The 110,710-nt window shown below is 72.0% G+C and carries 113 protein-coding genes and 2 pseudogenes (1 of these 115 cut by a window edge); 42 read left to right on the forward strand and 73 right to left on the reverse strand.

The genetic code is table 11. The features are described from left to right. Positions 1–111: 111 nt before the first annotated feature. Complete coding sequence (locus tag ABZ321_RS23740; RefSeq protein ID WP_344511118.1) at positions 112–366, reverse strand: ROK family protein; 255 nt, start codon at positions 364–366, stop codon at positions 112–114. A 246-nt stretch (positions 367–612) separates the two neighbouring features. Between ABZ321_RS23740 and ABZ321_RS23745 the strand changes: the two genes are divergently transcribed. After that, positions 613–747: a hypothetical protein gene (locus tag ABZ321_RS23745; protein ID WP_354894683.1), complete on the forward strand. Its 135-nt coding sequence runs from the start codon at positions 613–615 to the stop codon at positions 745–747. Positions 748–1,184: 437 nt separating this feature from the next. Here the strand turns inward: ABZ321_RS23745 and ABZ321_RS23750 are convergent. The 11 genes and pseudogenes from ABZ321_RS23750 to ABZ321_RS23800 form a co-directional block, all read right to left on the reverse strand. Beyond that, positions 1,185–1,625, reverse strand: a pseudogene (locus ABZ321_RS23750) (acyl-CoA dehydrogenase family protein); the annotation flags it as partial. Between the two features lies 1 nt (position 1,626). Then, complete coding sequence (locus ABZ321_RS23755) at positions 1,627–2,877, reverse strand: acyl-CoA dehydrogenase family protein (protein WP_354895164.1); 1,251 nt, start codon at positions 2,875–2,877, stop codon at positions 1,627–1,629. A 29-nt stretch (positions 2,878–2,906) separates the two neighbouring features. After that, entirely contained in the window at positions 2,907–3,881 is a 975-nt protein-coding gene (locus tag ABZ321_RS23760; RefSeq protein ID WP_344510812.1) for an NADPH:quinone oxidoreductase family protein, read from the reverse strand. Between the two features lie 12 nt (positions 3,882–3,893). Then, entirely contained in the window at positions 3,894–4,682 is a 789-nt protein-coding gene (locus ABZ321_RS23765) for an enoyl-CoA hydratase family protein (RefSeq protein ID WP_344510814.1), read from the reverse strand. Positions 4,683–4,814: 132 nt separating this feature from the next. After that, positions 4,815–5,270, reverse strand: a complete 456-nt coding sequence (locus ABZ321_RS23770; RefSeq protein ID WP_344510816.1) for a MaoC/PaaZ C-terminal domain-containing protein — start codon at positions 5,268–5,270, stop codon at positions 4,815–4,817. Continuing rightward, a complete protein-coding gene (locus ABZ321_RS23775; RefSeq protein ID WP_344510818.1) occupies positions 5,267–5,740 on the reverse strand; it encodes a MaoC family dehydratase N-terminal domain-containing protein in 474 nt (157 codons plus the stop codon). Before ABZ321_RS23775 ends, ABZ321_RS23770 begins: the two co-directional genes overlap by 4 nt. Positions 5,741–5,800: 60 nt before the next feature. Continuing rightward, positions 5,801–6,595 (reverse strand): SDR family oxidoreductase, encoded by a 795-nt coding sequence (locus ABZ321_RS23780; protein ID WP_344510820.1) that lies wholly within the window; start codon positions 6,593–6,595, stop codon positions 5,801–5,803. Then, positions 6,588–7,463 (reverse strand): SDR family NAD(P)-dependent oxidoreductase, encoded by an 876-nt coding sequence (locus ABZ321_RS23785; RefSeq protein ID WP_344510822.1) that lies wholly within the window; start codon positions 7,461–7,463, stop codon positions 6,588–6,590. The genes ABZ321_RS23780 and ABZ321_RS23785 overlap by 8 nt, the downstream gene beginning before the upstream one ends. 2 nt (positions 7,464–7,465) lie before the next feature. Next, positions 7,466–8,575: a nitronate monooxygenase gene (locus ABZ321_RS23790; protein WP_344510824.1), complete on the reverse strand. Its 1,110-nt coding sequence runs from the start codon at positions 8,573–8,575 to the stop codon at positions 7,466–7,468. Next, positions 8,572–9,399, reverse strand: a complete 828-nt coding sequence (locus ABZ321_RS23795) for a CoA-transferase (RefSeq protein ID WP_344510826.1) — start codon at positions 9,397–9,399, stop codon at positions 8,572–8,574. The genes ABZ321_RS23790 and ABZ321_RS23795 overlap by 4 nt, the downstream gene beginning before the upstream one ends. Then, complete coding sequence (locus ABZ321_RS23800) at positions 9,396–10,256, reverse strand: CoA-transferase (protein ID WP_354894690.1); 861 nt, start codon at positions 10,254–10,256, stop codon at positions 9,396–9,398. Before ABZ321_RS23800 ends, ABZ321_RS23795 begins: the two co-directional genes overlap by 4 nt. A 174-nt stretch (positions 10,257–10,430) precedes the next feature. Here ABZ321_RS23800 and ABZ321_RS23805 point away from each other — a divergent pair, with 174 nt between their 5' ends. Beyond that, a complete protein-coding gene (locus ABZ321_RS23805) occupies positions 10,431–11,192 on the forward strand; it encodes an enoyl-CoA hydratase-related protein (RefSeq protein ID WP_344510831.1) in 762 nt (253 codons plus the stop codon). A 4-nt stretch (positions 11,193–11,196) separates the two neighbouring features. Here ABZ321_RS23805 and ABZ321_RS23810 read toward each other — a convergent pair whose 3' ends face one another. Beyond that, positions 11,197–12,012, reverse strand: a complete 816-nt coding sequence (locus tag ABZ321_RS23810; protein ID WP_344510833.1) for a sugar phosphate isomerase/epimerase family protein — start codon at positions 12,010–12,012, stop codon at positions 11,197–11,199. A gap of 116 nt (positions 12,013–12,128) precedes the next feature. Here ABZ321_RS23810 and ABZ321_RS23815 point away from each other — a divergent pair, with 116 nt between their 5' ends. After that, entirely contained in the window at positions 12,129–13,205 is a 1,077-nt protein-coding gene (locus ABZ321_RS23815; protein ID WP_354894695.1) for a phosphotransferase family protein, read from the forward strand. A gap of 52 nt (positions 13,206–13,257) precedes the next feature. On the opposite strand, the gene ABZ321_RS23820 is transcribed toward ABZ321_RS23815, so the two are convergent. Further along, positions 13,258–14,874, reverse strand: a complete 1,617-nt coding sequence (locus tag ABZ321_RS23820; RefSeq protein WP_344510837.1) for a FadD3 family acyl-CoA ligase — start codon at positions 14,872–14,874, stop codon at positions 13,258–13,260. 182 nt (positions 14,875–15,056) lie between these two features. Between ABZ321_RS23820 and ABZ321_RS23825 the strand changes: the two genes are divergently transcribed. Continuing rightward, positions 15,057–15,872: an SDR family oxidoreductase gene (locus ABZ321_RS23825; protein ID WP_344510839.1), complete on the forward strand. Its 816-nt coding sequence runs from the start codon at positions 15,057–15,059 to the stop codon at positions 15,870–15,872. A gap of 93 nt (positions 15,873–15,965) precedes the next feature. Here the strand turns inward: ABZ321_RS23825 and ABZ321_RS23830 are convergent, their stop codons facing one another. Genes ABZ321_RS23830 through ABZ321_RS23840 form a run of 3 tightly spaced genes read right to left on the reverse strand, consistent with a single transcriptional unit; the run spans position 15,966 to position 19,183 of the window. Beyond that, positions 15,966–17,087 carry an acyl-CoA dehydrogenase gene (locus tag ABZ321_RS23830; RefSeq protein WP_344510841.1) on the reverse strand — a complete coding sequence of 374 codons (1,122 nt, stop codon included), beginning with the start codon at positions 17,085–17,087 and terminating at the stop codon, positions 15,966–15,968. Between the two features lie 10 nt (positions 17,088–17,097). Next, entirely contained in the window at positions 17,098–18,246 is a 1,149-nt protein-coding gene (locus ABZ321_RS23835; protein WP_344511110.1) for an acyl-CoA dehydrogenase family protein, read from the reverse strand. Positions 18,247–18,283: 37 nt separating this feature from the next. Continuing rightward, positions 18,284–19,183 carry an SDR family oxidoreductase gene (locus ABZ321_RS23840; RefSeq protein ID WP_344510843.1) on the reverse strand — a complete coding sequence of 300 codons (900 nt, stop codon included), beginning with the start codon at positions 19,181–19,183 and terminating at the stop codon, positions 18,284–18,286. A 96-nt stretch (positions 19,184–19,279) separates the two neighbouring features. Between ABZ321_RS23840 and ABZ321_RS23845 the strand changes: the two genes are divergently transcribed. Beyond that, complete coding sequence (locus ABZ321_RS23845; RefSeq protein WP_344511112.1) at positions 19,280–20,497, forward strand: MFS transporter; 1,218 nt, start codon at positions 19,280–19,282, stop codon at positions 20,495–20,497. Between the two features lie 43 nt (positions 20,498–20,540). Beyond that, positions 20,541–21,179 (forward strand): nuclear transport factor 2 family protein, encoded by a 639-nt coding sequence (locus ABZ321_RS23850; protein ID WP_344510845.1) that lies wholly within the window; start codon positions 20,541–20,543, stop codon positions 21,177–21,179. A gap of 30 nt (positions 21,180–21,209) precedes the next feature. Here the strand turns inward: ABZ321_RS23850 and ABZ321_RS23855 are convergent, their stop codons facing one another. Then, positions 21,210–22,016, reverse strand: a complete 807-nt coding sequence (locus ABZ321_RS23855) for an SDR family NAD(P)-dependent oxidoreductase (protein ID WP_344510847.1) — start codon at positions 22,014–22,016, stop codon at positions 21,210–21,212. Continuing rightward, positions 22,013–22,816: a hypothetical protein gene (locus ABZ321_RS23860; RefSeq protein WP_354894701.1), complete on the reverse strand. Its 804-nt coding sequence runs from the start codon at positions 22,814–22,816 to the stop codon at positions 22,013–22,015. Before ABZ321_RS23860 ends, ABZ321_RS23855 begins: the two co-directional genes overlap by 4 nt. A gap of 121 nt (positions 22,817–22,937) precedes the next feature. On the opposite strand from ABZ321_RS23860, the gene ABZ321_RS23865 reads away from it, so the two are divergent. Both ABZ321_RS23865 and ABZ321_RS23870 read left to right on the forward strand, forming a co-directional pair. After that, complete coding sequence (locus ABZ321_RS23865; protein WP_354894704.1) at positions 22,938–24,203, forward strand: MaoC family dehydratase N-terminal domain-containing protein; 1,266 nt, start codon at positions 22,938–22,940, stop codon at positions 24,201–24,203. Between the two features lie 10 nt (positions 24,204–24,213). Next, positions 24,214–25,167, forward strand: coding sequence for a zinc-binding dehydrogenase (locus tag ABZ321_RS23870; RefSeq protein ID WP_344510853.1), 954 nt, complete (start codon positions 24,214–24,216; stop codon positions 25,165–25,167). Here ABZ321_RS23870 and ABZ321_RS23875 read toward each other — a convergent pair. The 16 genes from ABZ321_RS23875 to ABZ321_RS23950 all read right to left on the reverse strand — a co-directional run bounded on the left by ABZ321_RS23875 (position 25,154) and on the right by ABZ321_RS23950 (position 44,171). Continuing rightward, positions 25,154–25,702, reverse strand: a complete 549-nt coding sequence (locus tag ABZ321_RS23875) for a nitroreductase/quinone reductase family protein (RefSeq protein ID WP_344510855.1) — start codon at positions 25,700–25,702, stop codon at positions 25,154–25,156. The genes ABZ321_RS23870 and ABZ321_RS23875 overlap by 14 nt on opposite strands. Then, positions 25,699–27,174 (reverse strand): MmgE/PrpD family protein, encoded by a 1,476-nt coding sequence (locus ABZ321_RS23880; RefSeq protein ID WP_344510857.1) that lies wholly within the window; start codon positions 27,172–27,174, stop codon positions 25,699–25,701. Before ABZ321_RS23880 ends, ABZ321_RS23875 begins: the two co-directional genes overlap by 4 nt. Positions 27,175–27,177: 3 nt before the next feature. After that, positions 27,178–28,011 (reverse strand): ATP-binding cassette domain-containing protein, encoded by an 834-nt coding sequence (locus tag ABZ321_RS23885; RefSeq protein ID WP_344510859.1) that lies wholly within the window; start codon positions 28,009–28,011, stop codon positions 27,178–27,180. Then, complete coding sequence (locus ABZ321_RS23890; protein WP_344510861.1) at positions 28,011–29,078, reverse strand: ABC transporter ATP-binding protein; 1,068 nt, start codon at positions 29,076–29,078, stop codon at positions 28,011–28,013. Before ABZ321_RS23890 ends, ABZ321_RS23885 begins: the two co-directional genes overlap by 1 nt. A gap of 27 nt (positions 29,079–29,105) precedes the next feature. Continuing rightward, positions 29,106–30,080 carry an ABC transporter permease gene (locus ABZ321_RS23895; RefSeq protein WP_354894711.1) on the reverse strand — a complete coding sequence of 325 codons (975 nt, stop codon included), beginning with the start codon at positions 30,078–30,080 and terminating at the stop codon, positions 29,106–29,108. Further along, complete coding sequence (locus tag ABZ321_RS23900) at positions 30,077–31,018, reverse strand: ABC transporter permease (RefSeq protein ID WP_344510865.1); 942 nt, start codon at positions 31,016–31,018, stop codon at positions 30,077–30,079. The genes ABZ321_RS23895 and ABZ321_RS23900 overlap by 4 nt, the downstream gene beginning before the upstream one ends. A 170-nt stretch (positions 31,019–31,188) precedes the next feature. After that, positions 31,189–32,766, reverse strand: a complete 1,578-nt coding sequence (locus tag ABZ321_RS23905) for an ABC transporter substrate-binding protein (RefSeq protein ID WP_344510867.1) — start codon at positions 32,764–32,766, stop codon at positions 31,189–31,191. Positions 32,767–32,872: 106 nt separating this feature from the next. Beyond that, complete coding sequence (locus ABZ321_RS23910; RefSeq protein ID WP_344510869.1) at positions 32,873–34,054, reverse strand: lipid-transfer protein; 1,182 nt, start codon at positions 34,052–34,054, stop codon at positions 32,873–32,875. Between the two features lies 1 nt (position 34,055). Then, entirely contained in the window at positions 34,056–34,481 is a 426-nt protein-coding gene (locus ABZ321_RS23915; RefSeq protein ID WP_344510871.1) for a MaoC/PaaZ C-terminal domain-containing protein, read from the reverse strand. Further along, on the reverse strand, positions 34,478–35,593 hold the full coding sequence (locus ABZ321_RS23920; protein WP_344510873.1) for an acyl-CoA dehydrogenase family protein: 1,116 nt from the start codon (positions 35,591–35,593) through the stop codon (positions 34,478–34,480). Before ABZ321_RS23920 ends, ABZ321_RS23915 begins: the two co-directional genes overlap by 4 nt. Next, positions 35,593–36,630 carry a MaoC family dehydratase N-terminal domain-containing protein gene (locus ABZ321_RS23925; protein ID WP_354894716.1) on the reverse strand — a complete coding sequence of 346 codons (1,038 nt, stop codon included), beginning with the start codon at positions 36,628–36,630 and terminating at the stop codon, positions 35,593–35,595. Before ABZ321_RS23925 ends, ABZ321_RS23920 begins: the two co-directional genes overlap by 1 nt. Then, positions 36,627–37,811, reverse strand: coding sequence for an acyl-CoA dehydrogenase family protein (locus ABZ321_RS23930; RefSeq protein ID WP_344510877.1), 1,185 nt, complete (start codon positions 37,809–37,811; stop codon positions 36,627–36,629). Before ABZ321_RS23930 ends, ABZ321_RS23925 begins: the two co-directional genes overlap by 4 nt. A gap of 55 nt (positions 37,812–37,866) precedes the next feature. Continuing rightward, a complete protein-coding gene (locus ABZ321_RS23935) occupies positions 37,867–39,507 on the reverse strand; it encodes an AMP-binding protein (RefSeq protein ID WP_344510879.1) in 1,641 nt (546 codons plus the stop codon). A gap of 145 nt (positions 39,508–39,652) precedes the next feature. After that, complete coding sequence (locus ABZ321_RS23940; RefSeq protein ID WP_354894720.1) at positions 39,653–40,801, reverse strand: CaiB/BaiF CoA-transferase family protein; 1,149 nt, start codon at positions 40,799–40,801, stop codon at positions 39,653–39,655. A gap of 85 nt (positions 40,802–40,886) precedes the next feature. Further along, complete coding sequence (locus ABZ321_RS23945; protein WP_344510883.1) at positions 40,887–42,527, reverse strand: AMP-binding protein; 1,641 nt, start codon at positions 42,525–42,527, stop codon at positions 40,887–40,889. Between the two features lie 75 nt (positions 42,528–42,602). Further along, the gene (locus tag ABZ321_RS23950; protein WP_344510884.1) at positions 42,603–44,171 is read right to left on the reverse strand and encodes an ABC transporter substrate-binding protein; all 1,569 of its coding nucleotides are present in this window, start codon (positions 44,169–44,171) and stop codon (positions 42,603–42,605) included. 403 nt (positions 44,172–44,574) lie between these two features. Between ABZ321_RS23950 and ABZ321_RS23955 the strand changes: the two genes are divergently transcribed. From ABZ321_RS23955 to ABZ321_RS23980, 6 genes are all read left to right on the forward strand, one after another. Further along, positions 44,575–45,222, forward strand: a complete 648-nt coding sequence (locus tag ABZ321_RS23955) for a PaaI family thioesterase (protein WP_344510886.1) — start codon at positions 44,575–44,577, stop codon at positions 45,220–45,222. Positions 45,223–45,305: 83 nt separating this feature from the next. Next, entirely contained in the window at positions 45,306–46,181 is an 876-nt protein-coding gene (locus ABZ321_RS23960) for an SDR family oxidoreductase (RefSeq protein ID WP_344510888.1), read from the forward strand. Next, a complete protein-coding gene (locus ABZ321_RS23965; protein WP_354894725.1) occupies positions 46,178–47,323 on the forward strand; it encodes a TIGR03617 family F420-dependent LLM class oxidoreductase in 1,146 nt (381 codons plus the stop codon). Before ABZ321_RS23960 ends, ABZ321_RS23965 begins: the two co-directional genes overlap by 4 nt. Further along, complete coding sequence (locus tag ABZ321_RS23970) at positions 47,320–48,216, forward strand: TIGR03619 family F420-dependent LLM class oxidoreductase (RefSeq protein WP_344510891.1); 897 nt, start codon at positions 47,320–47,322, stop codon at positions 48,214–48,216. Before ABZ321_RS23965 ends, ABZ321_RS23970 begins: the two co-directional genes overlap by 4 nt. A gap of 53 nt (positions 48,217–48,269) precedes the next feature. Then, complete coding sequence (locus tag ABZ321_RS23975) at positions 48,270–48,788, forward strand: nuclear transport factor 2 family protein (RefSeq protein ID WP_344510893.1); 519 nt, start codon at positions 48,270–48,272, stop codon at positions 48,786–48,788. 85 nt (positions 48,789–48,873) lie between these two features. Next, positions 48,874–49,752: a TIGR03619 family F420-dependent LLM class oxidoreductase gene (locus ABZ321_RS23980; RefSeq protein WP_344510895.1), complete on the forward strand. Its 879-nt coding sequence runs from the start codon at positions 48,874–48,876 to the stop codon at positions 49,750–49,752. Positions 49,753–49,802: 50 nt separating this feature from the next. On the opposite strand, the gene ABZ321_RS23985 is transcribed toward ABZ321_RS23980, so the two are convergent. From ABZ321_RS23985 to ABZ321_RS23995, 3 genes are read right to left on the reverse strand one after another with little or no spacing between them, the layout of a single operon-like run. Continuing rightward, on the reverse strand, positions 49,803–50,633 hold the full coding sequence (locus ABZ321_RS23985; protein WP_344510897.1) for an SDR family oxidoreductase: 831 nt from the start codon (positions 50,631–50,633) through the stop codon (positions 49,803–49,805). Beyond that, positions 50,630–51,106, reverse strand: coding sequence for a nuclear transport factor 2 family protein (locus tag ABZ321_RS23990; RefSeq protein WP_344510899.1), 477 nt, complete (start codon positions 51,104–51,106; stop codon positions 50,630–50,632). The genes ABZ321_RS23985 and ABZ321_RS23990 overlap by 4 nt, the downstream gene beginning before the upstream one ends. Then, positions 51,103–52,026, reverse strand: a complete 924-nt coding sequence (locus ABZ321_RS23995) for an NAD-dependent epimerase/dehydratase family protein (protein ID WP_344510901.1) — start codon at positions 52,024–52,026, stop codon at positions 51,103–51,105. Before ABZ321_RS23995 ends, ABZ321_RS23990 begins: the two co-directional genes overlap by 4 nt. 255 nt (positions 52,027–52,281) lie before the next feature. Here ABZ321_RS23995 and ABZ321_RS24000 point away from each other — a divergent pair, with 255 nt between their 5' ends. After that, positions 52,282–53,388: a hypothetical protein gene (locus ABZ321_RS24000; RefSeq protein WP_354894732.1), complete on the forward strand. Its 1,107-nt coding sequence runs from the start codon at positions 52,282–52,284 to the stop codon at positions 53,386–53,388. A gap of 13 nt (positions 53,389–53,401) precedes the next feature. Here the strand turns inward: ABZ321_RS24000 and ABZ321_RS24005 are convergent, their stop codons facing one another. Further along, entirely contained in the window at positions 53,402–55,213 is a 1,812-nt protein-coding gene (locus tag ABZ321_RS24005; protein ID WP_354894734.1) for a prolyl oligopeptidase family serine peptidase, read from the reverse strand. Beyond that, positions 55,210–56,568 carry a M20/M25/M40 family metallo-hydrolase gene (locus ABZ321_RS24010; protein WP_354894737.1) on the reverse strand — a complete coding sequence of 453 codons (1,359 nt, stop codon included), beginning with the start codon at positions 56,566–56,568 and terminating at the stop codon, positions 55,210–55,212. The genes ABZ321_RS24005 and ABZ321_RS24010 overlap by 4 nt, the downstream gene beginning before the upstream one ends. A 127-nt stretch (positions 56,569–56,695) precedes the next feature. Between ABZ321_RS24010 and ABZ321_RS24015 the strand changes: the two genes are divergently transcribed. Together ABZ321_RS24015 and ABZ321_RS24020 are read left to right on the forward strand one after the other, a co-directional pair. Continuing rightward, positions 56,696–57,310: a TetR/AcrR family transcriptional regulator gene (locus tag ABZ321_RS24015; protein ID WP_344510909.1), complete on the forward strand. Its 615-nt coding sequence runs from the start codon at positions 56,696–56,698 to the stop codon at positions 57,308–57,310. A gap of 213 nt (positions 57,311–57,523) precedes the next feature. Beyond that, positions 57,524–59,398: a DUF4118 domain-containing protein gene (locus ABZ321_RS24020; RefSeq protein WP_344510911.1), complete on the forward strand. Its 1,875-nt coding sequence runs from the start codon at positions 57,524–57,526 to the stop codon at positions 59,396–59,398. Positions 59,399–59,488: 90 nt separating this feature from the next. Here ABZ321_RS24020 and ABZ321_RS24025 read toward each other — a convergent pair whose 3' ends face one another. After that, positions 59,489–59,881, reverse strand: a complete 393-nt coding sequence (locus ABZ321_RS24025) for a hypothetical protein (RefSeq protein WP_344510913.1) — start codon at positions 59,879–59,881, stop codon at positions 59,489–59,491. Between ABZ321_RS24025 and ABZ321_RS24030 the strand changes: the two genes are divergently transcribed. Then, positions 59,880–60,260 carry a hypothetical protein gene (locus tag ABZ321_RS24030; RefSeq protein WP_344510915.1) on the forward strand — a complete coding sequence of 127 codons (381 nt, stop codon included), beginning with the start codon at positions 59,880–59,882 and terminating at the stop codon, positions 60,258–60,260. The two genes, ABZ321_RS24025 and ABZ321_RS24030, sit on opposite strands and share 2 nt — an antisense overlap. A 124-nt stretch (positions 60,261–60,384) precedes the next feature. Then, positions 60,385–61,182, forward strand: coding sequence for a HEAT repeat domain-containing protein (locus tag ABZ321_RS24035; protein WP_354894742.1), 798 nt, complete (start codon positions 60,385–60,387; stop codon positions 61,180–61,182). A 256-nt stretch (positions 61,183–61,438) separates the two neighbouring features. Here the strand turns inward: ABZ321_RS24035 and ABZ321_RS24040 are convergent, their stop codons facing one another. Continuing rightward, complete coding sequence (locus ABZ321_RS24040) at positions 61,439–62,530, reverse strand: hypothetical protein (RefSeq protein ID WP_344510927.1); 1,092 nt, start codon at positions 62,528–62,530, stop codon at positions 61,439–61,441. A 787-nt stretch (positions 62,531–63,317) separates the two neighbouring features. On the opposite strand from ABZ321_RS24040, the gene ABZ321_RS24045 reads away from it, so the two are divergent. Continuing rightward, positions 63,318–64,925, forward strand: a complete 1,608-nt coding sequence (locus tag ABZ321_RS24045; RefSeq protein ID WP_354894745.1) for a cellulase family glycosylhydrolase — start codon at positions 63,318–63,320, stop codon at positions 64,923–64,925. 137 nt (positions 64,926–65,062) lie between these two features. Here the strand turns inward: ABZ321_RS24045 and ABZ321_RS24050 are convergent, their stop codons facing one another. Further along, a complete protein-coding gene (locus ABZ321_RS24050) occupies positions 65,063–65,410 on the reverse strand; it encodes a DNA polymerase ligase N-terminal domain-containing protein (protein WP_344510931.1) in 348 nt (115 codons plus the stop codon). Here ABZ321_RS24050 and ABZ321_RS24055 point away from each other — a divergent pair. Next, positions 65,375–65,788 carry a GNAT family N-acetyltransferase gene (locus ABZ321_RS24055; protein ID WP_344510932.1) on the forward strand — a complete coding sequence of 138 codons (414 nt, stop codon included), beginning with the start codon at positions 65,375–65,377 and terminating at the stop codon, positions 65,786–65,788. The genes ABZ321_RS24050 and ABZ321_RS24055 overlap by 36 nt on opposite strands. A gap of 156 nt (positions 65,789–65,944) precedes the next feature. Here the strand turns inward: ABZ321_RS24055 and ABZ321_RS24060 are convergent, their stop codons facing one another. Next, positions 65,945–66,979, reverse strand: a complete 1,035-nt coding sequence (locus tag ABZ321_RS24060; protein ID WP_354894748.1) for a hypothetical protein — start codon at positions 66,977–66,979, stop codon at positions 65,945–65,947. A 460-nt stretch (positions 66,980–67,439) separates the two neighbouring features. Here ABZ321_RS24060 and ABZ321_RS24065 point away from each other — a divergent pair, with 460 nt between their 5' ends. From ABZ321_RS24065 to ABZ321_RS24075, 3 genes are all read left to right on the forward strand, one after another. Then, positions 67,440–67,865 (forward strand): hypothetical protein, encoded by a 426-nt coding sequence (locus tag ABZ321_RS24065; protein WP_354894750.1) that lies wholly within the window; start codon positions 67,440–67,442, stop codon positions 67,863–67,865. Positions 67,866–67,947: 82 nt separating this feature from the next. Next, on the forward strand, positions 67,948–68,133 hold the full coding sequence (locus ABZ321_RS24070; protein WP_344510937.1) for a winged helix-turn-helix transcriptional regulator: 186 nt from the start codon (positions 67,948–67,950) through the stop codon (positions 68,131–68,133). A gap of 2 nt (positions 68,134–68,135) precedes the next feature. Beyond that, positions 68,136–68,471, forward strand: coding sequence for a hypothetical protein (locus ABZ321_RS24075; RefSeq protein WP_354894753.1), 336 nt, complete (start codon positions 68,136–68,138; stop codon positions 68,469–68,471). On the opposite strand, the gene ABZ321_RS24080 is transcribed toward ABZ321_RS24075, so the two are convergent. Next, the gene (locus ABZ321_RS24080) at positions 68,448–69,416 is read right to left on the reverse strand and encodes a nitronate monooxygenase (protein WP_354894756.1); all 969 of its coding nucleotides are present in this window, start codon (positions 69,414–69,416) and stop codon (positions 68,448–68,450) included. The two genes, ABZ321_RS24075 and ABZ321_RS24080, sit on opposite strands and share 24 nt — an antisense overlap. 23 nt (positions 69,417–69,439) lie before the next feature. Here ABZ321_RS24080 and ABZ321_RS24085 point away from each other — a divergent pair, with 23 nt between their 5' ends. From ABZ321_RS24085 to ABZ321_RS24095, 3 genes are all read left to right on the forward strand, one after another. Next, on the forward strand, positions 69,440–70,414 hold the full coding sequence (locus tag ABZ321_RS24085; RefSeq protein WP_354894759.1) for a hypothetical protein: 975 nt from the start codon (positions 69,440–69,442) through the stop codon (positions 70,412–70,414). 21 nt (positions 70,415–70,435) lie between these two features. Next, positions 70,436–70,951, forward strand: coding sequence for an AAA family ATPase (locus ABZ321_RS24090; RefSeq protein WP_344510945.1), 516 nt, complete (start codon positions 70,436–70,438; stop codon positions 70,949–70,951). A gap of 190 nt (positions 70,952–71,141) precedes the next feature. Next, on the forward strand, positions 71,142–71,867 hold the full coding sequence (locus tag ABZ321_RS24095) for a GAF and ANTAR domain-containing protein (RefSeq protein WP_354894762.1): 726 nt from the start codon (positions 71,142–71,144) through the stop codon (positions 71,865–71,867). A gap of 157 nt (positions 71,868–72,024) precedes the next feature. On the opposite strand, the gene pyrF is transcribed toward ABZ321_RS24095, so the two are convergent. After that, entirely contained in the window at positions 72,025–72,732 is a 708-nt protein-coding gene (gene pyrF / locus ABZ321_RS24100) for an orotidine-5'-phosphate decarboxylase (protein WP_354894765.1), read from the reverse strand. Positions 72,733–72,759: 27 nt separating this feature from the next. Here pyrF and ABZ321_RS24105 point away from each other — a divergent pair, with 27 nt between their 5' ends. Further along, positions 72,760–73,353, forward strand: coding sequence for a hypothetical protein (locus ABZ321_RS24105; RefSeq protein ID WP_354894768.1), 594 nt, complete (start codon positions 72,760–72,762; stop codon positions 73,351–73,353). Positions 73,354–73,361: 8 nt separating this feature from the next. On the opposite strand, the gene ABZ321_RS24110 is transcribed toward ABZ321_RS24105, so the two are convergent. After that, positions 73,362–73,775: an ASCH domain-containing protein gene (locus ABZ321_RS24110; RefSeq protein ID WP_354894771.1), complete on the reverse strand. Its 414-nt coding sequence runs from the start codon at positions 73,773–73,775 to the stop codon at positions 73,362–73,364. Between the two features lie 63 nt (positions 73,776–73,838). Between ABZ321_RS24110 and ABZ321_RS24115 the strand changes: the two genes are divergently transcribed. After that, positions 73,839–74,438 carry a hypothetical protein gene (locus tag ABZ321_RS24115; RefSeq protein WP_354894774.1) on the forward strand — a complete coding sequence of 200 codons (600 nt, stop codon included), beginning with the start codon at positions 73,839–73,841 and terminating at the stop codon, positions 74,436–74,438. Between the two features lie 26 nt (positions 74,439–74,464). Here the strand turns inward: ABZ321_RS24115 and ABZ321_RS24120 are convergent, their stop codons facing one another. Both ABZ321_RS24120 and ABZ321_RS24125 read right to left on the reverse strand, forming a co-directional pair. Beyond that, the gene (locus ABZ321_RS24120; protein WP_344510957.1) at positions 74,465–75,703 is read right to left on the reverse strand and encodes a SpoIIE family protein phosphatase; all 1,239 of its coding nucleotides are present in this window, start codon (positions 75,701–75,703) and stop codon (positions 74,465–74,467) included. 118 nt (positions 75,704–75,821) lie between these two features. Continuing rightward, entirely contained in the window at positions 75,822–76,127 is a 306-nt protein-coding gene (locus ABZ321_RS24125) for an STAS domain-containing protein (protein WP_344510959.1), read from the reverse strand. A gap of 101 nt (positions 76,128–76,228) precedes the next feature. Here ABZ321_RS24125 and ABZ321_RS24130 point away from each other — a divergent pair, with 101 nt between their 5' ends. Next, entirely contained in the window at positions 76,229–76,642 is a 414-nt protein-coding gene (locus tag ABZ321_RS24130) for an ATP-binding protein (RefSeq protein WP_344510962.1), read from the forward strand. A gap of 196 nt (positions 76,643–76,838) precedes the next feature. On the opposite strand, the gene ABZ321_RS24135 is transcribed toward ABZ321_RS24130, so the two are convergent. From ABZ321_RS24135 to ABZ321_RS24150, 4 genes are read right to left on the reverse strand one after another with little or no spacing between them, the layout of a single operon-like run. Then, complete coding sequence (locus tag ABZ321_RS24135) at positions 76,839–78,416, reverse strand: glycoside hydrolase family 43 protein (RefSeq protein WP_354894779.1); 1,578 nt, start codon at positions 78,414–78,416, stop codon at positions 76,839–76,841. A 21-nt stretch (positions 78,417–78,437) separates the two neighbouring features. After that, a complete protein-coding gene (locus ABZ321_RS24140; RefSeq protein WP_354894782.1) occupies positions 78,438–79,328 on the reverse strand; it encodes a carbohydrate ABC transporter permease in 891 nt (296 codons plus the stop codon). Then, positions 79,328–80,218, reverse strand: a complete 891-nt coding sequence (locus ABZ321_RS24145; RefSeq protein ID WP_344510968.1) for a sugar ABC transporter permease — start codon at positions 80,216–80,218, stop codon at positions 79,328–79,330. The genes ABZ321_RS24140 and ABZ321_RS24145 overlap by 1 nt, the downstream gene beginning before the upstream one ends. Continuing rightward, positions 80,215–81,528: an extracellular solute-binding protein gene (locus ABZ321_RS24150; RefSeq protein ID WP_354894785.1), complete on the reverse strand. Its 1,314-nt coding sequence runs from the start codon at positions 81,526–81,528 to the stop codon at positions 80,215–80,217. Before ABZ321_RS24150 ends, ABZ321_RS24145 begins: the two co-directional genes overlap by 4 nt. A gap of 145 nt (positions 81,529–81,673) precedes the next feature. Here ABZ321_RS24150 and ABZ321_RS24155 point away from each other — a divergent pair, with 145 nt between their 5' ends. Beyond that, entirely contained in the window at positions 81,674–82,699 is a 1,026-nt protein-coding gene (locus tag ABZ321_RS24155; RefSeq protein ID WP_354894788.1) for a LacI family DNA-binding transcriptional regulator, read from the forward strand. On the opposite strand, the gene ABZ321_RS24160 is transcribed toward ABZ321_RS24155, so the two are convergent. From ABZ321_RS24160 to ABZ321_RS24180, 5 genes are all read right to left on the reverse strand, one after another. Continuing rightward, positions 82,696–83,166 (reverse strand): hypothetical protein, encoded by a 471-nt coding sequence (locus ABZ321_RS24160; protein WP_344510974.1) that lies wholly within the window; start codon positions 83,164–83,166, stop codon positions 82,696–82,698. The two genes, ABZ321_RS24155 and ABZ321_RS24160, sit on opposite strands and share 4 nt — an antisense overlap. Continuing rightward, positions 83,163–83,633 carry a hypothetical protein gene (locus ABZ321_RS24165; RefSeq protein WP_354894791.1) on the reverse strand — a complete coding sequence of 157 codons (471 nt, stop codon included), beginning with the start codon at positions 83,631–83,633 and terminating at the stop codon, positions 83,163–83,165. The genes ABZ321_RS24160 and ABZ321_RS24165 overlap by 4 nt, the downstream gene beginning before the upstream one ends. Before the next feature lie 144 nt (positions 83,634–83,777). Further along, the gene (locus tag ABZ321_RS24170; RefSeq protein WP_354894794.1) at positions 83,778–85,241 is read right to left on the reverse strand and encodes an RICIN domain-containing protein; all 1,464 of its coding nucleotides are present in this window, start codon (positions 85,239–85,241) and stop codon (positions 83,778–83,780) included. A gap of 199 nt (positions 85,242–85,440) precedes the next feature. Continuing rightward, a complete protein-coding gene (locus ABZ321_RS24175; protein WP_344510980.1) occupies positions 85,441–87,171 on the reverse strand; it encodes a carbohydrate-binding protein in 1,731 nt (576 codons plus the stop codon). 56 nt (positions 87,172–87,227) lie between these two features. Further along, on the reverse strand, positions 87,228–88,841 hold the full coding sequence (locus ABZ321_RS24180; protein WP_354894797.1) for an RICIN domain-containing protein: 1,614 nt from the start codon (positions 88,839–88,841) through the stop codon (positions 87,228–87,230). 131 nt (positions 88,842–88,972) lie between these two features. Between ABZ321_RS24180 and ABZ321_RS24185 the strand changes: the two genes are divergently transcribed. Both ABZ321_RS24185 and ABZ321_RS24190 read left to right on the forward strand, forming a co-directional pair. Beyond that, positions 88,973–91,735 carry a BTAD domain-containing putative transcriptional regulator gene (locus ABZ321_RS24185; protein WP_354894800.1) on the forward strand — a complete coding sequence of 921 codons (2,763 nt, stop codon included), beginning with the start codon at positions 88,973–88,975 and terminating at the stop codon, positions 91,733–91,735. Between the two features lie 65 nt (positions 91,736–91,800). Continuing rightward, a complete protein-coding gene (locus ABZ321_RS24190) occupies positions 91,801–92,574 on the forward strand; it encodes a hypothetical protein (RefSeq protein WP_354894803.1) in 774 nt (257 codons plus the stop codon). Positions 92,575–92,635: 61 nt separating this feature from the next. On the opposite strand, the gene ABZ321_RS24195 is transcribed toward ABZ321_RS24190, so the two are convergent. From ABZ321_RS24195 to ABZ321_RS24210, 4 genes are read right to left on the reverse strand one after another with little or no spacing between them, the layout of a single operon-like run. After that, entirely contained in the window at positions 92,636–93,085 is a 450-nt protein-coding gene (locus ABZ321_RS24195; protein ID WP_354894806.1) for an SDR family NAD(P)-dependent oxidoreductase, read from the reverse strand. A 46-nt stretch (positions 93,086–93,131) separates the two neighbouring features. Further along, positions 93,132–93,938: a DUF72 domain-containing protein gene (locus tag ABZ321_RS24200; RefSeq protein WP_354895168.1), complete on the reverse strand. Its 807-nt coding sequence runs from the start codon at positions 93,936–93,938 to the stop codon at positions 93,132–93,134. A 20-nt stretch (positions 93,939–93,958) separates the two neighbouring features. Further along, positions 93,959–94,429: an aminoglycoside adenylyltransferase gene (locus ABZ321_RS24205; RefSeq protein WP_354894809.1), complete on the reverse strand. Its 471-nt coding sequence runs from the start codon at positions 94,427–94,429 to the stop codon at positions 93,959–93,961. After that, entirely contained in the window at positions 94,426–95,094 is a 669-nt protein-coding gene (locus tag ABZ321_RS24210; protein ID WP_354894812.1) for a LysR family transcriptional regulator substrate-binding protein, read from the reverse strand. Before ABZ321_RS24210 ends, ABZ321_RS24205 begins: the two co-directional genes overlap by 4 nt. 23 nt (positions 95,095–95,117) lie before the next feature. Here ABZ321_RS24210 and ABZ321_RS24215 point away from each other — a divergent pair, with 23 nt between their 5' ends. Continuing rightward, positions 95,118–95,603, forward strand: a complete 486-nt coding sequence (locus tag ABZ321_RS24215; RefSeq protein WP_354894815.1) for a DUF5997 family protein — start codon at positions 95,118–95,120, stop codon at positions 95,601–95,603. Positions 95,604–95,608: 5 nt separating this feature from the next. Here the strand turns inward: ABZ321_RS24215 and ABZ321_RS24220 are convergent, their stop codons facing one another. The 6 genes and pseudogenes from ABZ321_RS24220 to ABZ321_RS24245 form a co-directional block, all read right to left on the reverse strand. Continuing rightward, a complete protein-coding gene (locus ABZ321_RS24220; RefSeq protein ID WP_354894818.1) occupies positions 95,609–96,079 on the reverse strand; it encodes a DinB family protein in 471 nt (156 codons plus the stop codon). A gap of 44 nt (positions 96,080–96,123) precedes the next feature. Then, the gene (locus tag ABZ321_RS24225) at positions 96,124–97,071 is read right to left on the reverse strand and encodes a hypothetical protein (protein WP_354894821.1); all 948 of its coding nucleotides are present in this window, start codon (positions 97,069–97,071) and stop codon (positions 96,124–96,126) included. A 12-nt stretch (positions 97,072–97,083) separates the two neighbouring features. Further along, the gene (locus tag ABZ321_RS24230; protein ID WP_354894824.1) at positions 97,084–97,884 is read right to left on the reverse strand and encodes a MerR family transcriptional regulator; all 801 of its coding nucleotides are present in this window, start codon (positions 97,882–97,884) and stop codon (positions 97,084–97,086) included. Between the two features lie 53 nt (positions 97,885–97,937). After that, positions 97,938–98,819: a prenyltransferase gene (locus ABZ321_RS24235; RefSeq protein WP_354894826.1), complete on the reverse strand. Its 882-nt coding sequence runs from the start codon at positions 98,817–98,819 to the stop codon at positions 97,938–97,940. Positions 98,820–98,894: 75 nt separating this feature from the next. Then, the gene (locus ABZ321_RS24240; RefSeq protein WP_354895176.1) at positions 98,895–99,032 is read right to left on the reverse strand and encodes a hypothetical protein; all 138 of its coding nucleotides are present in this window, start codon (positions 99,030–99,032) and stop codon (positions 98,895–98,897) included. A gap of 128 nt (positions 99,033–99,160) precedes the next feature. Continuing rightward, positions 99,161–99,526: pseudogene (locus ABZ321_RS24245) on the reverse strand (hypothetical protein); the annotation flags it as partial. A gap of 83 nt (positions 99,527–99,609) precedes the next feature. On the opposite strand from ABZ321_RS24245, the gene ABZ321_RS24250 reads away from it, so the two are divergent. The 3 genes from ABZ321_RS24250 to ABZ321_RS24260 all read left to right on the forward strand — a co-directional run bounded on the left by ABZ321_RS24250 (position 99,610) and on the right by ABZ321_RS24260 (position 101,507). Then, complete coding sequence (locus ABZ321_RS24250; RefSeq protein WP_344511004.1) at positions 99,610–100,158, forward strand: SigE family RNA polymerase sigma factor; 549 nt, start codon at positions 99,610–99,612, stop codon at positions 100,156–100,158. After that, on the forward strand, positions 100,155–100,946 hold the full coding sequence (locus ABZ321_RS24255) for a hypothetical protein (protein WP_354894829.1): 792 nt from the start codon (positions 100,155–100,157) through the stop codon (positions 100,944–100,946). Before ABZ321_RS24250 ends, ABZ321_RS24255 begins: the two co-directional genes overlap by 4 nt. Before the next feature lie 135 nt (positions 100,947–101,081). Next, positions 101,082–101,507, forward strand: a complete 426-nt coding sequence (locus tag ABZ321_RS24260; RefSeq protein ID WP_354894832.1) for a hypothetical protein — start codon at positions 101,082–101,084, stop codon at positions 101,505–101,507. Here the strand turns inward: ABZ321_RS24260 and ABZ321_RS24265 are convergent. Together ABZ321_RS24265 and ABZ321_RS24270 are read right to left on the reverse strand one after the other, a co-directional pair. Continuing rightward, positions 101,479–102,177, reverse strand: coding sequence for an SDR family oxidoreductase (locus tag ABZ321_RS24265; protein ID WP_354894835.1), 699 nt, complete (start codon positions 102,175–102,177; stop codon positions 101,479–101,481). The genes ABZ321_RS24260 and ABZ321_RS24265 overlap by 29 nt on opposite strands. Positions 102,178–102,231: 54 nt before the next feature. Next, on the reverse strand, positions 102,232–103,668 hold the full coding sequence (locus tag ABZ321_RS24270; protein ID WP_354894837.1) for an MFS transporter: 1,437 nt from the start codon (positions 103,666–103,668) through the stop codon (positions 102,232–102,234). Positions 103,669–103,746: 78 nt separating this feature from the next. On the opposite strand from ABZ321_RS24270, the gene ABZ321_RS24275 reads away from it, so the two are divergent. From ABZ321_RS24275 to ABZ321_RS24295, 5 genes are all read left to right on the forward strand, one after another. Next, positions 103,747–104,433 carry a TetR/AcrR family transcriptional regulator C-terminal domain-containing protein gene (locus ABZ321_RS24275; protein WP_354894840.1) on the forward strand — a complete coding sequence of 229 codons (687 nt, stop codon included), beginning with the start codon at positions 103,747–103,749 and terminating at the stop codon, positions 104,431–104,433. A gap of 161 nt (positions 104,434–104,594) precedes the next feature. Further along, positions 104,595–104,909, forward strand: coding sequence for a muconolactone Delta-isomerase family protein (locus ABZ321_RS24280; protein ID WP_354894843.1), 315 nt, complete (start codon positions 104,595–104,597; stop codon positions 104,907–104,909). 4 nt (positions 104,910–104,913) lie between these two features. Further along, positions 104,914–105,834: a zinc-binding dehydrogenase gene (locus tag ABZ321_RS24285; RefSeq protein WP_354894845.1), complete on the forward strand. Its 921-nt coding sequence runs from the start codon at positions 104,914–104,916 to the stop codon at positions 105,832–105,834. A gap of 44 nt (positions 105,835–105,878) precedes the next feature. Next, a complete protein-coding gene (locus tag ABZ321_RS24290; protein ID WP_354894848.1) occupies positions 105,879–106,721 on the forward strand; it encodes an alpha/beta hydrolase in 843 nt (280 codons plus the stop codon). Between the two features lie 62 nt (positions 106,722–106,783). Next, positions 106,784–108,331: a hypothetical protein gene (locus ABZ321_RS24295; RefSeq protein WP_354894851.1), complete on the forward strand. Its 1,548-nt coding sequence runs from the start codon at positions 106,784–106,786 to the stop codon at positions 108,329–108,331. On the opposite strand, the gene ABZ321_RS24300 is transcribed toward ABZ321_RS24295, so the two are convergent. The 3 genes in view from ABZ321_RS24300 to ABZ321_RS24310 are tightly spaced (at most 10 nt apart) and all read right to left on the reverse strand, a layout consistent with a single transcriptional unit that may run on beyond the window. Then, complete coding sequence (locus tag ABZ321_RS24300) at positions 108,324–109,379, reverse strand: LLM class flavin-dependent oxidoreductase (protein ID WP_354894854.1); 1,056 nt, start codon at positions 109,377–109,379, stop codon at positions 108,324–108,326. The genes ABZ321_RS24295 and ABZ321_RS24300 overlap by 8 nt on opposite strands. A gap of 10 nt (positions 109,380–109,389) precedes the next feature. Further along, the gene (locus ABZ321_RS24305) at positions 109,390–110,385 is read right to left on the reverse strand and encodes an LLM class flavin-dependent oxidoreductase (protein WP_354894857.1); all 996 of its coding nucleotides are present in this window, start codon (positions 110,383–110,385) and stop codon (positions 109,390–109,392) included. Then, positions 110,382–110,710, reverse strand: partial view of a phosphotransferase family protein gene (locus ABZ321_RS24310; protein WP_354894860.1) — the end only. 706 nt of this gene lie beyond the right edge of the window; the window shows 329 of its 1,035 coding nt (coding positions 707–1,035); the start codon falls outside the window, past its right edge; the stop codon is at positions 110,382–110,384. Before ABZ321_RS24310 ends, ABZ321_RS24305 begins: the two co-directional genes overlap by 4 nt.

Genomic DNA, 110,710 nt, shown 5'->3' on the forward strand with positions numbered 1-110,710 from the left:
GTTGTCGCTCCTCCCGGGGGGGGGGGGGGGGGGGGGGGGGGGCGCGGGGGGGGGGGGGGGGGTGGGGGGGGGGGGGGGGGGGCCCCCCCCCCCCCCCCACGCCCGTCGCGGTCAGGCCTGCATCGCGAGCGGGATCGAGCCGAGCAGCGCGGCGTCCTGCGCGAAGTCGGACAGGACCACCTCGGGCGGGTACGGCAGCGCGTGGGAGAGCCTGTCGATCAGCAGCTCGCGCACCAGGTCGTCGCGGGCGACACCGCCGACGAGCACGATGCGCTGAGGGTCGAGCAGCAGGCAGCACGTGACGACGTGGCGGGCCAGGTCACCGACCCGGGCGACCAGCGCGTCGCGCACCAGCCCGGGCGACACCGCGGCCGCCGCAGGCCTGCAACGGGACCTTGCTGCGGTAACGGCCGGGCTGAGCCTGCCCTGGAGCTCCGGCGCGGTCGAAGGCCAGGTCAACCGCGTGAAGATGCTCAAAGACAGATGTACGGCCGAGCCAAATTCGACCTGCTGAGGCGGCGCATCCTCCAACCCAACTGACCGGCAGTCCCGACCGCCCCGCCACGCTTCGCGTGACAGAACCGAATTAGGTGATCGTCCACAACCAGAGGCTTGTCGTCCGTATTTGAGGGTGCAGGAGTCCGGGTCACGCTCACCACCGCCCGTTCGCATGACGTCGATTCGAGCGTGCCAGCCTTTCTGACAGTGGCGCGCTTGGCCGTCCGAGCTGCCATCGAACGCCGATGAAGGAGCTGAGGTTCGCTGCTCACGGCCATCGGGTACTGCGCATAGCCAGTCCAACGTCTCGTCGAGGTCGAGGGTGGCCCGGTAGTGGCTGGCACAGTCGAAGCGGGTGGCCAGGCCGCGCCAGTGTTTGCGCCGGCAGATCGCTGGGACCTTGCCGAAATGCCTCGACGGCATTCCGACACTCGAGCAATTTTCGAGCAACTCAGGTCCACAGTGGACATTTAATTGAGGAGTTTCCGCAGCTCAGGCGCGTCAAGCAGCATTGAACTACACGCTGCCTGAGGATTAAAGACCTTGTTGAGGCTCGAACGCGCACCGACCTGGCGACCCTCGACGATGTCGGTGACCTGCGCGAGCGTGAACTGCTGGTGGGCGTGCGCCTGCATCCACGAGCGTGCCACACGGTCGCGGAGCAGATCGGTCGCCGACCCGGCCTGCTCGTCGCGCACCGCCCGGGATCGGATCCCCGCCAGGTCGCTGCCCGCGCCTGGCTCCGACCAGCCCTGGGCCCACAGGTCCTGCACCGCCGCCATCCGCGGCAGCAGCTCGTCCTGCTACTGCTTGGTGCCGAACTCGAAGATCGTCGGGGCCAGCAGGAAGATGCCGTTCTGCGTCACCCGCTGCGGCGCACCGGCCCGGTAGTACTCCTCCTCGAAGATGAGCCACTGCCATATCGACGCCTCGCGGCCGCCGTACTCCTTGGGCCACGACACGACCGACCACCGGTCCGCGTGCAGCGCCCGCTCCCACGCCAGGTGCGCGGCGAAGCCCTCCGCGGTGTCCCCCGAGGGCAGCGGCTGCCGCGGCACGTTCGCCGCCAGCCAGTTCCGGGCCTCCGCCCGGAACTGCTCGTCCTGCGCCGACCAGGTCAGGTCCATCTCAGCCCTGCCCCGCCTCGGCGGCGCCCGCTGGCGCCGTGTCACGGTAGCAGCGTAGTTGCGTGCGGGCCACCGTGCGCAGGTGCACCTCATCCGGGCCGTCGGCGATACCGAGGATCCGGGCGCTGGCCCACATCCGGGCGATCGGGAAGTCGTCGGTGACCCCGCCGCCGCCATGTGCCTGGATCGAACGGTCCAGCACGTTGCGGGCGACCCGCGGCGCGACGACCTTGATCGCGGCGATCTCGGTCGCGGCGTCCTTGGCCCCGCCCCGATCAATGAGCCACGCCGTCTTCAGCACGAGCAGGCGGGCCTGCTCGATCTCCATGCGGGACTCGGCGATCCAATTGCGGATCACGCCCTGCTCGGAGAGCGGGCCGCCGAACGCCTCGCGGGCCATCGTCCGGCGCACCATGAGCTCGAGGCCCCGCTCGGCCATGCCGAGGCAGCGCATCGCGTGGTGGATGCGGCCCGGGCCGAGGCGGGCCTGGGCGATCGCGAAACCGTCGCCCTCAGCGCCGAGCAGGCTCGTCACCGGCACCCGCACGTCGTCGAACCGGATCTCGCAGTGACCGTGCTGGTCGTGGTAGCCGAAGATCGGCAGCGAGCGCACGATCGTCACCCCGGGGGTGGCGACCGGCACGAGCACCATGGACTGCTGCCGGTAGACGGCCGTCTCCGGATCCGTCTTGCCCATCAGCACGAGGATGTCGCAGCGCGGGTCCGCCGCGCCGGTCGTCCACCACTTGCGTCCGTTGATGACGTACTCGTCTCCGTCGCGCACGATCGAGGTGGAGATGTTCCGTGCGTCGGAGGAGGCCACGTCCGGCTCGGTCATCGCAAAGCCGGAGCGCATCGTGCCCTCGAGCAGCGGTGTGAGCCACTGCTGCTTCTGCTCGGGCGTGCCGAACATGTGCAGCAGCTCCATATTGCCCGTGTCCGGCGCGGCACAGTTGAGCGCCTCGGGGGCGAGGTAGGGCGAGCGTCCGGTCTCCTCGGCGAGGTATGCGTACTCGACGTTCGTGAGGCCCGACAGATCAGGCAGGAAGAGGTTCCACAGACCTAGCCTGCGCGCCGTGTCCTTCAGTGCTTCGACGACCGGCGGCAGGACGTGGGACACGCCCCCGTTCACGCGGGCCGCGGCACCGAGCTCGGCGGCGTACACCTTCTCGGCTGGGTAGACATGCTCGGCCATGAACGTGCGCAACGTCGCGAGCAACTCGCTCGAGCGCGGGCCGGGGCCGAGGTCCATCTGGGTCAGGTCGGTCGCGTCAGCCACCGTCACTCCTTGCCTGAGTTCACGCGGAGGGCGATCTTGCCGCGAGCGCCACGGTTCATCACCGTGGCGAGCGCGCGGGCAGCCTCCTCGAGCGGGAAGACTTCGCTGACGTGTGGCCTCAGCCGGCCAGCGGCGACCCACTCGAGCAGCGTCGTCATGTTCGCGGCGTTCGCCTCCGGGTTGCGCTTGGCCCAGGCGCCCCAAAGGACCCCCAGCACCGCGCCCTCGGTGAGCAACAGCCGGTTGAACTTGACCTGCGGGATCTCGCCCGCCGCGTAGCCGACGGTGAGGAACCTCCCAGCCCACGAGAGGGTACGCAGCGCCGCGGTGGCGGCGTCGCCACCGACGGGGTCGTAGACGACGTCGGCACCGGCGCCGCTGGTCAGCTCGCGCACCATCGCCGTCATGTCGTCGTAGCCGATGGCGTGGTCGGCCCCGTGCGCCAGGCACAGCTCACGCTTGTCCTCGCTCGAGGCGGCCGCGATCACGGTCGCGCCGAGGGCCTTGCCGATCTGCACGGCGGTGAGGCCGACGCCGCCGGAGGCGCCGAGCACAAGCAGTGTCTCGCCGGTTGCGAGGCCGGCCCGGTCGACGAGCCCGTGATAGGACGTGCCGTAGACAACGGGGATCGTGCTTGCCTCGACGAGGTCGATGCCCTCGGGCAACCGGTGGACCATACGGGCGTCGACGAGCGCCTGCGCGGCGTAGCCGCCGATGCCACAGAAGCCGATGACGCGGGTGCCGACGGGCGGGCCGGTCACCCCGTCGCCGAGCGCCGCGACCGTGCCGGCGACCTCACAGCCGGGCACGAACGGCAGCTCCGGCTTGGTCTGGTAGGTGCCGGCGACGATAAGGCCGTCGGGAAAGTTCACCCCGGCGCCGACGACGTCGACGAGCACCTGCCCGGGGCCGGGCTGCGGCTGCGGCCCGTCCGTCACCGTGAGCACCTCGGGATCCCCGAGCTTACGGACCACCATCGAACGCACGGCTCAGCCCTCGCTGCCCGAGCGCGCCGCCTTGTCGGTGCCGGCGAACTCGTCGCGGATCCGGTCGGCGACCCCGGTGAGGTTCAGCTCGAACGTGAAGCCCTGCTCGAAGCGGTAGCTGCGGTTGACGTCCCACAGGTCGATGCCGTTGAGCGAGGCCTTCGCGGCCCGGATGACGGTGGGGTTCTTCGCGGCGATCTGGGTCGCGACCGCGAGCGCCGCCTCGCGCAACTGCTCGCGGGGTACGGTGCTGTGGACCGTGCCGTACGCGTGCAACTCCTGGGCGGTGGCCGTGGCCGAGGTGTAGACCATGGCGCGCATCCGGTGTTGCGGCACTATCCGGGACAGGTGGGTCGCGGCACCGAGGGCGCCGCGGTCGACCTCGGGCAGGCCGAAGGTGGCGTCGTCGGAGGCGACGATGACATCGGAGTTGCCGACCAGCCCGATGCCGCCCCCGAGGCAGAAGCCGTTGACGGCGGTGACGACCGGGACGGGGCACTCGTAGACGGCCTTGAACGCGGCGTAACAGCCGCGGTTGGCGCCGAGCAGCGCGGTGAATCCGTCGGTGTGCTGCATCTCCTTGATGTCGACGCCGGCGTTGAAGCCGCGGCCCTCGGCGCGCAGCACGACGACCCGCACCGACTCGTCGGCGCCGGCGGCGTCGAGGGCGGAGGCGAGTGCGAACCAGCCGGCCACGGGCAGCGCGTTCACCGGTGGGTTGTCCACGACGATCTCGGCGATGCCGTCGGTGTGGATGGTCGTCGTCACGGACGGGTGGGTGGTGGGGGTCATCCCTGCTCCTCGGTAGTCCCGGGCTGCTCGCTGGTCTCGGGTGTCGCGCCCGCGAAGGGTGGCGTCAATGCCTAGGGCGGCCTGTTGCACAAGGGGGCCCGCCGCAGCCGGCCATCCCTGATGGAAAAGGTCCTAGGGCAGCACGAACGTCGCCCATACGGTGACGGCCGTGTCGCCGGTCTGACGCCGGCAGGTCAGCTCGACGTCGACGCGGCCCTCACGACCGTCCTCGCCGTCGAGCACGTAGGTGCGCAGTGGAGCACCCTCGAGCGTGAGGGTGTCGCCCGGCCACACCTGGGCCAGGAACCGGATGCGGAAGTCCCGCACGTTGGGGCCGCCGAGCCAGTCGGTGGCGAAGGTGCCGAGCAGGCTCGCCTGCCACATGCCCACCGAGAAGGGGCTCGGGAACCCGGCGGCCGTGGCGAAGACCTCGTCGTGGTGGATCGGGTTCATGTCGCCCGAGGCGCCCTGGTAGCGGACGAAGTCGGTGCGGGTCACCGGGCCGTAGGTGCGCGCCGGAGGGGTCGCCGGGACGGGCAGGCCGGCCTCGGGCGGGCCGGGCCGGGCGGTGGAGGTCGTGTCGCTCACGCGGAGGCTCCGTCCTGTGTCGTGCCCTCGGTGTCCGGCGGGCGGGCCGTCTCGACACCGGTGAGCTTGGCCTGGGCGACGAGACGCCCGGTCTCGTCGCGGAAGTCGGTGTACATCACGGCGAAGGTCATCTCACCGCCGCGGCGACCCACCTTGGTGTAGATCTCGCCGATGCGCGACTGGCAGGTGAGCCTGGTCCCGGCGCGAGGCGGCTCGCCGAAGAAGGTGTACTGCTGCTCGGCGTGCAGGCCGCGCTGCTGGTCGAGGTCAACCGCGGACCACGGGTTGGAGTCCTCGTCCTGCCAGAAGAAGGTCGTCGTGAGGAACGTCGGCTGCACGACCGGGTGCTCCTCCTGCAGGTAGGCCGCGTCGGCCGCCCCGGTGGCAAGCGCGAATTCGCGGATCTTGCCGCGCTCGACGTCGAGCCGGAAGGGGGCGCCGGTGACGCCCTGCGCGTCGGGATTGGCCACGACGAGCTCCTTTCGCTGGTCAGGTGCGCGCTGGCGGCACCGCCGGCGCGCGCCGGGTCGTCACGGGTGCTGGCTCGAGACGGACACGACCTCGCCGGTCATGTACGACGAGTAGTCACTGGCGAGGAAGACGATGACGTTGGCGATCTCCCACGGCGTCGCCGCCCGGCCGAAGGCCTCCTGGGCCGAGAGCTGGGCGAGCAGCTCGTCACTGGTCACCTTGGCCAGGTGGGCGTGCATCGCGATGCTCGGGGACACCGCGTTGACCCGGATGCCGTGCTCGGCGACGTCGAGGGCCGAGCACCGGGTCAGCGCCATGACGCCGGCCTTCGCCGCGGCATAGTGCGCCTGCCCCTTCTGCGCGCGCCAGCCGATGACGGATGCGTTGTTGACGATGACCCCCTTGCCCGCCGGGATCATGTGCCGCAGCACCGACCGGGTCGCCTTGAACGTCGAGGTCAGGGTCACCGACAGGACGGAGTCCCACTGCTCGTCGGTCATGTCCTGCACGGCCGCGGTGCCGCCGAGGCCGGCGTTGTTGACCAGCACGTCGATGCCGCCGAACTCGGCGGCGACGGTGTCCATGAGGTGGTCGAGCTGGGCCTGGTCGGTGACGTCGCAGGGCACCGCGAGCGGCCGGTGCCCGGTGAGACGCTCGATCTCGTCGGCCGACTCGGTGAGGCGGCGCTCGTGACGGTCGCTGACGGCGACCCGCGCGCCTTCCTCGGCGGCGCGGCGGGCCGTCGAGAAGCCGATGCCGGTGCCAGCCGCGGCGGTGACGAGCACCGAGCGCCCGGAGAGCAGCCTGTGGGCGGGGCCGGCCCAGTCGGCGGTGGTGTGACCGGTGTCAGCCACGGGTGGCCATCTCCTTTGCGATCTCCTCGACGCTCCAGCGGGCGCCCTTGTCGACGGTCCAGTCGTAGCTCCATGGCGCGAAACGGCGGATCTCGCCACCCTTGGCGTAGTACACCTCGCCGGTCACCGGCGCGGCGGCGGTGAGCAGCCAGGCGACGAGCGGGGAGACGTTGCCCGGGTGGTAGACGTCGAACGCGCCCGCGTCGGCCGGGGCGGCGACCATTTCCCCGATGCCGGGCAGGTCCTGGGTCATCCGGGTGCGCGCGACCGGGACGATCGCGTTGACGCGTACGCCGTAGCGGCCGATCTCCTGGGCGAGGATGACGGTGAGGGCAGCGATGGCGGCCTTGCCCGCGCCGTAGTTCGTCTGCCCGACGGCGCCGATGAGTCCTGAGGTCGAGGAGACGTTGACGATCGAGGCGACCGGCTGGTTGCCGGCCTTGGACTCGGTGCGCCAGTGGTCGGCGAACACCCGGCACGGCGCGAACGTCGAGCGCAGTTGCCCACGGATCACGGCGTCCCAGTCGTCCTCGCTCATGTTGACGAACATCCGGTCCCGCAGGATGCCGGCGTTGTTGACGAGGCCGTCGACGCGCCCGTAGGTGTCGCGGGCGAGCGCGAGCAGCTCGCGGGCGCCCTCGGTGGTGGAGACGTCCGCGGTGCTGGCCAGCACCTGCCCGCCGGCGGCCGTGATCTCGGCGGCGACGGCCTCGACGACCAAGGGGTCGCTGCCGGTGCCGTCGGCGGCGGCGCCGGTGTCGGCGACGACGACCGAGGCACCCTCGGCGGCGGCGAGCAGCGCGTGCTCACGGCCGAGGCCCCGGCCGGCGCCGGTGATGACGACGACCCGTCCCTGCAGTGCTCCCATGACTAGTCCTCCTCGTGTGCGGCCGGGATCGACGCGACCGGCGCGGGCGCGCCGAGCCGGTCAAGGATCTGGGTGGCCTGGCCGATGATGCGGTCGATGAGCTCGGCAACGCTCGGGACGTCGTCGATGAGCCCGACGACCTGGCCGGTGGCCATGACACCGACGTCGGTCCTGCCCTCGAGCAGGGCCGACCGGTAGAGCATCGGAGCGTTGGCCGCCATGACGACCTGGCTCCACGTCAGGTCGTGGGCCTTGCGCATGGCCAGGCCCTCCCGGACCATGTCGCCCCACGGCGCGCAGGACAGCTTCCGGAAGGCGAAGGCGTTGCGCACCGCCCGCAGCAGCCGGCCGGGAGCGGAGGTGCGCTCCAGCGCCTCGACCGTGCCGGCCCGCAGCACGCGCTGCGGCACGCCGTCGACCTGCAGGGTCAGGACGGTGTCATTGACCGTCTTGGACAGGTAGACGTCCTTGACCGACGGCTGGACCGGCGAGTCGCTGGTGAGCAGGAAGCGGGTGCCCATGGCGATGCCCTCGGCGCCGTACGCGAGCGCGGCGACGAGGCCGCGGCCGTCGAAGAAGCCACCAGCGCCGATGACCGGGATGTCGACGGCGTCGACGACCTGGGGCAGCAGCAGGCTGGTGGGCACGCCGCCGGTGTGGCCACCACCCTCACCGCCCTGCACGATGACGGCGTCGGCGCCCCACGCGGCGACCTTCTCGGCGTGGCGGCGCGCGCCGATCGACGGGACGACGACGAGGCCGGCGTCCTTGCACTTGGCGATGAGCTCCTGCTTGGGGGCGAGCGCGAAGGAGGCAACCTTGACTCCGGCCGAGATGAGCAGGTCGATGCGCTTGACGACGTCGGGCTGGTCGGCGCGGATGTTGACGCCGAACGGCGCATCCGTGCCGGCCTGGATCTGGCTGACGGCCACGACGAGCTCGTCGTAGGACAGCAGGCCCGCCGCAAGGATGCCCAGCCCGCCGGCGTTGGCCGTCGCGGTGGTCAGGCGTACGTCGGAGACGTAGCCCATGCCGGTCTGGACGATCGGATACCGCACCCCGAACAGGTCGGTCGCCCGGGTGCGCAACGTCGGATGCGATCCCTGGCTCATGTGCGGATCTCGCGGTCGCGCAGCGAGCGGGGGTCGATGACCTCGCGGATGAGGCGCAGCTCCTCAGCGCTCGGCTCGCGGGTGGCCGGGACCTCGTCCTCGACGTGCACGTCACAGCCGGTCGCCGCACGGAACTCCTCGAGCGTGACACCGGGGTGCAGGCTGAGCAGGCGCATCGCGCCGTCTGGGCCGCCGAAGTCGAGGACCGCGAGGTTGGTGACGACACGGCGCAGGTCGTGGTACGTGCTCGCGGCCGGGCCGGCGGCGCGGGCGTTGTCGGTGCCGACGCCGGAGACCATGTCGACGGTCGGGACGAAGACGCGCGTGGAGTGGTTGGGCACCCAGTAGCTGGTCGGGTGGTAGACGCTGTTGCCAGGGGCGCCGCGCACGCCGATCAGCTGGGCCTTGGGCTTGGCGTAGTCGCCGATGGCCGAGATGTTGGTGTTGCCGTGCCCGTCGATCTGGCTCGGAATCATCATGACATGCCGCTTGCCGTGCCAGACGAGGTCGAAGATCGTGCGGAACGGGCTCCAGCCCTCGACGACGACACCCTCGGTGGCGTGCGGGTCCGCGCCGATCTGCCAGCTGCCGGAGACGAAGCGGGCCTCACCATCGGTGAGCAGCAGGTCGGGGGCGACGGTGAGCCGGGCGAGGCGGACGCCGATGGCCGGGATCGTGCCGAAGGCACTGGCGATGAACTCACCGTCGCCGGCGAACGCCTCCGCCACGGCGACCGCGCAGTACTCGGCGCGAGTCACCGGCGCGCCGGCAGCGGCGGCGCTGCTTGCGGGCTGGTCTGCGGATTCGGTCACGGTGCTGCTCATGCGGCCTCCTCGGCTCGGGCGGTCACGGCCGCCTGGTAGTCATCCTCGGTACCGGACAGGTACCGCTTCTCGAAGGCGGCCCAGGCCTGCCGGTCGCCGGCGGCCTTGACGTACTCACGCTGGAAGGCCTCGTCGCGCTCGTAGTCGGGGGCGCAGGAGGTGAAGTGCGCGCCGTTGGGGGTCTCGACGACGCCGGTGACGAGCTGACGGTTGATCTTGATGGTCGCCGGGTGCACGGTGGCGCTGAGCTCGACCGTGGGCACGATCCGCTCACAGGACATGAAGGCCTGTTCGGCGGCGAGGCAGTAGAGGTCGTCGAAGTACGGGTCGGGCCCGAGGAACTGGCCGTTGCCCTGGGCGTCGGCGCGGTTCATGTGGACGAGTGCCACGTCGAGGCGCAGCGACGGCATGGCCACGAGCTGCTCGGTGCCGTAGGGGTCCTGGACGAGCTTGAGGGTCGGGTTCTGCTTCATCACGTCCGACCCGAGCCCGGCGCGGGTCGGCAGGAAGGGCAGGCGGATACCGGCGGCGTACAGCCCCCACTGGAGCATGCCCTCGTCGTACTCGGCGACCTCGACGGCGCCCTGCTGCCGCGCGGCGCGGAAGTGCGGGTCGAGGGCGATGCTGTCGAGCGAGACGAAGCCGAAGACGACCTTCTTGACCTTGCCTGCGGCGCAGAGCAGGCCGACGTCCGGCCCGCCGTAGCTGACGACGGTCAGATCCTTGAGGTCGGAGCGCAAGACCTCGCGGACGAGGGCCATGGGCTTGCGCCGCGAGCCCCACCCCCCGATGCCGACGGTCATCCCGGATTCGAGCCGCGAGACGACATCGCGGGTGGTCAGAGTCTTGTCGGCCATATGTCCCTCGTCGTTCCGTCTGTCGGGGCACTGCTCCAGCGCGGTGGCGAGCGGTGCGAGAGGTGAGTCACGTGCCGGACATCCGCAGTCGATACCCGCGAAGCAAGCGCTTGGTTGGTAGGTTAACAGCCGGCAGGAAAGGGTCAAGGCCCTGAGACGAAGGAGGATGCAACGATGGACACAGTCGTGTGCGAGCGCGTCGACGCGGTGGGTGTCATCAGGATCAACCGGCCACGGGTGCGCAACGCCCTCGACCCCGATACCCTCCTGGCGATGACCGACGCCCTGCTCGGGTACGACGCGGACCCGGGCGTGCGCACGGTCGTGCTGACCGGCACCGGTGAGCTGTCCTTCAGCGCCGGGATGGACCTGCGCGCCGCAACCGAGGGGCGCCTGGTCGACGTGGCCCGCTCCCCGCTGACGCTGCTGCGCGGCGGTTACCGCAAGCCGGTCATCGCCGCGGTGAACGGGCCCGCCGTCGGCGGTGGTTTCGAACTCGCCCTCGCCTGCGACCTCGTCGTCGCGGCCGAGCACGCCTACTTCGCACTACCCGAGGTGGGGCGCGGCATCGCCGCCTCCGAGGGCGGCACCGACCTGCCGCGTCGCCTGCCGCTCGCCGTCGCCCTTGAGATCGGGCTGACGGCCGAGCCGCTTCCGGCGGCCCGGGCCTATGAACTCGGCCTGGTCAACGCCGTGGTCCCCGCCGGCGAGGTCCTCCCGCGCGCGCTCACGCTCGGCGCCCGGATCGCGACCCACTCCCCAGCGGCGGTGCTGGCGACCAAGCGGCTCATGCACCTGAGCCTGGACACCCGCGAACACGACCTCGCCGCGGCCAACCGGATCGCGACCCTCGAGCTGCTCGCCGGCCCGGACGCCGCCGAAGGCGCGGCCGCGTTCGTCGCCAAGCGCCCGCCGCGGTGGGCGGACGTGCCCTGAACGTTCAGCGACGCGCCGCCGCGATCTGCTCGCGCATCCACGTGATCGAGCGGGTCACCGCCGGCTCGGCGCCCTCGGCCTCGATGGCCGGGCCGAGCAGCTCGACGTCGACGATGCCGAGGTAGCCGGCCCGCAGGACGGTTCCCAGCAGGTTCGCCATCGGCAGGTCAGCGTCCCCGGGCACCCACCGGTTCGGGAAGATCGAGGTGCCGACCCGGAAGTCGGACACCTGCAGGATCTCGATCTGCGCGACCCGCTCGCGGATCAGGTCGGTCAGGCCCCGCTCCTGCCAGCAGCAGTAGAGGTCGAGGCAGATGCCGATGCCGCAGAGGTCGGCCAGGGCGAAGGCGTCCCGCGCGGTGTGGGTGAAGCTGAGGTCGCACCTGACCGGCAGGGTGTTCTCCACGCCAAGGCGCACTCCGTGCTCGCGGGCGGTGGCCACGACCGGGGCGATCCGCTCGGCGAACCGGTCGGCCGCCTCCTCCCAGGTCAGGTGCGCCGACGTGCCCGACGTGAGGTAGACGAGGTCGGCCCCGAGCGTGCGGGCGTTGACGACGCCGGCCTGCAGCGCCGCGACCTGCTGCGCCCAGCCCGGCTCGTCGTCCGGGTGGGCGGTGAAGCCGTGGACGAGGTAGCCGAGCCGTACGTCGTGCTCGGCGAGCAGGTCCCCGAGGGCCGCCACGCCGAAGGCGGCGACCTTGCCGCACTGCAGGCCGACGAGGTCGGTGCCGGTGCGCCGGTACATCGCGATCTCCTCGGGCAGTGCCCAGGACATCGCGGCCATGCCGCTGACACAGGTCGGGTTGATCGTGGTGGACATCGGGCTCCTACCGGTTCGGGTGTCGGGCGTTCAGGTGTGGGGTCTGTCGAGGTGCACGGTACGCCAAAACCAACCAAGCGCTTGCTACACTCGTCCGACAACGAGGAGGCGCTCCAATGACAGCAGCAGGCCAGGCGCAGACAGGTCCGGCCCCGAGCGGCACCACCCGGCCCGCCGGTCTCCCGGCGGGGGTCGACGCCTGGCTCGGCCGCGCCGTGCCCGAGCTGCAAGGGAACCTGCGGCACGAGATCATCGCGGGGGGACGCTCCAACCTCACCTACCGGACCACCGACGCGGCCGGCCACGTCGTCGTGCTGCGACGCCCGCCGCTCGGGGACCACCCGGCCACCGCGCACGACGTGCTGCGCGAGGCGCGGATCCTGCGGGGGCTGCACGGCCACCTCCCGGTGCCGCGCGTGCTCGCCGTCGAGGAGACGGGCGAGGTGGCCGACGCACCTCTCGTCGTGCTCGAGCACCTCGACGGCACGGTCCTGCGCAGCCCCGCTGACGTCGAGCGGCACACCACCGAGGCTGACCGCGCGCGCATCGGCCCGACGCTGGTCGACGCCCTCGTGGCCCTGCACGGACTCGAGCCGGAGGTCATCGGGCTCGGGGGTCTGGCCCATCGCTGTGACTACGTCACCCGCCAGCTCGGGCGCTGGCACGAGAACTGGCACCGGACCAGGATCCGCGACCTGCCCGATCTGCAGACCGCGCACGAGCACCTCGTGGCCAAGGCTCCCGAGCAGTCCCGCTCGGGGATCGTGCACGGGGACTTCCGCCTCGACAACTGCATGCTCGACCGCCGGTGGCGGGTGCAGGGCGTGCTCGACTGGGAGCTGACCACGGTCGGGGACCCCTTGGCCGACGTCGGCCAGCTGCTCGTCTACTGGGCGCAGGCCGGCGACGCGGCGCGTGCGCTGCACGACCCGGCCACCGTCCTGCCCGGCTTCTCGACCCGCGACGAGCTGCTCGCCCGGTACTGCCTCGCCACCGGCACCGACGCGGCCCGGATCGACTACTTCGTCGCCTACAACTGGTGGAAGACCGCGTGCATCGTCGAGGGCGTGCACACCAGGGTCGCGCAGGGCGCGATGAGCGGTGGTGACCGCACAGCGGAGTCGTTCGCCGAGCAGGCGGCCGCCCTCGCCGGCCGGGCCGCGACCCTCGCGGCAGCGCTGCGCCGACGCTGACCCTCGCCCGGTCACGTTCGTGACCGGGCACCTGTCCGGGTGGGCGCAGGGCTCACCCGACCAGCTTGAACTTCTGGATCTTCCCGCTCGGGGTCCGTGGCAGGGCCGGCAGGATGCTGAAGCTGCGGGGGCGCTTGAAGTTGGCCAGCCGGTCCCGGCACCACTGCCCGAGCTCGTCGACGAGCACCGACTCGTCCCCGCTCCAGTCGGTCACGGTCTGCACGAAGGCCCTGCCGACCTCGCCCATCCGCTCGTCGGGGACCCCGACGACGGCGACGTCGAAGACCGCGGGGTGCTCGCGCAGCACGCGCTCGACCTCGGCGGGGTAGACGTTGAAGCCCCCGTTCATGTAGACGTCCTTGATCCGGTCGGTGATGCGCAGGTAACCGTCCTCGTCGACCCAGCCGACGTCACCGGTGTGCAGCCAGCCGTCCTCGTCGATGACCTCCGCGGTGGCGACCGGGTCCTCGAAGTAGCCCAGCATCACGTTGTAGCCACGCACGAGGACCTCGCCGGCCTCACCGGCCGGCAGCGTCCGCCCGTCGGCACCGGCGATCCGCAGCTCGGTGCCCGGGATCGCCCGTCCGCAGCTGGTCGAGATCCGCTCGAGGTCGGCGTCGGGCGGGCACACGGTCGCGGTGCCGCACGTCTCGGTCAGGCCATAGGCGGTGATGACGTCGCGGAAGCCGAGCTCCTCGCGCATCCGGTGCAGCAGCGGCACCGGCACGACCGTCGCCCCGGTGACGGCCAGCCGCACCGAGCTGGTGTCGTAGGCGCCGAACTCCGGGTGTTCGAGCAGGGTGGTGTAGATGGTGGGCGCGCCGGGGAAGACGGTGACGCGTTCCTGCTCGATGAGGCGCAGCACGGTCTCGACGTCGAACACGGCGACCGGGATGATCGTCGCGCGCATGAGGAGGCAGGCGAGGATGCCGGCCCGGTACCCGAAGCTGTGGAAGAACGGGTTGACCATGAGATAGCGGTCGCCGCGCCGCAGCCCGACCAGCCGGGCCCACTGCAGGTCGACGCGCAGGTTCGAGGCGTGCGAGACCATCGCACCCTTGGGGTAGCCGGTGGTGCCTGAGGTGAACAGGATGTCGGCCACGCCCTCGGGGTCGATGGCGGCGATCCGTCCGTCGATGACGCCGGGGTCGATCCGGTCGGCCGGCGCGGTGAAGTCGGCCAGGGACAACACGCCGTCACCGGCCTGCTCGCGGCCGGCGGCGGCGGACAGGTCGACAACGGTGCGCACCGAGGGCAGCGACGGCACGGGGTGCCCGGCGGCCGGTGGTGGCCCGTCGCCACGCAGCGTGGCCAGGTAGTTGGCGTCCAGGAAGGTGTCGTCGAGGATGACCATCGTGGCCCGGACCTTGGCGATGGCGTGCCGCGCCTCCTCCCCGCGGAAGCGGGTGTTGACGGGGCAGAGCACGCCCCCGGCGGCCAGTACGCCGAGGGCGCTGATGACCCAGTCGGCGCTGTTCGGGGCCCAGATGACGATGCGGTCCCCGGGCTCGAGACCGTGCGCGACCGCGGCCCTGGCGAACCGGGTGACGGCCGCGTCGAGCTCGGCGAACGTCATTCGCAAGGCACCGTCGACAAGGGCCTCGACCTCCGCGGCGTCCTGCGCGGCCTGCCGCAGCAGGGCAGGGATCGTGGTCAAAACGCCACTCACGGACATCTCCTCACGCTGAGCCGGCCACTGGTCAGGAACGGATCGTAGCCGACCAACCAAGCGCTTGCTAGACTCATCGCGGCGAGGCACCCAGACCCGACCGATCCGACGTCCGGCTCCGGCCCGCAGACGATGGGTGAGGGTGGCGGCCAGGCCAACGTCACGATCATTGAGAGGCTCTGATGACCCAGTCCCCCACTACGCCCGCGACGCACGGGGGCGTCGACCTGACCGGCCAGGTCGCCATCGTCACCGGAGGCACCCGTGGCATCGGTGCCGAGATCACCCGCGCCTTCCTCAAGGCAGGGGCGCAGGTGCTCGTGTGCGGCCGCAGCGAGCCCGAGCACCTGCCCGAGGCCGACGGACGCACGCCCGTCTTCGTCCAGTCCGACGTGCGGGACCCGGAGCAGGCCAAGGCCCTCGTCGCCGCGGCGGTGGACCGGTTCGGCCGGCTGGACATCCTGGTCAACAACGCCGGTGGCGCGCCGAGCGCCGACACCGCGACCGTCTCCCCGCGCTTCGTCTCGGCGATCGTCACGCTCAACCTGCTCGCTCCGTTCTACGTCGCCCAGCCCGCCAACGAGGTCATGCAGCGTCAGGGCGGCGGGACGATCATCAACATCGGCTCGGTCGCCGGTTCCAACCCGGCCCCGGACACCGCCGCGTACGCCGCCGCCAAGGCGGGCCTGACGATGCTGACCCAGTGCCTCGGCATCGACTTCGCGCCGGCCGTGCGGGTCAACCAGGTGACGGTGGGTCTCGTGCAGACCGAATTGTCGCACCTCTACTACGGCGACGAGGCGGGACAGCACCGCGTGGCCCGGACGATCCCCATGCAGCGGATGGCCACCCCGGCCGACGTCGCCGCGGCCTGCCTGTTGCTCGCCTCGCCGCTGGCCGGCTACATCACCGGCACGGAGATCGTCGTCGCCGGTGGCGGTGAGATCCCGTCGCGTCACCTGGCCGCCCAGCCGCCCGGCACCGGTCCGCTCGGCTGAGCCCGCAGGCCAGGCACGACAGAGGGGGTCCGCGCGTCGGTGCGGACCCCCTCGGTCGTGCGCTGCTGCCTGCCGTAGACGTCGGCGGCCGGCTCAGAGCCCGGCGAGCGCCGCCACCTCGGCGCGAACCGCCGACGGGTCACCGGCCAGCAGCTGGGCCGACTTCCCGCGTTTGAAGAACAGATGCGCGTCGTGCTCGAAGGTGAACCCGATGCCGCCGTGCAACTGGATCGCCTCGGCGGCCACGGTCATCAGCGTGTCGGTGCACACGAGCTTGGCCAGTGCCGCGTCGTGCGAGCGCGTGGCGGCGCCGGTGCGCAGCGTTGTGACCAGGTGGTCGGCCGTGGCCCTCGCCCCGGCGACCGCGACGGCGAGGTCGGCACAGCGATGCTTGAGGGCCTGGAACGACCCGATCGGGCGGCCGAACTGCTCGCGGACCTTGAGGTACTCGACGGTGCGGTCGAGGCAGGCGCGGGCGGCGGCGGCCGACTCCAGTGCGAGCATGGCGCGCACGTGGTCGAGCAGCACCCGGGTGCCCTCGCCGCCGGGGGCATCGACCCGGGTGGCGGCGGCCCCGCGCAGGTGCACCGTGCTCAGCCGCCGGGTCTGGTCGAGCGTCATGTGCGTCTGCACCTCCACCCCGTCGGCGGCCCGGTCCACGGCGTAGACGCCCAGTTCACCGCCCGCGTCCCGAGCGGTGACGAGGACGACCCGGGCGGCTTCGACCCCGACGGCGAGGGTCTTGGTCCCGGTGAGCGCCCACTCGCCGCCGGTGCCGCCGGCGCGGGTGGCGGTCTGCTCGAGGTCCCAGCCCGTGCCGTCCTCGGCGATGGCAATGGCCAGGGTCAGCTGCTCGTCCACGACGCGCGCCAGCAGGGGCTCGGCGCTCGCGCCGATGGCCCGGGCGGCGAGGATCGCGGTGAGGCTCGTCGCGAGCGCGCCGGGCACGAGCCGGGCCCCGAGCTCCTCGATGACGGCGGTCCCGGCGGCCACGTCGGCGCCGAGCCCGCCGAGGTGCTCTGGCACGACGAGTCCGAGCAGGCCCAGCTCGGCCGCGAGCAGCTCATGCAGCTGCGGGTCGTGGCCCGGCGCCCCGACCATGACCTCATGGGTACGGCGCAGGTCGGCCCGCTCGTCGAGGATCTCGGCGACGGAAACGCGGATCTGGGCCAGCTCCTCGGCCACCGGCTGAGGGTCGGCGTTCGCTTCGGGCATCGTCATCACCTCATCGCGGCAGGCCGAGCAGGCGCTCGGCGATGATGTTGCGCTGGATCTCGTTGGAGCCGCCGTAGATCGTGTTGGCGCGGCTGAAGAGGAAATGGGTCTGGGCGTCGTCCAGCTCGTACGCAGGCCCGGTGAGCAGCGCCCCGGCCCCCTCGACGTCGACCGCGAGCTCGCCGAGCGAGCGGTTCCACGTCGCCCACTGCAGCTTGGAGATCGACGCCTCCAGGCCGGACAGCCCCTCACCGGCGGACGCCAGCAGCCGCACCGCCGAGTGCCGCATCACCTGCAGCCCGATGTAGGCGTCGATCAAGCGGTCCCGCAGCGCCGGGTCCTGCCAGGCGCCGTTGTCGTGGGCCCGGGCGATGACGGCGTCGAGCCGCCGGCGGAAGCCGATCTGCTGACCGAGGGTGGACACGCCGCGCTCGAAGCCCAGCGTGCCCATGGCGACCTTCCAGCCCGCGCCCTCGGCGCCGACGCGGTGCTCGGCGGCGGCGACGGCTCCGTCGAAGAAGACCTCGTTGAACTCGCTCGTGCCGGTCAGCTGGGTGATGGGGCGCACCGTGATCCCGGGCTGGTCCATCGGCACGAGCAGGCAGGACAGGCCCGCATGGCGGGTCGAGTCGGGGTCGGTGCGGCAAAGGACGAAGCACCAGTCGGCCAGGTGCGCGAGCGAGGTCCACACCTTCTGCCCGGTGATGACGTAGGTGTCGCCCCGTCGCTCGGCGCGGGTGCGGACCCCGGCGAGGTCCGAGCCGGCGTCGGGCTCGGAGTAGCCCTGGCACCAGATGTCCTCGCCGCTGGTGATGCCGGGCAGGAACCGCGCCTTCTGCTCCGGCGTGCCGAAGGCGAGCAGGGTCGGGCCGAGCAGCTGCTCGGACATGTGCCCGAGCCGGCCGGGGGCGCCGGCGCGGGCGTACTCCTCGTGGAAGATGACCTGCTGGGCCAGGGTCGCCGGGCGTCCGCCGTACTCGCTGGGCCAGCCGAGACCGATCCAGCCGGCCCTGCCCAGGTGACGCTCCCACTCGCGGCGCAACTCGTGCGCCTCGTGCTCGCGCCCCTCGCCGCCGGTGCCGACGGCCTCGGCGAACGGCCCGGTGAGGGCCTCGTGGAGCCAGCCGCGGATCTCGGCCCGGAACTGCTCGTCGCTCACCGGTGCTCCGGTGGCCCGCGCCGCCTCCGAACCCATGTCAGGCGCCGTAGACGGGGGTCGGCGGCTCGGAGCGGGCGATGAGGTCCGCGATCGCGCCGGTGAGCTCCTCCGGCTCCCACCGCTCACCCTTGGTGGCGGCCAGCCCGTGGCGCCAGCCGTCGGCGAGCGAGACCTCACCGCCGGCGGCCTCGAAGACGGCGCCGGTCACGGCCCGCGCGGCGTCGGAACCGAGCCAGACCACGAGTGGGGAGACGTTGGCCGGGTCCATCGCGTCGAATCCCGTCTCGGGGGCGGCCATCGCCTCGGCGAAGACGGCCTCGGTCATCGGGGTGCGGGCCGAGGGGGCGATCGCGTTGACCACGATGCCGTAGCGGGCCCACTCGGCGGCCGCGATCTGGGTCAGGGCGGCGATCCCGGCCTTGGCGGCGCCGTAGTTGCCCTGCCCGACGCTGCCCATGAGCCCGGCGCCGGAGGACGTGTTGACGACGCGCGCGGCGACCTGGCGGCCGGCCTTGGCCTCGTCCCGCCAGTAGGCGGCGGCGTGGCGCATCGGCACGAAGTGGCCCTTGAGGTCGACCTGCAGGACGAGGTCCCACTCCTGCTCGCTCATGTTGACCAGCATCCGGTCGCGGTTGATGCCGGCGTTGTTCACGAGGGTGTGCAGCCCGCCGAAGGTCTCGACGGCCTCGCGCACGAGGCGCTCACCGTAGGACCAGTCGCTGACGTCGCCGGTGCTGACGACCGCTCGGGCGCCGGACGCGAGGATCTCGTCGACGACGGCCTGGGCCGCCGCCCGGTTGCTGTCGATGTCGTTGACGACGACGTCGGCGCCCTGCCGGGCGAACTCGAGGGCATGGGCCCGGCCCAGTCCCTGTCCGGCACCGGTCACGATCACCGTGCGTCCTGCGCAGAAGCCGCCCACCACACGTCCTTTCACTCGAGGTGCGGCCAGACAACCACACCCGCACTGGTGATGCAAGCAAGCGCTTGGTAGGGTGCGGAAAACGACCAGAAGGACGGCGATGACGTGGGAATGTTCTCGGCACTGCGATTCCGAGACTTCCGCTTCGTGCTCCTGACCCTGGTGCTGTCGCAGGGCGGCTACTGGGGCTGCAACATCGCCTTCCAGTCGGTGCTCTCCGAGGTCGACGGCACCCCGGCGACGATGGGCGCACTCTTCTTCTGCCTGCTCGTGCCGTACACCCTCTTCTCCATCCCGGCCGGGGTGCTCGCCGACGCCTTCGACCGGCGGCGGCTGCAGATCGGTGTGCTCCTGGCGGTCAGCGTCCTGGCCGGGGTCTGCGCGGCGACGGTCGCGGCCGAGATCGCCGACCTGCCCGTGCTGCTCGGGCTCGCCTTCCTCGCCGGCACCGGGATCAGCTTCCTGTCGCCGGTGACCCAGGCCCTCGTGGCCAACACCGTCCCGGCCGAGGCGCTCGGCACCGCCGTCCCGCTCCAGGCTGCCGGGCTCAACCTCGCCCGCTCGATCGGCCCTGCCGTCGCCGGGCTGATCCTCGTGGCCTGGGGAGCGCTGGGCACGTTCATGATGTACGCCACGCTCAGCCTCGCCTCGGTCGCGGCCGCGTTCGCCATCCGGACCCGTCGCGTCCCGCCGGCCGTCCCGATGGTCCGGGAGAGCCTGACCGCGCAGGTCAGCGCCGGCATCCGGCACGCCCTGCAGCGGCCACCGGCCGCCCTCTGCCTGACCATCGTCGGGGTGAACGCGTTCTTCGGGTGCGCCTTCACGACCCAGCTCGCCGTCCGGGCGGCCTCGACCTCGGACCACCCGGACACGGTCTTCCCCATGCTCGTGGCCCTGACCGGGCTGGGCTCGCTCATGGGGGTCCTCGTCGTCGCCCGGCTCTCCAAGCGCATCGCGACCGTGCGGCACGCCGCGATCATCCTCGGCCTGCTCGCCGTCAGCACCGCACTGCTCGGCACGGCGCCGACAGTGCCCCTGCTCGCGGGGGCCGCGCTGCTGTGCGGCGCGTTCAGCATCGGCACCATGGTGACCCTGCAGACGATCGTCCAGCGGGTCGTCGACGACGCGCAGCGCGGCCGGGTGATGAGCCTCTACTTCCTCGGCTGGGGCGGTATGCCGTTCGGTGCCCTCCTGCTCGGCGGGCTGAGCACGTGGTTCGGCTCCGCGACCGCCTTCCTGCTGTACGCCGCCGCGTGCCTGGCCATGGCGGCCGCGGTGCTCGTGCGGTTGCGCCGCCGCGGGGACAGCGACCCCGTGCCCGCGACATGACCGACCTCCCCCGTTGTTCACCGCTCACTTCCAGGAGTTCGCCGTGACCGACCGGTCCCGCCCGACCACACCCGCGGCGACGCGGCCCGCGACCGCCGGCGTCCCCCAGCCCTTCCGGTCCGGCCCGGGCGAGCTGGACGTACTGCTCGCCGAGCGGGCCATCGAGCGGGCCCTGCTGCGCTACGCGCGCGGGGTGGACCGGATGGACCGGGACCTGGCAGCGAGCGCCTTCCATCCGGACGCCCGGATCACCCTCGGCGGGACCGTGGCCGACCGGGACACGACGCTTGACGTGGTCTTCGCGCTCGTGGCGCGGCGCACCATGACGATGCACTACCTGACGAACGTCCTGGTCGAGCTCGACCCGGCGCAGCCGGACCGGGCCCGGGCCGAGACGTACGGCATCGCGTTGCAGCGCAGCACGTCCGAGCCGCCGCACGGCAACATCGTCAGCGGGTTCCGCTACGTCGACCTCGTCACCCGCCGCGCGGGTGAGTGGCGGGTGCAGGAACGCCTGACCGTCTCGGAGTGGCAGCGGGTCGACGACCTCGCCGGACAGTGGCCGATCCCCGACGCCTCGCTGCGGGGAGCCCGCGACGGGTCCGACCCGGTCAGCCGCCCGTGGCCGCCCGGCGGCCCGGGTCCCGGGGCCGGTGAGCCGGACCCGCACGGCGGGTCCTGAGTCGTCCGTGCGGGTCGTCGCCCCGGGCCGTCAGGTCGGGTCGGGGCTCGATCGGCCGAGCATCGCGCGCATCCCGCGGTAATTGCCGGCGACCAGGGCGGCCCGGTCCGCAGCGGAGCGCCGCGCGACGACCTCGGCCTGCTGGCGCACGACGTGCACCGGGCCGGCACCCATGGCGGCCAGCCCCTGGGCGGCGACATCGGCCGGGTCGGCTGCGCCGGTCAGGTCGAGGCCGGCCCGCTCCATGGCGGGGGTGGCGGTGAGCCCGAGCACGAGGTGCAGCACGTCGACGCCGACCTGTCCGAGCTCGAGCCACAGGCCCTCGGTGAAGATCCGGGCGAAGGACTTCGCCGCGGCGTAGATGCTGATGTCGGCGTGGCCGAGGTAGCCGGCCGAGGAGCCGACGACGAGGATGCCGCCGCGGCCACGCGCGGCGAGCCGGGCACCGAGCTCCCGGCAGAGCTCCAGCGGGCGGGTGACGTTGAGGTCGATGACGGCCTGGACCCGGGCGGGATCCGCCTCGACGAAGCGGCTGCGGTAGGTGTTCGCGCCGGCGTTGAGGACGAGCAGGCCGAGGTCGAGATCGGCGACGGCCTCGACGATCCTGGTGGTCGCGTCCGCGTCGAGCAGGTCCAGGGCGAGCGCGCGGCACGGGGCCCCGTGGGACCGGACCCGGTCGGCGACCTCGTTGAGGACCTCGGGCTTGCGGGCGACGAGCACGACGCCGAGGCCGGCCCGGGCCAGTTGGTCGGCGAAGGCGGCGCCGACCCCCTCGGAACCGCCGACGACCAGCGCCCATGGCCCGTAGCGCTCGAGCAGGCCGGTGACCTCGCTCATCCCCGGGCCACGCTGTCCGTCGCCGCGGCGGCGGGCTCGTCGAACCAGTCCCACACCCAGGGGGTGATGGTGGCCAGGGGCCCGGTGAGCAGCGGGCTGGCCGTGCCGGCGAGCGCCGCGGGCGGGGCGGGCAGCGGGTCCGCGGCCAGGGCCCGCGTGAACTCGACCGGGTCGGCCTCGAGGTAGATGAGCCGGATCCGCACGACCGGCCCGGTGGGGTTGCTGCCGCTCGGGGCGCTGCGGAAGGTCCACACGCCCGCGACGCCGTCGCGCGCGAGCAGGTCGGGCACCTGGGTCTCGTGCTCGAACTGGGACAGGTCGGCCACATCGGGGTGCTGCGAGGTCTCGACCCGGCTCACCTCGACGTGCACCCCGCGGTTGGGCCGGAACGGCAGCGCGGCGAGGGTGACGAGCGCACGAGGGGCCACGTAGCCCTGGACGGGGCGGAACATCCGGGTCATCGGCCGTTCGGTCCAGGCCAGCTCCGGTCGCCGGCCCTGGTGGATCGCCCGGTCGCCGAGGTCCTTCCACTCGTGGATCGAGTCAGCGGCCGGCTCGGCGAACCAGTACATCGCCATGTACTGACTGCCGGCGAGTGCGGCGTCGGGGTAGCTGCCGAGCCGCTCGCACGCGGGGGTGCGCACCCAGCGGTCACCGTGGACGACGCCGGGCAGGGCGAGGTTCTCGGGGCGGTGGTCGAGCTGGTGCCACGCGTTGTAGTCGCGGTGGCGGGCGGGGTCGGTCACCTTCGGGAACGAGAAGAACGCGCGGGTGGCGGTCTCTGGGGTGCTCGGGATCACTTCCGGCCCTCTCGCGGGTGGGCGGTGCGGCTCGTTCGACCGCTGAGCCTTGACCCTAGGGCGACCCCCTCCTACAGTCAAGCAAGCGCTTGGTTGACCGTATCGTCCGCGAAGGAGCCCCATGACCGCCAGCGACGCGGCCTTCCGTGCCCGGCTCGACGCCCTGATCGGTCTCGCTGACCCACCCCGCCGGGCCAAGGACCCGGTCACCGAGGCCGCCATCCGTATCTGGTGCGACGCCGTCGGCGACGAGAACCCCGCCTACCAGGACCCCCAGTGGGCCGCCCGCTCCGCCTGGGGCGGCATCGTGGCACCGGCGACCTCACTGAACATGTGGACCCTGCCGGGCAACCGGCGCAGCCACCGCCACGCCGAGAGCCTCGACCGGGTCAACGAGGTCCTCGCCGAGCGCGGCTTCACCTCGGTGGCCGCGGTGCAGACGGAGCACACCTACGTGCGCCCGCTGCGCGTCGGCGACCACCTCGAGCAGTTCCCCTCCATCGGCGCGGTCTCCCCGCAGAAGTCCACCCGCCTCGGCCAGGGCCACTTTGTCGACCTCGTCAGCGAGTACCGCACCGTCGAGGGCGAGCCGGTCGGACGCGTCGTCCTGCGGATGCTGCGCTGGAACCCGGCGACCCGCACCGAGGTCCCCGCGACACCCGGGGACCGCCTCGCCCGGCCGGTACGCCCGGTCGGCGCCGCCGCGGCCGACCTGCCGCCTGCCGGCACCACCGGCACCCTGACCGCGCACCTGCAACCCGGCTACGCCGCCGCCCCTCTCGACGAGCGCCCTTACCTCGTCGGCACCGCCGAGCTCGCCGACGGGACCCGCCTCACCGCAGACGTCGTGGACCTGCGCCCCGACCTCGTGCACGACGGCATGCCGGTCGTCGTGGCCCACCGACGCACCCGCGACGGCCAGGTCCTGCCGGTGCTCACCGCCCCGCGACCCGAACGCCGCACGGGCACCCGCACCGCAGCCGAGGTGAGCACCGGGCAGCGCCTCCCCCCTTGGCCGGTCCCCGTCACCCAGCTGTCCATCGCGGCACTGGCCACCGCGACCTTCGACTTCAACGACGTGCACCTCGACCGCGACGCGGCCCACGAACGAGGCGCCCGCGACGTCTACATGAACATCCTCGGCTCGAGCGCGCTGGTCAACTGCTACCTCACCGACTGGGCCGGGCCGGAAGCTCGCGTCGTCGGCTTCCGCACCCGCCTCGCCGCGCAGAACCACCCCGGCGACACCCTCACCCTCGACGGTGTCGTCACCGGCCTGCAGCGAGCGCCCGAGGCCAGCGGGGGAACGCACGTCACCGTCGACGTCCGCGGCACCAACAGCCTCGGTGACCACGTCATCGCCTCCGCCACCCTCGCCCTGCTCTGAGAGGAGCCCCGTGCTCGCCAGCTACGTCCTCGACTCCGGCTCCCCCGACAGCCTGCGTCTCGGCCGGCTCGAGGCCCCGACGCCCGGCCCCGGTCAGGTGCTCGTGAAGGTCCAGGCAGCGAGTCTGGACCGGGTCGACACCTACATCCGTCGCGGCACCCACGGCATGGCGGTCACCGGGCCGACGATCCTCGGCCGGGACGTCGCCGGCACCGTCGTACGGACCGGCCCCGGCGTCACCGGCTTCACTCCCGGCGACGCGGTCGTCGGGCTGACCACCGGCACCCACGCCGAGCTCGCCGTCGTCCCGGCCACGCACTGTTTCCCACGGCCGGTCGCGCTCGACGCCGTCCACGCCGCCGCGGTGCCCACCGCCGGACGCACCGCCTACGACGCGGTCATCAACCTCGCCGGGGTGCGCCCCGGCGACCGGGTCCTCGTCGTGGCCGCCGCCGGCGCCGTCGGCACCTTCGCCGTCCAGTACGCCCACCACCTGGGCGCGCGCGTCATCGGTACCAGCGCCCCGGCGAAGGCTGACGCCGTGCGCGCCCTCGGCGCCCTCGACGCCGTGGACCACTACCGCCCGGACGTCGTGGACGCCCTGCGTGCCGCCCTGCCCGGCGGCGAGGCCGACGTCATCGTCGAGTCGGTCGGTGGCACCTTGTGGTCCGACGTGCTCAAGATCCTCGCCCCCGGCGGGCGGCTGGTCACCTGCGGCGTCACCGCCGGCAGCCACGCCCACCTGCACCTGGGTCGGCTCATGGTCAAGGGCTGGACGCTGCGCGGCATCGGGCGGCCCGGGCCCGAGGCGGTGGCCCGCCAGCTGTGCGAGGCCCTCACCCTCTCGGCCGTCACCGCCGCCCCCGCGATCGCCGCCACGCACCCGCTCGATCAGGCCGCGGCCGCGCACGACCAGCTGGAGGCCTCCGACTTCGTCGGGCGGATCGTCCTCACGACCGCTTGAGACCCTGGGTGAGCGACTCACCCGACACGGCGGACAGCACGACGAGCGGGATCTGCCGTCCGAATCCCGCGGCCCGTTCGACGTAGCGCGCCACATTCGGCTTGTGCGCCACGACGTGCGCCAGCAGCTCCGGGTCGCGCTCCCCGTCGGTCACCCGCGCCCGCACCGCGATCGTCTTGCGCCGCAGGACGATCCAGCACAGTTCGTGGTGACGCGCATTGACCACCCAGGCCGGATCCGTCGGGCCGCCGCCCTTGGAGCCGACGACCACCAGGTCCGGCCCGTACGGCACGTACGGCAACGCCGCGTCGCGCAGCTGCCCCGACCGGCGGCCCACCGTCGTCAGCAGCAGCGTGGGGTTGTACGGGAACCTGCCCGCCAGCGCGTACTGCAACGACACGAGCGAGAACCCGGTCCGTCGCACGAGGAACCGGTCGAACGCCATCCCGCGCGGCCCACGGATGACCACCAGCCACGGCCGGCCGTAGGAGGCGAACGACCTCGTCTCCGCACCGATGCGGTCCCGGCGGCTCATTGCGCCGCCCGGGCCAGCAACGGTGACAACGTCTCGGCGACGTCGGCGACGTCCTCGATACCCCGGACCACCTCGACGAGCTGCTCCTGCGTGCCCGCATCGAGAATCCCGTCGCAGAACGTCGCCAGCTTGCCGGCCACGAAGTCCCAGTCCGCCCGGGTCGCCTCGTCCCACGGGTCGCCCTGGGCGAAGTCCGACTCGACAACGTACTCCCGGCCACCGGCCCTGATCGTCAGCGCACCCCGCGTCCGGCGGATCTGACCGCCCGGGTGCTCCTTGAGATCGGCCTCCCACTCCGCGTCGAGCACCGGGTCCGGCGCCGTCGTGATCCGGCGCGCCAGGTCCCACACCGCAGGGTCGGCCAGCCGCTGCGGGTCGTACCACTGCGGACCCGGGGCGTACCCGAGCAGCACCAGCGCCGCTGCGTACGGCATGTTGAAGGCGCCGTCCAGCGGCGCGCCGAGCGTGTCCGGAATCTGCTGGGCCGGCTCCCGGAACTGCAACGTCCGGTAGGCCGCCGGGCTCAGCCGGATCTCCATGGACTCGATCTGCGACACCGGCACACCGTGGGTGTTCGGGAACGCGCGGATCGCGTCGAGCGCGGCGTGGGTGAAGCGGCACGTCGGGTACGGCTTGAGCGAGGTCTCGCTGATCCACCACGTCGACCCCAGGCCGGCGACCATCTCGTGCCGCTCACCCCCGAGGAAGCCCATCGCCTCGATGAAGCCCGGAGTGCGGTCCAGCACGTCCAGGTCGCCGGTGTACCCCTCCTCGGCGAGCGCCGCGCCGAGCATCCCGGCCTGCGCGATCGCACCGTACGGGCCGTACTTGAACGCGTTGAACGAGCGCCGCTCGGCCAGGTAGGTGTTCTTCGCCGGCGGGGCCAGCCAGGCGATCAGGCCGAGCGCGTGCGCCAGGCGCTCGGGCTCCCAGCCGCCGACCACGGCGCACGCCGCGGCCGTGCCCATCGAGGCGTAGCCGTGCGACGACAGCGGCGACCAGCGGAACTGCCCGTCCTCGAAGGCCATGAGGGAGGTCGACAGGTTCAGCCGCGCGTTGATCTCGAAGGCGAGGATGCTCGCGCGCAACAGGCTCGCTCCGCCGGCGTGCAGCCGCTCGGCCTCGGCCAGTCCGGCCGCGACCCCGAACACCGCGAAGTGCGCCGAGTTGAAGAAGGTGTCGTCCGCATCCAACGCGTTCATCATGTCCGCGTTGGCGTGCACGGCGTTGATCGCCGCGACCCGCTGCCCCAACCCGAACACCGTCGCCTCGGCCGGGCCGCCGAACCGGGCGGCGACCTGCTGGACCATGCGGCTACGCCGTAACCGCACCGCCGCCAGACCACAGATGAGCGAGTCGAGCAGGACGAGCTTGCCGTAGTCACGCACCGGCGCGGGGATGTCCTCGTCGTGGGTCGTCGTCGCGAACCGCGCGAGCAGCTGCGTCCGCGTCGGTCCCGTCGTAGCGGTCACCGTTCAGCCCACCTTTCCCGGCGCGACGAGCCGGTTGCCCTGCGCGTCCCGCGGCAGCGGCAGCGGAATCGCCGCGAGCAGCTTCTTCGTGTATTCCTGCTGCGGATTGCCGAAGATCTGCGCCGTCGTGTCCGCCTCCACGACCTCACCGGACGCCATCACCATGACCCGGTCGGCGATGACCTCGACGAGCGCCAGGTCGTGGCAGACGAACAGGTACGCCAGACCCAGCTCCTCCTTCAGGTCCAGCAGCAGGTTGAGCACCTGCGCCCGCACCGACACGTCCAGCGCCGCGACCGGCTCGTCGCACACGATGAGGCTCGGCTTCATCGTCAGCGCCCGTGCGATCGCGACCCGCTGCAGCTGCCCGCCGGACAGCTCGGCCGGGTAGCGCCCCAGATAGCGTGATCCGATGCCGACCCTGTCGAGCAGCTCGGCCGCCTCCCGCTCACGCGTGGCACGGTCCTTGTCGGTGTGCACGAGAAGCGGCTCGGCGACCGCGTCCTTGATCGTCATCCGCGGATCGAGCGAGCTGTACGGATCCTGAAAGATCATCTGCATCCGCTGGCGCAGCTCGCGCAGCTGCTTCGGCTTCGTGGCCAGCACGTCGACCCCGTCGAAGGTCACCGATCCGGAGTCCGGCTCGATGAGGCGCAGCACCATGCGCCCGACCGTCGACTTGCCCGCGCCGGACTCACCGACGACCGCGAGGCACTCACCGCGCTCCAGGGCGAAGCTCACCCCCTTGACCGCGTGCGACCACTTCGTACGCCGGCCGAGCCAGTCCCTGCCGGAGCTGAACGACTTCGTGAGGTTCCTGACCTCGAGCAGGCTCATCAGACCGTCACTCCATCCAGAGAGAGCTCCGCGGCACGCACGCATCGCACGTCGTGCTCACCGGCGCCGTCCATACGGATCAGGCCCGGGTGGGCCACGTCGCACCGGCCCGGCTCGGCGAACGCGCACCGGCTGCTGAACCGGCACCCGTGCGGCCAGGCACCCGGGGCCGGGATACCACCGGGAATCGCGCGCAGCCGCCGGTCGGTGCTCAGGCCCGGCTTCGGGATCGACCCGATCAGGCCGGAGGTGTACGGGTGCCGCGGGTTGAAGAAGATCTTCTCGGCGGGCGCGTTCTCGGCCACCTCGCCGGCATACATGACCACCACCTGCTGGCACAGCTCGGCCACCACCGCGAGGTCGTGGCTGACGAACAGCAGCGCCACCCCGGTCTGCTCCTGCAGGTCGCGCAACAGCTCCAGGATCCGCTCCTGCACCGTCACGTCGAGCGCCGTCGTCGGCTCGTCGGCGATGAGCAGGCGCGGGTTGCACGCCATGACCATCGCGATCATGACGCGCTGGCACATGCCGCCGGAGAACGCGTGCGGGTACTCGTCGACCCGCTGCGCCGCCCGCGGGATCTGCACCATCTCGAGCATCTCGACGGCGCGGGCCCGGGCCTGCTTGCGGTTCAGGCCCAGGTGCTTGCGCACCGACTCCGCGATCTGGTCCCCGACGGTGTAGGCCGGGTTCAGGCTGCGGATCGGCTGCTGGAAGATCATGCCCATGCCGGGGCCACGCAGGTCCCGCCACTGCTTCTGCGTGCCTGCGGTGAGGTCCCGGCCGTCGAAGACGATCCGGCCCGAGGCGATCCGCCCGCCCGTCGCCCCGGTCAGACCCATCACCGCGACCGAGGTCACCGTCTTGCCGGAACCGGACTCGCCGACGAGCGCCATCGACCCGCCCGGCTTCAGCGAGAACGAGACGTCCTGGACGGTCGTCTGCCACCCACCCGAGGGGGAGCGGAACTCGACGTTGAGGTTCTCCACTCGCAGGAGGTCCGCCGCCGCGCCGGTGGCGTCGTTCCCGGTGTGGGCCATCACGCCGGCCGCCCGTTTCCCTGCCATGTCAGCTCCTGTTTGTTGCCGGACCGGTCAGTTGCCCGACCGGGTGCGCACGAGAGCGCGGCGGACACCGTCACCGACGTAGGTGAAGGCGAGGACGGTGAGGAAGATCATCATGCCGGGTGGCCACACGAGGTACGGCGCGAGGCGAATGTTCGAGGAGGCCGTGGAGAGCATCGAGCCCCAGCTGGCCGCGGGGGCCTTCACGCCCAGCCCGAGGAAGCTCAGGCTCGCCTCGGCCGCGACGGCGGTGCCCAGCGACACCGAGATGACGAGGATGATCGGCGGCAGCACGTTGGGCAGCACGTGCCGCACCGTCGTGCGCAGGGTGCTGCACCCCAGGGCGATCGAGGCCTCGATGTAGGTCTCGTGCCGCACGTCCATCGTGCCGGCGCGGGCCACCCGGAAGAAGCGCGGGGCCATGACCAGGCCGATGGCGAGCATCGCGTTGGTGATGCCGGAGCCGAGGACCGCGACGATGGTGATGGCCAGCACGAGCGACGGAGCGCTCATGATCGCGTCCATGATGCGGGTGAGGATCGTGTCGATCCAGCCGCCGCGGTAGCCCGCGATCATGCCGAAGGGCAGGCCGAGCACGAGCGCGACGGCCGCGGCCTGCAGCGCCGCCCACAGCGAGACCCGCGCCCCGAAGATGAGCCGGCTGAGCACGTCCCGGCCGTAGTCGTCGGTCCCCAGCCAGTGCTCGGCGCTCGGCGGCTTGAGCCGCAGCAGCAGGTTCTGCACGTCGGGGTCGTGCGGCGCCAGCACCGGGGCGAGGATCGCGATGAGCGTCAGCACGAGCAGGAAGGCTCCGGCCGCGATCGTCGTGGGGCGCCGCACGATGCTCTTGAGGATGCCGGGAACCGCGGCCGGCTCCGGGTCGCTCGTGCCGATGTCCGCCGTGGGCACCTCGGCCGCGGTCCCGGCGAGGCCGTCCGCAGGCGTGCCGGCTCCGTGCGAGTCGTGCCCTGGCCCCGGGGACGTCGGGGTCCGCTTCGCGCTCATGAGCGTACCTTCGGGTTGAAGTAGCCGTAGGAGATGTCGACGATGAGGTTGACGAGCACGACGATCGTCGTGCTGAACAGGACGAAGCCGAGCAGGACCGGGACGTCGCGCCCCTGCACGGCCTCGACGGCGGTGCGCCCGAGGCCCGGCATGTTGTAGATCATCTCGATGGTCACCGATCCGGCGAGGACCTCCGCGACGCGGAAGCCGAGGACGGTGATGACGGGGATGCACGCGTTCTTCAGGGAGTGCTTGAACACGACGCTGGTGCGCGACAGGCCCTTGGCCTCGGCGTTGAGGATGTAGTCGGTCTTCATGACCTGCCCGAGCGCCGAGCGCAGCTGCAGGGTCACCTCGGCGGCCGGGAGCAGACCGAGGGCGAAGCCGGGCAGGATGAGGTGCGACAGCCACGGCCAGAAGCCGGCGGACAGCGGCTGGAAGCCGAACGCCGGGAACATCTGCAGCCCGACCGCGAACACCGAGACGAGCACGAGGCCGAACCAGAAGCCCGGGATGGCGATCGCGATCGAGGCGAACCAGTTGACGGCCCGGTCGACGATGCCGCCGGAGCGCAGCGTGGCCGCGAGCGCCAGGGCGGTCCCGAGCACGACGGCGAAGATCATCGCGACGAGCACCAGCGACATCGTCGTCGCCATCCGTCGCGTCAGCAGGTCGGTCACGCTCTGGTCCGAGACGAAGGACGTGCCGAGGTTGCCGTGCAGGACGCCGCCGATCCACTGGATGTAGCGGAGCAGGACCGGATCGTTGAGGTCGAGTTCCTCACGGATCGCCGCGATGCGTTCCGGGGTCGGTTCGTCACCGGCGAGGATGGTGGCCGGGTCCCCCGGGGCGAGCTCGATCAGAGCGAAGACGAGCAACGGGACGAAGAACAGCAGGGGTATCGCTGCGAGCAGTCGCCTGCCGGCGTATCGGAGCATCTCTTACCTCGGCTCAGAGCGTGGCACGCGGCGCCTGGTGGCGCCTGGGGTGTGAGTCCCGCACGGCCTGGTGCCGGCGAGGCCGTGCTGGGGTGTCGCCGCCGGCCCTGGCCACAGCGGGTGGCCCTGACCACCCGGCGGCGACACCACCGGGTGGTCAGGAGCGGCGGTTACTTCTTGACGGCGATGTTGCGCAGATCCCAGATGCCGATGTTCGACATGGGGATGTTGTCGATGCCGACGACGTTCGACTTCGCGACGTTCGCGATGGTCTGGTTGCACAGCGGCAGGAACCAGACCTGTTCGAGCGTCGTCTTCCAGATGTCCTGGTACAGCGGGGCGCGCTTGTCCATCGACAGCATGGGGTTGGCGGCCTCGGCTGCCTTGGCCTCGATGAGCGAGGGGTTCGCGGCGAGCTTGTAGGTGTTGAGCAGGTAGGTGTTCACCGTCGCCGCCGGGTCGGCCTTCGGGCTCCACGACGTGCCGACCATGAGCTCGAAGTCGCCTGCGATGAAGCGCGGCTCGTTCTCGGTGTTGGGCACGGGGTTGAGCGTCGCGTCGATGCCGACGGCCCGCAGCGACGCCTGCACGACGTTGGCCGGCTGCTCGGCGTTCGTGCCCGCGGCGAAGGTGACGGTCACCTTGGCGCCGCCGGCCTGTTGCACCAGGGCCTTGGCCTTGTCGACGCTGAACTCGAACGGGTAGGTGTAGTTCGGCACGCGGCTCGGGTCCGTCTCGGGGACGACCTGGCGCGTCGGCGTGCAGGTGCCGCTGAAGAGCGCGCTGATCGCCGCCGGGTCGACCGCGTGGGCGATCGCCTGGCGGACCTCGAGCTTGCTGACGTCGCCCTTGTTGGCGCGCAGGTAGATGCCGACGAGGTTCTTGAACTTCACCTCGTGCTTCTGCAGACCGCTGCCCGGGGTGACGATCTTCTGGACCGTGGCGATCTCCGTGGCCGAGCTGAGCGGGGCCAGGTCGATCTGGCCGCTCTGCAGGCCGTTGAGGCGGGCCGCGGCGTCGGGCACGCGCTGCAGCTCGATGCCGCCGAGGCGGCCGACGTTCGGGTCCCAGTAGCTGTCGGCCCGCTTGAGCACGAGCTTCTCCTGGGGCACGAGCTCGGTGGCGATGTACGGGCCTGAGCCGGCGGTGCCCGGCTTGGTCTTGATGTCGACGCCGTCCTTGATGGCCTTGGGGCTGACCATCATGCCGGCCGTGCCGGTGAAGGACGCGGGCAGCTGGACGCCTTTGCCCTTGACCAGCTTGAGGCGCACGGTCGTCGGGTTGGCGACCTCGACCGTCTCGATGTCGGCGAGGTCGCTCTTGAGGGTCGAGCCCTGGAGGGTCTTGCCCCGCTCGATGTTGGCCTTGACGGCCTCGGCGTCGAACGGCGTGCCGTCGTGGAACTTCACGTCGTCACGCAGCTTGAGCTCCAGGACGCTGCCGTTCTCCACGAAGTTCCACTCTTTGGCCAGACCCGGGACGACCTTGTCGTCCTTGTCCAGCATGGTCAGCCGGTCCCACACGAGGAACAGGTAGCCCCAGGCGCCGTAGCTCGTCTGGAGGGCCGGATCGAGGTCGCGTAACGGACCCGCCGACGCGAACTTGAGCACGGCCGATGTGTCGATCTCGCCTCCGGAACCGCTGCTGCTGTCCGTCGGGCTGGTGCTGGTGCAGCCGGCCACCATGGCGAGCGCCCCGGCGGCCGTCAGCGCGATGACGCGCTCCCAAGTTTTGTTGATGAAACCCATATCACCCGTCCAAAACACGAGCCGAATTGATCAAGAGGGGGTGTCCGCCCGGCGGTTGCCGGGCGGGATCCGTGGGGGGGTGACCACCGGGCGCTCGCCCGGCGTTTCACCCGTCCGCGGACAAGATCAGGGCGCTGGTCGGTACTCCGACGCCCGCCGTCACAAGGACGTTGCGGACGCCGTCGGGCTGATTGGTCGAGGTGCCCCGGACGAGACGGACGCCCTCCGCGACGCCGTTCGTGCCGTGCAGGTAGGCCTCACCGATCTGGCCGCCGTGGGTGTTGGTCGGCAGCGAGCCGGTGACCTCGAGGTTGCCGTCGGCGATGAAGTCCTTGGCCTCGCCGCGGCCGCAGAAGCCGTACTCCTCGAGCTGGTTGAGCACGTACGGGGTGAAGTGGTCGTAGAGGATCGCCGCATCCATGTCGGCGGGTCCGAGGCCTGACTGGGCCCACAGCTGCTGGGCGCAGAGCTCGACCTCGGGGATCCGGGTCAGGTCCTCCCGGTAGTAGCTGACCATCTGGTACTGGTCCGGTCCCAGGCCCTGGGCCGCCCCGACGATGTACGCCGGGGTGGACGGCAGGTCCTTGGCGCGCTCGGCGCTGACGATGACCATCGCCTGGCCGCCGTCGGTCTCCTGGCAGCAGTCGAACAGGTGCAGCGGCTCGGCGATCCAGCGGGAGGCCTGGTGCTCCTCGAGGGTGAGCGGCTTGCCGTAGAACCACGCCTTGGGGTTGTTCGCGGCGTGCTTGCGGGCGAGCACGGCGACCCGGCCGTAGTCCTCGCTGGTCGCGCCGTACTTGTGCAGGTAGCGACGGGCGAACATCGCGGTGTGCTGGGCCGGCGTGAGCAGACCGTACGGGTTGACCCAGGAGCGGTACTCGTTGTCCGAGGTGGCCTGGGTCTTCGCCGGAGGCGGCCCCTGCCCGAAACGCACGCCGGAACGCTCGTTGAAGGCACGGTAGGCCACGACGACGTCGGCGATGCCGCTCGCGACGGCCATGGCGGCCTGCTGGACGGGGGCACAGGCGCCGCCACCGCCGTAGGGGATCCGGGAGAAGAACTTCAGCTCGGGGATGCCCAGGCTGCGGGCGACCATGTTCTCCGGGTTGGTCTCCATGGTGAAGGTCGTCATACCGTCGACGTCGGCGGGGCTCAGGCCCGCGTCGGCGAGGGCGGCCAGGACGGCCTCGGTGGCCAGCTGCAGCTCGCTGCGGCCGGAGTCCTTGGAGAACTCCGTCGCGCCGATGCCGACGATCGCGGTGCGACCCGACAGGAAGTTGTCCGTCACGTCACTGCTCCGTTCCGCGGGGCAGGCGCACGGTCACCTCGGAGATGGCGTGCGCGCCCTTGCTGTTCATGCCACGCACCGCGACCCGCACGGTGTCCTGCTCGACGCCGACGACCTCACCGGTCAGCCGCATCGTGTCGCCGGGGAAGTTCGGCACCCCAAGGCGGGTGCTCAGGCGCACCATGCGCGCGGCGGGGCCGGCCCAGTCGGTGACGTAGCGGCCGACGAGCCCGTTGGTGTTGTTGATGCTCATGTACGTGTCGGGGGTACCGCGCCGCTCGGCCTGCGCCGGGTCGTGGTGCACGTCCTCGTAGTCGCGGGTCGCGAGAGCGCCGGCGACGATGAGGGTCCGGGTCAGAGGGATCTCGAGCTCCGGCAGCGTGTCGCCGATGCTCACCTGCTCGATGGTGACCTGAGCCTCGCTCACAGCTGCTCCCCCGCGTCGACCAGGTCCGCGAGCTGCTGCAGGTGCCAGGCCCCGGAGCCGGCGGTGTTGGCCAGCTGGGTGGTCCAGAGCATGTAGCGGTGGATCGGGTACGTGACGTCGGCACCCATGCCGCCGTGCACGTGCTGCACGGTGCGTGCGACACGGTCGCCGGCCTCGCCGGCCCAGTACTTCGCGACATGCACGGCCGCACGGGAGGGCCGCTCGGTCGTCTCGCGCCACAGCGCGTTGAGGTAGGTGACCTCCATCGCCTCGGTGTCGATGTGGCAGTTGGCGATCTGGTGGGCGACGGCCTGGAAGGTCGCGATCGGCACACCGAACTGCTCGCGGCCCGAGGTGTAGTCGGCGGCCTGGCGCACAGCGGCCTGGCTGATGCCGCTCTGCAGGGCAGACAGGGCGATCCAGACCTGGCGCAGCAGCCAGTCGACCCGGTCGTCCTCGGGGCCCTCGGCGAGCAGTTCCGCGGCGGAGCCCTCGAAGTGCACGTCGGAGGCGAGTCCGCGGTCGGTGCGCTCGAAGGTGTCGAGGCGCACCCCGGCGCCGGCGGTCGGCACGAGATAGAGCCCGACCGTGCCCTCCTCGTCGGTGGCCGGGACGATGATCGCGTCGGCGAGGTGCGCCGAGCGGACCCCGACGGCGGTGCCGCTCAGGGTGACTCCCGCACCGCCGGACCGTGCGCGGACGCGGGCGCCGTACGGCCGGGCGTCGGACAGGTCGTCGACGGCCACGGTGAGGACCGCGTCCCCGGCGGCGACGCGGGGCAGCCATTCGGACTGCTGCTTGGCGTCGCCGTAGCGCACCAGCGGCAGGACGCCGCCGACGAGGGTCTCCCACAGCGGGACGGTGCCCAGCGTGCGGCCCTGCTCGACGAAGACCCCCGCGACGGCGCCCAGGGTCAGCCCGGCGCCGCCGTGCTCCTCCGGCACGAGCAGCCCGAGGGCGCCGGACTCGGCCAGGTCGCGGTGCAGGACGCGGTCGAAGCGCTCCGGGCCGGCCTCGATGTCGAAGAGGCGCTGCGGGTCGCCGTTGCGCGCGAAGATGTCGCGCGCCAGGTCGTTGACCGTGACCTGTTCCTCGGTGAGCTGGAAGTCCATCAGTTCCTCTCCTGTTCGGTGGACTCCGACACGGAGGTCGCGGCCCGGAAACGCGGGAGCGTGAGGTGCTCGTCGTAGTCGACCCAGTCGACCTGCACGGGCAGGCCGATCTCGACCTCGCCGGCGTCCCCGGCGAAGTCGGCGACGAGGCGGGTGCCCTCCTCGAGGTCGACGAGCACGACGGTGAGCGGGTAGTCGTACCCGGGGGCCTTCGGATGGTGGCTGACGACGTAGCTGTGCACCGTGCCCCGGCCGCTCGCCTCGACCTCGTGCCACGCGAACGAATGGCAGGAGGGGCAGACCGGGCCGGGCGGGTGGCGCAGTGTGCCGCAGTCGGTGCAGGCCTGGATGACGAGGCGGCGCTGTGCGGCGGCCTCGAACCAGAAGGCGTTGTCGCGCAGGATGAACGGCTTGTGCCGCAGCGCCGGGTCGGCCGCGGCCGGAGCCGGAGCAGCGGGCTTGGCGCCGGACGGGTCGAAGCGCAGGATGCGGAAGCGCTGGCGAGCCACGACCTCGTCGTGCTGGTCGGTGTAGGTGCGCAGGGTCGTGATGAAGTGGCCGGTGCCCAGACCCGTGGTCTTGCGCGGGGAGATGTCCTCGATGACCGTGGTCATCTTGATCTCGTCGCCCAGGCGCAGCTCGCGCACGTACTCGTGCTCGTCGTTGGTGGCGACGACCCCGACGTAGCCGGCCTCGGCGAGGATCGCGAGCAGCCGGGCCATGGGCGTGTCCGGCGCGGCGCCCGCGGCGGCGGCCATGTGGGCCTTGTAGCCGACCATGAGCCAGGTCGACAGCATCGGCGGCGGGGCGACGACACCCTCCCGGCCTGTGTCACGGGCGGCCTGCTCATCGACGTATATGGGGTTCTCGTCGCCCATCGCCTCGACGAAGTGGCGGATCATCGCCTGGTTGACGGCGTCCTGCGCGTAGCGGGTGGGCGTGGCCTCGAGGCCGCGGAACTCGAGCAGGCGGGCGAGGAAGGCCTCCTCGTCGGTGGTGCCGGGGGCCGGGGCCGGGGTCTGCGTCGTAGTGCTCATGCGGACCGTCCCTTCCTCGGCATGCCGAGGCCGGTGACCGCGATCATGTCGCGCAGCACCTCGTTGGTACCGCCGCCGAAGGTGTTGATGTAGGAGCCGCGGGTGTAGGCCTCCAGCTGTCCGCCGAGGACGGCGTCCGGGGCCCCGGGGCGCCGGGTCGCGCGGGGCCCGGCGACGGAGACGAGGCTGCGGCAGACCCGGTCGTGGGTCTCCGTGCCGTAGACCTTGGCGACCGACGCGGCCGCGGGGGCCGGGTTCTGGCCCTCCCCGACGACGGCGATCTTCCAGTTGAGCAGGCGCATCGCGGTCAGCTCCGCGTAGTCACGGGCCAGCTGCGTGCGCACCCACGGCCGGTCGAGGACGCGGACCCCGTCGGCGTCGGGCTCGGCGGCCCACGCGGCGATGTCGGTCCACAGCTGCTCCGTGCGCCCGCCCATGGCGGCCAGGCCCACCCGCTCGTGACCGAGCTGGCCGGTGATGAGGCGCCAGCCGCCGTTGACCTCGCCGACGAGGGCCTCGGGGCCGACGCGCACGTCCTCGTAGTAGGAGGCGTTGGTGTGGGTGATGCCGCTGGTGGCGATCGGCGTGCAGCTGAAGCCGGGGTCCGACGTCGGCACGATGAGGATGGTGATGCCCTTGTGCTTCGGGGCGTCGGGGTCGGTGCGCACGGCCAGCCAGACGAAGTCGGCCTGGCTGGCGCCGCTGGTGAAGACCTTCTGGCCGTTGATGACCCAGCCACCCTCGGGGGTGGCCTCGGCCCTGGTGCGCAGCGAGGCGAGGTCGGTGCCGGAGCCGGGCTCGCTGTAGCCGATGGCGAAGATGACGTCGCCGGTGAGCATGCCCGGCAGGTAGGTGCGCTTCTGCTCCTCGGTGCCGTAGCGCATGAGCATCGGGCCGATGTTGTTGATGGTGACGAACGGGAATGGCGCCTGGGCGCGGTTGATCTCGTCGAAAAGGATGTACTGGTCCAGCGGCGGGCGGCCCTGGCCGCCGAACTCCTTGGGCCAGCCGAGTCCGAGCAGGCCGTCCTTGCCGATCTGGCGGATGATCTCGCGGTAGGCCGGCCGGTCCTCGTTGGTGCCGCCGAGCGCCTCGCGGACCTCAGGCGTGAGCAGGCCCGCGAAGTACGCGCGCAGCTCCCGGCTCAGCTCTCGCTGCGCTGGGGTGTACTCCAGGAACATACATGTCCTCTCTCGGGGCATGGGGCGCCAGTCGGTGTTCGGCGGGCCGGCCGGGTCAGGGGGGCGGCAGGAGCGCGGTGCGCCCGTTGACGGCGAACTGCCGTTCGAGGTCGCTGACGTCCGCTGCCGTGAGCGGCCGGTACGCGGTGGACGCGCCGTCGCGGACGTAGACGGGGTCGGTCGTGGCCCAGGCGGCGCGGCGCAGGACCTGCTTGGCGACCTTGCTGTTGCCCGTGGTGGGGATCTCGGCGACGATGCGCACGAAGCGGGGCCGCCATTTGGTGCCGAGGTCGGCCTGCTCGTCGAGGAAGGCGGTGAACGCCTCGGGGTCGAAGCCGGCGCCGGCACGCAGCTCGAGCGCGCACATGACCTGGTCGCCGGTGCGCGGGTCGGGCACGGCGAAGACGGGGGCGACCGACACGCGGTCCCAGCGCTCGATGATCCGCTCAACGGACGCGGCGGCGAAGTTCTCGCTGTCGACGCGGATCCAGTCCGAGGAGCGGCCGGCGAAGTAGAAGTACCCGTCGGCGTCGCGGTAGGCCAGGTCGCCGGACCAGAAGTCCTCGCCGCGGACCCGCTCGGCGGCGGCTTCGGGGTTCTTGTAGTAGCCCTCGAACCGGGCGGCCATGCCGACGCCGACGAGCTGCCCGATGGCCTGGTCCGCGTTGACGAGCCGTCCGGTCTCGTCAAGTTTGGCCGGCGGGCACTCCAACCCGGTGACCTCGTCCATGACCTTGACCTCGGCGCCGGCGACGGCCACGCCGAGCGCCTCGTCAGGCGTCACGGGGGTGCGGTTGATCCGCATGACGCCCTCGCTGGAGCCGTACCCCTCGGAGACGACGGCACCGAAGCGCTGGGTGAAGCGGGCGATGTCAGCGGCCGAGGCCTCGGTGCCGACGGCGCGGCGCAGCGTGCTCGTCGCGTCGCGTGGGTCGACCGGCTGGGCCAGGACGTAGGCCAGGGCCCGGCCGACGTAGTTGAAGTAGGTGACGCCGTGCTCGTGCACGTCGCGCACGAAGCCGGACGCGGAGAACTTGCGGACCATGCAGATCGTCGCGCCGCAGACCATGGCGGGCCCGAGGTTGAGCATGACGGCGTTGCCGTGGAACAGGGGCATCGCCAGGTAGCTGACCGAGTCGCGGGTCAGCTCGGTGCGGGTCAGCAGCGCCTCGGAGACCGCGGCAAGGCGCCCGTGCGAGCAGATGACCGCCTTGGGTGCCCCGGTCGAGCCCGAGGAGAACATGAGCAGCAGGTGGGCGCCGGGGTCGGCGCTGCCGGTGGGCATCGGGACGCCGGCGTACCGGGCCAGCCAGGCGGCGTACTGCGGGGAGTCGATGTTGTGCACCTGCTCGGCGGGGATGCCCAGGTCGAGCCCGTCGACGAGGCCGGCGAGGCGGTCCTCGGTGATGAACAGGTCGCAATCGGTGTGCCGCACGTCGTGGGCCAGCTCGGCGCCGCGGCGGGTCGGATTGATCCCGACGACGGTGGCGCCGGACAGCGCGGCCGCGCAGATCCAGTACACGTAGTCGGGAGTGTTCTCCAGGAGCACACCCAGGTGCAGCGGCCTGTCCTCGGGCCGGGGCACGTCGGCCAGCGCGGCGGCGCGGTCGGCGGCTTCCTGCACGACTTGGCCCCAGGTGATGGTGCGACCCTCGAACAGCAGGCCCGGGTGATCGTCACCCGTGCGCCCGCGCACGATGTCAGCGAAGACGGCGGGTCCCGAGGTTCGGGCTGCCGGGGTCTGGGGTGTCATTGACGTTCCGTTCGTTCGTCGTCGAACACGGACCAACCGAAGCAAGCAAGCGCTTGGTTGAGATCGTAGGATGGGATGCGAAGGCAGGTCAAGGCCTGGCCAAGGCTTCCCAGGGGCGGTCCGTGGCGAGTGCCGAGCGCACCCGGTCGGTGTCCTCACCGCGGCGCCGCGGTGCCCGCGGGATCCCGGCCGGCGTCCGCGAGAAGCGCGGCACCGGGGCCGGCTGGGCGACGCCATCGACGTCGATGACGGCCCGCCGGGCACGCACCTGCGGGTGCGAGGCCGACTCCGCGACGTCCAGCACCGGGTGTACGCACGCGTCGACGCCCTCGTAGATGCTGGTCCACTCCTGCCGGGTACGCCCGGCGAAGACCGTCGCGATCCGCTCGGCCCAGCCGGCCCACCCCGACTCGTCGAACTGCCCCGGCCCGTCCTCCGGCTCGAGGCCGAGGGTGAGCAGGAACGTGCGGTAGAACTTCGCCTCGATGGCCGCGACGGACATGAACTTGTCGTCGGCGGTGCGGTACACCCGGTAGAAGTGCGCCCCGCCGTCGAGGTAGTTCGTCCCACGGGTGAGGTTCCAGGCGCCCCGCGCGAGCATCGAGCGGATCACGACGGTGAGCAGTCCGCTGCCCTCCAGCATCGAGGAGTCCACCACCTGCCCCCGCCCGGAGGAGGCGCGCTCGTGCAGGGCGGCCAGGACGCCGAAGGCGAGCACCATGCCGCCGCCGGCGAAGTCGGCCAGGTACATCGGCGGCACGACGGGGCCGGAGTCGGGCCGGCCGATCGTGTCGAGCACTCCGGAGACGGCGATGTAGTTGAGGTCGTGCCCGGCGGCCGCGGCGAGGGGACCGTCCTGGCCCCAGCCGCTCATCCGCGCCACGACGAGGCGCGGGTGCCGCTCGGTGAGCTCGGCCGGGTCCAGGCCGAGACGTTCGAGCACCCCGGGGCGGAACGGGTCGAGCAGCACGTCGGCGCCGGCGAGCAGGCGGTCCACCAGCGCCCGGTCGGCCTCGGACTTCAGGTCGAGCGTGACGGTCGTGCGGCCCCGGTCGATCGCGTTGACCTGCGCGCGCTCCCGCCGGTCGGGCTCGCCCGGCGGATCGACCCGCACGACCTGGGCGCCGAGGTCGGCGAGCATCATCGTCGCGAACGGCGCCGGCCCCTGCCCTCCGAGCTCGAGGACGCGCAGGCCCGCCAGCGGACCCTCGGACCGCGGGCCCGGGGTGGCGCTCACGACGTCACCTCCGCTGCGCTCCGGCGCCGGCCTGAGCTCCACCCTGCGCCCATGATTCGCAGCCCTCCGCTGCGCTGCGGCCCGCTCATGCCTGCTCCCCGGCGCCGGCCGCGCCCGAGGTGCCGGTGACGGCGCGGGGGTCCGTGCTCCACGTCTGCGGGGTCACGCCCTCGTCGCGCAGGACCCGCTTGAGGACCCGACCCACGGCGTTCTTGGGCAGCTCGGTGCGGACCTCGATGTGGGAGGGCACGGCATACCGCGGGACCCGCGGGTGCAGCCACGCGAAGAACTCCGCGGGGTCGATCTGCGCACCGGGCGCGGGCACGACCGTCACCTTGAGGTCGTCCTCGGCCAGGGGGGACGGGACCGCGTGCACGGCGACCTCGCCGACGGCCGGGTGGGCCGCCACGATGCCCTCGATCTCGAAGCTGGAGATGTTCTCGCCGCCGCGGCGCAGGTAGTCCTTGCCGCGGTCGACGAAGTAGAGGTAGCCGTCCTCGTCGAGGCGGCCGTAGTCACCGCAGTGGAACCACAGGCCCCGGAAGACCTCGAGGGTCTTCTCCGGCTGGCGCCAGTAACCGTTGAACATGATCGCCGGACGGGTGGGGCGGGCGACGATCTCGCCGACCTCGCCGACGGGCAGCGGGTTGTCGTCCTTGTCGACGATGCGCACCTCGAAGGACTCGTTGACCTTGCCGGCGGTCCCGGCGCGGTACTCCCCCGGCGGGGTGAACGTGATCAGGCTGGCCTCGGTCATGCCGTAGGCGCCCGAGCCGACCCGCTCGACGCCGAACCGCTCGGTCCAGCGAGCAGCGAGGTCGGCGGTGACCGGCGAGCCGGACACGACGCGCAGCTGGCCGAAGGCTTTGCGGGCTGCCTCGGACTCGGCAGCGCCGGCGATCATCGGCAGCATCGAGCCCATGAGCGCGGCCATCGTCGCGCGGGAGCGCAGGATCTCGTCCCAGAAGCCGCTGACGGAGAAGCGCTGCGCGATGTCCATCGCCGAGCCGAGCTGGAGCGAGCCCAGGACGTGCCCGACCGCGGCCATGTGGAACAGCGGCATCGCCGACCACAGGACGTCGCCGGCCCGGCGCTCGAGGTTCTCGTGCATCTGCCGGGCCATGTTCGCCGCGAAGCCGTGGCTGACCATGCAGGCCTTGGACGGTCCGGTCGTGCCGGCCGTGTAGATGAGGTGGCTGGTGGCGTACGCGTCGAGGTCCGGGGTCGTCGACAACGCCGAGCCCTCGGCGACGGCGGCGTCGAAGTCGATGACCTCGGTGGCCCAGGCGGGCACCGGGCCTGAGGCCGGCCGGCCGGCCTCGGCGGCGCCGACGAGCACCGGCACCCGCAGCCCTGTGCCGGCGAGGGCGTCGTCCATGACGGGCACGAACTCGTCCTCGAGGATCATCGCGATCGGATCGGCGTCGTGCACCTGGTGGGCCAGGATGGGGCCGCGGTTGCTCGTGTTGAGCGGGACGACGAATCCGCCGCGGAGCGTCGTCGCCCACCAGGCGAGCAGGGCCAGCCGGCCGTTGCGGGCGAGGACGACGACGCGGTCGCCGGGGGCGACCCGGTCGGCGAGGAACCCGGCGAGGCGACGCGACGCGGCATCGAGCTCGGCCACGGTGAACGGGGTGCCGGCGAGGGTGAGGGCGAGGTCAGGCTGCCGCTCGAGCGCGCGGGACAGCGCAACCAGGAGAGGGGCGGCTGCGGCGGGGCGGGTCACTGGCTCTGGCTACCTTTCTTCGGGCCGGCCGGTCGCGGCGGGCGACCGGCCGGCCGACGGGTGGGGTCCGGGCGCTCAGCGCTTCGTCATCGCGACGGTGCGCAGGTCGAACAGGCCGAGATTGGTCCACGGCAGCTGCTCGGCCCCGACCACCTTCGGGGAGGCGACGGTCGCGTTGGTGAGGTTGCAGATCGGGATGAACCACGCCTCGCTGAACAGCTGGTCCCACAGCTGGTGGTACTGCTTGGCGCGCTCCTCGACGCTGGAGCGGGGGTCGGCGGCCTTGGCCGCGATCGGGGCGATGGCCTCGGGGTCGGTGGCGAGCTTGTAGTTGCCGGTGAGGTAGTTGTTCACCGTCCCCGCCGGGTCGATGCGCGGGTTGAAGGTGTTGGACACCTCGAGCTCGAAGTCGCCGGCGATGAAGCGGGCCTCGGTCTCGGAGTTCGGCGTCGGGTTGAGCGTGGCGTTGATGCCGGCCTGGGACATGGCGGCCTGGATGGCGGTGGCGGGCTGCTCGGTGTTGGTGCCGGCGGAGAAGCTGATCGACACCTTGGCCCCGCCCACCTCGGCGATGAGCGCCTTGGCCTTGGCCAGGTCGAACTCGTACGGGTACTTCGCCGCCGGGTCCTCCCACGGGCTGCCCGGGTAGATGCTGCGGGTGGGCGTGCACGTGTCGGCGAAGAGCGCCTTGATGGCGGCCGGATCGACCGAGCGCGCGATTGCCTCACGGACCCGCTTGTCCTTGAGGTCGCCCTTGTTGGCGCGCAGCAGGATGCCCAGGACGTTGCGGAACGGGCGGGTGGTCACCTTGAGCTGGCCGGCCTGGCCGAGCTGGCGGGCCTCGATGATCTCGTTGGCCGAGGAGACGAAGCTGAGGTCGGTCTGACCGTTGATGACGCCGTTGATCCTGGTGGCGCCCTGCGGGACGCGGGTGATCTCCATACCGGCGAGGCGCCCGGCGTTCGGGTCCCAGTAGGTGCCCGTGGCGCGCTTGACCACGTACTTCTCGTTGGGCACGAACTCGGTGGCGACGTATGGCCCCGAGCCGGCGTTGCCGGGGGCGAGCTTGAGGTTGACGCCGTCGGTGATCGCCTTGGGCGAAACCATCATGCCGGCGGCGGTGGCCAGGGCCGACGGGAGCACCGCGCCGGTGCCCGGCTTGAGGTTCAGGCGCGCGGTGTGCGCGTCGACGACGGTGACGCCGGTGATGTCGGCGAGGTCCTGCTTGACGGTGCTCGCCGGCAGCGTCTGACCGCGCTCGATGTTCACCTTGACGGCGTTGGCGTCGAACGGCGTCCCGTCGTGGAAGGTGACGTCGTTGCGCAGGGCGAGCTCGAGGTAGGAGCCGTCCGCGGCGAAGGTCCACGAGGTTGCCAGGCCGGGGACGATGTTGTCCTTGGCGTCGACCATGGTGAGCCGGTCGTAGATTAGCGTGAGGTACGGGTAACCGCCGGGAGCCAGTTGGGCCGGGTCGAGATTCTGGAACGGCGACGAGGCCGTGACCCGTAGGACGGCGCTGGGGTCGATCTCACCGTTCGCGGCGCTGGGGTCGCCCGCCGCGTCGCCGGAGCAGGCTCCGACGGCGAGGGTGGCGAGCGCAGTGACGGCCACGGCGAGGCGCCGGCGGTATGCAAGACGAGACACGGTCTTCCTTTCCGGACCTGCGGTCCGAGCCGGGAGCGCGCCGCGGCCGCGGCGGGGTCCCGGATGGCGGGGTTGCGGCCGGTCGCTCGGCGGCGGCCGTGAGGGCGCGGTGGTGCGGCCAGTGACGGATGGCGTCGGCCGCGTGGTGTGCATGCCTGGAGCTCATCGGTGGGAGCTCGTCGGTGCCCCGAGGGCTGCCGGCGCCAGGCTACATCACGAGCCAACCAAGCGCTCGTTTGGGTAACCATAGGGGGAAGTCGCGGAGCGCGTCAATGGGCGCGGCACCACCGCGACCAGTGGGGCGGCGATGCCGCGGCGCGACCGTTGTCAGCACACCACCGGGTCGCTAGGGTGTAGTCAAGCAAGCGCTTGGTTGACTAGATTGCCCGAAGGAGCCCGCCCGGTGGAAGTAGCCCTCGCCACGGCACAGCCCCGCGATTGCGGCATCGATGCGGTCGCCGCAGCCACCCGCCGGCTCGTCGACGCGATCACCCGCGCGGGCGCGGCCGTCGACGGCGACGCCGACCGGATCGTGGCCGACCTCGACGCGCTCACCGCCCGGATCGACGCCCACGCCCCGGACCTTGCCGAGCGGATCGCGACGATGTGGCGCCAGCCCGGCCCGGGGCGTTTCGACCCCACCGGCGGCACCGAGAACCCGCTGTCGCCGCCGGTGAGCCTCTGGGTCGAGCCGGACGGCTCAGTGCGCGGCGAGGTCACGCTGGGGCTGGCCTTCCAGGGACCCCCGGGGCACGTGCACGGCGGCACCTCGGCCATGCTGATGGACCACGCCCTCGGCATCGCCAACGCCCGCGCCGGGTACGCCTCGGTGACGGTCGGGCTCGACGTCTCCTTCCACGCGGCCATCCCCGTCGGCTCGACGATCACGATCCTGGCCCGGCACGACGGGCGCGACGGGCGCAAGGTGCGCAGCTCCGGCGAGCTGCGCATCGGGGACCTGACGTGCGTCACGGCCAGCGGCACCTTCGTGCTCATGGACGACCCGTCGACGCAGGACAAGTTCCGGCGACCGTCGGGGGGGCAGGCGTGAGCGGCCAGCGGAGCGGCTCGGGCCGCGAACCAGAGGCACAGCCTTGGCTCACGGCGGCGCCGGAGCGCAGCGGAGGTGACGTCGTGAGCACGACTGCCGACCCGGCCACCGCCTCACCCGGTCCGCTCGCCGGCCGCGGTGCGCTCGTCATCGGCGGGGGCGGCGGCTTCGGCCGGGCCATCGCCGCCGCGCTCGCCGCCGACGGCGCCACCGTGACGATCATGGGGCGCACCGAGGCGACGCTGCGAGCGGCCGCCACGACGATCGCCGCGGCCGCCCCGGGGGCGCTGCCCGTGCGGGTCAGCGTCGGCGACTCCGCTCTCGATCAGGACGTGGCCGCCGCGGTGCGCGTCGCCGACGAGACCCCTTTGGCGGCCGTCGTCACGACGGTCGGCGGCGGGACCTTCCGTCCCGTGCTCGCCCTTGACGCCGAGACCCTTGAGCACGACTTCCGGCGCAACGTCACGACGGCGCTGCATGCGATCAGACACGGCGGACAGGCTCTGGCCGCGCACGGTGGGGGTTCGATCGTGTGTACCTCCTCGAGCGCGGGCGGGCACTCCTTCCCGTTCATGCCGTCCTACTCGGTGAGCAAGGCCGCGCTCGAGGCCCTCGTGCGGGTCGCCGCCGACGAGCTCGGCCACCTCGCGGTGCGGGTCAACGTGGTGCGCCCCGGCATCGTGGCCACCGACGGGAAGAACCCGGGCCTGCTGCTGGCCGACCCCGAGCTGGCCGCCGCGACCGTCGCCGAGAAGCCCCTCGCGCGGGTCGGGCGCGCCGAGGACGTCGCCGCCGCGGTCCGCTTCCTGTGCGGTCCCGAGTCCTCGTGGATCACCGGCGCGTGCCTGCCGGTCGAGGGCGGGGCGCACCTGCGCCGCGCACCGCGGCTGGAGAAGCTCGCCCGGATCGTCAGCGGCGACGAGGTCGTCGACGCCGCCCTGGCCGGGCGCCTCCCATGACGCCACAGGTACCCGCCACCCGGATGGAGCTGGCCACGACGCTGCCGCCGACGACGGCGCTGCGCGAGGTGCCCGCGGTCGTGGCGCGCATCGAACGGCTCGGCTTCGACACCGTGCACGTCCCCGAGACCACGCACGACTCGTTGTCGGTCGCCCTGCTCGCGGCCGAGCACACCAAGCGGATCACCGTGCGCACCAGCATGACGCTGGCCTTCCCCCGCAGCCCGATGGTGACCGCGTACGCCGCGTGGGACCTCGCCCGGTTCTCCGAAGGTCGCTTCCAGCTCGGTCTGGCCACCCAGGTGCGCGGCAACATCGTCGGCCGCTTCTCGGTGCCGTGGGACCGGCCGGCCGTACACCTGCGCGACTACCTCGCCTCGATCCGGGCGATCTTCGCCTCGTTCGCCACGGGCGCGCCCCTGGACCACGAGGGCAGCCACTACCGCTTCACCCGGCTCCAGCCCTACTTCAACCCCGGCCCGCTGTCCACCACGCCCCCGGCGCTGTACACCGGCGGGGTCAACCGGCGCGTCTGTGAGGTGGCCGGCGAGCTCGCCGACGGCTTCGTCACCCACGCGACGAACTCGCACCCGAGCCACCTCCGCGCGGTCGTGCTCCCCGGACTCCGCGCCGGCGCCGAGCGGGCCGGACGCGCCGGGATCCCACGAGTCGTCGTCGTGTCCAAGTCGATCACCGGTCCGACGCAGGCCGCGCTCGCCGCGAGCCGCGCCGCCGCCCGCCAGGAGCTGGCGTTCCTCTTCTCGACCCCGGCCTACCGCACGACCCTGGACCGGCTCGGCCTGGGCGAGGTCGGCGAACGGCTCGCCGAGATGGCCGCCTCCGGGCGCTGGGCGGGACTCGCCGGCACCCTCGACGACGAGACCCTGGCCACACTCATCCCGCACGGCACCTACGCCGAGCTGCCGGACGTGCTCGACCGGGCGTACGGCGGGCTCGCCGACGGGCTCGGGCTCGGGCTGCCGCTCGACCCGGACGACGACGAGGACTTCGGCGCGCTGCTCGAACGCCTCCGGCGCATCCCGACGAGGGCCGCAGCCGGCGGCCCGCCCGCAGCCGGCGGCCCCACCGACGAGACCACCAGCGCGACGCGCAGCGACGCCGGATCGGAGACCGTGTCATGACCGCACGCATCGGGCTGCTCACCCCGGTCGTCGTCCAGCACCCGCGCACCGCGGCCGCCTGGGAACGCGACGTCCTGGCCGGCCCCGACGTCGGCGGTGCACTGCTGGCCGTCGCCCGCGCCGCCGACGACCTGGGATACCACCACCTGACGTGCAGCGAGCACGTCGCCGTGCCCACCCGGATCGCCGTCGAGCGGGGCGGCACGTACTTCGACCCCGTGGCCACGCTGTCGTTCCTCGCCTCGGCGACGCGCCGCGTCCGGCTCGCGACGAACATCGTCGTCATCGGCTACCACCACCCGCTGGCCCTCGCCAAGACCTACGGCACCCTCGACCTGCTCAGCGGCGGCCGCGTCATCCTCGGGGTCGGGGTCGGCAGCCTGGAGGAGGAGTTCGACCTGCTCGGCGCCGAGTTCGCCGAGCGCGGCGCGGTCGCGGACGAGGCGATCACGGCCCTGCGCGCCGCGTGGGGCAGGGCCGTGCCGCACCACGAGGGGCCCCGGTTCGCCTTCACCGACTTCGTCGTCGAACCGCACGCGCCGCGCACCGCGGTGCCATTGTGGTTCGGTGGGCGCACCCGCCGCTCGCTGCGCCGCGCCGTGGCGCACGGCACCGGATGGGCGCCGTTTGGCCTCGGGCCGCAGGAGCTGACCCGCCTGTGGACCTCCGTGGAGCGCCCGGACGACTTCGACCTCGTGCTGCAGATGCCGCCGCTGGACCCGATCGGGGACCCGGACGGCTCCCGAAAGCACCTGCGCACGGCCGATGCCGTCGGGGCGACCGCGGTCAACGCGAGCCTGGTGGCCACCTCGGCGGCCCACCACCTTGAGCAGATGGCCGCGCTGCGCGACCTCGCCCCGGAACGCTTCGAGACGACCGCGTCCGGGACCTGACCGGCCACAGCCGGATCGACCCGCGTGCAGCCCGATCCGAAAGGAACCCACCTATGACCGACTCCCAGCCCGACCGGCTCGGTGTGCTCGAGGCACGTCTCGAGCAGACCGAGCGGCGCCTCGCCGCCGCCGAGGACCAGCTCGCCCTGTGGCGGATCGTCGCCGGCTACGGCCCGGCCGTGGACAGCGGCTCGGCCGAGATCACCGCCCAGATGTGGACCGAGGACGGCGTGTACGACACGTACCCCGTCGTGCTCAACGGCCGCGACGCGCTGCGCGGCATGGTGCACGGTGAGCGGCACCAGGCCCTGATCCACGCCGGCGCCGCCCACCTCATGGGCCTGCCGCACATCGCCGTCGACGGCGACCGGGCCGTCGTGACGAACTACTCGCAGCTCGTGCTCAACGCTCCCGACCAGAACGGCTACCGGATCTGGCGCACGGGCTCCAACCGGTGGGAGTTCATCCGCACCGACGAGGGCTGGAAGGTGACCCACCGCTGGAACCGCCAGCTCGACGGCACCGACGAGGGGCGCGACATCCTCGCCCGCGCTGTCGACCCCGAGGCATGAGCGGCCCGCAGCGCAGCGGAGGGCTGCGAATCATGGGCGCAGGGTGGAGCTCAGGCCGACGCCGGAGCGCAGCGCAGGTGACGGCATGAGCGTCGTGCGCATCGGCCTCAGCTCCCCGGTCCTGGCCGACTCCGGGCCCCGCCCCGCATGGGAGGCCGAGGCCGGGGTCGCCGAGCTGCGGGAGGTCTTCACGACCGCCGACCGGCTCGGGTTCGAGTTCTTCACCTGCCCGGAGCACGTCAGCGTGCCACCGGGGTTGGCCCGGGGTGAGCGCTTCTACGACCCGGTCGCGACGTTCTCCTACCTCGCGGCGATCACCGAGCGGATCCGCTTCCTGCCGTACGTGCTCGTGCTCGGGCTGCACCATCCGCTCGAGCTGGCCAAGCGGTACGGCACCCTGGACCACCTCAGCGGGGGGCGGGTCATCCTTGGCGTGGGCGTCGGCAACCTCGAGGAGGAGTTCGCGCTGCTCGCTCGCCCCTTCGCCGATCGCGGAGCACGGGCGGACGACGCCCTGCGGGCCCTGCGGGCGTCGCTGTCGGTGCGGCTCGCGACCTACCACGGGGAGTACTACGACTTCACCGAGCAGGTCATCAGCCCGCACGCGGTCCAGGAGAAGGTCCCGATCTGGGTCGGGGGTCACAGCAAGCGAGCGCTGCGCCGCGCGGTCACCCTGGCCGACGGGTGGGCACCGGCCCCGGTGACGTATCGCGGTCCGGACCTGGAGACCTTGCCGCGGATGCTCGCCGAGCACGACCTGCCGGACGGGTTCGACGTCGTCATCACGCCTCCGGCCCGTCTCGACCCGATCGGCCGCCCGGAGGCCGCGCTGGACCTCATCGGCCGGATCGGCGAGGCGGGGGCGACCGTGGTCAACCTCGTCGTGCGGCACCGCGAGCTGGCTGAGTACCTCGACCAGCTCGCGGCGGCAGCTGATCTCTTCGGCCTCGACCGCCGCGACTGAGCACGGCCCCGTGCGCCCGGACTCCTGCGTGGGTCCGGGCGCACCCACGATCAGGCCTCGTTGGGCATGTTCGACCAGCCCTTGCGGTCCACCCGCGCGTACCAGCCCGAGGCGGCCAGGGTCCCTCCGTCGACGGGGATCGTGTGCCCGGTGACGAAACGGGCGTCGTCACTGGCGAGGAACTCCACGACGGCGGCGTAGTCGTCGGGCGCACCGAAGCGTCCGACGGGGATCCACGTGCGGATGAGCTCCGGGTCACGGCCGCGCAGCATCGCCGCCGCCGGCGTCTGCGGCGTGTCGGCGAGGTCGGGCGCGATCGCGTTGACCCGCACCCCGTGCCCGGCGACCTCCACAGCGAGGCTCTTGGTGAAGGCGCTGACCCCGGCGTTGTAGGCGGAGTACGGGGCGCACGCCGGGATACCCCGGAAGGCCTCGACGGTCGAGTTGTTGATGATGGCACCACGGCCTCGCTCGACCATGCCGGGCAGCAGCGCATGGGTCATCGCGAGCACGTGCCACAGGTTGATCTCGTAGAGCGCCTGCCACTGCTGCGGGGTCGAGTGCAGGAAGGTCTTGGCGGCTGGGCGGAAGTCGCCGACGTTGTTGACGAGCACGTCGACCCGCCCCGAGTCGAGGGCCGAAGCGGCGGCGACCGCGGCGGCGACACCGTCAGCGGTGCGCACGTCGGCGAGGAGGATCTCGACCTTGCCGCCGGTGCCGCGGATGTCGGCGGCGGTGTCGGCGGCGGCCTCGGCGTCGATGTCGACGAGGACGACGTGGGCACCCGCGGCGGCGAGACGGCGGGAGATGCCGCCGCCGATGCCGAGGGCACCGCCGGTGACGACCGCGATCTGGTCCTCGAGCCTGCGGCTGGCGCTCATCTGCCGGCTCCTTCCTCGTCGGCCCTGGTCACGGAGACCCGGTGGCGTTCGATCCAGTTGATGGTCACCGCACGGCGCGTGAAGGCCCATCCTTCGTCGGTGCGCGCGTACTCGTCGTCGTAGTGCAGGAACCAGACGAGGTCCGAGTGCCCTTCGCGACCGGGCAGCAGGTGGTGGGCCGTGCCGCGGACCCGGCCACGGGCCCCGGCCGGCGTCGGAAGGTAGCGCGCCCCGGCCACGACGTGGGTCGTGGCCAGGGTGCCGGCGAGTGCCCCGAGCGCGGCCACGACAGCGGGGCGGCCGACGTGGGACACGTGGGGAGCGAGGTGGGCCGGCGGGTCGGGGACGACGAGGACGCCGTCCGGGACGAAAAGCGCGCCGACCGCGGCCGCGTCACGATCGTCGGCGGCCGCGGCATACGTCTCCGACAACGCCCGCAGCGCGGCGAGGTCGGCCGCGTCGAGCCTGCTCACGCCGCAGGGGCGGTCGCCGCGCGCACGACCTGGACGAGTTCGGCGACGGCCCGCTCGCAGTCGCCGCGGGTGTAGCCGAGCAGCGCGGTCTCGGCCGGATCGGGTTCGTAGGCAAGGACGTTGCCGCGGCCCTGGACGATCATCGAGTCGGGCATGAAGGGGTGCGGCTCGTCGAGTTCGGCGATGGTGCGGTTGCCCCCGGCCGCGTCGACGAGCAACTGGAAGAACTGCGCGAACGTGAGGTTGGCGTCACCGACGAGGTACGCCGCGCCGGCCGCGCCGCGGTCGAGCGCGCCGCCGATCGCCTCGGCCAGGGACCGGGCCGACAGGTAGTTCGTGCCGCCGGCCGGTGCGTGGTCGGGGATCTGCGGCTCGTTGCCGGCCGCCCAGGACACCATGCGGCGGTACCGCTTGGCCGTGACGCCGGGGATGGCACCGATGATCGAGGGCGGGTTGAGAGCGCAGACCGTGAAGGAGTCGTCGGCCAGCGCCCGGGCGCCCTCGTCGGCGGCGCGGCGGGCCGCGACGTAGGCGTTCGAGTCGGCCAGGTCGGGTCGCAGGTGGTGGTAGTAGCTGCCGACCTGGACGAAGCGGGAGACGCCCGCGCGCTTGGCGAGCGCGGCGAAGGCCGGCACGCCCACACTCTGGGTCTCCTGCCAGAACTGCGTCTCGTCGACGTCGCGGGGCAGGTGGCGCACGTCCTGCCCGGCGGCGAAGACGACCGCGTCGAAGGGGGCGAGCTCCTCCCGGGTGAAGGTCTGGCGGGTGTAGTCCCCGCGCAAGACGGGCAGGCCGGCGACGGGCGAGTCCGCATCGACCGCCCCTCGGGCGGCGACGGTGACGTCGTCTCCCCGATCTCGCAGGTAGAGGGCAGTGTGAACCCCGATCATGCCGGTTCCACCAACCACGAGCACCTTCATCGTGAGGTCTCCTTGCGTAGTGAGGCGACTCCCCGGCGCGAATCAGGGAGCCAGCACGGCTTCTGAGCCTACCAATCAAGCGATAGGTTGGTACCCACGAGAGCACGGCTTTTGACTTGGCGGGCATCAGGGGTCCCTGGGTCGCGCCATGCCCGATCCCCACCGCACGGGCTACGCGGCGTCGGCGACCGCCGCCGCAGGATCAACGAACGCACCGCCGACCGCACCCGCGTCCGCCAACCCCTGCTACCGGTCTTGGTCGCCCACGTCGACGCACGTCACGACCACGCCCGCGTGTCGCTCAACGGCACCAACAAGTCCGAGGCGGCGATCCGGCTGGCGATCGAGCGTGGCGTGCGGATCACGCTCGACAGTCCCGGCGAGGTCGCAACGGTCCTGGCACTGACCAGCAGCGGGAGCCGGCCGGCCCTCGTGCGGTTGCGGCTTCGTCCGGGCGGCGAAACGCTCGCCGGGCCGAGCGACTTCTCCGACCGTGGCGAGTCCATCGCCGGGCTCGCCGCGGCGTACCGCCCAGGTTTCGCCCTGGCGGACGCCGAACGGGCGGCGCGTTCGATCGTGGACTCGGGCAGCGTGCGCCTTGTCGGGACCCATGTACACCTCGGCCGGCACACCACGAGCCTGTCGACCTGGTCCGGCGTGGTCAGCGATCATGTTCGCCAGATCGCGCGGATCTCAGCCGTCTGCGGCGGTTGGCGGCCGGCGGAGATCGACCTCGGCGGTGGATACGCGGAGCGCGGCAGTCCCGTCGGACAAGCGATCGCGGGTCGCGGAGCCGCGCCGGAGCCGCCGTCGCCGGAGCGGTACACACAGGTCATCGCACAGGCCCTGCGTGCCGGCCTGCGGCAACACGGCTTCGACAGCAAAGGCGTCGCGCTCCAACTGGAGCCCGGACGGGCCGTCTACGGGCCGGCCGGCGTCCACCTGACGCGGGTGGTCAGCGTCCGGCGTTCACCCGAGCGTCCCGATCGGCGGTGGGTGGAGCTGGACACGACGGAACAGTTCCTCGCCGATGTGGTGCTGGAGCACGCCCGCTATCCCTTCGTCCTCGCCGGTCGCGGGTCGGCGGCCCCGGGCGTGCCGGCCGACCTGACCGGATCCAGCTGCGGGTTCGACATCATCGCCGCCGGCGTCACCGTGCCGGAGGACGTCGCGCCCGGCGATCTCGTCGCGCTGCTCAACACCGGCGCCTACGTCGAGACGCAGACGACGAACTTCAACGCGTTTCCCCGGCCCGCGACGGTGCTGGTCAGCGGTGATCTCGTCGAGGTGATCCGCCGGGCCGAGACCCCGGCGGAGGTGTTCGCCCGTGACCGGGTCCCCGCCCGGCTGACGGGCCGCTGACCCGGCTTCTCGCTCAGCCGCCGACGGCGGTCCGGGCGAAGGCGATCGCTCGTTCGAGGTGCGCGAGGTGCCCGCCCTCGTCGCCGAACCCGTGGCCGCCTTCGAACCAGTGCAGCTCGCACGGGTGGTTGCGAGCGGCGAGCCGTTCGGCGTACACAACGACCTGTCCCGGAGGCGTGCGGGTGTCGCTGCTGCCCTGCCACAACAGGATCGGTGCGCGGACCTCGTCGACGTACGTGAGCGGGGAACGCTCACGGTAGAGGTCGCCGTGGGTCTCGGGCGGCCCGCCGAAGAGCATCTCGTCGAGGCGCCGCATCGCCAGCGGGCTGTCGTGGTGGGTCAGCTCCCAGTCGGCGAGGACGACCTCCCCGATGCCCGCGGCCCACAGCTCCGGTTGCCGTCCGAGCGCATAGAGCACGAGGAACCCGCCGTAGGACTCGCCGTTGATGAGGATCTGACCGGCGGCCGAGATTCCCTCGTCGACGAGCCACCTGTGCGCGGCGGCGAGGTCTTCGAGCTCCCAGCGGCCGACGTCTCCGTGGATCTGCTCCTCGAACGCGCGGCCCCGCCCTGACGAGCCGCGATAGTTCACCGTGAGAAAGGCGAAGCCGTGGTCGACCCAGGCTTGGGCGGCGGGTGTGAACTCGTCGGCGACGCAGATGTGCGGGCCGCCGTGACAGTGCACGACCGCCGGGAACGGGCCGGTGCCGGTCGGGCGGGCGAGCCATCCCTGGATCTGCGTACCGTCGCTCGACGGGAACACGACGTGCTCGAAACCGGCGCGGTCCGGCGAACCGTCTCCACCGAGCACCACCCGGTGCCGGGACGGCGCGTGCCAGGCGATCAGCGTGAGCGGGGACATTCCGTGCTCGTGGGACGCGAGCACCGTGCCGTCAGTGCCGAACTGCGACGTGCGCAGGTATGGCGAGCGGAAACTGCCGGCCGGGAGGTCGAGTCGCTCCCGTTCGCCGGTCAGGACGTCGACGCGCTCGAGCCACTGGGCGGCGAGCAGTTCGAGGCAGAGCAGGACGTGGCGCCCGTCCGGTGACCAGTCGAGCGGGACCACCGTCGCCGTGGTCTCCTCGAGGAGCTCGACGGTGGTGTCGCTGACGGGATCCCAGATGAGGACGCCCGACCGGTCGCCGGCTCGCTGCGTCGCGACAAGCACCCGCTGATCGCCCGGGTGCGGCGAGCAGCAGACGGCGGTGGCCGCGCCGGGCGACGGCAGCATGAGGCGTCCGACGACCGCGCCGGTCACGGTGTCGTACGCGGTGACGGCGAAACGCCGGGTGCCGGGCGCGTGGTCGGTGGTGTCGAGCGTGGCGACCGTGCCGTCGGCCGAGATCCGGCAGTTCCACGCCTCGTGCACGGTGCGGACGACGCGCCGGGGCGAGGTCGCGGGCGTGCCACGGGCGGGGAGACAGACCAGGTCGTAGCCCTCGTCGGTGACGATGTCGAGCACGAGCGTTTCGCCGTCCGCGCTCACGTCCGCACCGCGCAGCGTGTAGTCGGGCAGGCCCGGCGTCAGGTCCTCGATCACGCTCGGGTCGCCGGGCAGCACGCGATGGACGTGCCCGAGCTCGTTGCCTCCGTCGTCGGCGAGGAAGAACGCGGAGGTCGCGTCGGCGGCGACCCACGCCGAGTCGATGAACCCGTCGGTGGGCACGCCGATCCGGCGGACCTCCCCGGTGGTGAAGTCGCACGCCGCGAGCTCGAGCCCGTGCTCGTCCTGCAGCGCCGCAAGCCCCCGCGACCGCGTGGCCTTCGCCACCTGTACCCACCTGAGGCGGGGCGCGAGGAAGCCCTGCCGCCAGTCGCCGGTCATCGGACCCTCACCCTCGACAGCTCGGACAGCAGCGCCGCGGCGATCTTCGGCGCCGACAGGTACCGATGCAGCTCGATGTTCTCGTTGGGAGCGTGGTTGGCCTCGTCGGCGTTGGCGAACGGCACGCCGATCGACGGCACGCCGAGGATCTTCGTGAACACGTAGTCCGGAAGGCTGCCGCCCATGGCCGGCACGAGGTACGGATCCTCGCCGTGCACGAGTCGCAATGCCCGTCGGATCGGTTCGACGAACGCCGAGTCGAGGTCCGTGCGGGACGGCTCCATCGCCGCGCGCAGCGTGCAGCGCACATCAGGGGCGTGGCGCCGCACGTGGTCGGCGATGCGTTCGTACGTGGTGTCGACCGTCATCGCGTCGACCAGCCGGACGTCGCAGACGGCTCGCGCCATGGCCGGGATCACCGCGCGGTCCCCGCCCGAGGCGCCGGTCTCGAACCGGCTGATCGTGAGGGTCGGATGTGCCGCGAGACGGTCGTAGAACGGCCGCTCGGCGGGTTCGTCCCAGCGGCCGATGCCGAGGGCGGCAAGCTGTTCGTCGTCGACGGGCAGGGCTTCGAGCGCGCGTGCCTCGGCGGCGCTGAGGGGTGTCACGTCGTCGGTGAAGCCGTCGATCGTGACCAGCCCATGGGCGTTCTTCATCGACGCGAGCAGGTGCACCAGCTCCCAGGCGGGATTCGGCCCGACCCCGCCCCAGTTCCCCGAGTGCAGGTCGATGGCCGCGCCATGCGCGATCAGCTCGAACTGGACGATTCCGCGCACCCCGAAGTTCATCGTCGCGCGTCCGCTCTCGTGCACCGGGCCGTCGCTCCAGACGACGAGATCGCAGGCAAGGAGTTCCGCGTTGCGGCGGACCAGATCGGCGAGGTTCGGGCTGCCGACCTCCTCCTCACCGTCCAGCAGCAGGGTGACGTTGCAGGGCGGCGAGCCATGAAGACGGATCCATGACTCGATGGCCAGGAGGTGGGCGAGATGCTGACCCTTGTTGTCGGCGGTGCCGCGACCGTAGACGCGACCGCCGTGCACCGTCGTCCTGAACGGATCGAACAGCCAGTCGCCGGCGCTGCCCGCGGGCTGCACGTCGTAGTGACCGTAGATCAGCACGCGGGGCGCGTCGTCGACCCGCGGCCCGCGCAGCAGCAAGGCGGGCTGACCGCCGGTCTCCAGCAGCGCCGTCTCGAGGCCCCAGGCAGCCGCGCGGCCGCGGATGTGCTCGGCCGCTTCACGCACGCCCCGGTCCTCGGAGCTGACCGAAGGAATCGAGACGTACCGGTCGAGCTCGTCGAGGTGGACGTCGTGACGTTGGTCGAGGTCGATGAGCACGCTCTGGAGATCAGTCACCGTCGGCACACCTCCACGGGTCGAGTCGTGGAGTGGACTCTAAATCTCCTCTCAACTACAGTCAATGTTCCGTTGCGACCGAAGGACTTACTCGGCCGCGAGTTCGTTTCGATTCGACAGGATGGGCATGGAAGAAGCTGGCCTGCGCGAGAGGCAGAAGCAGTTGCGCCGGCTCGCCGTGCTGGATGCGGCGCGTCAGCTGTTCGCGGAGCGCGGGGTCGACATGACGACGATCGAGGAGATCGCCGGGCGCGCCGTGGTCTCCCCCGCCACGATCTACAACTACTTCGTCTCCAAGAACGACCTTCTCGTCGCGCTGTTCGAGCATGAGTGGTCCGACGTCGAGGTCCGGCTTGCGAAGATCACGGTGCGGGCGGGTGACGACGCGGCCACCGCGATGACCCGGTTCGTCGAGGGGTACAACCGCATCGACGAGTCGTTCGGACCCCCTCAACTGTGGCGGCAGCTGATCGCGGCGTCGTTCACCGCGTCGGCCGAGGTGCGCACGTCCTACCAGCAGATCAGCGACCGCTTCGAAACCATCCTGGCCGAACGCCTGCGGCACCTCGTCACAGCCGGCCTACTGCGCCCCGACACCGACATCGAGGCGCTCGCCCGGTCGCTCAGCGCCATCGCCGACGCCGACTTCCACCACCGGGTGCGCGTCCGCGAACGCTGGACGCGAACGGCCTCGGACCTTCTTCGGCGACAGATCCGCCAGATCCTGCAAACCTCGACCTGAGGCACGAGACCAGCGCCGTGTATCGGGGCTCCACGCGGCCGGTCGCGCGTCGGCCCGATCGGGGCGGTCGTCACGGCAGCGTCGTTCCGGCTCAACCAGTACATCCGCGGCGCCACGGTTGTGCCGGTTGGCCCGGCGCACACGGGTAGATCGGCCACCCGGCACCGACACCGGCGGTGAGCTGGAGCGAGTGAGTCGAGCTAGGTTTGGAGGGTGCGCGTCGGTTCGCGGTCACGGCTGGTGCGGCTGGCACCCCCGTCCCGCGCGGTCGGGATCACCGTCGCCGCTCTGATGATCGCGGTGGAGACGGTTCTGCTCTACCCGCTGCGATCGATCGTGACACCGCTGTCCCCGGGCATCATCTACATCATCGGCGTGCTGGTAGCCGCGATGGTGTGGGGGATGTGGCTGGGCATCGTCACAGCGGTGGCGAGTTCGCTCGCCTTCGTGGTCTTCCACGTCCCGCCCTTCGGCAGGATCGCCGTCTCGAACGCGCAGCAGCTGGCCGAGGTGTTGGCCTTCTTCGTCGTCGCGATGGCCACGAGCGTCATCGCGAACGTGTTCCGGCTGCGGATCGTGCAGGCGGAGGAGTCCGACCTCACCGCCGACATGGCCCGGCTGCTGCTGCACGCGAACGACCTTCCCGGCGTCCTGCCCAAGGTCGCGCAACGCATCGCGGAGACGCTTGAGCTGCCGGATGCCGTCATCGATCGCGGCACCGTCGCCGGCGACGACCGGTACTGGGCGTTTCCACTGCGTGTCGGCGCCACCTCGCTGGGCACCCTCCGCGTGCCGCGCGGGGTGCCTGAGCCGACCGTACAGCGCCTGCGGGAGCGCGTCGCGCCGTCGCTCGCGTCCCTGCTGCAGGCCGGGCACGAACGCGTGGCCATGGTGGACTCGTTGAAGGCGAGCCGGAAGCAACTGCGCCGGCTGGCCACCGAGCAGGCCGCGTTGCGGCGGGTGGCGACGCTCGTGGCGCGAGGCGGCCAGCCACCCGAGGTCTTCGAGGCGATCACCACGGAGCTGCACCGGCTCCTGGCCAAGAACACCCTGCAGGATCAGTACACGACGTGGCTGCTTCGCTACGAGGCCGAGGGCATGGTCACCGTCGTGTCGGCCAGCCTCGCCGATCTGCAGCCCGAGCAGACGCACTGGTCGTCCGAGGGCCAGAACGTCCTGGCACTGGTATGGGACACGGGCCGGGCCGCCCGGATGGACAGCTTCGAGGGTGCCATCGGCCCAGCCGCCGCGCTGGCACGAGAGCTGGGCATCCGCTCCGCGGTCGGGGTCCCGATCATTGTCCAAGGGCAGCTGTGGGGCGTGGCCGCCGTCGCGTCGAACCGGCCCAGTCCACTGCCACCCGGCACGGAGCAGCGCGTCGCGAACTTCGTGGACCTCGCCGCCACCGCGATCGCCAACGCCGACAGCCGGGCCGAACTCGTCGCATCGCGCGCCCGTCTGGTCGCCGCCGCGGACCAGGCGCGCCAGCGGATCGAGCGCGACCTGCACGACAGCGCACTGCAGCAGGCCATCGGCATCGGGCTGCGGCTGGGCCTGGTGCAGGCCGGCCTGCCGCCCGAGCTGGAGCAGACCAGAGCGGAGCTTTCGAGCGCCGTACACGGCCTGAACAACGTCGTGGACAACATGCGAGAGATCTCGCGGGGCATCCATCCGACGCTGCTCGCCGCGGGCGGGCTACAGCCCGCGATCAGGTCGCTCGCCCGCAAGTCGCCGGTACCGGTCGAACTGGACACCCACGCCGACGGGCGCCTGCCGCCAGTCGTCGAGATCGCCGCCTACCACGTCGTCTCCGAGGCGCTGACGAACTCGGCCAAACACGCCCACGCCACCGTCGTGCACCTGCGGGCGGCCACCCAGGACGGCACCCTGCGCGTATCCATCCGCGACGACGGTGTCGGCGGCGCCGACCCCGGTCACGGATCCGGCCTCACCGCACTGCGGGACCGAGTCGAAGCGCTGGGCGGACAACTGACCATCACCAGCCCCACCAACGGCGGCACCACGCTTCAGGCCACCATCCCGGTCGCGCCCCCGGAGTTCAGCCCGCTCGGCGTTCGGCCTTCCTGAGAAGCACACCGCCATCCTCGCGGCGCGGCACGCATGCATAATGCCCGTGTGTCGCATGCTGACCTGACCGTGGACGCGTGGCTGGCCCTGTCAGCCGACGCGGCCGAGCGGACCGCGGCCGCCATCGCCCGCGACGTCGACGCCGAATTGCTCAGTGTCGCGGCATGCAGCTATGCCGGGCGGGCCGGTCGGGTTGCGCTGTTCGAGCGCGACGGCTTCCGGTTCGCCCTGGTGCCGGGCGGAACGGTGCACGTCGGCCACGACCCCGACCGTTTCGTGCCCACCCGCCGCCAGTTGGACGACTTCGCCGAGGCCGTCGACCTGTACTCGGTGCCCGCGCCGATCCACCGGTTCCTGGCCGAGGCGTTGTCGCCGCCGCGCCGGGCGGAAACTGCCGGCGCGGCTGGTCGCCGTCCGGTCGGTCGACGCCGACACGCTGCTGACCGCCGAACACGACGGCACCGACGACCACGACTCGGTCATGGCGCGGCTGGCCTGGCGAGGTCTGCGGCCGCCCACGCCGGACGAGTGGGAGCACGACTGCGGTGCGGGAGCGACCACGCTGTTCCGATGGGGTGACGAGTATCCCGACGGCGAACCGTACGGCGACGTGCCGCTGATCCAGCAGCCGAACTTCTTCGGACTCGTCATCGGCGACGACCCGTACCGGGCGGAGTTCACGACCGACCCGTCCGTGCTCTGCGGCGGCGACGGTGGCAGCGCGCTCTGCGGCGGGTCCGGAGCGTTCCTGTCCTGGGTAACGCTGGCCACCGCCTACCGCGACCCGACGCTGGCCGAAGTCGTCTACGACGGCTCCCTCGTCGGCGAGACACCGCTGCGTCCGGTCCTGCCACTGCCCTGACCAGCGTTCGGGGGCATCACGCTGCCATCGCCGGCTCGGAGCGCGGTCACGCAGATGGCATGATCAGCGTGAACGCCTCACGTCAGGCGTTGATCCTCTGTCGGAGTACTCGGGAGGCGTGCAGATGACGCTCGCTGAGGTGTTTCGTCATGTCGAGACACTGGACGGTGACCCGTGGCCGTCAGTGCATGCGCTGGCCATGAGCGGAGACCGCTCGCTGGTCCCGCCCGTCCAGGCCGCGCTGGAACGGTATCTCGACGAGGACGACTGGTACGGCCGGGATTTTATGGTGTACATCCTGGCCGGCCTTCGCGGGGTTGCCGCGTTCCCGCTGCTGCTGCGCGCCTTCGCCCGTCCCCTGCGCGGCGACGACCGCGACAATTTCTGCGCATGGCTGGCCGACATCATGGAGACGGACCCAGCGGCCTGCCGTCCCATCATTCTGTCGTTCATCGCTACCGGGCATCACGACCTGCGCAGTGCCGGGCTATGGGCACTCGGTTATGTTGTCCAGTCCAACGATGTCGAACTGCTGCGAGAGGCGCTGGCCGATCCCGACCCGAGAATCCGTCAAGATGCGCTTGGTGCGCTGTCGAGCCTTAAGGGTGACCGACGCGCCTACGAGCTGGTGCTGTCCGCCGTGCACGATCCGGACGCTTTGACCCGGGAATCCGCGGTCCTGCATCTGCGCTGGTTTGCTGACGCGGCTGCCGTCGAGCACCTGGCACGGCTGATCCAGGATCCCGACGTACGCGTGCGGTCGATACTGGGCGAGACGATCGGCACCCTGGCTGTCGGTACCGATCGTTCGGCAATGGCGGTCGATGCCCTGCTGTCGTTGTTCGCCGACGATGCGCCGCAGGTGCGCGCCGGAGCAGCCCGTGGTCTCGGCATGCTGGGAGCGCTGCCGGCGTTAACCTGATGACCCGCTGGGCGCGACGAACAGATCTTCCGCGGGTGCTCGGGCAAGCCGCAGAACGACGCAATCCGGCAAGGGCAGACCCTGCTGACACATCCCCGACGTCCAGTCAGCCACGGTCAAGTGCGCGGATCTGGCCGCCGTTCGTGCGCGGAGCGACGGACCAGCGCCCGTCACGGTCAGCGACCGGGCTTCGGCGCTGCTCGTGATCGGGAACAAGTAGCCGATGTGCGGATGCGCAGGTCGGGCCTGAGGTCGGTCATGCCGGGCCGAGCGCGCGGAGGGAGGCGAGCCGGTCGGGCGGCAGGCAGTCGGTTAGGTTCCGCTCTAGGTCGACCAGTTCAAGGTCGACCGCGTACACCACGAAGTCGTCGGTGACTGGCAGCGTGGCCGACCAGTCGCGGAGGTTGAGCCGAGCGGCCGCCGAACACAACAGTCGACGCCCGATCTCGGATCCGGCGCCGGGGTCGGCCGCATCGAGCAGGGCGAGCTCCTGCCACACCAGCCGCACCGGTCCCGCCTCGGCAAGGTCGAGGTCGGTACCGGTCTCGAAGTCGGCCGGCGACCATGCGGCATGCGGGTCGATCGCCGCCAGGGCGGCGCGCTCGTCCGCGGTGCACGCGTGGACCTCGACGGACAGCGCGCGCGACTGGTGATAGCTCAGCGCGACGCAGGCGGCGGGGCCGTTGACCGTCAGGCGCGCCACGGCGTCCGGGATGAACGCGACCAGGGCGTCCTCGATTGCCCGGCATGCCACGTCGAGGTCGAACCCGGCCGGCGGCCGCTCGTAGCACACTTCGGACCAGTGGCCCATGACCTCGACGAGGCGGACCAGGCCGTCGTCGTCGTGTTCGGCCATCAGCGTTGAACGTGGCCGACCGTCGTGCTCGATCTCGACACGGCTGATCCGCCCATGGGTGTACGTATACGACTCTCGCCCCGAGCCGCGCCGCGCGACGGTGTCAGCCGAGCGCATCAGCCCACCCACGAACCGGTACTCGTGTAGGTAGATGGGCCCGTCCGTGTCGAAATGCGCCACCTCCACCACGTCGCTGCCGTGGCGGACGAACGTCTCGTAGTACAGGCGGCCGCGCAGGAAGCCGGAGTACTCCTCGGTCACCACCGCGCGGCCCTCGGCGTCGAAACCGATCCGTAGGACATCCCGGTCCGCCGGCGGTCGCGTATCCAGCCTGCGGCCGGGCCTGAGCAGGTCCCGTTCGAAGTGCAACGGACGCAGATCCAGGCCCGGCCAGCTGTACCAGTCCCAGCGCTCGACGAGCGCGGTCGCCGCCCGCTTGCGGGCGCCGTATTCGCCAGCGAGCTGGGCAAACCGGGAAGCAAGATCGGACACGTCCTGGATCCTACGAGTCGCCTCGCCGGCCCGGCGCCGGCACATCCGGATCTGGCCGCGATCAGCGCGGCACCTCCCAGCGACGGACGACCGACTCCGCCGATGTGCGTGCAGTCGGTCGGCGCTGAGTCGCGAATCCGCGCCCCGGTTGTGGTTCGGGACCACTGTCCGGAGCCGGAGTGTTACGCCGTCCCTGAGGGCGCGCCGCAGGTCGGGCAACGACCCGAGTCGGTGTGGACCGGCCGGCCACCTGACGACAGCCGCCCCCGCGCCGCGATGGTCAGCGGCATCGAAACCTCGGCCGCGGCGGCGAAACGGCGTTCCACCCTTCGCTCCTACGCTCACCGGCGTCCCGCGACCCACAGATCGTCGCCGCCGAGGCAAGCGTGCCACCGTGCGCCGCCGCCTCCCGGGCCGCGATCGAGGTGCCACCCGACATCGACGGGCGCTGAGCGCCGCCTGCCGCTCGTGCCCCACTGCGCGGGACGTCAGTGCGGCGCCGGACGGTCCGCTGGAACCCTCGCGCCAGCTGACCACGGCGACGGCGAGTGGCGGCGGCCGGCCCGCTGGTCAGGCAACCAGGATATCGACAATTTCCGAAAGATGCAGAGCCGGTTTCGCGGTCTTCGACGGAAAACCGCTGTTCAGCGGCCTGCGGCGGCCTAACGAACATGTTCGTCGAAGCGCATCGATTGACACCCGTCGCGGCCGTGGCAACACTCCTCGCCAGGTTCGGACCGGAGACGCCGTCACGTCCGGCGCTCGAGACCGTACGAGAGGAAGCCTCATGAGTTCGAGAGTTATGAGGGCCGGGCTCGCAGTCTTTGCCGCCGGCCTGGCCCTCACCGGAGCCGTGTACGGCGTGGCGAGATCGACCGCGGCCAACGCCGCGGCGCAGCTGACCGCTCCCCAACTGGTCGCCGACATGGGCGCCGGGTGGAACCTCGGCAACCAGCTGGAGGCCAACGCCAATGGCATTCCCAGCGAGACGGCCTGGGGCAATCCGGTCATCACCCAGGCTCTCATCGACCGGGTGAAGGCATCGGGCTTCAAGACGATCCGCATCCCCGTGTCGTACCTGGGAAAGATCGGGGCCGCCCCGAACTACACCGTCGACTCGGCCTGGTTGAGCCGGATCCAGGAGGTCGTCAACTACGCCTACAACTCCGGCCTGTACGTGCTGATCAACATGCACGGCGACGGCTACAAGAGCGTGACCGGCTCCTGGCTGGTCTGCGACGCGTCGGACCAGACCACGATCAAGGCCAAGTACCAGAAGGTCTGGCAGCAGGTCGCGACGAAGTTCGCGAGCTACAACGACCACCTGATCTTCGAGTCGATGAACGAGGAGTTCGACGGGCAGTACGGCAACCCCACCCAGCCGTGCTACTCGAACATCGTCGCCTACAACCAGATCTTCGTCGACACCGTCCGGCGGACCGGCGGCACCAACGCCTCGCGCTGGCTGCTCATCCCGGGCTGGAACACCAACATCGAGTACACGACCGGCAACTACGGCTTCTCGCTGCCCACCGACACCTATCGGTCGTCCTCCATCCCGAGCGGCGAGCAGCGACTCATGATCTCCGTGCACTACTACGACCCGTGGGACTTCGCGGGTCAAGAGGACGGCAACATCACGCAGTGGGGTGCGGCCGCGACCAACCCGGCCAAGAAGTCGACCTGGGGTCAGGAAGACTACATGGACCAGATGCTGAAGAAGATGTATGACACCTTCGTCACCAAGGGATATCCGTTCTTCGTCGGTGAGTACGGCTCGGTCGACAAGACGTCGGCCGACGCGGCGAACAACACCTACCGTGCGAACTTCGCCAAGGCAGTGGTCGCCACCGCGAAGAAGTACGGCGGGGCGAGCGCCTACTGGGACAACGGATACAACGGCCAGTACGGGCTCGGCCTGTTCAACCGCAGCTCCAACACGGTAACCCAGCAGGGCATCGTCAGCGCCATCATCAACGCCGCCGGCGGCACGTCTCCCACCACCCCGCCCATCTCGCCGTCGCCGTCCAAGACACCCGGATCGCCGTCGCCCTCGCCCTCGAAGAGCAGCCCGGGCGGTGCCGGCACCTGCCGGGTCGTGAACGCGGTCAGCGCGTGGAACACCGGCCTGACCAACAACATCACGATCGCCAACACGGGCAGCACCGCCATCAACGGCTGGAACCTGGTCTTCACTCTGCCCGCCGGGCAGACCATCACCGGCGGCTGGAGCGCGACCTATTCCCCGTCCAGCGGCACGGTGACCGCGACCAACGTCAGCTACAACGGCACGCTCGCCCCGGGCGCCTCCGCCACCATCGGCTACCAGGCCAACCACACCGGCAACGCCGGCGCCCCCACCGGCTTCAAGCTCAACGGCTCCACCTGCAGCTGAACCCCGGATCTCCGGCACGAAGCCGGAGTGGTTCTGCGCCCCGATCGGGCCGGACGGTGCACCATCCGGCCCGATCGGGCGGATCGCGCTCGCCGCGCCGATGACGGACGGCGGGTCCACTCAGTTCGAACCGGTCGCTAGGCCTTCATGAGGTGCAGCAGCCAGTCCGAGTCCGTTCTGATCAGCGCGTACGTTCGCGGGGCGCCCCGGCCGTGCAGTGTGAAGACGATGCGCTTGTCGTTGCGGTCCACCTCCTGCCACCAGCCGATGTCGGCAATCGACTTGTCGGCGTCGGTGTAGGTCAGGTGCTCGAGGTCATGGTCCGGCACCGCGACCGCCAGACGGTTGTGCCTCGGGTCGTCCGGCAGGCCGCGGGGAACCGCCCACGAGCGCAGGACCCCGTCCTCCTCCAAGCGCAGGTCGAAGTGGTGCCGCGGTTTGGCGTGCTCATGCAGCACGAACGTCGCCCGCCCCTGATCGTCCACGCCTCCCAGTCTGCCCTCTACGGGCGTTCGGAAATCCCTTGCGGGTGGTCGGCACCGAATGTCAGGGACGCCGACGGGGCGTTCCTCGGGTGGTGCGGCATGAGCCGGTTGAATCCGGTGTACCGCAGTGCATCGCTCGGCTACTGCTTCCACGATGCCGCGTGGGGCCACGGCTACGCGACGGAGGCCGCACGCGCGTTGCTGCGGTGGACGTCCGACACGCTGGACCTGAATCGAGTCCAAGCCGTGGTCTACGGGCTGATCAGGCAAGAGCGGCGGCCGTCGTCCGAGCCCGTACCTGCCCGCTGGGTGGACGTCGCCCGGCATCCGGGTGCATCGCTCCGCAGCGTCGAGGGCCCGGCGCGGGCACGCTCATAAAGTAGCCGCCGCAGGCGGCCGGGCAGGCTTCCAGCCATGCCGTGACCGAAATTGCAGTCGAGCGGAGACGGCTCGGCGCGCTTGTGGCGGATTGCGCGGACCGGATCTTGTTCGGCGGCTCGGTACCCGAATCGACCAGTTTCATCCGCCGAACTCTTACCGCTGGTCGAGCGTGAACGGGGCGTCGGGGCACGTCAGGCACGCGAATATGCGCAGGGCGCCCCACCTGCCAACGAGCAGGCCAGTCGGTTGCTGCGCCGCGGTCGGCTGGGGATCTTTCGCGGGCTGCCACCGCTTCTGCGTGCCGCCGTCGTATTCCTTCGAGTCGATGACGAGCACCAGGGAGGTCGGCCCGGTGCATTGGCGGCACCGCGTGTCGCGCAGGTCCGTCAGGCTCCAGTTCGCGTAGCCGCCAACCTTCCATCCCGGCGCCATGGCCACCTCGACATAGCTCATCCCGTCCTCATCCTCGTCGACTCGTTCGCCCCAGGCGTCGACCCGCTTGGCCAACCCGGCCGGCAGTTCCTGCCGGAACGGATATTCCAACACCTGCACCGGGTACAGGCGGCACGGGACCGGGACGAAGTCGTTCCTGCCGATCCACGAACGCGGCGGGTCGGCGAATGGCCCGTTGACGTCTGTCTCGCGCCGCCAGCGCAGTGCGACGGTGGGACCGACCGGTCGGACGGCATGGTGGTCCGGGCACCACAGCACCTGCAGCATGTCTGCGCCGCCGGGCCGAGGCAGGTCCGGGATGTCCGCCGCGCGGAGCTGCGCCACCGCCACCATCGGGTTGGGCTGCGAATGGGGCCGCTCCCGCGTTCGATATCCGACGACCGGGCCGTCACCGGCTGAGCCGAACCCGGTGTAGCCCGGCCCCACGGTCCGGGCGATTTCACGATGCAATTCCATCTCGCCCTCGGCCATCACATGCTGCTGGGTACGGCGGGACTCCACGACCCGCAGCCGGTCCAGCAGTTCGGCCGGGATGGGGACCTCCTCGATCCCCCAACGCGGCGCGACGCACGTGGGCCAGGGCTCGTCCAGCGGCCAACGTAAGGGTCCGCCGATGTGGCTGTCGGCGGCCGTGACGTCACCGGGGCGCGGATGCAGGCGGGTGGCTGTCCGGCCGTACCGCACAAGCTCGGGAACTTCCGCGATCAGCTCAGGCGGCAACGGCGGTGTGATCACCGCGCAATCGTAGGGGCGACGCTGTAGCTGTTCTCGCGGGTTCCTGCGCACGAGACGACCTTCGCGCTGTCACCGCGGACCACGCCACGGCACTCGGCGACTCTCCACCCCACCCGCCGGGTGATCGACGGTGCACGCTCATAGCCGCTGGTCCGGCGCGGCGCCGGCACCGTGGTCGTCGCAGCGAGCGACGCGCCTCGGCGACGCTGCCGACGCTTCCTGCCGTGCAATGAGCAGCACCTGGCCACGCGAGCATCGACCGATCGCGCTTGCCCAAGGCGGTCCAACAGGCATGGCCAGGGATCATCGAAGGGTGGAAGGCATCTCGAACGCAGTGCAGCTGCAGATCTGTGAAGTTCGGGCCTGCGACCGAACCGAGGCAACCGCGACCGTGCGAAACCTCCGCGGTTGCGGAACGTGGTGGTGACTTGCTGCCGAACTGTTGGCGTACGGTGCGCCGGTGGGTTTCTTCGGGACGTTCGTGTTGGCGCGGTCCGGCTGTCTCCTCACCGATGAGGAGGCGACTCTCGGTTTCGGGTATCAGCATGAGCACCTGTACGAACTCGGCAAGGGCTGGCAGTTGCTGGAGACCCGGGGTGTGCCGGACCCGCAGGATTTCGCTGTCGCCAGCGAGCGGTTCGTCGCCGCCACCGGTGCTGGTGTGCTCGCCTTGTACGTGAACGACGGCGGCTGCATCGCTGGCGCAGCTGAACTCCCAGCTGAACTCCCAGCCGACATCCCGTCGCCATCGAACGACCGCAGCAATGTGCCGCCCGGCACAATTCGACCTTCAAGACCATCGAACACGGCGGTGTACGTGTGGATGCGGTGCCGGGACATTGTGGCGCCGTTCCTCTCAGTGGCTACCGTGGAGCACCGGCGGTAGGACGCGTCGCGGCCGACCGACAGAAGGGCACTTCCTTGGTGCCTTTCGACGAGACCGACGCTCGGGGGTGCAAGTGTCGCCGGTGGTGCTGGACGTCACCGAGGAGGACTGCGCGACGCGGCAGGCGTTGGAGCGCCTCGCGTCCGTGCTCAAGCCGCCGCAGCACGTCGAGTACGTCCTGACTGTGCTCGGCAAGACGCTGCGGGAGCCGCTGGCCGTGATCTGCGCCTGGGCCGTCGAGCACCGCAGCGACGACGCGCGGGGCTGACGGTGGAGCTCGATCTGGACGCGCCCGCCGCCGAGGTGCTGGCGGCCGACGTCGTCACGACGGCGAAGGCGGGACGGTGGGCGGTCATGCGGTTGTTCGCGGCGGCCGTCGTGCAGTCGCTGTTCGACGACAGCACCGGCCCGGGCGGCCCCGGCACGCCGACCGTGTACGGGCACCTGGTCGTCACCCGGCGGGACACCGGTGAGGTCGTGCTCGCCGTGCCGGTGGAGCTCAAGCCCGACCTGGAGCGTGGGGACGCCGACTATCTCGGGTACGTGCGGCGCCAGCTCGACGAGTTGACCGCCGGCGAGTTCCTAGATCGCTGGGGCGGCACCTGAGCAGCGGGCCAGCGCGGCCTCGGCCTGGGCGGCGAGCGCCGGAACGAGCGAGGCGGCCGACGGCAGGTCGGTGATGAGGTCGACGCCCTCGCCGGCCCAGAGCGGCAGCGGCGGGACGGCGCCGCGGGCCACGTCGTCCTGGTAGTCGCGCCGGGCCTGCTCGTCGGCGGCGAGCTCGGCCTCGCGGTCGCGCCAGCGGTCGATGTACGGGTGGCGCAGCGTACGGGCCGCGAACCGCGACGGCCAGCGCGAACCGCGGGCGATGTCCAGCACCCGGTTGCGTTCGGTGTCGTCGCCGCGGGCCGCCACCAGCGCCGACGCGGTGGCGGGGGCCACCAGCGCCTCGGTGGTCGCCTGGAACCTGGTGCCGATCGCCGCCCCGGCCGCGCCGAGGACCAGCGCCGCCGCCACACCACGGCCGTCGGCGATGCCGCCCGCGGCGAGGACCGGCACCTGCCCGGCGAGGTCGGCGACCGCCGGCACGAACGGCAGGGTCGAGCGTCCACGCAGCGCGCCGTGCCCGCCCGCCTCGGTGCCCTGCGCGACGACGACGTCGGCGCCGAGATCCAGCGCCTCGCGGGCCTCGGCGAGGTCGGTGACCTGGAGGATGAGCAGGGCGCCCGAGTCGCGGACGATGCGGGTGTACGGGCGCGCGTCGCCGAACGACAGCATGACGGCTCGCGGCCCGTACATGAGCGACCGCCGCACCGCGTCGACGGTCGTCATCCAGGTGAGGAAGCCGATCCCCCACGGCAGCCCGGTGGCCGCGACGACCGGCGCCTCGCGCGCCAGCCACGCCGGGTCGCCGTCGGCCGCGCCGAGCATCCCGAGCCCACCGCCCCGCGAGACGGCCGCCGCGAGCGCACCGCCGGCGGAGCCGCCCATGGGCGCCAGCATGATTGGGTGCCGTACCCCTGCCAGGCTCGTGAACCGCGTCGACAGCATCCCCGCACGGTACTGTCGCCGCCATGCTGTTCGTGTACCGGACACACTACGAAGGACCACTGAGCAAGCGCGTCCGCCGGTTCCCGGACTTGACCGTGCTCGACTGGTTCCGCCGCGGCTGGGACGCCGACGACGCGTGGGAGTGGGTCGCTGACGAGCTCGGCGGACGGGTGTACGGGCTGTCGTCGGTGTTCGAGGCGGCCCGGGAGCACGGCCTTCCCCGCCCGGAGACGACCGACGAGCTGCGGGCGCTGCTGGACGAGCACCTGTACGTCGAGGGCGAGGTCCGGTGCGACGGGCGTGGAGTGCGGGCCCGGACGGACGACGACGAGGTCGAGCTGGCGTACTTCTTCGTCGAGGAGGAGGACGACGACCGGCTCGCCTACCACCTGCAGGAGTGGCCGCTACCCGGCGACGCGGGCGCGCCCGCACCGTTCGACCCGGCCTGCGACGTGACGACCCTGCCGCCGCGGGGTACGGGCGAAGCGACGACCTACGCGGTGCTGCTCACCCACTACGACGGCGAGACGCTCGCCCGGATGGCGCCGTTCGCATTCCCCGGCGTCGACCTGCCCGCACTCGCCGGGCACCTGCGCGCCGCGACGCCCGGCGACGACACCTGGCCGCCGGAGCTGCTCGTGCTCCGCGCGCTCGTCGCCCCCGGCGACACCACCGTCGAGCCGGCGCTGCGCCGGTGCAACCAGTGGCCGGGCTTCAGCCTCAACGAGGAGCCGTGGCCCGCGAACATGCCCGGCCCGCACGCCGAGGTCCACCGTGAGGCCCTCGAACTGATCGCTGTCGGTGACAGTACCGGCGACCGCAGCCCCGACAGGACACTCCTGCGGGTCGACGAGCACCTCGCCCAGATGGCGATGCACACGAACGAGACCTTCGGCTTCCAGCAGTGGTTCCTGTTCGACACCGCCTGGGTGGCAGCGCATCCGGTCCTGGCGCGGTCGCTGCTGTGGTACGCCGGACACTGGGACCCGTTCGACTGAGGTTTGTGGCAGCCTGTCTGGGTGCTGATCGTGATGTGCGGCCTGCAGGGGACCGGGAAGAGCACCATCGCCGGGCAGCTGGCGCGGGAGCTGCCGGCGCCGGTCCTGCCCGTCGACCCGGTCGAGGTCGCGCTGTGGGCCGCCGGCGTCGACCGGGACCAGCCGACGGGGCTCGCCGCGTTCGTCGTGGTCGGTGCCCTCGCCGGGGTGATGCTCAAGCTCGGCCAGACCGTGATCGTCGACGCCGTCAACGACGCTGAGGTCGCCCGCCGGCAGTGGCGCGACCTGTCCGCCCGGCACGAGGTGCCGCTGCGGTTCGTCGAGGTGATCTGCTCCGACGAGGCCCTGCACCGCCGCCGCCTCGCCGAGCGCGCCGACAACGCGATCGCCGGCGACGCCGAACCCACCTGGGAGTCTGTCCTGGCCCGCCGGGACGGATTCGCCGGCTGGACCGACGACCGTCTCGTCCTCGACTCCGTCGACGACGTCCCGGCCAACGTCGCCCGCGCGCTCGCGTACGTGCGAACCTCTCGATGAGGAACACCGCCGTCAACCGCCTGGACCGGACCGGCGGCCGCAGCCCAGTGACGTGGTGAGGGGGGTCGCCAGGGACCATCCGCGCAACTGGCCCAGATAAAGCACGGCTGAGCGAGTAGTGCGCGGCGAATCTGGGCAAGAAGGTACAGATAAGAAAATTTCAGTGCCGACCTCAGGAAGGCGGCCCGTCGTGATCGAGCAGCCGCACTCGACCGCCGCGCAGCTGCTCGGGCTGCTCGTGCAGGCGCACGACCTGGACGACTTCCTCGACCGGCTGGTGCATGTCGCCGCCGCGGCGGTGATACCCGCGGTGGCGTGCGGGCTGACGGTGCGGCGGGACGGGCGGCCGTTCTCGGTGGCGGTCAGTGACGCGCTTGCCGGTCAGGTCGACGAGATCCAGTACGGCGCCGACGAAGGGCCGTGTCTGGATGCCATGCGGGGCGCCGAGGTCGTTGTCGTCGAAGATCTCCGTCGGGAGCGGCGCTGGAGCGCGTACCGGCCGCACGCGGTCGCGCACGGTATCGCGAGCTCACTGTCGATGCCGCTGATCGTCGAGGGGCAGAGCCTCGGCGCGATGAACCTCTACGCGGCCGCCACACAGGTGTTCACCGCGCCGGTCCGCAAGCAGGCGGAAGGGATCGCGGCGCAGTGCACCGACGCACTCACGCTCACCGTCCGCCAGTTTCGCCAGTCCCAGCTGCTGGATCAGCTCGCCGAGGCCATGGTCTCCAGCAGCGTCATCGACCAGGCCATCGGCATCCTGATGGCGCAGCAGCGCTGCACCGCCGCCACCGCCTTCGACCTGCTACGCCGGGCGTCGCAGAGCCGCAACCGCAAGCTCCGCGACGTGGCCGGCGACATCGTCACCAGGGTCAGCGGCGCACCGCCCGAGCCCCGGACCGACTTCAGGAACTGACGGATCGGGTCACCCGGGAGTCATACCAGGGCGACGATCGGCAGTCCGCGCAGGATCCTTCTCATCTACGTACCTCGCTGTCGACGGCATTGACCGCCACAGTGTCGGCGACCCGCGTACAACCGACACGCGGCCGCGATGCGAACGCATACATCGCTCAGGCCGCAGCCGCCCGCAGGTCGTCGACGATGGCGGCGAGCACGGCGGCCGGGTCCGGGGCCCGGGTCAGGGCGCGGCCGATGACGACGTGTGACGCGCCGGCACGGAAGGCGTCCGCCGGGTGTGCGGGGCGGGCGTGATCGCCGGCGGCCGGGGTGCCGGGCAGCGTGACGCCGGGCGTGACGATCAGCTGGTCCGGGCCGAGCAGCCGGCGCAGTGCGGCCGCGTCGTGCGGGGAGGCGACGACGCCGTGGCAGCCCGCCCGCCGTGCCAGTGCGGCGAGGCGGGTGACCTGCTCCTCGATGGTGGCGTCGATGCCGACCTCGGCGAGGTCCGCGGCAGTGAGACTGGTGACGACGGTCAGCGCGACGACGCGCAGCCGCGGGAACGGCGCGGCCGCCTCCACCGCCGCGGCCAGGATCCTGGATCCCGCCGTCGCGTGGACGGTGACCATGGTGGCGCCGTGGCGGCCGGCCGCTCGAACGGCGGCGGCGACGGACGACGGGATCTCGAAGAGCTTCAGGTCAAGGAAGACATCCTTGCCGGCGGCGGCAAGCGCGGCGGCCAGGGACGGGCCCGCGGCGGTCAGGAGCTCCAGTCCGATCTTGTACGCCTGACCGGCGTCGCTGAGACGGTCGACCATCGCGACGGCGTCCTGGGCGTTGTCGTGGTCGAGCGCGACGATGACGCGACGGGACAGATCCATGGCGAGCATCCTGGCATGATCGGCGGCATGACCGATCGTTTCGTGCGGCACCTGCCCGTCGGTGAGCCGTCGACGCCGTTCGACGGCAGTGGGATTCCCGGGTGGGACACGTTCCCGTTCGACGGCGACCTGCGGGTGCGCTCGCTCGATCCGCCGGTGCTGCCGGAGTCGCCGCGCAACGGCGAGGACGGGCCCGAGTCGTGCATGATCTGTAAGGACGAGACCGCGAGGACGGTCTGGGCGGACGAGCACTGGATGCTCCGGCACGCCGGCGGGCCGAGCGCGGTGCCGGTCGTGGTGCTGCTGTGCCCGGTCGGCCACTACGACCTGGGCACCCTGCCGCCGGAGCGGGCCGCCGAGCTCGGGCCGATGCTGCAGCGGGTCGAGCGGGCCATCATGTCCGTGGGCGGGATCGCCAGGGTGCACGCGTCGAAGATCGGCGACGGCGCGGCGCACCTGCATCTGTGGTTCATGGGCCGGCCGGCCGGCTTCGAGCAGCTGCGCGGCAGCTGCCTGGTCCTGTGGGACGACGTGCTGCCCAAGCAGGACGAGACCCAGTGGCGGGCGGTCCTCGCCGAGGTGGCCGAGGCGCTCGCGGCCGACGGCGGCGCGGTGTACTGACAGCGAGGTCAGAGCTTCTCGACGACCCGGAAGCGTTGCAGGACGGCGGGCGTGTCGTCGTCGACGGTGAACCCCGGGTCGCCGAGCCAGCCGCGGTAGTCGGCCCCGTGCCAGAACTCCTCGTGCCCTGCCCGCCAGGCGGCGACGGTGGCGTGGCCCTCGCCCTCGTCGCGGGCGTGCCGGGCGTCGACGTCGCCGAGGCGGCGGACCTCGACGCCGGTCAGCTCGATCACCGCGACAGGACGCTCGGCGGAGTCGACCACGGCCGACTGGTCGCCGGCGGTGGGCAGCGGCTCACCGTCGATCTCCCAGTCCTGGAGCAGCCCGGTCGTGGTCGTCTTCGTGCCGTTCAGGACCGCGGCGACGAGCGCGTCGCGCAGCGGGCCGGGGAACGCGAACTGAAACGTGGGGAGCTCGGTCACCGGGCCAACACTACGGCTACTGTCGGGCGGGTGAGTGGTCGCTCGTACATGGTGGCAACGCGGATGCCGATGTCCAGGGCCGGGTTCGACGGCTGGCTGGCGGCGCCGCTGCCCGGGCTCGACGTGATCGCCAATCCGGCGGCGATGTGGACCGGCTGGGCGATCGACGGCGCCGGCACCGACTGGGACCTCACGGAGCTCGCCGGCTACCCCGCCGCGGTGGCCGGGATCCGCGCCGCCCGGGCCAAGACCCCGCGGGAGCTGCTCACGGCCCGCGCGGCCGGCGGATTCACGCTCGCCCGGCACCGCGACGACGCGCTGGAGATCTACCTGTACGACTACCGCGGTGACGTCTACAGCACGCAGACCGACCTGCTCATGCTCGCGGGCGCCGGACGGTTCGCCGACGCGGGCGCCCCGGTCATGCACTGGGGTGGCGACGTCTACCCGGACCTGCCGCTCGGCGGCGACCAGCCGCTCGCCGTGCTGCTGGTCGACCGGGACGGTGCCAGGTTCACCGACCGTCACCCGGTCGGCGCGCTGATCGAGTCGCTGCGCCCGGTCGAGGCCGCGTTCCTCGCCGCCGCGCCGGTCGACGACGGGGACACCGGCTGGGACCCCACCGACGTCCTGGACCCGGCCATCAGCAACCACGTGGCGTAGCCGTCACGCACGGTAAGGACCGTGTGTCAGGTGCGGCGGACAGCGAGGACGGCGACGTCGTCGGTCGGGGCGGCGTTGTCCAGGAGGGTCATCGCCGCGTTGCAGGTGGCGTCGGCGGAGGCCACGGCGGCGAGCACGCTGACCATCCGCTGCAGGCCCGGGGTGATCCCGCGGGCACGGCGCTCGACGAGGCCGTCGGTGTACAGGAACAGGCCCTGGCCCGGCTCCAGCGGCAGCCGCGTGTTGCGCCGGGCGGCGTCGCGGTACGCGCCCAGGGGCAGGTCCGGGGGGATGCTGAGCAGCCGGCTCGGTTGGTCGGCGTCCCCTCCGGCCAACAGGACCGGTGGCAGGTGGCCGGCGTTGGACAAGGTCACGGTGCCGAGGTCCGGATCCAGGACGGCGTAGACGGCGGTGGCCATGGCGTCGGGCTCGAAGCGCTGCACCTTGCGGTCCAGGCGGGTGAGGACGTCCGCCGGGTCGTCGGTCTCCATCGCGTACGCGCGCAGCGCGCTGCGGATCCGGCCCATCACCACCGCCGCGTGCAGGCCGCTGCCGGCGACGTCGCCGATGACGATGCCGACGTGCCCTGACGGGAGGTCGAAGACGTCGTACCAGTCGCCGCCGACGCCGACCTGGGCACCGGGAACATACCGGACGGCCACGTCCAGGCCGGGAACCGCCGTCGGGCGGGCCGGGAGCAGGCTGCGCTGCAGGGCGACGGCCGCGGCCCGGTCCAGGTGCGACCGGCGCGCCTCGGTGGCGAGGCCGGCCCGGTCGGCGACGAGCTGCAGCAGCTCGATGTCGTCGGCATTGAACGAGCGCTGCTGCAGGGTGCCGACGTGCAGCACGCCGATGACCCGGCCGCTGCTGAGCATCGGCACGCCGAGCACGGACGTGGTGCGCGCTGGTAACAGCGCCGTGTCGAAGTCGGCGCCGCCGCTGCCGGCCCGGTCCAAGCGCTCGACGGCGACGGCGGCACCGCGGACGGCGACGCCGCCGGCGAAGCCGTGGCCGAAGGGCACCCGCACCTCGTGCCGGGGCTCCCGGTCGAGACCGGCGGTCGCCATGGCGACCAGCTCGGTGCCGTCGTGGTCGAGCAGCAGCAGGGCCGCACTGTCGGCGCGCAGGATGTCCAGGGTCCGCTCCAGCAGCTCGTGCAGCAGGTCCTCGAGGCCGAGCTGTGACAGGGCGGCGTCGGTCACCGCCTGCAGCCGGCGCAGCTTCTCCTCGCTGACCGCCAACGCCTTCCCGCCGCGCCTCGGCACCCGTGCCCCTGCCTCTCGCCCCTCCGCCCGCTCGAACCCGCCCAGTGTCGCATCAGCACCGCGCCGCACCCCTCCGACACCGCGGTGCGACCCGACGACGAACGCCGCGACCGGAGGCTCAACCGGACAGGTGCGCCAGGACTCCGGTCATCTCGAGCACGTCGCGCACGACGCCGGCCGCGTTGGCGATCCGGAGCTGCCGGCCCTGTTCCCCGGCGTGCCGGCGGGCCTTGAGCAGCGTGTTGATGCCGGCCGAGTCGATGAAGGTCACCTCCGCCAGGTCCACCACGACCGTGGCGGCGCCGCTGTCGACGGCGGCGAGCACCTCACGGTCCAGGTCACCGGCGGTGGAGAGGTCCACGTCACCGGCGATGCTGACCGTGCAGGTGTCATCGTCGCGGGTGGTCGACATCGACAGCGTCATGGCCCCTCCCGGCGCGAAACGACAAGCACCTGCTGACCCTATATGGTGGCTGCGACGGGGGCGCGACGGCGCCGCGGCAACACACGACCTGTGGATGCGACATGCGGGACGACCCTGACTCATCACCGGTGATGGTGGCCCTGCCATCGGTGACGGTGGCCGGCGTCGGCGACGTCCGGGAGCGGGTGGCGGACGCCGCCCGCGAGGCCGGTCTATCACCCGAACGGGTGAACGGATTCATCATCGCCGTCAACGAGATCGTCATCAACGCGATGGAGCACGGCGGCGGCACGGCCGCGGTCACCCTGATCTCGCAGGCCGGCAGGCTCGTCGTCGAGATCGCCGACACCGGCACCACGCCGTGGCGGTTCCTCGTCCCGGCGCAGGCTCCCCCGCCCGAGCAGATCCACGGCCGGGGGCTGTGGCTGGCCGAGAAGCTCTCCGACGACCTCACGGTCGACACCACCGCCGGCCGGCGTCTGGTCCGCCTGACCGTCAACGCCCGCGCCACGTAGGCCGGCGCCGCCACCGGTCTCGCGTGGATGCCGACCGCCGGGTGGCCGCAAGACGTGCCGGCCGGCGCCGTCGGGCTCCTCGGCATGCGGAAACCGCAGCGGCGAGGAGCCCAGCGAACGCCGGCGTCCGGGCCCGGTCAGGGGCGTCGAACCCTGCCGGTGGAGCATGGCCCGGGCAACCTGATGCCCGGTCCGGTCAGGGCTGCGGCTTGTAGGTCGCCGCGGAGAAGTCCGCGGGCAGCCCGCCGCCGGTCATGTCCTGCACCCACAGGCCGAAGAACGCACCGGTGAAGCCCCACGCACGGGGCACCCCGTTGTCGGACTCCTGGGCGTACTCGTCGGAGAGGATGCTCGCGTCGAACGGGCCCCACTCCACGTCGCCGTACGACGCGCGCAGCACCCCGCCGTCGAGGTCGAGCCGGAGCCGGACCGGACCGTCGACCGGCACCGCGGGACCGTGCGCGGTGACCCGCCCCCGGTCGCTGGAGAGCACGTCGACGAACGGGCCGCCGGTCTCGTCGTAGCCGACCCGCAGCAGGAACCAGTTACGGCTGTTGTAGTACGCGGTGATGCCCGCCAACTGCTGGAAGTGCACCGGCGCGAACTCGACCGTCGCCTCGAACGTCGCCCGCGCGTGCTGGACCCGGCGCCCGACGAGGCTCTCGCCGGACAGCGCACCCGGCGAGCGGCCACCGTGGATGCGCACGTGCCCGGGGCGGGCGTGGGTGGACACCCAGTTGCTGGTGGCGGGCCGGCGCAGGGTGCTCCACTGCGGGCCGAGCAGCGCGCCGGTGAAGTCGTCGGTCTCCGGCTCGTCCGGCCACGGGTGCGCCGGCAGGGCCGGGCCGTCGACGACGTCGTGCGGGACGCCGCCGTCGATGCGCGGCCAGCCGTCGTCGGTCCAGGTGACCCGCTGGATCGCGGTCTCCCGGCCGAGGACGCACCGCCCGCGCGGGCTGAGCGGGCGGCCGGTGAGGTGGGCGAAGAACCACTCGCCGTCGGGGGTCTCGACGAGGCTGCCGTGGCCGGCCTTCTGCAGCATCAGGTCGGGACGGTGCACGGCGGTGATGAGCGGCCCGGCGGGATCGGACTCGTAGGGGCCGAGCACGTCCCGGGAGCGGGCGACCGTCGCCTGGTGGAACCATTCGGTGCCGCCCTCGGCGGTGACGAGGTAGTACCAGCCGTCCCGCCGATACAGGTGCGGCCCCTCGGTCATGCCGGCCGCGGTGCCGGTGTAGACGTCGACCGGGTCGCCGACGAGCTGGCGGAGGTCGCGGTCGTACCGCTGGGCGATGATGCCGTTGGCCCAGGCGTGCCCGGGCCGCCAGTCGGTGCGGTTGGACAGCAGCCAGCTCTGCCCGGTGGCGTCGTCGTGGAACATCGACGGGTCGAAGCCCTGCGCGTGCAGCGGCACGGGCGCCGACCACGGGCCTTCGATCGACGGTGCGGTCACCAGGTAGTTCGGGGTGTCCCAGAAGCCGGAGTAGGACTTCACGTCGGTGAACACGAGGTGGAACAGACCATCCACATAGGACAGGCAGGGCGCCCAGACGCCGCCGGAGTCGGGGTTGCCGGTCATGTCGAGCAGCCGGACGCTGTCCAGCGCGCCGCCGAGCGGCCGCCAGTGCACGAGGTCCTTGGAGTGGTGCAGGCGCACGCCCGGATACCACTCGAAGGTCGACGTGGCGAGGTAGTAGTCGTCGCCGACCCGCAGGATCGACGGGTCGGGGTGGAATCCGGGCAGGACCGGGTTTCGGATGGAGCCGGCAGTCATTGGTCGTCCCTCGTGAGTGTGTTACTTGCCGAAGCCCGCGGCGAGTCCGCTGAGCAGATGACGGCGGCCGAACAGGTACAGCGCCAGGACCGGCAGCGCGGACAGCACGACCGCGGCCATCAGGCCCGGCACGTTCGTCCCGAACTGGCTCTGGAAGTTCCACAGGCCCAGCGTCAGCACCCGCTGCTCGTCGCTCTGCGTCAGCACCAGCGGGAACAGGAACCCGTTCCAGGCGCCGAGGCCGACGAAGATGCCGACGCTGACCAGCCCCGGCCGGGACAGCGGCAGGACCAGCCGGCCGAAGACCCGCGCCGCGGTGGCGCCGTCGACGGTCATCGCCTCGTAGAGCTCGTTCGGGATGTCGCGCAGCGTGCTGGTGAGCACGACGATCGCGATCGGCAGCGAGAACGCCGCGGTCGGCAGGACGATCGCCAGCAGGGTGTCGTACATCTGCAGGCGGGTGATGATCAGGTAGATCGGCACGATGACCGCCTGTGCCGGCACGGCGAGGCCGAGCAGGAACACGTTGAACATCGAGCGGACCGTGCGGTTCGGGTTGCGCACGATCGCGTACGCGGCCGGCAGCGCCACCGCGAGCACCAGCGCCACGGTGCCGAACGCGACGATGAGACTGTTGGTCAGGTAGCTGGTGAACCCGAGGTCCCACAGCGACGTGAAGTTGTCCAGCGTCGGGTTCGTCGGCAGGTCCAGCGGGCCCTGCTCGATGTACTGGTCCGGCGTGCGGAACCCGGTGATGACCACGAAGTACACGGGCACCGCCACGATCAGCAGCCACACCGTGGCCGCGATCCCGGCCAGGAAGTGCGGCCGGCCGCGCCGGCGGGCGCCGGGCGGTGGCGGCGGCACGGACCGGGTGCGGTGCACCGGCCGTCGGGCGAGGTCGAGACTCATCAGGCACCTTCCCGGTCGCTGGCCATCCGGTGGTAGCCGGTGAGCCTGACGACGACGATCGACAGGGCGGTGCCGAGCGTGACGAGGACGACGGCCAGGACGCTGGCGTAGCCCATGTCGAAGCCGACGAAGCCCTTGATGTACATGTGCAGCGGCAGGACCCGGGTCGAGGTGCCGGGGCCGCCGTTCGTCATCAGCAGGATCATCTCGAAGTAGGTGAGCGAGCCGACGAGGATGAGCACCGATGAGGCGACGATGGTGTTGCGCAACTGCGGCAGCGTGATGGAGAAGAACTGCCGCACCCCCGTCGCGCCGTCCAGCGCCGCCGCCTCGTAGAGCGACGCCGGGATCTGCCGGGTCGCCGACTGGTACAGCAGGGTGTGGAACGGCACGAACTGCCAGGCGATGACGAACGCGATGACGTACAGCGCCTTGTCGGGGTCGCCCAGGAAGTTGCCGTCCGGCGCGCCGAAGTACTTGCCGTAGTCGGCGGCGAGGCCGAAGTTCGGGTCGAGCAGCGACACGAAGGTCACCGAGATCGCGGCGGTGGACAGCAGCAGCGGCAGGAAGAACAGCGTCGACAGCACCGCCCGGCTGCGCTGCGGCCCGGCCGCCCACACGCCGATGAGCAGCGCGAGGGGCGTCTGGCCGAGCCACGAGACGACCGTCAGGATGAGGGTCTTGCCGACGCCGTTGAACAGTTCGGCGTCGTCGGCCAGTGCCGCCCAGTTCGACAGGCCCGTCCAGACCGGGTCGCCGAGCCCGTTCCACTTCGTGAAGCTGAGGTAGACGACCGCGATGACCGGCAGGATGCCGAACGCGGCGAAGAACAGGACCGCCGGCGCGGCCCAGATGACTCCGGGCCGCGCCGCCGCTTTCGACGTCGTCACTTTGCCTTGGCCATGTTGGCGACGAAGGCGTCGGGCGTGACCTGCCCGAGGAACAGCTTCTGCAGGTTGGTGAGCAGCTCGGTGCTGACCGACGGGCTGAGCGCCTGGTCCCAGGACTGGGTGAAGCTCGGGGCGTTGGCGACCAGGTCGTAGGTGAAGCCGGTGAAGTCGGCGTTGGGCTTGGACTTCAGGGTGGTCTCCACGCCCTTCACGGCGGGCACCTGACCGGCGTCGATGAGGCCGTTGATGTACTGGTCGGACGTGAGCGACTTGGCCAGGAAGTCGATGGAGGCGTCCTTGCTCTTCGACGCGGCGTTGACCGAGTAGTAGTTGCTCGGGTTGCCCACGACCGACTTCGGGTCGCCGGCGCCGCCCTCGTACGCGGGGAACGCGGTGAAGCCGAGCTTGCCGTTCTTGATGAAGTCCGGGTTCGCGTCCTTCTGCACCGAGAAGTCCCAGGTGCCCATCAGGTGCATCGCGGCCTTGCCGGTCGCGAAGAGCTTCGAGGCGCCCTGGTTGTCGTAGTTGACGCTGGCGAAGTTGGTGCCGAAGGCGCCGCGCTTGACGAGCGTCTGGATCTCACCGAGGGCCTTGACGACGGCCGGGTCCTGCCAGGCGCCTTCCTTGCCGGCGGCGATGTTGGCGAACTTGTCGGCGCCACCGATGCGGTCGAGCAGGTACTCCAGCCACATCAGCTCGGTCCAGCCCTGCGAGCCGGCGAGGGCGATCGGGGTGATGCCCTTGGCCTTGAACGTGTCGACGAGCGAGAGCAGGTCGGCGTAGGTCTTCGGCGGCTGCACGCCGGCGGCGGCGAAGACGTCCTTGTTGATGAACAGCACGACCGGGAGCACGCCGAGCATCGGCAGGCCGTACTGCTTGCCGTCGACCTTGCCGACGTCCAGCACGCTCGGCAGGAACTTGGCCTTCAGGTCGGGGTTCTTGGCGAGGGCGTCGTCGAGCGGCGCGACCTGGCCGGCCTTGACGAACTCGGCGAGGTTGCCGCCGCCCCAGTTGAAGAAGACGTCCGGCGCGGCGGGCGAGCCCATCGCGACCTGCAGCTTCTGCTTGTAGGCGTCGTTGACGTAGGTGACCAGCTCGATCTTGGTGCCGTTCGCCTTGTTGTACGCGTCGATGCTGCTGGTGGCGATCGGGTTGACCGCGGCATCCTGCAGGGCCCAGACCTGGACCTTGCTCGGCTCGCCGGCCTTCGAGGTGCCGGGGCCGGAGCTGCCGCAAGCCGTCAGGGCAACGGCAGTGGTGGCGGCGAGTATCCCGGTCATGACCCGGCGAAGCTGCATTGAACGGCGCATGCGCCGAACCGTCCTTCCATCGAAACAATCCGCACATCTCCGAATATTTCGGGAAATGTTTCGGAATGGGGGTGTGGGGTGTACGGTGCCGATCACAAGCCACGCCCCGATGGTTCGACAATCGTTTTCGAAACACAGGTGAACCATGACGATGAAGACCGGCCCCACGATGGCGGAGATCGCGCAGGAAGCGGGCGTCGCGATCTCGACCGTGTCGAAGGTGCTCAACGGTCACACGGACGTCGCCGCGAAGACCCGCGAAACCATCGAGCGGCTCATGTCCGAGCGCGGCTACCAGCGGCCGCGAGCGGCGAAGAACGGCCGCCGCCGGCGCAACGACCTCGTCGACCTCGTCATCAACGAGCTCGACAGCGTGTGGGGGCTTTCGATCCTCACCGGCGTCGAGGAGGTCGTCGAGGAGGCGGGGCTTGCCCTGGTCGTGTCGGCCGTGCACAACCGGCAGTCGCTGACCCGCCGCTGGGTCGAGTCGCTGCTGGCCCGCGGCTCCGAGGGCGCGATCCTCGTGCTGTCCGAGCTCGCCGAGCGCCAGCACGAGGACCTGACCCGCCGCAACCTGCCGTTCGTCATCGTCGACGCGGTCAACCAGCCGCCGCCCGACACGCCCGCGATCGGCGCCACCAACTTCGCCGGAGGTTACAGCGCCGCAGAGCACCTCGCCGCGCTCGGACACCGGCGGATCGCCGCGATCGGCGGCCACGAACAGTTCCAGTGCACCCGCGCCCGCATCGCCGGCTTCCGCGCGGCCCTGGAGTCGGCGGGCCTGCCGGTCGACCGGCGGCTCATCCGCTACGGCAACTTCCACCACGACGGCGGCCTGCACGCCGCGCAGGCGCTGCTGGAGCTGCCTGACCCGCCGACGGCCATCTTCGCCGGCAGCGACCAGCAGGCCACCGGCGTCTACGAGGCGGTGCGCCGCGCCGGGCTCACCATCCCCGGCGACATCAGCATCGTCGGCTTCGACGACCTGAACTTCGCGCAGTGGACCGCCCCGCCGCTCACCACCATCCGCCAGCCGCTGCACGAGATGGGCGTCGTCGCCGCCCGCACCCTGCTGCGCATCGTCAACGGCGAGCGCCTCGAGTCCACCCGCATCGAGCTCGCGACGGACCTGGTCGTCCGGGAGAGCACGGCACCCCCGCGGGCCGCCTAGCCGGCCGGCGGACGCTGCAACCAGTCGTCCTCGATCCGCATCATCAGGACGTGGCTGGCTTCGGGGTGCGTCGGCATGCAGGCCCAGAGCTTGACGGTGCGCTGCTCGACCCGCGTGTCGTCCGTGTCGAGCAGCTCGTCGAAGGTGAGCACGGCCGCGCGGGCGATCGGCGTCGCGATTTCCGTCGGGTCGTCGAGCTTCCACTGGCCGTGGCCGTGGAACGGGCCCACCCGGCCGGTGCGCTCATGAAGGGAGCCCAGGTGGGCGACCGGCACGCCGGTCGCGGTGAAGGTGCCGTCGGGCTTCAGGTCGTAGCGGACCGAGCTCTGATGACCGGCCCAGACACCCACGTAGGAGGTGGCCTCCAGCGCCACCGACGCCGTGGGTCCTTCTTCGAGGATGTCCCCGATCGCGCAGCCCGCGGTCAGGACCAGCGCGGCGACGGCCAGTGCGATGCGCCGCTTCATCGCTTCGTCATCCCGTCCTTGCCGTGGCCCAGCGTGATCGGTTCCACGGGGTCGTCCGGCGGATCGCTGACCCACTGCGTCGCGGTGAAGGTCACCTCGCGCGGCTGCGGATACGGCTGCTTGTCGTGCTCGTCGCGGACCGAGGTCATGCCGAGCACGAGCAGATGACGGTCCTCGGCGATGCGCCAGGAGCCCTTGCACCGGAACGGCCCGAACGGCCCGCCGACGTGGAACGCCTTGTCGTCGAAGGTGACGGTCGGTACACCGGAGGCGTCGAACGTGCCATCGGGCCTGAACGTGTACGTGGCGCCGCTGACGTGGCCGACCCAGACGCCGGCGACGATGTCGGTGGTCAGGACGACGTCGCGCTGCTCCGAGTGGCGCGAGGCCGGCAGGCGGTCCAGGAAGCACGCGCCACCGAGCACCGCCACCACGACCCACGCCGCCGTCCGCAACCCCCGCCGCACGTGACGAACATAGGCGCCCGTCGTCGCGCCCCGCCTTGCCCTTTGCACGATCCTCACAGGCCCCGCGCCTGATCCTCACGTTCAGCGGGGTCGGTCATGGGCCGGACCGGATGACCGGCCCATGACCGACGTCAATACCACGGGTCAGCGCACCGACCACTGCTGGTTCGGCAGGCCGAGGCAGTCCCAGATGATCATTGGGGTGCCGTTGGCGGTGCCGCGGCCTGAGGCGTCCAGGCAGCGGCCCGACGGGGGGTTGAAGATGGAGCCGTCGGAGCGGATGACCCACTGCTGGGCGGTGTTGCCATAGCAGGTCCACAGCTGGACCTTCGAGCCGTTGGCGGTGGCCGCCCTGTCGATGTCCAGGCACTTGCCGGACTGCGGGTTCACCAGGGCGAGCTCGACCTGACGCCACTGCTGGGCGCCGTTGTTGAGGCAGTCCCACAGCTGCACGACCGTGCCGTCGGCGGTTCTGCCGCCGGAGACGTCGAGACACCTGTTGGAGCCGACGCCGACGATCGTGCGGATCGGCGACTGGCCGCCGCGGATCAGGAACAGGTTGTCGGCGACGTTGAAGTTGTTCGCCAGGTAGGAGCCGGGTGCCGGGGCGGTCGAGTAGTAGTCGTTGTGGCCGCAGTCGAGCCGGTTCTCGTGGTTGCGGTCGGTGCAGATGTACCGCATCGGCGGGTGGTTGGGCTCGTCGGAGTAGCACATGACGTCGTACTCGTCGGTGCAGTGCGCGCCGCCGGACGCGTTCGGCGCGTTGTTGTTGACCGCGCCGAGGTTGTGGCCGAGCTCGTGGGAGGCGACGGCGGCGTTCCAGCAGCCGTTGTCGGACCGGCCGAACTCGGGGCCGAAGTTGGAGCGGTTGTCGTCGCTCTTGCGGGTGTCGCCGGCGAAGCCGCCGATGCCGCAGTACACGTTGGCGTCGGTGAGCATCATGTACTTGCGGTCGGTGCGGTTGTAGCCCAGCGCCTTGACGGCGTTGACGCTCGCGCCGAAATCGCCGAGGGTGGAGTCCGCGACCCGCACGCTGCGCACGACCGGACGGCACTGCCCGTTGACCGACTCGGTGACGAAGCGGACGTGCCGCTCGCCGCCGGTCTCCTTGGCGCTCTCGTTGTAGATGACGTCGACGCCCTCGCCGATCTGGCGGAACGTCTCCAGGAACTGGCCGTACCGGTCGGTGTTGCCGTGCACGTACAGGATCTCCACGCGGCGGCCGGAGACGCCGTCGCCCTCGCAGACGGGCAGCGCGGCGACGGCGGCGGCAACCGTGGCGGGAGCGGCGGCGACCGGCGACTTCACGCTGAGTCCGTTGGGCGGCGCGTCGGGGCCGTGGGTGCACATGACCGGGTTGACGGCGGTGACCCGCAGCCCGCCGACGCAGGCGCCGGCCTTGTCGGCGACCAGGCCGCGGTGCACGAGCCCGCGCGAGGCGTCATCCGACGGTTGCGCGACCGGACGGGCGTCGGCACCGAACACCGACGGCTCTGACAGTGCTACGGGAACGTGCGCGGACGCCGCGCTGATCTGGCCGGTGAGAGCCATGAGCAGCGCGACGCCCGCGATGAGGAACGGCCGCCGTTGGCGGACGGTTGCCTTCATCGAACCTCCTTGGGGGTCTTGGGGCCCTCAAGGTAGGTATGAACGGTGCAGGACACCGAGCGGTTTCGATGTTTTTCGGTTGTTTACATGGGCCTTTCCCACGCAGGGACCGGCGGCGGTGGGCACCCCTGCTCACCGCCGCCGGGTTTGGGCGTGGCAGCCGACGCCGACGGCCACCACGGGTCCTGCGGCTGGTCCGCTACTGGAAGCGGAACCAGTCGATGTCCATCACGTCGGCGCTGTCGCTGCACCGGATCACCGCGGTGATGGAGGTGGTGCCGGCCGGCAGGTTGCTGACGTTGAAGGCGATCTCCTTGTACGTCGTCCAGCTGCCGGTGCCGAGGATGCCGGGTGCGGCGATGACCGGGCCGGTCGCCGAGCCCGCGTGGAACTCCAGGGTGAACGCCTGGCTCGTCGGGCGGGCCGAGGAGTAGCGGAACACGACCTGGTTGGGGTTGCGGCCGCCGAAGTCGACGCCGTCGAACTTGATCCAGTCACCGTTGTTGGTGTAGCCGACCTCCTGGCCGCCGCTGGCGCCGGACGTGGTCACCTTCTGGATGCCGCTCTGGCTGTTGTACGACTCGGCCTCGATCGTGGCGAACGCGTTGCGGTTGCCCGGGTTGCCGGTCGGCCCGCTGGAGGTCGGCGGGTTGCTGGTCGGCGGCTGGGTGGTCGGGCCGGTGCCGCCGCCCCAGTTGGCGCCGCGGCCGGTCAGGGTGCCGTTGACGAACAGCGAGTTCTGCAGCTCCCGCTTGAAGTTCGACTTGATGTTGGCGTTGTCCTGGATGCGGCTGTTGCCCCAGTACCCGTCGGAGCAGCCCGGCTGGCCCGAGGAGGCACCCGGCGGGCAGGCGAACTGGGCGATGGCCTCCCAGTTGCTGTTGATGTACGCGGCGCCGCGCAGCACGTCGGCGTTGCTGTTGATGTAGTTGAAGTACTCGTTGTACCAGGTGCCGATCTTCGTCCAGTCACCGTTGAGCGAGACCCGGTTGTTGACGTTGGTGCAGCTGGCGTCGAGGTTGGCGGTGCGGTACGCCTGCGGGGTCGACTCGGAGATCATCGCCGGCTTGTTGTGGCTACGCGCGAAGTTCAGGACCCGGTCGTAGAGGACCTTCGGGCTGCTCGTCGGGTTGTCGCAGGCCCACTGGTACTGGCGGTAGTTCGCGTCCCAGTAGAAGGTGCTCAGCGCGACCCAGTCCACGACGTCGTCGCCGGGGTACCAGTCGGACAGGTGGCTCGGGTTGCTGAAGTCGAACTTGTACTGCGCGTCGCCGTCCTTGGCGTAGCTGGCGCTCTGCCACACCGTCGCCACGTTGGTGGCGCCGAGGGCGTCGATGCGCTGCTTCACCACGCGGAACGCGGCCTTGTAGAAGTCGTAGTTGTAGCAGTTCCACGGGCCGTCGAACTCGTAGCCGACCCGCAGGTAGACCGACCGGTTCGTGTTGCGCAGGTAGACGATCAGGTTGTCGAGGTTCTGCCGGTACTGCTGGCCGAGGGCGCCGGCGATGTCCGCGTCCTGCCGGCCGATGATCGCCCGCAGCGGCTGGTTGGCGCAGCCGGGGTTGTCCGCGAGGTACAGACCGACCGCGAGCGCGGCGCCCGGGTACTCGGCGAGGGTCTGGTTGAAGTTGAAGATGTTGCCGTTCAGGTTGCAGGTGGCGGTCAGGCCGTTGCACGCGTTCGGCGAGATGTTGGTGTACAGCGTGACGCCGCCCGGGCGGGGGAAGGACGCGTCGACGTCGAGCACCTGCTGCTTGTACGCGGTCAGGTCGGGGGTGGTCTGACCGGCGAGGAACATGACCTTGCCGTTGGGCGGCAGGTTACGGCCGGCCACGGCGCTGGCGGACTGGGTGGTCACGGCGGTGATGAGGGGCACGGCGACGACGGTCGCCGCAAAGATGCCCAGGCCGATCTTGAATCTTCGGGACATGTGGCGGATTTCCCTTTCGTACTGTTCTCGGGGGTTTCGTCCTACTTACACAGGTGCTAGGCCAGGCGCCAGTTCTGGTTGGACTGACCGGCGCCGCAGGTCCACAGCTGCAGGCGGGTGCCGTTGGCGGTCCCCCACGCGGTGGCGTCGATGCACTTGCCGGAGGCGGGGTTGGTGATCGTGCCGTTGCCGTTGACGACCCACTGCTGGGCGCTGTTGTTCAGGCAGGTCCACAGCTGCAGGACGGTGCCGTCGGCGGTGCCGGCGCCGGCTGCGTCGAGGCACTTGCCCGACTGCGGGTTGACGAACGTGTTGCCGCTGCGGCGCCACTGCTGCGCGCCGTTGCCGAGGCAGTCCCACAGCTGGACGGCGGCGCCGTCGGTGGTCCGGCCGCCGCTGACGTCGATGCAGCGGTTGGAGCCCTGCCCGATGATCCGGTTGACGGTGCCGGTGCTGCCGCCGGAGCAGGTGGTGACGAAGCCGCGGTCGGTGAGGCCCTGGCAGAAGGAGGCCTTCGCCGCGCCGTACCGTGACAGCCGGCCGTCGACGAACCAGGTGGAGTTGACGGGGAAGTCGAAACTTCCGTCCTGGATGCCGTCCCAGCCGTAGCGGAAGTCCAGGTCGATGTAGACGGCGGCCTTGATGACGTCGCGCAGGTCGTAGCTGCCGGACAGGTTCGGGATCGGGCCGCTGTAGTTCATCAGGCCGAACAGCCGCTTGACCCACATGTCGCCGCGGGTCTCCTCCATGCCGGCGGTGTCGCCGCCGTTGTCGGTGAAGTTCATCATCCCGGACTCCGACACGATCATCGGCTTGCCGTGGTCCTTGCTGAACTTCATCATCTTGAGCACGTTGCCGTCGTAGTCCCAGTTCTTCCACACCGCGGCCTGGTTACCGCCTGCGTCGGTGCCGATGTAGGCGTTGCGGCACTGCAGGGCACCGGTGTCGTAGTTCTGGGGCGGGGTGCCGTTGTACAGGTATCCGTTGTCATAGATCGGCATGCACAGCTCGTGGGCGAACACGGACACGCCGACCCAGTCGGTGACGGCGTCACCGGGGTACATCTGCTCGTACTCGCCGCGCACCGGGTGGAACACGTAGGTGACGTTGTCCTGCCGCTTCTGGCCCTCGATCAGCGAGCGGATCCGGGCGAACGCGTTCTTGTACGAGGAGCACGAGGCGTCGGTGCAGTGGTAGAAGCTGGACACCTCGTAGTCCAGGCGCAGGAAGAACTTCGCGTTCGGGTACTGATTGATGAACGCGATGAGCTGGTTGAACTGCGCGGCGTAACCGCCGGCGGCGAGCTCCGCGGTGACCGCCCGGGACCGGGCCGCCTTGGTGTTCTCGTCGCCGCCGTCGAAGCCGGGCGGGTTGTCCTTCCACGACACGCCGACCTGGATCATCTTGCCCTGCTGGGCCAGGAACGTGGCGTAGTCGCGGTGCCCGGCGTTGACCCAGGTGCCGGACTTCACTTCGTAGTAGACGGAGCCGCCGCTGGGCGCGGCGGCGAACGACGTGTAGTCGTCCCACGACACTTTCGTGGACTGGCCGGCGAACATCAGCCGCCCGCCGGCGGGCGCGAAGGTCGAGGCGCCGGCCGGCGCCGGTGCCGCGAAGGGCACCAGCAGCGGCGCCAGCAGCGCCAGGACGGTGAGGAGTCGTCGCAACATGCCGACACGGTATGGACCCGTACCGATGATCCCGAAGCCGTTTCGAAATGTGTCGTTCACAAGACCGACACGCCCACCGCAGTGGCACCCGTGTGACACCCTCGACGCCTCGCACCACCGCAAGGAGTCACATGGAGTTTCGGATCCTGGGTCCGCTGGAGGTCATCGCCGCGGGCAGGGTCGTCGCGCTCGGCGGGCCGAAACCCCGGGCGGTCCTCGCCACCCTGCTGCTCGACGCCGACCAGGTCATCAGCGTCGACCGGCTCATCGACGGCGTGTGGGGCGAGGACCCGCCACCCAGCGCGAAGAACGCCCTGCAGACCTATCTGTCGCGGCTGCGCCGGGTGATCGGCCCCGAAACGCTCGAACGGCACCAGCGCGGCTACCGGGTCGTCGCCTGCGCCCGGCAGATCGACGCGCAGCGCTTCGAGCACGGGGTCGCCCGGAGCCGGGAGGCGCTCACCGCGGACCCGGCGGCGGCGCTGCGCAGCATCGACGCGGCCCTCACGCTGTGGCGCGGGCCGGCGCTGATGGACCTCGCCGACGACCCCGCCGCGCAGGCGGAGATCGCCCGCCTCACCGAACTGCGCCAGGTCGCCGCGGAGCTGCGGGTCGACGCCCTGCTCGGGCTCGGCCGCACCGCGGAGGCCGTCGCCGCGGCGTCGGCGCTCGTCGCGGAGCACCCGCTGCGGGAGGGCAGCCGCGCGAGGCTGATGCTGTCGCTGTACCGGGCGGGCCGGCAGGCCGAGGCGCTCGCCACCTACCACGAGGCGCGCATCATGCTCGCCGACGAGTACGGCCTGGACCCGGGCGGGGAGCTGGCCACCCTCGCCCAGTCGATCCTGCGGCAGGAGCCGCACCTCGGCCCGGCGGTCCCCGCGCTCCCCCAGCCGCCTCAGCCACCCCAGGCGCCGGCGCTGCCCCAGCCGCCGCCGTTGCCCGCGGACCGGTTCCTGGGCCGCGACGTCGAGGTCGCCGAGGTGCGGGCGCTGCTGCGCGACCACCGGCTGATCACGCTCGTCGGGCCCGGCGGCAGCGGCAAGAGCCGCCTCGCGGCCGAGGTGTGCCGCGGGCTCGGCCGTGACGTGTGCGTCGCGGAGCTCGCCGGGCTCGCCGACGACACCCTGCTGGAGCCGACCCTCGCCCAGGCGTTCGGCCTGGCCGTCTCCACCGACCTCGCCGGCGTCGCCGCGGTCGTCGGCGACCGGCGGATCGTCCTGCTCGTCGACAACGGCGAACACCTCGTCGACGCCCTCGCCGGCGTCGTACCGCGGCTGCTCACCGGCCTGCCCGGCCTGCGGATCCTCGTCACCAGCCGGGTGCCGCTGAGCATCGGCGGCGAGCGGCGCCACCCCGTGCCGCCGCTGCCCGCCGCGACCGCCGCGGTCGAGCTGTTCCTGGACCGGGCCGCCGCCGTCGCCCCCGACTGGCGCTGCGACGCCGCCGAGCGCGCCGTCGTCACCCGGATCTGCGAACGCCTCGACGGCCTGCCGCTCGCCGTGGAGCTCGCCGCCGGGCAGCTCGTCGCGCTGTCCCCGGCGCAGATCCTGGAGCGGCTGGACGACCCGGCGGCGCTGCGGACCGCCCGCCGCGACGTGCCGGCCCGGCACCGCAGCCTCGACACCGCGATCGACGTGACCTACCGGCTCCTCGACCAGCCGCAGCGGGACACGTTCGCGCGGCTCAGCGTCTTCGCCGGCACGTTCGACCTCGACGCCGCCGAACGCGTCGCCGGCGACGTGCTCACGCCGCTGACCGGGCTCATCACCGCGTCGCTGGTCACGACGCTGCCCGACACGTCACCGCGGCGCTACCGCATGCTGCAGACGCTGCGGCAGTACGCCGGCCGCCGCCTCGGCGACGACGAGCGCCGCGCGGTCCGCCGCCGCCACCTCGCCCGCGCCGCGGAGCTCGCCGCGACCGCCGACCGGGAGCTGCGCGGACCCCACGCCCGCTGGTGGTTGCGCGCCCTCTCGGCCGAGCAGGACGACACCCGCGCCGCGCTCGCGTTCGCCCTCGGCGGCGAGGACCCGGCGGCCGGGCTGCGGCTCGCCGCCGACCTCGCCTGGTTCTGGTACCGCACCGGCCACATCACCGAGGGGCTGCGCTGGCTGCGGGCCGGCCTCGACGCCGCCCCGGACGCGCCCGGCGACGACCGGGCCAGGGCGCTGACCGGCATCGCCTGCCTGCAGTACCTCGCCGGGGACGTCGCCGCCAGCACCGAGGCGATCCTCGTCGCCCTGGAGCTCGCCCGTGCGGCGGGCCACCCCACGACCCTGGCCCGCGCGTCGGCGTACCTCACCCTGTCGCTGGGCCTGCGCGGTCAGCTGGAGGAAGGGGCCAAGATGGGCGAGGAGGCCCGCGAGCAGGCCATCGCCAGCGGCGCCGACTGGGTCCTGCCCGAGGCGCTGATCAGTATCGGTCTGATCGCCGGTGCGAGCGGCGACGCGGAGACCGCCGCGGCCGCCCTCGACGAGGCGATCGAGGTCGGCACCCGCTGCGGCTTCGTCTGGTCGGCCGGCTCCGCCCGCTGGATCCGCGCCAAGCAGGCCGCCGTCAACGGCGAGCACGACGAGGCCTACACGCTCACCCGCCGCGCCACCCGCGACCTGGACGAGGAGGACGACGTCACCGGCTGGCTCGCCACCACGCACCTGCTCGCCGGCACGCTCGCCCTCACCGGCCGGCCAGGCGCCGGCGCGGTGCTGCTCGGCGCGGTCGACGCGCTCGGCGGGCAGGTCGGCTACTCACCGCAGCGCATGGACCCGCTCAACGGCCCGCGCAACGTGGCCGCGGTCACGTCCCGGCTCGCCCCGACGGAGTACGACGCGGCGCACCGGCGCGGGCAGCTGATGGACCGGGCGGCGGTGCGCGCGTACATCGACGGGCTCTGACATTGCACGTGGATTGCACGCGGCGGGCCGCACGATGGTCCTCCGCTACAACCACGGAGTATTCGATGAAGTCCTTGACCAGAGCCACCGCGGCGGCGCTGCTCGCCCTGGCCGGCGCCATAGCCGTGCCCGGGGCGGCGCACGCCACGCCGCTGTGCAACCAACCTGTGCCGCCGCCCGCGTGCGGCGACCAGGACCCTGACCCGGACCCCGGCCCGATCGACACCCCGCCCCGCGGCGCCCTCGACGCCGTCACGTTCACCGGCAGCGGCGTCCGCGTCGAAGGCTGGGCCGCCGACGGCGACACCGCCGCGGCGCTGCAGGTCCACGTGTACATCGACGGCACGTACGCCGGCTCGACCGTCGCGAACACGTACCGGTCGGACGTCGCGGCCGTGTACCCGTACTTCGGGGCGTACCGCGGCTACGAAGCGGTGATCCCGGCGAAGCACGGCTCGCACACCGTCTGCGCCTACGCCATCAACGTGACGCCGTCCGGCGCCACCCCCACGGGCAACCCGCAGCTCGGCTGCCGCACCTACAACGCGCCGGCCATCTCGAACATCGTGTCGTTCCACAACGGCCAGCAGTGGATGATCTCGTTCGACGACAACGTCATCGGCGAGACCGGCTTCACGGTCCGCTGGGACTACTGGGTCTGGTACACGATCCCCGGCACACACGAGCGGGTGCAGACGCCGCGGTACTGGACGTACACGCTGCCGGCGCACGAGGGCACCGGCCGGGTCACGATGCCCGACCAGCGCACCATCAACGCCACCCGGCTGACCGTGACCGCGCCGGGCTTCGGCGGCGCCAGCACCACCGACCTCTACTGAGAGGTCCCTCCTGACCGCACCGGCCCCGGCAACACCGCGCCGCCGGGGCCGGTGCCTCACGTCATCCCTTGCGGGCCTGCCCGACCCAGTCCTCGCTGCGCTCCCACAGCTCGGCGGCGCGCTTCGGGTCCCGGGCGTACGGCATGTACCCGCGGAACGGCCCGCTGCCGCCGTACTCCGCGGCGACCGCGCAGTCCTCGAGGTACTGCCCGCCCCGCTTGGCCAGGTCCGGCGACACCGCCGCGTAGACCGACGTCGCCGCGCCCTGCCCGGTCGTCTTGAAGTCCTGCAGCGGCCGGCCCTGCTCGTCGAACTCCGCCTCGACGACGCCTCTGGCCTTCGCGACGTCCCGGACGGCGACGATCACCCGGGCGCCGGCGGCGGCGAGCGCCCTGGTCGTCTCGGTGCCGATGCCCGACGCGCCGCCGGTCACGATCGCGGTCCGTCCGCGCAGGTCGACGCCGTCGATCACCTCGGCGACGGTGGTCTTCGCTCCATGGTTCGCGTTCATACCTCCCACCCCTGCACCTTCGAGCGCGCTCGAAGGCAAGTCGTCCTCAGAACAGGGTGAGGGGCTCCGCCGGCTCGGGCTCCGGCAGCGGTGCGAGCTGCGGCAGGCGCGCCCGGACCTCGTCGTGGAAGCGACGGGCGAGGGCGGGCGCGTCGGCGTTGTCCGGCGTGTGTACGAAGACCGTCGGCGACCGGCCCTCCCGCAGCCAGCCCGTCACGACGTCGAGCCAGGCCTGCCAGCCGTCGACCGTCCGGTCCGGGTCGTCGCGGCCGAGGTACCGCACGATCGGTGTCCCGGTCAGCGCTCTGGTCCGCCGCGGCACCCGCGGCTTCTTCGTCCACGCGTCGCGCTCGGCGTCGCTGGTCGGCGGGCTGGTGAAGAACGCGGTCGTGTCGAACGGCACCCACTCCGCCGCCACCGTCTCCAGGGCCGTCTCCAGCTCGCGGGCCGCCGCCCGGTCGGTGAAGAAGTCCAGGTGGCGGACCTCCACGGCGCACCGCAGCGACGGCGGCATCCGGCGCAGGAAGCGCTCCAGCACCGGCACGTCCCCCGACCCGAACGACGCGGGCAGCTGGATCCACACGGCGTGGGTGCGAGGGCCCAGCGGCTCGATCGCGTCGAGGAACGCGCGCACGTCGGCGCCGGCGTCGGTCAGGCGCCGTTCGTGGGTGACCCGCTTCGGCAGCTTCACCACGAACCGGAAGTCCGGCCCGGTCTGCCGCGCCCACGTCTCGACGGTATCCCTGGCCGGTGTGGCGTAGAACGTGGTGTTGCCCTCGACCGCGGTGCACCGCTCGGCGTACGCCCTGAGCCGCTCCTTCCCCGGCCACTGCCACGCCTTGTGCGTCCACATCGCGCACCCCACGTGCAGCTTCACGGGCAGTCCCCCAGCTGCCGCAGGTCCGCCCGGTCGACCTCGCGGGGCTCGTAGCCCTGGTGGAAGACCTGCTGAAGCCGCTTCGAGATGCACGGCACGGCCCGGCCGCCGATCGTGCCGATGGTGAGGTCGGCGCGCGGGTAGTCGAACCAGCCGCCGTCGAGCCCCTCCTGCCGACCTTCACCGTCTCCGGTGAAGGACACCGGGTGCAGGTCGACATACCCGCCGCCGGGGCCGGCGACCTCGACGCGGACGGGGCGCCAGTCAGTCTCGACCCGGTAGCCGAGCGCCTCGAGGGCCCGCAGCGCCTCGACCTCCCGGGCGGCGTCGACGGCGAGGTCGAGGTCCCGGTGCTCCCTCGTCTGCCGGCCGACCAGGGCGTCGATGCCCCAGCCGCCGGAGATCCAGTGCGGGCAGCCGGCCGCCTCGAGGGCGTCGAGCACCTCGCGCACCTGGGCCTCGTTCATCGCCGCTTGCGGGCCTTGGCGCCCGGCTGCTGCTGCTGCCTGGCGGGTCTTCTCCCGGCGGGTTGCTCCGGAGCGCGGCCGCGGGTGCTGTTCGCGGTGCGGCCACGGACGATGCCGATCATCTCCTCGACCAGGTCGGTGTGGCGGTCCCGCACCCAGGCCAGCCCGACGGACGACGTCGGGGCGTCGGTCAGCACGCGGTAGGTCAGGTCCTTGCGATGGTGCGCGCGGGCGAGGGACTGCGGCACCACCAGTACACCTGCCGAAGACGCGACCCATTCGACCGCGACGGCCGTCGTCTCCGGCCGCTCCGCCAGCACCGCCGCAGGCATCGACGGCCAGGTCAGGGTGTCGTCGAGCGGGCTCAGGAGGGTCTCGTCGGCCAGGTCGGCGACGGTCAGCTCCTCACCCGCGGTGAGCAGGTGGTCCTTCGGGACGACCACGACGGTGGTCTCGGTGTACAGCGGGATGGCGTGGAACGCGTCCGGATCGACCGGCAGGCGGACCAGCCCCGCGTCGGCACCGTCGAGCAGCAGCCCCGGCGCGTCCTGGGCCGGGACGGGCTCGACCAGCAGCTCCACGTCGGGCAGCCGCTCGGCCCACAGACGGGTCCACTTGTCCACGGTCACCCCCGGGACGACGAGCAGGCGAAACGGCGTGGGCATCCGGCCAGGGTACCCTTGGCCGCGTGAGCCCGAAGAAGTCCCAGGTGATGAAGCCCGCCACGGCGGCGCTGAAGCTCGACGTGTATCTGCCCGCGACCCCGCAGGAGTTCCAGGACGGGATGGTGTCCCGCGAGGAACTCGACGAGCTGCAGCGCAACCCCCCGCAGTGGCTCGCCGACCTGCGCAAGGACGGCCCGCACCCGCGCAACGTGGTCGCGGCCCGCCTGCGGGTGTCCAACAGCGGGCTGGCGCGCGGGGGCATCACCGACCCGCTCACGACCGCGCAGATCGCCGCCCTCGCCGCGGACCCGCCGGAGTGGCTGGTCAAGGAGCGCGAGATCCACGCGGAGAACAAGCGCGAGGAGCGCCGCCTGCAGGCCGCCCGCGAAGAGGCCGCCGCCGCGCCCGTCCAGCAGAAGGCGCCCGCCAAGAAGGTGGCGTCCGCGAAGAAGCCCGCCCCAAGGAAGGCCGCCCCGAGGAAGGCCGCCGCCGCGCGCCGCGGCCGGTAGCGCGGCTACGCGTCCAGCAGCTGCTCGCGCAGGATGTCGGCGTGGCCGCAGTGCTGGGCCAGCTCGCGCAGCACGTGCAGGTAGACCCAGCGCAACGGCAGCGACCCCCGGCGGTTGCCGGGCAGCAGGTCGTCCAGGTCGAGCCCCGCCGTCGCCCGCCGGGAGGCCGCACAGGTCTCCCGGAACGACGCACGCACGGTGGCGATCGTGTCCGTGTCGTCGAGGACGAAACTCTCGTCGGGTGTTTCCGGGATCCCGATCTCGGCCCGGGGGCGGCCGGTGACCGCCTCGTCGAACCACACCTTCTCGACGAACGTGACGTGCTTCACCAGCCCGAGCAGCGTCGTGCGGGACCGCACCAGCGACCGGCGCGCCTGCTCCTCGGTGAGCCCGTCGAGGCACGCGGCGAGCGCCTCGCGGTGCTCGTCGACGAACGCCTCCAGCTGCACCCGCATCGGGTCGTGAAAACCGGTCATCACACGACCTCCAGGCGGCACGGGAACGACGTCACGTCACAAGATCATAGCGGCGTCCCGGTCGTCCGGGGTTCCATGAGCGCCGCGCGGAGCCGGTCGTACGTCGGGGCGAGCGCGCGCAGCAGGGCGGCGGCCGCGGGCAGGTCGCCGGTGACCATCGGGTGTTGCAGGGCGCCGACGAGGCGGGCCTGGCCGGCGGCGATCCCCGCCGCGTCGGGGTAGCCGGCCAGGCGCAGGCAGTCGGCGGTGTCGCTGAGCCGGCGCGCGCCGACCCGGATCGCGAAGTGGATGAGGTGCTCGCGCAGCCCGCTGCCCGCGCCGGCCGCGACGAGCTCGGCGCACCGCAGCGCGGCCGCGGCGTTGGCGAGGCTGCCGGGCGGCATGCCGGCGCCGGCCCGCACCCCCAGCCACTCGACGGCGGCGGGGATGACGGCGCGGATCGCGTCGGCGTCGGTCACGTCGGCGACCTTCGTGAAGCCGGTGCGCATGGTGTACGGCTCGCCGTAGTCCACCGTCTCCGCCCGCCAGGCCGCCATGAAGTCGGCGACCGGCACCTGCGCGTACGGGTGGCCGTGCGGGTCGTGGACCAGGACCCGTTCGCCGTCCACGTCGAGGACGACGACGAAGTGGTCGGCGCCGATCGGCCCGGTCATCTCGGGCTGGTGCCGCAGGTGGCCCATCTCCAGCGGCCCCGCCCACACCGGGCCGTCCTCCACCGCGGCAGCCAGGCGGGCCAGCGCGGTGGCGGCGTCCCCTCCACTGTGGACGGCCGAGGTCCAGCCGAGCGCGTCCAGCGCCCGCCCGCAGCCGATGCCGGGGTTCCAGCCGTACGCGTCGAAGAACACCGTCGTGCCGGCGACGAGCTGCATGCCGAACGGGCCACCGGTGGTGACCTCGATGACCGCGGTCGGCGGCGCCGCCGCCCCCATCAGCATGGCGAACGAGTTGCTGTAGCAGTACGGGCCGTTGCCGACGTAGGGCACGTGACGCATGGATCGGTGCTCCTATGGTGAGACTGGGTATGCGACGTCGAACCGCGCGCCGGCGGTGCCCGGGTAGACCTCGTACGGGCGGCCGGTGGTCACCATCCCGGGCCGCGCGTCCGTCCACGCCTCGACGGCGTCGTACACGCGCAGGATCAGCGGATAGTCCTCCATCGGCGCCGGCACGGGCAGGTACGCCTCGGTGTGCGCCGGGATCAGCCGCACGTACAGGTCGTCGACCGGGTCGACGGGGCCGGTGCAGGCGACCGACACCTCCACCGGCGCCTCGCTGTCGGGCGTGACCAGCTCGTGGAAGCAGACCCGTCGCAGGCCGTCGGCGGGCAGCCCCGAGTCGCGCAGGTGCGCCCGGATGTCCCGCTCCGCGGTGCGGATCAGGTCCTTCAGCCCGCGGATGTCGACCTGCCGCCGGCGGCAGACGGCCCTGGTCGCGGCGACGTCCCGGAGCCGGACCGCTCCGGCGAGCGCGAGGTCCTCGCCGGAGCGGTCGACCGCCTCGACCACCGCGGCGCGCTCGTCGAGCCGGTCGCGCTGCGTGCGCAACCACCCCCGTAGCTCCAGCGCCCGCGCCTGCGCGGTGAGGTCGAGCAGGGCACCGATCTTCGCCAGCGGCAGCCCGAGCGACCGGAGCCTGGCGATCAGCCGGGCCCGGGGCAGCTGGTCCGGCCGGTAGTAGCGGTAGCCCGTCGCCGGGTCCACCTCGGCCGGGATGAGCAGCCCCTGCTCCGCGTACAGACGCAGGGCCTTCGGCGACAGCCGCGAGGCCGCCCCGAACTGCCCTGCCAGCAGGTGCTTTCCGTCCACGCCCCCGAGTCTGCGGCCTTCCCTTGGGGCAAGGTCAAGGACCCGCCGCCGCGTCAGCCGATGTACGCGAGCGCGAAGCCGATCGTGGGGATGCCGAACAGGATCGACACCACGGCCATCTTCGTGATCGTCGGGCGGCGGGTCAGGACCGCGTAGGCGGCGAGCAGGACCGGTGTCATCAGCAGCTGCGGCACGAGCGTCGAGCGCGGCACCAGCACGTCCAGCCATGCCAGCAGCACGCAGAACGCCAGCGCCGCCGCCCACAGCGCGACGCCGAGCCGGTGCGCGGACCGTGGACCGAACCGCACGGCGAACGTCGTGTCGCCCGCGCCCGTGTCGGCGGCCAGGTCGGTGACGGTGGTCGGCACGTACAGAGCGGCGGCGAAGAGCAGGCCGATCAGCCCGAACTGCCACGGGAACTCCCACGGCGGCCGGGTGATCGCCCAGCCCGCGGCCGGCGACACGACCCCGACGACCAGCGCGTTGACCGCGACGTCCCAGCCGGGCCGGGTCTTCAGCCGCAGCGGCGGCACGCTGTACGCCCAGCCGAGCAGCAGCACCCCGGCGACGCCGAGCACGAACAGCGGACCCACGTACAGGGCGGCCGCGACGCAGGTGACCGCCAGCCACCGGTACCACACCCGCAAACGCCTGGCGGAGACCGCTCCGGTGACCAGTGGGGCCGTCGCCTTGCGCGGGTTGTCGCGGTCGCTGCGCAGGTCCTGCAGGTCGTTCTGGGCCAGCACCGCGCCCCAGATGAGCGGCCCGAGCACAAGCAGCGCCACGAGCGCGCGCCCCCGGTCGGCCGGCGCGGGCAGCCAGTCGTGACCCGCCAGCACCGTGCCGAGGTACGCCGGCACCCACGACACCGGCCAGAACCATGGCCGCGAGACCGCGACCAGTACCGCGGCCGGACGTTCCAACACCGCCGTCATACCCCGATCATCGTCCTCGATCCCTGTGCCCGCACTGAGAGCCGCGTCATGCCGGGGGCCGCCGTGCCTCCGGGCTCAATGGCAGAACAGCCGGATTCCCGTCCGGACGAGGGTGATGCCGCGGCGGTCGCACTCGGCGGACACGTCGGTGGAGCGGATCGAGTCGCCCGGTTCGGCGATGTACCGCGCGCCGTGCCGGGCGGCGTGCTCCACGTTGTCGGCGAAGGGCAGCGCCCCGTCGGAGACGAACGCGATCCCGTCCCTCCCGGCCAGCCATGCCTCCCGGTCGTGGCGGGATTCAGCCGGTACGTGGCGGCCATGACCCCGTCGAGCGGACCCGCGGTTGCGGCCCCGGCGGGCGACACGTGCTTGAACGACGCCGCGACCGGCCCGCCGAGCGCGGCCGCTGCCTCCCGCACCAGCTGCCAGGCCCCGGCCGCGTCGAGCACGTTCACGAACGACGGCGCCCCGTGCAGGAACCGCAACGGCGGCCGCCCCGGGTCGATCGATGTCATCTTCGCGGGTCGCTGGTGCGGGTTCATGCCATGGCGCAGGTCCACCGTGCCTCCGTTTCGCAGGACGTCTGCTTCCCGGAGGCGCCCAGGCGGACGGCGCCACACCCATCGATCCGGCCGGTCCCCGGTGGTGTCCACCCGCGCCAGTAGCGGCCACCCGCAGCCTACCGGCCCTCGGCGGTGCGTTGTCACGGGCGAGCTCGCCAGAGGCGTGAGCGTGACCGCCTGCCCGAGCAACCCAATTCCGCGTGCTGTACGTGTCTATCGCGATGATGATGCGAATTCTGAGGCGCGGCCGGCGCCCGCACGACGACGAGTTCGTCGCGTACTACGCCGCCCGCGCCGGACACCTGAGAAACACCGCCTTCCTGCTGTGCGGGGACTGGCACCTCGCCGAGGACCTGACCCAGACGGTGTTCACGAAGCTGTACCGCGCGTGGGGCCGGATCGACCGGCACGACGTGCTCGACCAGTACGCGCGGCGGGTGCTGCTGCGGGCCTTCCTCGACGAGCGCCGGCGGCCGTGGCGGCGGGAACGCCCGACGCCCGACGACGAGGTGCTCGACGCGAGCGTCCCCGACCAGCGGGGCGTCGAGGACCGGCAGGTGCTCAAGCGGGCGCTGCTGCGCATCCCGAAAGGGCGGCGGGCGGTGCTGGTGCTGCGCTTCTGGGCGGACCTGTCGGTCGAGCAGGTCGCCGACGTGCTCGGCTGCTCCACCGGCACCGTGAAGAGCCAGACCGCCCGCGGCCTCGACAACCTGCGCGAGGTGCTCGGCGACACCCTCGAAGACCTCAGACCGACCAGCCCCGGAGGACTCCAGTGAACGACGTGAAGATGCTCTGCGACCTCGCCCTCGACGACGCGCCGCCGCTGCGTGAGGCGGAGCGGGTCCTCGCGGTCGCCGCCCGGGCCGCGAGGACCCGCGACCGGGTCGTCGCCGCCACCGCGGGTCTCGCCGGCGTGACGGTCGCGGCGGCCCTGGTCGCGCCCGCGCTGCTGCCGTCCCGCCCGACGGCCCCCGCGCCGTTCGTCGCCGTGCCCGCCGCGCAGCCCGCCGGCTCTCAGTTCGCGTCCGCGGCGCCGGTACCGTCGGCGCAGGCGCTCCCGACGCACGACCGCGCCGTGTACGACCTGCTCGTCGCGGCCCTGCCGGCGGGGTACTCGGGACACACCCAGTACCCGTTCGCCGGTCCGAGCACGCCGGCGATGCGCCTGGACTCGCCGACCGGTTCGGCGCTCGTGGTGATGTCCGCCCACGTCGTCGTCTCGGACGGGCACGGGGAGGGCTACCTCGGCGCGTACCTGGCGCAGACCAGCGAAACCGTGCCGCCCGGCGGCCTGTGCGCCCTGCCCGACGCGGGCCGCGAGTGCCGCGTCGTCGACGTCGCCGGCGTGCAGGTCGTGGTCTGGCTGGAGGACCACGGCGACGGCGGCGACGTCATCGTCGCCCGCCGCTACCTGCAGGGCGGCCACTTCAGCGTGGCCGCCCAGCGCACCGTCCCCGTCTACCCCCACGACACCGCCACCGACCGCAAACCCGCCCTGGACAAGGCGTTCCTCACCGCGGACCAGGTCGCGGCGCTGGCCGGCAACCCGGCGATGCTGCCCTGACGCCGTCCTAGCGAGGCAGACGCGTGGCGCCGGCGACCAGCCGGCGCCACGCCAGCTCCGCCCGCCTTCCCACGGCCTCAGCGCCGGTGCGGTCGCGCTCCCCGCAGCGCCGCCGGTCGTCGGTACAGTGGCGGCGTGCTGCGGCGTGAAGGTGACGTGCTGCTGGCGCCGTGCGCCCAGTGCGGCGGCACCAGCCGTAGCTGGCCGCAGGAGTTGGTCTTCTACGGGCACATCGAGTCGTCCATCTCGACGCAGTGCGACTGCGGCGCCGCGAGCGAGGCCTGCGGTCGGGGTCCGCTGACCGGAATCGCACGGGAGGCGCTCATCGCCCGCGTCGGGCTCGCCCGGGTGCACGCCGACCCCGAGGTCAACCGTCCGGTGCGGGTGCGCCTGCTCGCGGTGCTCCGCCGGGACGGGATGACGATCGCCGAGGCCGTCGACGCCTACGCGCGCCTGACGGGGGACGGCATCACCGGCACCCCGGCCGTGACGCAGTTGCTCGCCGACCGGCTGGCCGCGGCGGGCGGGGCGGTCACGACAGCTGCGGGTACACCATCCTGAGGTCGGCGGCGAGGGCCTGCTTGGCGCCGGTGGCGGCGTCGTCGACCAGGATCTCCAGGTCGCCCCGGGCGACGCCGTCGGCCACGGCGGTCGCGACGGCCGCGGGGTCGAGCTTCGGCACGTCCCAGCGGGACATCATGTCGGTGTCGGCGGCGCCGAGGTGGACGCCGGAGACCTGGGTGCCCTGGGCGGCGAGCTCGAGGCGGATGCCGTTGGTGAGGCTCCACTCGGCCGCCTTCGCCGCGGCGTAGGACGTGGCGTTGAGGAACGTGATCCACGACAGCACCGACAGGAGGTTGACGACGGCGCCGCCGCCGTTGGCGGCCAGGATCGGGGCGAAGGCGCGGACCACGCGGAGCGTGCCGAAGAAGTGCGTCTCCATCTCGAGGCGGATGTCGTCGAGGTCGCCGTCGACGAGGTTGGCGAACGTCGCCACGCCGGCGTTGTTGACCAGCAGCGTGACGTCGCCGGCCGCGGCCGCGGCGGCCTCCACCGATGCGGCGTCGGTGACGTCGAGCGGCAGGACCGTCGCTCCGGGCAGGTCGACGGATCGCGGGTCGCGGGCCGTCGCGTACACGGTCGCGCCGCGGGCGAGCAGTTCGCGGGCGATGTGCAGGCCGAGGCCGCGGTTGGCGCCGGTGACCAGCGCGACGGATCCTTCGATCTTCATGGTTACCTCCCGAAGTGGTCCGATCACGGTATGGCATCGACGCGCGGCTGGAGATCAGCCTTTGCGGCTACGGCGGATCGCCCAGAGGACGAGGGCGGCACAGACGGCCGTGAGCGTCAGCGTCGCGACGGTGACGGCGTTTTCGAAGCTGTGGGTCGCCGCGGCGCGGGTGCCGAAGTCCGTCAGCGGACCGGCGAGCACGGCGGCCACGATCGTGCCCGTGACGGCCATGCCGACGCTGCTCGCGACCTCCTGGCTGGTGTCGTTGAGCGCGGCGCCGATGGAGGTCTGGTCCTCGGGCAGCCCGCGCATGACCGTCACGGCGGCGATGATCATGACGACCCGCATGCCGGCGGCCGTCAGTACCAGCGCGGCGGCGATCCAGGCGTAGTGCTGCCGGCCGAGGAGACCGTAGATCAGCAGGCCCGCGATGACGGCGGCCGCGCCGACCGGGCCGGCCAGGCGGGCGCCGATCTTCTCGACGAACTTCTCCACGAACGGCCCGACCGCGAGCATGGTGACGATCTGCGGGAGGTTGCCGAGCGCGGCCTGCGCCGGCGACCAGCCCCAGACGAGCTGCAGCTGCAGCGAGACGCTGAAGGTGAGCACGGCGAGCCCGAGGCCGATCGCCGCCTGGTACGCGAGGCTGGCCGACACCGACGGGCGCTTGAGCAGGGCGAAGTCGAACATCGGGTGGGCGGTGCTGCGCTCCCGGATCACGAACCCGAGCGCGCTGAGCACGGCGCCCGCGCCGGCGAGCCACGGCTTCGCGTGACCCCAGCCCTCCTCGACCGCCAGGGTGGCCGTCCACAGGGCGAGGATGATCGTGGCCGTGCCGAGCAGGGCGCCGGGCAGGTCCAGCGGCGAGCGGTTGCGGTGCGCGGGGTCGTCGGCGGGGACGCCGAAGCGGATGCACGCGATCGCGAGCGCCGCGATCGGCACGTTGAGCAGCAGCAACGCCTGCCACGGCAGCACCTGGATCACCAGTCCGCCGACGGTCGGCCCCACGGCCAGGCCGACGAGGCCGACCGAGGAGATCAGGCCGGTCGCCCGCATCAGGAGGTTCTCCTGGTCGAACAGCCGGAAGCACAGCGCCATCGTCCCGGGTGCGGTCATGGCCGCGGTGACGCCGATGACCGCCCGCACCGCGACGAGTTGGCCCGGCGTGCGGACCGCCAGCACGGCGAGCCTGGCGAGCGCGAACAGGCCGAGTCCGATGAGCATGACCCGCCGGGTCCCGTACCGGTCGGCGATGGAGCCGAACGCGATCATCAGGCCGCCGAAGAGCAGCGAGTAGCCGGAGGTGATCCACTGCAGGTCGGCGGCGGAGGCGTGGAGGTCCCGCGTGATGGTGGGCAGCGCCACGTTCAGCACGGAGTTGTCGAGCATCTCCACCAGGAAGACGACCGACAGCCCGAGGATGGCGGGCCAGACCGCCCGCAGGGAGGTGGCCTGCCCCGGCTTGCGCACCTCGATGACGTCGACACTCATCTCGCACCCCCTTCTGGAATGTCATTCCATTACTCTCCGATTCTGGAATGACATTCCAGTCCGTGTCAAGATGGAGGCATGCCACAGACACCCGCCAAGGGCCGCACCGCACGACTGTCGAGGGAGGTGGTGGCCGCCGCCGCCGTCGAGCTGCTCGACGAGCACGGCGAGCGCGGGCTCACGTTCAAGCTGCTCACCGAGCGGCTCAAGACGGGTGCGGGCGCGCTGTACTGGCACGTGGCGAACAAGGACGACCTGGTCCGCCTCGCCGCCGACCGGGTCATGGGCGACGCGCTCACCGGCGGCGCCGACGCGTCGCTGCACACGCTGGCCCTCGCGATCTACGACACCTTCGAGCGGCACCCGTGGGCCGCGTCCCACATCGGCGTGGTCCCACCGCAGCCCAACGCGCTGCGCCTGCTGGACCGCATCGGCACGCTGGTCGCGAAGACCACGCTGCCGCCCGAGCGCCACTTCGTGACCGCCACGGCCATCTTCAACTTCGTCACCAGCGTCACCGCGCAGGAGAGCAGCAACGCCGCGACCGGCGCCCCCGGCGTGAGCCGGGACACGGTCCTGGCCGAGCTGGCGGCGCAGTGGGAGGCCCTCGACCCGGCCGCGTTCCCGTTCCTGACCCGCGCCGCCGCCGACCTGCGCGACCACGACGACCGCGACCAGTTCGTCGCCGGCCTCAACCTGCTCCTGGACGGCCTGCGCCTGCAGGAGCTCAAGCTCGACACCGCGACGGACCCCGACCGCCCCTGACCGCTCCCCTGACCACTCCCGGACCACTCCCGGACCGCTCCCGGACCGCGACGGGGACGGTGTCGCGGGGCTCCAGGAGCGCTCCAGTCCCGCTGCACCGGCCGCGAACAGGCTGGTCCGTGAGCCCGCGCCACGCGGGACGCTCACCCTGGAGGGCATCCATGGCACTGTTCGCCGTCTTCACGCACCAGCACCCCATCGGGATCAGCTCCGACGAGTTCCGGCACCGGCTGCCGGAGGGCTTCGGCTACATCCAGGGCCTGATCGACAAGGGCATCATCAAGCACAGCTGGATCGTCGTCGGCCAGTCCGGCGGGCTCAACATCTACGAGGTCGCCTCGCACGAGGAGCTCACCGACGTCCTGTACGGCAACCCGCTCTCCTCGCACCTGCGCCTCGAGGTGCTGCCGCTGTCGACGCCCGGCGGGTTCGACGTCGACGCGTTCGCCAACCGCGACCTCGCGCCCGCGGGCTGAGCCCGTGCGGGCGCTCGTCACGACCGGCGGGGGCGACGCCGCCCCCGCCGACGTCGGCGAACCGGACCCGGCGCCCGGGGAGGCCGTCGTCGCGGTGCACGCGGCCGGGCTCAACCGCGGCGACCTGACCGTGGCCGCGAGCCTGCCCGCCGGGTCGCGGCTCGGCTGGGACGTCGCCGGGGTCGTCGAGCGGGCCGCCGCCGACGGCTCCGGCCCGCCCGCCGGCGCGCGGGTCGTCGGGCTCGCGGGGCGGGACGGGTTCGCCGAGCGGGTCGCGATCCCCGCCGGCCATCTCGCCGCGCTGCCCGACACGGTCCCTGACACGACCGGCGCGGCGCTGCCGGTCGCGGGCCTCACCGCCCTCTACGCCCTGCGGCACGCCGGCTGGCTGCTCGGCCGGACGGTCCTGGTGACCGGCGCGGGCGGCGGCGTCGGCCGGGTCGCGGTGCAGCTCGCGGCAGCCGCCGGTGCGCGGGTCATCGCCCGGGTGGGCACGGCGGGCCGCGGCGACGGCCTGGCGAAGCTCGGTGCTGCGGCGGTCGGCCTGTACGGCGACACCATCGCCGAACCGGTGGACGTCCTACTCGACAGCGTCGGCGGCGCCGCCCTGGAACAGGCGTGGACGTCGGTCGCCGAGGACGGGGTCGTGGTCAGCTACGGCAACACGACCCGCGAGCCGCTGCGGCTCCCGCTGGACTGGGGCCGGCTCCGGCCGGGGGTGTCGCTGCGGTACCTGCACCTGTTCCAGGAGACGCGCCGGCAGCCGGTCGGCCGCGACCTCGCCACGCTCGTCGGCCTCGTGACGCAGGGCCGGCTCGACCCGCAGGTCGCGCTCACGACGCCGTGGTCCGACCCGGCACCGGCCTGGGACGCGCTGCGCGACCGGAAGGTCAACGGCAAGGCGGTCCTGCGCCTCGCGCTGTAGCGGGACTGCAGCGGGCGTCGACCGGCCGTTCGTAGCGTCGCTGCATGGCTACCTTCACCAGCTACGACGGCACGGTCCTGCACTACGAGTCGATCGGCGACGGGCCGCCGCTGGTCCTGGTCCCCGGCGGTCCGCGGGCCGCCGGGTACCTCGAGGACCTCGGCGGCCTGTCGGCGTCGCGGACCCTCATCCGCTACGACGCCCGGGGCACCGGCGCCTCGCCCCGGCCGGCCGACCCGGCCACCTACGCGTACCCGAGCCTCGCCCGGGACGTCGAGGCGCTGCGCGCCCACCTCGGCCTGGACCGCCTGGACCTCCTCGGCCACTCCGCCGGCTCGGTCGTCGCCAGCGCCTACGCCGCCGGGCACCCCACCCGGATCGACCGCCTGATCCTCGTCGCACCCAGCCCGCAGTTGTACGGCAAGGGCGGCGACGACGTGGGCGACATCCTCGCCACCCGCACCGACGCCCCCTGGTTCTCGTCGGTCAGCGACGCCGCGGGTGAGCTGCTGAGCCTGCCGCCGGACACCCCACCCGCCCAGGTGTTCGACGTCCTGGACCGCTACACCCCCGCCGCGTACGGCCGCTGGGACGCCCACCAGCAGGCCCACGCCGCGACGCAGCGCACCGGGTTCGCGCTGGACGCCTGGGCCGGTTTCTGGGCCGGCACCTCCACCGGCTGGGTCGACGACTTCGCCACCGTCCCGGCCCCGGTCCTGGTCCTCACCGGCGACCGCGACGCCCTCACCGGCGTCCGCATCGGCGACGTGGTCGCCGCCGGCCTCCCCCACGCCCGCCACGTCACCATCCCCGGCGCCGGCCACTACCCGTGGGTCGACGAACCCGCGGCGTTCGCGGCCGCCGTCGCCGGCTTCCTCGCCGCCTGACCGGTCGAGGGGCCGGCCCGAAACTGGTCGCGTCGGGCAGGGCCGGGCGGAACACTGCACGGGTGGGACTTCTCAACGGCCTGGCGGAGAACCCGGCCCTGCCGGCGGACCTGCTCGACGCGCTCATCGCCGCCGGTGACGACGAGCTGCTCGACGACCTGGCGTGGCGGGACGACCTGTCCGCCGCCCAGGTCCGCGCCATCGCGGCACGGAGCACCGACGCCGCCGTCTGTCTCGTCCACCATGGACACCTGCTGGCCGCCGACGTCGACGGGCGCGACGCGCGGATCGTCGCCGCGCTGCTGGACGCCACCGGGGCGCCGCCGGAGTGGGCACACGCGCACGCGGCGTCACCCGATCCCTGGATCCGCCAGCTGCTCGCGTCCGCCGCACACACGCCCGCCGAGGTGGTGGCGCAGCTCGCGGACGACCCCGAGAAGGACGTCGTCGACGAGGCCGCGAGGTCGCCCGCGATGACCGCGACGCTCGCCGAGCGGCTGGCCCGGCACCCGCACACCCGGGTCCGAATGGCATTGGCCACCAACGAGGCCACACCGGGCGGGATACTGGCGGCCCTGGCGCGAGACGGTGCCCGCCCGCCCGCCGAGGCCTGCCCCGGCTGCGACGGAACTCATCAACCCGCGGACTGGGAGGCCTGCGACGGCGGCCACGAGAGCGCGGTCCGCGGCATCCAGAGCATGGCGGCCGGGAACCGTTCCACGCCCGCGCCGGCCCTCGTGCTCCTCGCCCGGCATCCGGACTCCTGGGTCCGGTGGGCTGTCGCGGCCCGGCCGGACCTGCCGCAGGACGAGTACGCCCGCCTCGCCACCGACCCCGTGCCCGAGGTCCGCCACGCGATCGCCGCCAACCCCGCCGTCGACGTCGCCACGCTGCGGAGCATGGCCGCCGACCCGACGCCCGGCGTGCAGCAGTGCCTCATGCACAACCCGAACGTCCCGCTCGACATCCTCACCGGCCTCGCCGCCACCACCCGGACCGGACCGACGCCGCTGTCGCGCCTCGCCGCCGAGATCGAGGCGACACCGCCGCAGGCGCTCACCGCCGCAGGCGGGACCGGTCCGGCGGTCCTGCCGCGGATCGCCGGCGCCACGGCCGGCGAGCTGCGGGAGCTCGCGACGTCCAGGGTGCCGGCCGTCCGGATGCTCGCCGCGCGGCACCCCGGGCTGCCCGGCGACCTCGTCGACGCCCTCGCCGCGGACCCCGACGCGGCGGTGCTCCAGGCGGTCGCGCGCAACCCCCGCGTCTCCCCCGCCCGCATGCACGCCATGCTCACCGCCCACGGCGTACGGGTCGCCGGCGCGCTGGCCGGCAACCCCGCCTGCCCCGCGGACCTGCTGCTGCGGATCGCGACGCTGCGGCCGCCGGCGAAGCTCGCCCTCCGCGAGATCGCCAGGCATCCCAACGCCACCGGGCCCGCGCTCGCCGCGTGCCTGGCCGACGAAAAAGCCCGGCGGGCCGCGGCCCGGCACCCCGCCCTGGATGCCGGGACGCTCATCGCGCTCCTCGACGACGGGGTCGCCGAGGCCGCGGCCAACCCGTCCCTGCCGCGCGACGTCATGCGCGCGCTGATCCAGGCGCCGGTCAGCTGAACTTGGGCAGGACCTGCTCGCCGAAGAGGCGGATGGTGCGCTGCGACTCGGACAGGGGCATGTTGCCGGAGACGACCTGCAGGCTGATCGTCACGTCGCCGAACCAGTCGCGGATCGTGGTGACCCGGTCGACGACCTCGGCGGGGGTGCCGACGAGGGCCTTGTTGTCGCGCAGCGAGCTGTCGAAGTCCGCCGACGACACCTTCTGCACGATGTTCTCGTAGCCCTCGTAGCCGGAGCTGCGGGTGACGCCCCACGCCGAGACCGCCTCCAGGAGGCGGGCGTTCGTCCACTCGGAGTAGCGGCGGCCGTTGCGGTACGCCTCGCCGGCGTCCTCGGACAGGTAGCAGTTGTAGCTGAGGTGGATGTCCCCGCCGGCGGGGTCCAGACCCGCGGCGGCGCGGGCCGCGCGGTAGCCGGCGATCATCTCCTGGACCTTCTCCCGCTTGTTGATCGACGGTACGAGCAGCAGCCCGTAACCGTTGGCACCGGCGGACGCCGCGGACGACGGGGTGATCGCGGTGGCGACGAGGATCGGCGGGTGCGGCCGCTGGTAGGTCAGGGGCAGCAGCGTGACGGGTCCGAACCGGTGGAACTGCCCGTCGAACACGAGATCGGTCGTGGTCCACAGTTGACGGACGGCGGAGACGCCCTCGTCGAAGCGGGGGCGGCTCTCGTCCAGGGGGATGCCGAACGCGGCGAACTCGTCGGGCAGGAACGCGCGGCCGAAGCCGACGTCGAGCCGGCCGTGGGAGATGTTGTCGAGCATGGCGAGCTTGCCGGCCAGCTTGATCGGGTGCGTGAACGCCGGGATGACCGCGCCGGTGATGAGCCGGATCCGGGAGGTGCGGGCGGCCGCGGCGGCCAGGAAGGTGACCGGGTCGGGGCTGTAGCCGCCGTAGGCGAAGAAGTAGTGCTCGACCGTCTTCACGTGGTGGAAGTCGAGCTGCTCGGCGAGCTCGACCAGGGCGAGCGCGTCGTCGAAGTACTCGACCGCCGCCTTGTCCGACGGGCCGACGGTCGGGAACAGGTTGATACCGAAACGCATCGGAATCCTCTCAGGCGAGAGCGGGTTGCAGCGCGAACGCCGAAGCCAGCAGCTCGTAGGAGCGCAGCCGGTCGGCATGGTCGTGGATGGTGGCGAGCGCGATGACCTCTTCGGCGCCGGTCGCCTCGGTGATGGCCAGGATCTGGTCGCGGACACGGTCCGGTGTGCCGTGGACGTAGCGCGGGAACTCGAAGCGCTCCGCGCCGAGCGGGTCGTCGCCGTCGGCGAGCTCCAGCAGCGACTGCTCCGGGGTCGGCACGGGGCGCACGTCGTTGCGGGTGAGCCGCTTGCGGAACGCCCGCTGGGTGGCGTAGATGCGCTCGGCCTCGGCGTCGGTGCCGGCGCAGTAGACGCCGATGCCCAGGATCGCCTTGCCGGTGCCGCCGGTGCGGGCCTGGTGGTCGGCGAAGACGGCGCGGGTCGGGGCCGGGTTGATGAAGTGGGCGTAGGCGTAGGGCAGGCCCAGCTGGGCGGCGACGGCGCCGCTGCGCGGGCTGGAGCCGAGCAGCCACACCTCGGGGCGTCCGGTGCCGGTCGGGGTGACGACGATGTCGTGGAACGGGTGCCCGGGCGGGAAGCTCCCATCGAGGAACGCGAGCAGCTGCACGAGCTTGTCGTCGAAGTCGTCCGGCAGCGACGACGCGCCCCGCAGCGCGTAGGTCTCGATCGGGCTGGACCCCGCGGACCGGCCGATGCCGAGGTCGATGCGGCCCGGGTACAGGGCCTCGAGGGTACGGAAGACCTCGGCGACCTTGAACGGGCTGTAGTGGCTCAGCAGCACCCCGCCGGAGCCGACCCGGATCCGGCTGGTGCGGGCGGCGATCGCGGCGACGAGCACCTCGGGGGCGCTCCCGCCGTGGGAGTGCATCGCGTGGTGCTCGGCGACCCAGTAGCGGGTGTAGCCGAGCTGGTCGGCGAGCTCGGCGAGCTCGACCGTGTTGCGCAGGGCCTGCGCCGGTGACTGGCCGGTCCCGATCGGGGACTGGTCCAGGATGGACAGTTTCAAGTGCCGACCTCCTTGAGTGTGGTCGCGAGCAGGCGCGTCGCGTTGCGGTGCAGGGGGAAGTCGGCGGGGACCAGGCGGTGCCCGGTCAGCAGGGCGGTGACCCGAGCGGTGTAGGCCGCGAACCTCACCGCGGCGTGCACCCGGTGAAAGTTCAGGGCGTGCGGCACGCGACCGGTCCGGCGGGCCCAGTGGGCGACGGTCGTGGCGGCGTCCGGCAGCCCGGGAAGCCGCTCGGCGCCGATGCCTTCGCTGAGGTGCCGGTCCAGGTGCAGGAACCAGGCGAGGTCCGCCTCCGGCGCGCCGATCCCGGCCAGCTCCCAGTCGA

The organism is Dactylosporangium sp. NPDC006015 (genome assembly GCF_040614215.1).
Taxonomy (GTDB): Bacteria; Actinomycetota; Actinomycetes; order Mycobacteriales; family Micromonosporaceae; genus Dactylosporangium; species Dactylosporangium maewongense.

Excerpts from the sequence above, each read along its gene's own strand:
- ABZ321_RS23875 (WP_344510855.1), bottom strand. The coding sequence starts at position 25,702 with ATGAGCCGCCGGGACCGCATCGGTGCGGAGACGAGGTCGTTCGCCTCC.
- pyrF (WP_354894765.1), bottom strand. The coding sequence starts at position 72,732 with ATGGATCTGTCCCGTCGCGTCATCGTCGCGCTCGACCACGACAACGCC.
- ABZ321_RS23975 (WP_344510893.1), top strand. The coding sequence starts at position 48,270 with ATGACCGACTCCCAGCCCGACCGGCTCGGTGTGCTCGAGGCACGTCTC.
- ABZ321_RS24140 (WP_354894782.1), bottom strand. The coding sequence starts at position 79,328 with ATGAGTCTCGACCTCGCCCGACGGCCGGTGCACCGCACCCGGTCCGTG.
- ABZ321_RS24155 (WP_354894788.1), top strand. The coding sequence starts at position 81,674 with ATGACGATGAAGACCGGCCCCACGATGGCGGAGATCGCGCAGGAAGCG.
- ABZ321_RS23765 (WP_344510814.1), bottom strand. The coding sequence starts at position 4,682 with ATGACCCCCACCACCCACCCGTCCGTGACGACGACCATCCACACCGAC.
- ABZ321_RS23965 (WP_354894725.1), top strand. The coding sequence starts at position 46,178 with ATGACGCCACAGGTACCCGCCACCCGGATGGAGCTGGCCACGACGCTG.
- ABZ321_RS24125 (WP_344510959.1), bottom strand. The coding sequence starts at position 76,127 with ATGACGCTGTCGATGTCGACCACCCGCGACGATGACACCTGCACGGTC.
- ABZ321_RS23865 (WP_354894704.1), top strand. The coding sequence starts at position 22,938 with ATGACCGCCAGCGACGCGGCCTTCCGTGCCCGGCTCGACGCCCTGATC.
- ABZ321_RS24135 (WP_354894779.1), bottom strand. The coding sequence starts at position 78,416 with ATGACTGCCGGCTCCATCCGAAACCCGGTCCTGCCCGGATTCCACCCC.
- ABZ321_RS24210 (WP_354894812.1), bottom strand. The coding sequence starts at position 95,094 with ATGCCCACGCCGTTTCGCCTGCTCGTCGTCCCGGGGGTGACCGTGGAC.
- ABZ321_RS24105 (WP_354894768.1), top strand. The coding sequence starts at position 72,760 with ATGACCGATCGTTTCGTGCGGCACCTGCCCGTCGGTGAGCCGTCGACG.
- ABZ321_RS23790 (WP_344510824.1), bottom strand. The coding sequence starts at position 8,575 with ATGAGCCAGGGATCGCATCCGACGTTGCGCACCCGGGCGACCGACCTG.
- ABZ321_RS24015 (WP_344510909.1), top strand. The coding sequence starts at position 56,696 with ATGGAAGAAGCTGGCCTGCGCGAGAGGCAGAAGCAGTTGCGCCGGCTC.
- ABZ321_RS24160 (WP_344510974.1), bottom strand. The coding sequence starts at position 83,166 with ATGAAGCGGCGCATCGCACTGGCCGTCGCCGCGCTGGTCCTGACCGCG.
- ABZ321_RS24195 (WP_354894806.1), bottom strand. The coding sequence starts at position 93,085 with ATGAACGCGAACCATGGAGCGAAGACCACCGTCGCCGAGGTGATCGAC.
- ABZ321_RS23980 (WP_344510895.1), top strand. The coding sequence starts at position 48,874 with ATGAGCGTCGTGCGCATCGGCCTCAGCTCCCCGGTCCTGGCCGACTCC.
- ABZ321_RS24300 (WP_354894854.1), bottom strand. The coding sequence starts at position 109,379 with ATGCGTTTCGGTATCAACCTGTTCCCGACCGTCGGCCCGTCGGACAAG.
- ABZ321_RS23895 (WP_354894711.1), bottom strand. The coding sequence starts at position 30,080 with ATGAGCGCGAAGCGGACCCCGACGTCCCCGGGGCCAGGGCACGACTCG.
- ABZ321_RS23830 (WP_344510841.1), bottom strand. The coding sequence starts at position 17,087 with ATGCCCGAAGCGAACGCCGACCCTCAGCCGGTGGCCGAGGAGCTGGCC.
- ABZ321_RS24055 (WP_344510932.1), top strand. The coding sequence starts at position 65,375 with ATGCAGCACGAACGTCGCCCGCCCCTGATCGTCCACGCCTCCCAGTCT.
- ABZ321_RS23760 (WP_344510812.1), bottom strand. The coding sequence starts at position 3,881 with ATGGTGGTCCGTAAGCTCGGGGATCCCGAGGTGCTCACGGTGACGGAC.
- ABZ321_RS23855 (WP_344510847.1), bottom strand. The coding sequence starts at position 22,016 with ATGAGCGAGGTCACCGGCCTGCTCGAGCGCTACGGGCCATGGGCGCTG.
- ABZ321_RS24085 (WP_354894759.1), top strand. The coding sequence starts at position 69,440 with ATGCTGTTCGTGTACCGGACACACTACGAAGGACCACTGAGCAAGCGC.
- ABZ321_RS24045 (WP_354894745.1), top strand. The coding sequence starts at position 63,318 with ATGAGTTCGAGAGTTATGAGGGCCGGGCTCGCAGTCTTTGCCGCCGGC.
- ABZ321_RS24025 (WP_344510913.1), bottom strand. The coding sequence starts at position 59,881 with ATGACCGAGTCGTGGTCGTCGGTGCCGTCGTGTTCGGCGGTCAGCAGC.
- ABZ321_RS23885 (WP_344510859.1), bottom strand. The coding sequence starts at position 28,011 with ATGAGCCTGCTCGAGGTCAGGAACCTCACGAAGTCGTTCAGCTCCGGC.
- ABZ321_RS24170 (WP_354894794.1), bottom strand. The coding sequence starts at position 85,241 with ATGAAGGCAACCGTCCGCCAACGGCGGCCGTTCCTCATCGCGGGCGTC.
- ABZ321_RS23825 (WP_344510839.1), top strand. The coding sequence starts at position 15,057 with ATGACCCAGTCCCCCACTACGCCCGCGACGCACGGGGGCGTCGACCTG.
- ABZ321_RS23810 (WP_344510833.1), bottom strand. The coding sequence starts at position 12,012 with ATGTCCACCACGATCAACCCGACCTGTGTCAGCGGCATGGCCGCGATG.
- ABZ321_RS23890 (WP_344510861.1), bottom strand. The coding sequence starts at position 29,078 with ATGGCAGGGAAACGGGCGGCCGGCGTGATGGCCCACACCGGGAACGAC.
- ABZ321_RS23800 (WP_354894690.1), bottom strand. The coding sequence starts at position 10,256 with ATGGCCGACAAGACTCTGACCACCCGCGATGTCGTCTCGCGGCTCGAA.
- ABZ321_RS24175 (WP_344510980.1), bottom strand. The coding sequence starts at position 87,171 with ATGTCCCGAAGATTCAAGATCGGCCTGGGCATCTTTGCGGCGACCGTC.
- ABZ321_RS23785 (WP_344510822.1), bottom strand. The coding sequence starts at position 7,463 with ATGGGAGCACTGCAGGGACGGGTCGTCGTCATCACCGGCGCCGGCCGG.
- ABZ321_RS24235 (WP_354894826.1), bottom strand. The coding sequence starts at position 98,819 with ATGACGGCGGTGTTGGAACGTCCGGCCGCGGTACTGGTCGCGGTCTCG.
- ABZ321_RS24250 (WP_344511004.1), top strand. The coding sequence starts at position 99,610 with ATGCGAATTCTGAGGCGCGGCCGGCGCCCGCACGACGACGAGTTCGTC.
- ABZ321_RS24275 (WP_354894840.1), top strand. The coding sequence starts at position 103,747 with ATGCCACAGACACCCGCCAAGGGCCGCACCGCACGACTGTCGAGGGAG.
- ABZ321_RS24180 (WP_354894797.1), bottom strand. The coding sequence starts at position 88,841 with ATGTTGCGACGACTCCTCACCGTCCTGGCGCTGCTGGCGCCGCTGCTG.
- ABZ321_RS24200 (WP_354895168.1), bottom strand. The coding sequence starts at position 93,938 with ATGTGGACGCACAAGGCGTGGCAGTGGCCGGGGAAGGAGCGGCTCAGG.
- ABZ321_RS23900 (WP_344510865.1), bottom strand. The coding sequence starts at position 31,018 with ATGCTCCGATACGCCGGCAGGCGACTGCTCGCAGCGATACCCCTGCTG.
- ABZ321_RS23845 (WP_344511112.1), top strand. The coding sequence starts at position 19,280 with ATGTTCTCGGCACTGCGATTCCGAGACTTCCGCTTCGTGCTCCTGACC.
- ABZ321_RS24080 (WP_354894756.1), bottom strand. The coding sequence starts at position 69,416 with ATGCTGTCGACGCGGTTCACGAGCCTGGCAGGGGTACGGCACCCAATC.
- ABZ321_RS23795 (WP_344510826.1), bottom strand. The coding sequence starts at position 9,399 with ATGAGCAGCACCGTGACCGAATCCGCAGACCAGCCCGCAAGCAGCGCC.
- ABZ321_RS23805 (WP_344510831.1), top strand. The coding sequence starts at position 10,431 with ATGGACACAGTCGTGTGCGAGCGCGTCGACGCGGTGGGTGTCATCAGG.
- ABZ321_RS24150 (WP_354894785.1), bottom strand. The coding sequence starts at position 81,528 with ATGCGCCGTTCAATGCAGCTTCGCCGGGTCATGACCGGGATACTCGCC.
- ABZ321_RS24005 (WP_354894734.1), bottom strand. The coding sequence starts at position 55,213 with ATGACCGGCGACTGGCGGCAGGGCTTCCTCGCGCCCCGCCTCAGGTGG.
- ABZ321_RS24280 (WP_354894843.1), top strand. The coding sequence starts at position 104,595 with ATGGCACTGTTCGCCGTCTTCACGCACCAGCACCCCATCGGGATCAGC.
- ABZ321_RS23985 (WP_344510897.1), bottom strand. The coding sequence starts at position 50,633 with ATGAGCGCCAGCCGCAGGCTCGAGGACCAGATCGCGGTCGTCACCGGC.
- ABZ321_RS24190 (WP_354894803.1), top strand. The coding sequence starts at position 91,801 with ATGAAGTCCTTGACCAGAGCCACCGCGGCGGCGCTGCTCGCCCTGGCC.
- ABZ321_RS24270 (WP_354894837.1), bottom strand. The coding sequence starts at position 103,668 with ATGAGTGTCGACGTCATCGAGGTGCGCAAGCCGGGGCAGGCCACCTCC.
- ABZ321_RS24205 (WP_354894809.1), bottom strand. The coding sequence starts at position 94,429 with ATGAACGAGGCCCAGGTGCGCGAGGTGCTCGACGCCCTCGAGGCGGCC.
- ABZ321_RS24185 (WP_354894800.1), top strand. The coding sequence starts at position 88,973 with ATGGAGTTTCGGATCCTGGGTCCGCTGGAGGTCATCGCCGCGGGCAGG.
- ABZ321_RS24290 (WP_354894848.1), top strand. The coding sequence starts at position 105,879 with ATGGCTACCTTCACCAGCTACGACGGCACGGTCCTGCACTACGAGTCG.
- ABZ321_RS24225 (WP_354894821.1), bottom strand. The coding sequence starts at position 97,071 with ATGCGTCACGTGCCCTACGTCGGCAACGGCCCGTACTGCTACAGCAAC.
- ABZ321_RS24265 (WP_354894835.1), bottom strand. The coding sequence starts at position 102,177 with ATGAAGATCGAAGGATCCGTCGCGCTGGTCACCGGCGCCAACCGCGGC.
- ABZ321_RS24035 (WP_354894742.1), top strand. The coding sequence starts at position 60,385 with ATGACGCTCGCTGAGGTGTTTCGTCATGTCGAGACACTGGACGGTGAC.
- ABZ321_RS23755 (WP_354895164.1), bottom strand. The coding sequence starts at position 2,877 with ATGGACCTCGGCCCCGGCCCGCGCTCGAGCGAGTTGCTCGCGACGTTG.
- ABZ321_RS24030 (WP_344510915.1), top strand. The coding sequence starts at position 59,880 with ATGGCGCGGCTGGCCTGGCGAGGTCTGCGGCCGCCCACGCCGGACGAG.
- ABZ321_RS23930 (WP_344510877.1), bottom strand. The coding sequence starts at position 37,811 with ATGTTCCTGGAGTACACCCCAGCGCAGCGAGAGCTGAGCCGGGAGCTG.
- ABZ321_RS23920 (WP_344510873.1), bottom strand. The coding sequence starts at position 35,593 with ATGGACTTCCAGCTCACCGAGGAACAGGTCACGGTCAACGACCTGGCG.
- ABZ321_RS23905 (WP_344510867.1), bottom strand. The coding sequence starts at position 32,766 with ATGGGTTTCATCAACAAAACTTGGGAGCGCGTCATCGCGCTGACGGCC.
- ABZ321_RS24115 (WP_354894774.1), top strand. The coding sequence starts at position 73,839 with ATGCCGATGTCCAGGGCCGGGTTCGACGGCTGGCTGGCGGCGCCGCTG.
- ABZ321_RS24130 (WP_344510962.1), top strand. The coding sequence starts at position 76,229 with ATGCGGGACGACCCTGACTCATCACCGGTGATGGTGGCCCTGCCATCG.
- ABZ321_RS23995 (WP_344510901.1), bottom strand. The coding sequence starts at position 52,026 with ATGAAGGTGCTCGTGGTTGGTGGAACCGGCATGATCGGGGTTCACACT.
- ABZ321_RS23925 (WP_354894716.1), bottom strand. The coding sequence starts at position 36,630 with ATGAGCACTACGACGCAGACCCCGGCCCCGGCCCCCGGCACCACCGAC.
- ABZ321_RS23815 (WP_354894695.1), top strand. The coding sequence starts at position 12,129 with ATGACAGCAGCAGGCCAGGCGCAGACAGGTCCGGCCCCGAGCGGCACC.
- ABZ321_RS23970 (WP_344510891.1), top strand. The coding sequence starts at position 47,320 with ATGACCGCACGCATCGGGCTGCTCACCCCGGTCGTCGTCCAGCACCCG.
- ABZ321_RS24220 (WP_354894818.1), bottom strand. The coding sequence starts at position 96,079 with ATGACCGGTTTTCACGACCCGATGCGGGTGCAGCTGGAGGCGTTCGTC.